Source organism: Desulfonatronum sp. SC1 (assembly GCF_003046795.1).
Lineage (GTDB): Bacteria > Desulfobacterota > Desulfovibrionia > Desulfovibrionales > Desulfonatronaceae > Desulfonatronum.
The window spans coordinates 1-86633 of sequence record NZ_PZKN01000020.1 but is presented as its reverse complement, the minus strand read 5'-3'; the positions used below and the strand labels follow the sequence as shown (position 1 = coordinate 86633).

The following is an 86633-nucleotide window of genomic DNA, read 5'->3' as shown; positions in this document are numbered from 1 at the left end:
TATAAAATTAAACGTTTTTTTGACAAAAAAGCAGAGATATCAGTAGGGTCTTACGCAAAGGGCCAGGTTAACATGCAGAAATTATTGCGGAAAAGGCTGGATTTGGCGCGATGCGGTTAAAGTCCTGTCTAAGCCGCCTGCGCGGCGGTTCATTCAGTGTTTGAAACGGTGCATCTCCTCCCCGATTTCTAAGCCGCCTGCGCGGCGGTTCATTCTTTCACCTACCTACGAGCGAGGCCCACAATTTTCTAAGCCGCCTGCGCGGCGGTTCATCTCTGGGGCTATGCCCGCGATAACGGCATTGATTTCTAAGCCGCCTGCGCGGCGGTTCATGCCCAAAAGGAGATTGCCGGGGCGATCCATGATTTCTAAGCCGCCTGCGCGGCGGTTCATACACGGCTGGTGCCCTCGGGCGTTTTTGCGCGTTTCTAAGCCGCCTGCGCGGCGGTTCATAAGCTGATGCCGCACTTGGTCAAGAGGTTCTATTTCTAAGCCGCCTGCGCGGCGGTTCATGGTGGACGGGGTCTCGCCAAGCTGCTCAACTTTTTCTAAGCCGCCTGCGCGGCGGTTCATGATGCCAAATGAAGCTGGATACATCCGAGACATTTCTAAGCCGCCTGCGCGGCGGTTCATCTGAATCCGTACCACGAAGGCCCGGCCAAGCTTTTCTAAGCCGCCTGCGCGGCGGTTCATCAGTTCGGACTCCAGGACCACGGTCACCGGGCTTTCTAAGCCGCCTGCGCGGCGGTTCATATCCGGCGCTGGAACCAGGCCAGGATCTCCGTTTTCTAAGCCGCCTGCGCGGCGGTTCATCTTTATCCCGGATTTAGAGGGCTGGGCCGCGTTTTCTAAGCCGCCTGCGCGGCGGTTCATCCGCCCATGTTGGTCTCGTGCCAGGCGACAAATTTCTAAGCCGCCTGCGCGGCGGTTCATATAAACCGGAGCACGGCCTGACGCTGGACCTATTTCTAAGCCGCCTGCGCGGCGGTTCATTGCTCGTTGTTGTGGACGCAGCGCTTCAGGAATTTCTAAGCCGCCTGCGCGGCGGTTCATGCCTTGATTTGTTCGATGACGGAATAGACCATTTTCTAAGCCGCCTGCGCGGCGGTTCATATTTGGTGGTGGCCGTGAAGAGTTCCGTGACTTTTCTAAGCCGCCTGCGCGGCGGTTCATACTTCCTGCATCAGCCGGTTATTTTCTTCAATTTTCTAAGCCGCCTGCGCGGCGGTTCATTACTGGGAAGAATGCATCTCAATTGCCGCTGATTTCTAAGCCGCCTGCGCGGCGGTTCATCATCCTGGATGGAATAAAAACGCAGACCCGGATTTCTAAGCCGCCTGCGCGGCGGTTCATGTTTTTGTCACCGCCAAATGATGTTTTTGGGATTTCTAAGCCGCCTGCGCGGCGGTTCATCTGCTGGCCGGGCTGCGGTCCCTGGACCAACTTTTCTAAGCCGCCTGCGCGGCGGTTCATCGACCACCTCGGGCCGCACCTCGTACACGTCGTTTCTAAGCCGCCTGCGCGGCGGTTCATGAAGAGGTGGTCTATGATTCGACGATAGAACATTTCTAAGCCGCCTGCGCGGCGGTTCATAACTCCGAGGCCGACACCTGCTCCGTGCTCCTTTTCTAAGCCGCCTGCGCGGCGGTTCATGATTATTTCGCGGATCGCGTGGGCCACGGGCTTTTCTAAGCCGCCTGCGCGGCGGTTCATGCCAACGCCGCGACCCTGACCACTCAGCTGGATTTCTAAGCCGCCTGCGCGGCGGTTCATCTCCCCTCGGACATCTCCACCACGGCCTCAAATTTCTAAGCCGCCTGCGCGGCGGTTCATGGTATCCAACGGGGCGGCGTTGATTCCTGGGTTTTCTAAGCCGCCTGCGCGGCGGTTCATGACGTGCCCGAGAGTTCGGCCACATGCTGGTATTTCTAAGCCGCCTGCGCGGCGGTTCATAATATCCGCTGTGATGGACGCATTGCTGAAATTTTCTAAGCCGCCTGCGCGGCGGTTCATCGCTCCAGGGTTTCAGCGGGCGTTATCTCAAATTTCTAAGCCGCCTGCGCGGCGGTTCATGAGTTCATCGAGCAGTGGGAGGCCGCCAAACTTTTCTAAGCCGCCTGCGCGGCGGTTCATGACGAGTACGGCAATGTAGAGATCATCTACGGTTTCTAAGCCGCCTGCGCGGCGGTTCATCTCGATGCCGTACCAGCAGCCAAACGGCACATTTTCTAAGCCGCCTGCGCGGCGGTTCATGTCGTGGTCGTGCTCCAGCGGGGCATATCTGATTTCTAAGCCGCCTGCGCGGCGGTTCATGTTACACGGGCGCGGCTCCGCCATTTGATCCATTTCTAAGCCGCCTGCGCGGCGGTTCATGTCTTGAACGTGTCCATGGTGTCCTCGGGGAATTTCTAAGCCGCCTGCGCGGCGGTTCATAATTTCTCTGGGACCGCCTGGGATTCCTGAAATTTCTAAGCCGCCTGCGCGGCGGTTCATGGAACGAAAAAAGCCGGTGAAGGAACGTGATTTTTCTAAGCCGCCTGCGCGGCGGTTCATACGTGGCCCTGGTGGAGGGGTCGCTCTCAACATTTCTAAGCCGCCTGCGCGGCGGTTCATACGGATATCCCTTTTGCAACAATCCGTATCCATTTCTAAGCCGCCTGCGCGGCGGTTCATAGAGCAAAACCATGAGCCAGGAAGAACTACGCTTTCTAAGCCGCCTGCGCGGCGGTTCATTACCTGCGCCGGTCCATACGGAACACGGCTGATTTCTAAGCCGCCTGCGCGGCGGTTCATGAGATCGAGGCGACCTGGGAGCCTGTCCCGGTTTTCTAAGCCGCCTGCGCGGCGGTTCATGAGCACGGGTCCACGCTGGTGATTGACGAGCTTTTCTAAGCCGCCTGCGCGGCGGTTCATGCGCCGGGAAGCGTGACGATCGACGACGGGGTTTTCTAAGCCGCCTGCGCGGCGGTTCATGCGTCGATGAGTTGGATCTGCATCTCCGCGTATTTCTAAGCCGCCTGCGCGGCGGTTCATACGTATGATCACCGCATGGCCCTGCTGGATCATTTCTAAGCCGCCTGCGCGGCGGTTCATGCCGTGGGCCGTTGAGCGTTGGCGCTCATCAATTTCTAAGCCGCCTGCGCGGCGGTTCATTCAGTGTTTGAAACGGTGCATCTCCTCCACGATTTCTAAGCCGCCTGCGCGGCGGTTCATAGGTGTCGGGGTAAACGGTGATATAAACTTAGTTTCTAAGCCGCCTGCGCGGCGGTTCATATAGCGGCCACGGTACCGCCGGACACCTGGATTTTCTAAGCCGCCTGCGCGGCGGTTCATAAGAACAAGTTGAGAGAAAATATTAATAAAACAAGTGGTTATGTTAGGAGTGCCTGCTTTGCCTTCTCTTGTGGATGTGCAATCTAACCATTTGAAATTGCTATGCTTTTGTTCGCGTTGCAATGAGCAAGGTCGATCAGAAATACTCCACGCCTGCAGCGGGGTTGATCCCAAAGGTGTTGAATTTTCCTTCACCAGGGGAGTCCAAGAAAAGGCGTCTGATATAAAATGGATAGGTATTGTTCCCCGTACTTGTACTTCGAATCAGGACAAAAGGGCCGTCAGGAAAAAAATCTTGCTGATAGTCAGCATAGTACTCTTCAGCCTCTTCTCTGGTAACACCATGCCGTCTCATTCTTCTTCTCATGAGTTTTTCTTTGCCGTGGTCATGCCTGAGCCTGGAATAGGCAACATAACCTTTGATCCTTGATCCGGGTATCAGTCGGGGTGAAGTAACGTGCAGGTAATCCCGTAGGTTGGACAGTGCTCCTGGAATATCCTTGGAGGAAAAATCTTTGTCCCAACCATGGACGTATACTTTGTCTCCCAATGTTGGCTTGTTTTCATCATATTCAGGAAAGGAAACACCAAAAGGAACGGAATCCCGGCTATCCTTTATCCGGACAAAATGATTATGCAATGCCTGCATGACATGGCTCATTAAAACCGGCCCGGTAACACCGGAAACCTCATCCGGGATCAGGGTGATTTGAACATATTTACGCATGGCATTACTCACCTCCTTCTCCAAATACGCCTCCTCTGATCAACATGGCCATCATGTACTTCTGCTCATTGGGATCAAGCTTGCTCAAGCCCTGCTGCACAGCCCTGTCAAACAAGGTATAAAAATCATTATTCTTTGGCTCCCTGTAAGCCTTTCCTTCACTGGTAACAGCCCCGTAAGAATTAATTGAAATGGGCTTGTCCGCCTCCGGATGATACCAATCATCAATAGTGTGAACTGCGTTGGTCACCTTTTGAGGATGCAGGGCGGCTGCCTGGAAGTCCTTGCCCTGATATTTATAATTCGCCTGAAAAAGATGCTTGCTTTTCTTGCCCTTGCCCCTGGAACTATCCAAGACCAGTTCCTGGCTCGGATAGACCTCCATCCCCGGAAAACGTTTTACGCAGGCATCAACCTCCATGTTGAGATGACTATTACGTCCGGACAGCACGTCAGCCATTTTCTTGCCCAACTCTTTGGCATTTTCTTTTACTTCCTCTTCCAGCTTGTCGAATCCAGTGAGTGGGATATTTGAAAATACATAATCCTTGCCATCAGCTTTTATCGTTATCTCGATCTGTTCCGCTCCCAAGCGGTTACGCCACAAAAAACGGCCGTTGGCCAGATTGACGGCGTATCTCCGGGCCAACTCAACAAACCCGTCACTTTCGGCAAACTCGGAGACCATTTCTCGAATTTTTTCCTTCACCGCCGGGTTGTTGCAGGCGCAGGGCTCCACTTTCCCGGCCACCTGAATGTTGAAGAGGACCCGAAGCGTGTCCTCATCCATCCCCAAGGCGCAATAATCAACCGTTTGCAAGTTTGGATTTTCAATGCTTGCTTCCACCTTGGTCTGAGTTTGATCTTTGTCTTTCAAGCGATTATCTATCACTCCCCGCACTGACTTTTCCTGAACGGGCAAAGGACGACCAACATCTTTATCTTTCCTTCTATCCCATTTGGTCCCGAAAAACATCGCGTTAGAACTGGACAAACGGCGGTCGAAAGCCAATACAGATGCCTTGTTCTCGTTTTTTGCCATGACTATTCTCCTTTATTTTGATTTGTATACACAAAAAGTCCACTGGCTTCGTCCACATTCGACTGCCAGAGAACTTTTCCCAGCCTATCCAGACGGATGGGCATGACAAACTCGCCCAATGTAACCACATTCTCCGCAAAACAATGCGGGTATTCAGGGTCTCTCTGGTTTTTGACCTGCCCAGTTTCGGATATGGCCCGGTAGCCGACAGCGATGGGAACCAGCCATCCCGGCTCTTCAGTTTTTCTGCCCCAGCCAACGGTTTGACCGTTCTCATCTTCCACACGACGTACCTCAAGATGATCCAGTAACGCATCCAGAGCATCCTTCCCATCTTCCATCGATTGTTCTATCAGATCTCTCCTCTCAACAAGAACAAAGCCGGGCATGAGCAGGCGCAGCAAATGCCTTTCATCCTCCTCATCACCGCAGTTCCGGCAAACAATATTTTCCGCGCCCCAGATCGTGCCTCCGGCAAAACGCAAAAGAGGCAAAATGGCCTGGACACCCTTCTGTAGGTCCTTGAAACTCAAGTCCTCACCCAGAATTTTTATTATCAGGGAGACCCGCATGTCCGCCTTTCCCTCCTCAATAAACGGAACACCTTTAAGAAGCCCATTTTTGTCTTTTTCAACGTGTTTCTTGAGATAAGGCGGGTTCTTGCTCAGAGAGAGCCTTGTTTCCCTCCCGGTCTTATGGACCCCTGGGTCAAAATAATGGCAGGAAATACCAGCCAGGGGGAGAAGAATCCCAGGGTGACCTGATTGCAATTTTCTCTGAAGGGCATGAACAAATCCCATAATCGCGGGAACTCCCGGAAAACCATTGACGATAGGGCAGGAATCCATGCTTGCTTCGGTCACATCCATTTTCTGAATTACAAGATAGCTATCCATCAAGATACTCCTTGGCCAACTTGGCTATTTCCCCCGAAAAGGCTTCACCCAGTTCAATTTTCTTTTTTTGCGGATCAACACGAAGCATCTTATCAAAGTTCCGGCGAATAAAGCGGCTGATCTGCATCGCTATTTCCTCTTGCCAGTCTGTACTCTGCCCCCTGTCACCTTCGGGATCGACTGGAGCATAAGGATCAAGCCATGCTTTCTGAGCAGGGGACAGTGCAGCGTATTGTTGTTGCAGGGACCAGCCCGGCTCGGCACTGGATATGATTTTTTCCGCTGGCCATATTATCCCGCGTTCTATTATTGCCCGAAGAATGCCTTTTTTCTTCCTCCGTGCCCAAAGGGTATTGGGATCTTGGAGCAAAGACGAGTAGAGCGAAATGAACAGATGGCCGACTCCTTTTTGAGCTTCCTGAGGATTTTTAGGGAGGTATACCCAGATCTGGTCGAAAAAATTGCGTTTAGGCAATTCATAGTCTCTTCCAAACGAGGGCGGAAGACATGTCAGCACTCTGGCATTGCCGCCGTTCTCATTATTCAGGTGGCTGACATTTTGAGGCTTTGTCCCGCCATATTTTCTCACCCATTGATCAACAAATGAGACCCGGAAATTATATTCTTTGTTGTTTTCTATCCTTACTTCCCATTCACGGGAGTTGATACGGGACTTCAACTCCCAGATAAGCACAGAACAGGGCAGCAGGGTCAGTATTCTGTACTGATCATTTTCCAGAGGAAGATAAACTTGTTTAAGCTTAAAATCAGTTCTGGAAGAGAATTTGCCCTGCTTTTCCTTTCCCTGAAAATTTTCCGCCCATCTTTTGAATTCTTTTTCTTCTACTGAGGCAATACGCCTTAGATCTGAAGAACATTGCTTCAAGTGTTCTCTTACGCTCCTTCCATCTTGCATCATTGCTTCCATGGTCTTGGAGTGGGGTAAGTCAGCTGCGTTTCCTGCTGCATAATCATTCAATTCAGTCCTAAAGTTGCCGAAACAAACATATCCGCCCCCACATTTTGAGTTCTCGCAGAGAAGAGACATATCATCCTTGGCCTGGGGATGAGTATACTTCCCGATATGGGTAGCCGGGCGCATCATGTTTTTCGGCTCCCGCCCAAGATTCTCTCTGAGCATCTCGCCGGAATCTTTCTTTTTCTGTGCGGCCAATTCTTCCAATGTTTGCGTCACAAGCTCACCTCCCTTTGGTTCATTCAAACAGCCTTTCAAGGTTCCTTTCCTGCCACAAGCCAAGGTCAGGATTGAAGTAAAGCGCTTTCTGTCCGGCCTCCAGCATGTATTCCGGCACGGAGATCTCCCCAAACCGGGCAGCGGCCTGATTAACAGTCAGACCCAACTCCCTGCCGATATCCTCAAGTTGGGAATAATACGTTGCCGGCAACCAGAGGCGTTTTTTCTCCTGCCAGCTCAAATCCACGTGCTGAAAATCATAATTAGACGAAATGTATTTTCCTGAGTCATCCTTTTTATAAAACTTTGGCCGCAGATCAGGCTCTTCCGGAAAGATGAAAAAGCTTTGCTCACGGCTCCCTTTTCTGAATGGTCTTGCCCTTTGAGCAATATCCGTCAGATAATATGGCCCATGCAGCCACCCGGACACCTTTTTGTAATCACTGCTTTCTCCATGGGTTAAAAACGAATCCAGGCTGACATGCTCAAGGTGTAGAAGACTTTTCTGAGGACTTGGATTGCTGATGCGGCCGATTCTCATTCCGGAATCAATCCGTTCATTGACCATACGCTCATCAAGGATTTCGCGCAGATCATGGCTATCCAGACTCAATTCTCCTGACTCATAGCCGGGGCGTGTGTAAGCAATCTTTTCATTGAGCAAGGCCCGGATATTGTGACTCAGGACAATGACGTTCGGTGCATTAAGCCTTTGTCTTTCTCTATGTCTGAGGATACGGCCCGCCATCTGTACCATGGACCTGACCGAAGAAGGCTCCAGCACGGCCCAGTCGAAATCATGATCCCGGCCGACCTCCTCCACAGGAGTGGCCAGAACCATGAACAGGACGTTTTTCTTGCTCGTATTCTTGATATGTTTATAAACTTCCGGGTGCTCGTAGGCTTTTTTCGAATCCTTGCGCTTGAGTACCGCATCAAGCATTTTTTCAATATAGTGACGGGAGATAAGCGGAAACCTGGAATGATAGGGGAGAATCTTGATTTCCATATCCGGCGGAAGATCGGCCTGCAGAAAAAAACGGGCCATTTTCACGCATGGCGTAATATTGGCCATGCGCACCACCCCGAAAGACACGTTTTTGTTTCTGTAAAGGCCGGCATGCAGTCTGTGGAGTTCCAGCACTGACTCCAGAACCTGACCGGAAAAATTAACCACGCTGACGGGTTGAATTTTTCCTTTGCGTTTGACCGGCTGTTCCCGGATTTTTTTAATGCGCAAGGCAGTGAATTTGTCATGCTGCTTTGAAAACTCTGAGCCATTGCCAATATTGGCAACCCTGGCCCCCATGGTTTCATCTATCCAGGAGCACAAAATTTCATTTTGTCTGCCCCTGGCGAGGGCAAACAACCTCCAGCCTTCCCGATAGGAATTAAAGGCCCCCTCAGCCACGGCAGGAGGTATGGTGGCAGAGGACAAGAGCACGTTACGGCCCAGCATTCCGGCCAGATGCACCAATCGCAGGATGGCCGCCAGATCGCTTCCGTCAAAGTCATCCACTTCATCGATAACCAGATCGGCGGAAAGCATCCGCAACCAGGGCAGAATGTGCCTGCCCCTGCTCACCCCTTCGGTGGCCCCCATAACATGGTCAATGGTACAAACCAGTATCGGGCTGTACAGAACCTGTCTGGCCTGGGGGGTGGCCAGCTTGGTGGACAACTTTTCATCCAGCACATTGGAGGAAAAGATCACCTCGTTCCAATCCGAATAAATATCCCAGCTTGGCTCTTCACTCTCACTTTCCTGTTTACTCCGCGATTCATGAAGCTCCCGGAAAGCCCTCGAACCTACGACCACAGCCAGTTCGGAACTGTCCAGGCCGATGCGGTCCCGGTATTCATCCCCTGTCTGCAAAGTCAAACTGCGAAGTCCCAGCGCCAGGGTATATCTCAACCTTCCACCCTGGATAGCGTTCATAATCTTGGCATTACCAAAGGTCTTGCCAGTGCCTGTACTGGCCATGTTCAGACAGAATACCCCTCTTTGCCCTATTCCAGACTCCTTGACACTTTTGCGTATTCTGTCCGCAGCCCGGTCTTGCCAGGCAAAACCGCCTTTTGATTGTCTTTCAATCGCCTCTGGGGATTCAACACATGCCAGTCCTTGTTCAAAATGGGGATACAAATGGCAGAAAGAAAGTGCCTCGTTTGTTGCATCAAGCAAATGGGAGTCAAGCAAAACCGGGGAGGACTCGTCTTCTTTTTTCAGGGACTTGGCCCACAGTGTGTTGGGGTTGCCGTTTCCTTTGGCTGCATGACTGTTTCCCTTTTTGTCCTTCCCCTGATTCTCCGCCTTGCGGGAGGATTCATGGTCACCGATCATCAAAGCGGTTCGAGCCAAAACAGCCATTTGCCGCAGGGCCATGTCCCACTCGCCGACCAGAGAGAATTCTTTCTGCACAAGATTCTTCCCTCGCCCGGCCCATTTAGCCGCCTGCCTGGTCCAGAGAGGGGAGCGACAGGGCAATCCTCGCGAAAAAGACCATCCGCAATGCGTCTCGACCTGTTTCTTCAAGTATCCCCATTCAGAATTCACCGAATGTAGAAGCCTCTCAGGAGAATTGCACGGCGAAAGCGAACCATCTTCCGGATGGGGAAGTAAGTGATGGCTCAATATCAGCCAGCCTATCAAAAGGGAGAGGGGGTCTTGCAGGGCCTTGAAGGGAAAACAGTCGTCTTCAAGGCAAGCACCAGCCCGGTCAATCAACTCCCCTTCCATTGGACCAAGGGGGCGTTGCAGATCAGAAAGCCATGCTTTTGGTTCCTTGCCTTGGACAAAAGCGGCCCAAAAAAGAAGAGAAACGAATTCATGGCGCAGATAGTCGGTATGCCTGTTCTCACGGAGCAAATCCTGGAAGGCATCCCATGCCTTGCCCCAGTCGTGGAACAGTCCGGCCAGGGCCACGCATAACTTTATCGCCTCCAGATAATGCCAGTCGTTGTCTATCTGTTTGATAGAATTAACCCGGGAATAATTCGTAGGGACAATCCCGTACCTGCTGAATTTTCTTTTATTGCCGATGATCCACAACAGCTTGGTATTCGCGTGCCCGACAATCCTGTGACAAGCCACCGCGGTGTGCCTGCTTGCGTTCCGGCTCAAAAGAAGCTTTACAGCCTTGAGCCCTTCCATGGTCAAACGGGTTTTCCAGGTGCTCTGCCCCACTCTCTCCGCAAAGCTGTCCAATACCTGGACGGTTCTTGTGCGGGCCTTTTTCGCGCACTCGGAAACAAAAAAAACTATCATCAGGGCCGCCCGTATTCGGAACAGATTGCTTTAACCGAATCTACCATCAAATCCAGAGCCTTATGAGTCACGAACAAGTCGATAACCGTATCTCGGAACTCCTGTTCCCGATCACCGCGTAAAGCACTGATGAACGCGATAGGCAATACCAAGGCGTCTTTAACCAGATCGGCGACATCGAACACCAACGCGCCGCGCCTGGTTTTGCCGTGCATGACCGGGAAACCATGAGGAATGCCCAGAACCCACAGGCATGTGGCCGCCAAGCCATAGGCCAGATAATTCCCATGATTTAAATAATCGTTGGCCCTGTCTCCGCCCTCGTGCTTCCGGGTAAAATCGCCAAGGTCCAAAGTCTTAGCCACGTACCTGTATAGCCCTTTGGTCGCCCTGGCCTCGATCTGCAATAGTTTCTGCGTATCCCCGGCACCAATGACCTCTTTTCCGGCGCGTTCAAGTATTCGCTGCATGTCCGGGTCATCAGCGTACAGCCCATATTCCTGGTATAGACCTTCATGCTCCCAGATCCGGCGAATGTTATCGACACGCCACTGCTGAAGCTTTTTAGCGACTTCCAGGCGAATTCCTGAATCAAACCAGAATGAGAGCCATTGTTGGACATATTCCGTGGGCCGATACTCGCTTTGAGGTGAAAGCCATTCCACTTCGGTTCCGGCAAATAGCGGACTGCCCCCGCCTCCGCAGAATCCTATCATGACCCCGGCGGCGGAGAGCATGCGCACGGCAGCCTGGGTAATGGATGTTCCTGTGCCAAGGAGTATCACCGAGGTATTGGCAATGGGGATATTCCAGTACGCCTGTTTGTCCCGATCTTGGGTCAGATACTCGACCCTGCCGCTGTTAACCAATACCCGGCAGTGCTCAAGATAATAAATATTCGCTCGCTTTGAATGCAGGATTGATTTCAGATGTTTCTTTTCTTCTAATAAGCTCATGGTAGTCGCCTTTTGATGTGGCAGCTCCACATCACCACAACTCGAAATCTCAAATTGTCACTTCAAAGCTTCCTGTCCGCCAGAATACTGGTCAACCATGTTTACAAACTTACAGTATCAGTTGCTCGATTCCATAGCTCTTTCTACCTCCTCCCACAAATCCAAACCTCCGCCCCGGCTCATCGCCTTCCAACAACTGCCGCAACGCCTCGAACACGACGCGGAATTGTTCGTCGTACTTGGCTTCCATGTCTTCGATCTTTCGGCGCAGGTCGTCGTGGGTGGCCAGCATTTGGCGGAGCTTGGTGAAGGCGCGCATGATCTGGATATTGACTTGGATGGCCCGTTTGCTGTTCAGGACCGAGGAAAGCATGGCCACGCCCTGTTCGGTGAAGGCCATGGGCGGGTAGCGAAGGCCCATCTTGTCGGAATTGGAGGTGCCAAATTGGCACCTCCAATTTTCCAGCTCATCGGTTGACAATTCGAACATGAAATCTTCCGGGAATCGTTCAAGATTTCTGCGTACCTGTCTCTTGAGAACTTTCGTCTCCACCCCGTACAATTCCGCCAAGTCCCGGTCCAGCATAACCTTCGCGCCACGCAGCAAAAGAATCCTGCCGGTGATGGATTCCAGGGGAACAAGGTCCGTCATGTTTTTCCTCCCTGAGGTCATCTGAAGTTGCGATCCGGAGCGACCGTTCCGAAGAGAGTGACGCCCTTCCGTCCGCCCCCGTTCGTTTGGGAGCGACATGGCCTTGTTCCCTGATTGGTCCGGAAAAATCAAATCGTCTCGGCGGCCTGTGGTGATTGCCGGACGCTCGGATCATGGACGTGATCCATATCTATCACGGCCCAGGCTCAAAACCTGACCCAGTCAAAAATATTGTTTCGCCGCGGCCATGATCCGTTCCCGCACGGCAAGGCGCAGTTCCTCCGGGGCCAGGACTTCCACGTCCGGGCCGTACTTGAGGATTTCCATGATCAGTTCGCGCTGGTCCCCGTAGGGTACGCGCAGTTCATAGGCCTTGTCGCGCCATGCGCCGACCTGGTCCGGGTGCCAGACCTCGCTTGCCACCCAGCGGGCCGCCTGGCCGGTGAAGCGCAGGACCGCGGCATGTTCGGGCTTGCGCAGGAAAATGCCGAAGGAGTCGTGCATCAGGGCGTCCAGGGCCGTGTTGTCGGGCATGTTCGCCTGTTCGGGCAGCACTTGGGCTTCGACGATTCGGTCCAGGGCAAAGGTGCGGCGGGCGTCGGCCTGGTCGCAGTGGGCGAGCAGGTACCAGGCGTCCCGGTAGCGGAGCAGGCGGAAGGGGTGGATGGTTCTCGGGCTTGGGGCTTGTTTGTCCGGTCCGTGATAGAGCAGCCGGATCTTGCGGGAGCCCAGCAGACCGGCGGCCAGGGCCTCGAAGACCGGCGGATGGACCGGACGGGGGCGCATGGGGTGGAGCAGGACGCGGCGGATCAGGTCGTCCACGTTGAGCCCCATGTCCTGCACGGCCAGGCGCAGGCGCTTCAGGAGATCTTGCAACGGCCGCTGGAGCAGGCCGGGTTGGGTGGACTCCAGGAATTGGATGGCCGCGAGCACGGCGTAGAGTTCGGATTCGTTGAACCAGAATCCGGGCAGTTCGAAGGTTCCGGCCCGATTGTCGTAAGCGTATCCGCCGGCGTCGCGGTCAAAGACGATGGGCGCTCCCAGCAGGTCGCGCATCTCGGCGATGATCCGTTTGACCGTGGCCTGGGAGCACTCCAGTTCATCCTGGATGCGGGCTCGGGAAACGGGGAGGTTGTGGGTGTGAAAGAGCCGATGCAGGGCGTAGATGCGTTGGGCGCGGTTCATTTATCCCTCCGGTGAAAGGCGGGTTGATGGTTTGGCGCGCCGCGATCCTTGGTCCGGCGCGGGTCAGTGGTCGTGGGGCAGGGCGTGGGGGATCAGGGAGTGGGGTTTTTCCTGGCCGTGGGCGGTCATCAGGTCTTCGTCGGCCATGATGGTTATGGCCGGTCCGTGGGCCACGATCCGGCCCTGGTCCAGGAGCACGACCCGGGTGCAGACTTCCAGGGTCAGTTCCAGGTCGTGGGAGGCTATGAGCAGGGTCTGGTCGGATTGCTTGAGCAGACCGATCAGACGGCGACGGGCCCGGATGTCCAGGCCGGCGCTGGGTTCGTCGTAGATGATCACCCTGGGATGCATGGCCAGGGCGCCGGCTATGGCCACGATCCGCTTTTCGCCTTCGGATAGGTGGTGGACCGGACGTTGGGCCAGGTCCTGGGCGCCTACGGTGAACAGGGCGGTTTGGACCCGCTCGGTCACCTGTTCTTCGGACAAACCCATGTTGCGCGGCCCGAAGGCCACGTCCTCCCAGACGGAAGGACAGAAAAGCTGATCGTCGGATTTCTGGAAGACCAGGGTCACCTCGGGGTTGAAGCCGCCGCTGACCACCTTTTTGCCGTGGACCTGGATTTCGCCGGAGGTGGGCTTGAGGATGCCGCTGATGAGCAGGAACAGGGTGGTTTTGCCCGCGCCGTTGGGACCGATCAGGCCGACGCGTTCGCCGGGGGCGATGCGCAGATCGAGATGGTCGAGCACATGCGGCTTGTCCGGATAGGAGAAGCACAGGTCGTTCAGGGCGATGGCGAAGGGCGTGGTTTGGGACACGGGAAGCGGAATTAGAGGGTTTCCATCCGGAAATTCATTTGTTTCCGGATGCTGAAACTGCCGGTTTTCATTTCGGAAACGAGCAATTTTTTCTTTTGGCAAGGAAGTCAAGCAATTATAAGGAGGCGTATATCAATACGTTGACGAAATAATTGTACGACTGACGCAGCCAAAAGGAAAAAGGGCCGTTTCCGGATGAAAACTAGAGGGTCAGTTCAAGCCAGATCAGGAGTCCGGCCGCGGCGCAGACTGCGGCCAGGGCCAGGAGGTCGACCCGGGTCGCCGTGAATTCGCCCGGGCGGACCGGAGCATGGCCGTACCCCCGCAGGCGCATGGCGTTGTACACGCCCTGGGAACGTTCATATCCGCGCAGGATCAGGCTGCCCGTCAACCAGGCCAAGGTGCGCAGGTTGCGCCAGGGCCGTCTTTGCTCCACATGGCCGCGCAGACGCATGGCAATCCGCATCCGACGCAGATCCGCGGAGAGCACCTCCAGATAGCGGACCACCAGCAAGGCCATATCGGCCATGACGTAGGGCAATCCCAGGGCCTGCATGGCCTTGACGGTCCGCAGCAGGGGCGTGGTGCCCAGCAAGACCGCCGCCAGGGTGACGATGCAGAAAAAGCGGGTGGCCACGAGCAACGCGGCCTGGAGCCCTTCCCTGGTGACGGTCAGGCCGCCCCATTCCACGAGGGGGGTGAATCCGCTGATGAGTGGGAGCACGATGATCAGGCCCAGAATGACCAGCGAAGGGTAGCGCAGCCGCCGGAGCAAGAGGTCGAGGGGATAGCGGGACATGGCGACCACGGTCAGGGTCAGGGCGATCATCACCGGCAGGACGCGGAGATTGGAGACGAAGGAAAAGGTGAAGGCCAGCAGGAGCAGGCCGATCAGCTTCAGTCGGGGATCCCAGCGATGCACGAAGGGGGAATCCGGCGAGACGGAGATGGAGGGAGCGATCATACGCCGTCCAGAATCACCGGGTGGACCCGCAGCAGAAACCCGGCCAGGAGGCCGGTGAGCAGGCCTTCCAGGACGGCCAGGGGAACGTGGGCCAAGCCCAGGGCCAGAATGGCCGAGCGTTCGGCCGCGGCGCTGAGATGGGCCGGGAGGCTGGTGAGCAGGATCAGGGCGAACAGCAGCACGGAGAACGCGATGCCCGTAAAGCCCGCCAAAAAGCCGAACACGGTGGTCCGTCTGGGAGACGGCGGGTCGGCGACGCCGCGCGAGCGGCAATGAAACACGCCCGCCGCGGCCAGGGCCGGCAGGCCGAGGATCACACCGTTGACCCCCAGGGTGGTCAACCCGCCGTGCCCGAACATCACGGCCTGGAGAAACAATCCGATCAGGATGGCCGGAAAGGCGAACACCCCCAGCAGCGCGCCCAGCAGCCCGTTGAGCACCAGATGGACGCTGGCCGGGGGGATGGGGATATGGATCAGGGAGGCCACGAAAAACGCGGCCGTGAGCAGGGCGGCCTTGGGAATGTCGGCCCGGGGATCCTCGCGTTTGTTGATGGCCCGGATGCACAGCCAGCAGATGGTCATGGACGCGGCGTAACCGCCGAGGGTGACGGGCAGGGGCAGGATTCCGTCGGGGATGTGCATACGCGGGGTCCTTTTGGGATCGTGAAACAAAACCTCAATGAAAGAGGTGCCTACCAATTCTGAAATGTTTGTGTCAAGGGCGCTGAATATGCTACTTGTTAAAAAAAATGATACGAATGTGCCGTCCTTCGCCGTGCTTCGAGTGTTTTGACATTCCGTTTGAATCGGTTAAACAAGGAATAGTTGCCGCAGACTGCACCGAGCAGGAGGCTTATTTTCACCTTCCAGCCCAGGAGGCCTGCATATGACCCAGCCCAAGAACGTCACCGACATCGCCGAGTTGTCCGGACTGTCCCCGGAAGAACGGGAACGCCTGCGTCCGGTCATGGACAGGTTCGATTTCCTGTCCAACGAATATTATCTTTCCCTCATCGACTGGTCCGACCCGGATGACCCGATCCGCAAGGTCATCGTGCCCTGCGTCGAGGAAATGGAGGAGTGGGGGCACCTGGACCCGTCCAACGAGGGCAAGTACTCCGTGATGCAGGGCGTGCAGCACAAGTACGAGAGCACGGCGGTGTTTCTGGCCAGCGACGCCTGCGGCGGATACTGCCGGTTCTGTTTTCGCAAACGGCTGTTCATCCATCCGGAGCAGCGCGAATTCCTGACGGACGTGGACGCGGCCCTGGACTACGTGCGCGGCCGTCCGGAAATCAACAACGTCCTGATTACCGGCGGGGACGGCCTGATGCTGCCCACGGCGCGGCTGGAACGGATCGTCTCCGGACTGCGCGGGATCGACCACGTCCGGATCATCCGCGTGGGTACCAAGCTGATGGCCTACAATCCGTATCGGGTGCTCCACGATCCGGAACTGATCCGGCTCGTGGAGCGGTACAGCCTGCCGGATCGGCGGATGTACTTCATGCTCCATTTCAATCATCCCCGGGAGATCACCGAGCAAAGCATCGCCGCCTGCGACATGCTGCTGAAGGCCGGAGCCGTGCTCTGCAACCAGACCCCCATGCTGCGCGGGGTGAACGACACGCCCGAGGTGTTGGGCGAGCTGTTCAACAAGCTGTCCTTCATCGGCGTGCCGCCCTACTACGTGTTCCTGTGTCGGCCCACGGTGGGCAACCTGCCCTTTGCCGTGCCCGTGGAACAGGCGCACAACATCTTCCTGGGGGCCAAAAGCATGTGCTCGGGACTGGCCAAGCGGGCCAGGCTGACCATGTCCCACGCCACGGGCAAGATCGAAGTCCTGGCCTCCACCACGGACCACATGGTCTTTCGGTACCACCGGGCCGCGACTCCGGAGCAGAGCGCGGAAGTGGTCATCTGCAAAAAGAACCCCGAAGCCTACTGGTTCGACGATTATCAGGAGATCATGGAGGTGGTCAGTTTGGGGGACGCGTAATTTTCGACCGCAATGCGCAGGGGCGCGGCGCGCCGTGCCCCTGCGTACCAGCGGTCCGGGATGTCGCGATTTTTTGGGCCTCGCAACTCCTTCGCCGGTCTCGTAGCATCGAACCATTGCCTGAATAAACAAGGTTTCGAGCTTCAGGCGTTCGGCAATGGTTCGATGAACGATCCCTGGCTCAGTCAAACAGGCGATGCCCAAAAAATCGCGACATCCCGGACCCATTCACGCTTGAAATGCGAATGTGCCGAGCCGTTGGACAGAGGCATGCAAAAAGCCGGGGCGCTTCGATGATCCATCGAAGCGCCCCGGCTGTTTCATGGAGGTGAGGCAGGAGAGGATCAAAGGAAGTAGTCGAAGTCGTGTTCGCGCTTCATGGTGCGTTTCAGGGTCAGGATGCGGGCCGGGAGGGTGTGCGGGTTGAGTTCCAGGGTGGGGCGCCGGTTATGCCAGATGAAGCGTTCGCCGCTGAGTTCGTCCTGGAGCAGGAAGGGACGGCCTTCGGTCAGGCCCAGCTCTTCCAGGGGGAGGTCCAATTGGCCGGTCTGGGGTTGGAACGGGTCCAGGACCACCGCGACGAGCAGGGTGTCCGCTCCGTCGTCCGTGGATTTGAGGTAGCAGATGATGTTTTCGTTGTTCACCGGGACGAAGCGCAGATTGTCCGTGCGGTGCAGGGCCGGGTGGTCGCGGCGGATCCGGTTGACCCGGGCGATCAGTTCCTTGAGGTTGCCGGGCTGGTCCCAGTTCCAGCGGCGGCACTCGAATTTTTCCGAATCAAGGTACTCCTCCCTGCCGGGCAGGGCCTCGGCCACGCACAGCTCGAAGGCCGGGCCGTAGATCCCGTAGCTGCTGGAAAGGGTCGCGGCCAGGATCAGGCGGATCATGAAGGCCGGTCGTCCGCCGTACTGGAGGTATTCCGGAAGAATGTCCGGGGTGTTGGGCCAGAAGTTGGGGCGGAAACAGTCCCGTAGCTCGGTGCGAGTCAGTTCGGTCATGTATTCGGTCAGTTCGGCCTTGGTGTTGCGCCAGGTGAAGTAGGTGTAGGACTGGGAAAAGCCCAGCTTGCCCAGTCTGGCCATGATCGTGGGCCGGGTGAAAGCCTCGGCCAGGAAGATCACGTCGGGATGATCGGCGCGGATGGTCGTGATCAGCCAGTGCCAGAAGGCGAAGGGCTTGGTGTGCGGGTTGTCCACCCTGAAGATCAGGACGCCCTTGGCGATCCAGAACCGGACCACGTCCGCCAGTTGCCGCCACAGGGCCTCCCAGTCCGTTGTTTCGAAGTGAAAGGGCAGCACGTCCTGGTACTTCTTGGGAGGGTTCTCCGCGTACCGCACCGTGCCGTCGGGCCGCCACAGGAACCAGTCCGGATGCTCCCGGACATACGGATGGTCCGGGGCGCACTGAAAGGCCAGGTCCAGGGCGATTTCCAGACCGTGGGTCCGGGCCTGGGCCGTGAGTTCCGCGAAGTCGTCCCAGGAGCCCAGTTCCGGGTGCAGGGCCGTGTGCCCGCCCTCCTCGGCGCCGATGGCCCAGGGGGAGCCGGGTTCGCCGGGCTTGGCCGCCACCGCGTTGTTCTTGCCCTTGCGGTTGGCCCGGCCGATGGGATGGATCGGCGGAAAATAGAGCACGTCGAAGCCCATCCGGGAAATCTCGGGCAGCAGCCGGATCACGTCGCGCAGGGTTCCGTGACGTCCCGGCTGCGGAGAGCAGGAGCGGGGGAAGAGTTCGTACCAGGTGCTGTACAGGGCTCGCTCCCGTTCCACGTGCAGATTGAGAACACGAGGATAGCGGGTGATCAGGTTCTGGTCCGGAAGGGCGTGGACGGCTTGGAGCAGGACGGGGTGCTCCAGTTGGGTCAGGGCGGCTTGCGGGTGGGTCGGGGCTGAGTTCAGCGCTTCCGCTGCCTTGCGGAGAAGGTCTTCCAGGTCCGGGCGTCCGGCTTCCTTGGCCCGAGCGGCGATGGTCCGTAATAGGGCCGTGGCGGAGAGCAGGTCCACGGAAATGTCCTGATCCGCGTCCAGTTTCCTTTGCATGCCGTGGAGCAGGGTGCCGTAGTGGTCGACCCAGGCTTCCAGGGTATATTCGTATTCTCCCGTGCGCTCCGGGACGACCCGTGCCTCCCAAAGGTCGTTGGGCAGGGGCCGCATGGAGGAGATGGTCCACTGATCCGCCTGATCCGAGCCGCGGGATCGGAATAGAAGGCGGGCCTGGAGCTGGTCATGGCCGTCGGTGAAGATGTCGGCCCGGACCACGAATTCTTCGCCGACAACCCGTTTGGCGGCGAAGAGACCGTCTTCAATCTCCGGACGGACCTGCTCGATGATCACGCGACAACGTCCGTTGGATGGATGCATGGCGACTCCTGGAGTTGGTCTGATTGTTCAAGGAAATGTGATACGCTCCCACGAGACGTCGGTCAGATCGACGATATGCAGGCAGCCGTGAAAGAGGGGCGGATGACCACAGGCCAGTGCCACGGCTTCCCGGCATTGCAGGGAGGCGATCAGCCAGACGCAGGGGGCCAGGGTGCCCAGGGGAACTTCCGCGCCTTCGGTTCGGTCGCTTTGGCCCAGCACGCCCTGGAAAATGCCCGGGTCCGGATCTCCCGGAAGCTGGGTGGTGATGAAGCCGGTCCAGCCGGCCACCGCCGCGCTGATCACGGGCAGGCCGGCCTCGGCCGCGGCCTTGCGCAGGGCCAGCTTGGTGGGCAGGTCCCCCAGGGCGTCCAGAACGATGTCCGCGCCCTGGATGAACCCGGGCATGTCCTTGGGGGCGACGACGGCTTGCCGGGTGGAGAGGTCCACTTCCGAGTTCACGGCCTGGATTCGCTCCAGCGCCGCCTCGGCCTTGGGCCAACCGATGGTCGACTCCAGACAGAACAACTGGCGGTTGAGGTTGCTGGCCTCGAATACGTCGCCGTCCGCGGCCCGAATCCATCCCCGGCCCTTGCGGCTGAATCCCATCCGGGCCAGCATTTCCAAAAGAGTTCCTCCCAGACCGCCGAGACCCAACTGGCAGATCCGCGTAGCGTGCAACCGCTGTTGATCCGCCTCGGAAAGCGTGGAGAAGTTTCGGATATAGCGCTGGTCAAGAGATGCGGGCATGGCCTCAGCCACCTCCAACCGCCGGAAAGAGACCGACCCGGTCGCCCTCCTGCAGTTCGTATTCCGGCCCGACGATCACGCCGTTGGCGAAGGAAATCTTGATCTCTCCCTCGGGGATGCCCAGAAAGACGATCAGGTCCCGGAGCATGGGCTTTGGTCCGAGATGAAACTCGTTCTCTTTGGGCTGAAACTTGGCCAGGGTGGCGTAGCATTTGACTTCGAGCAGCATGGGATATCCTTGGTTGATGATGAACGATGCCCCGTTGAAGTGGGCTTGGGGCCGCGCAATTGTTTCTTTCACAGGTTCTTTCTCATAATTTTCTCCGCAACACGATAAAAAATGTAAAGAAGCCGAGGCGGATGGTCAACAGCAAGTGGAGAGGGAGGGAGATACGCGGCATGTGAAGGAACCTTTTGACATCCGTGGGGCAACAACCTAAATTTCGCCTCTTTTGCCCGCCCTATTCCATTTTAGAGGTACAATCACCATGCTTCAGTTTGTTTTTGACGGCGATGCTCTGGCCTTGGCGCTGGAGATCGCGGCGTCGGACTCCGTCCCGGGCGATGACCGGGAGCGAACGGCCATGGCTTCCCTGCTCGCCATGGCCAGGGACGAGACACTCGGGCTGTGGGTTCATCCGCACACGGTGTCCGACCGCTTGACCCGAAGGCGGCGAGAGCTCGCCCTTGAAGGTGTCTTTCCGACGCAAGGGAAGGGGTCCGTTTCGGAGTTGGCGGGTGGGATGGCCGCCCTGCTGGAGACCGTCCGCCTGCTGCCCGCTCCGGGCGTGCAGTTGGTGCAGGTTTTACACCAGGAAACCAGGGACCCGTTATTGGACCTGACCCTTCTCGCCGCTGAAGAATATCTTGGAAGCTTTATGCTTGTCTCGCGTCTGGCCGAAGAATCGCCGATCCGACGGCTCACCCCGGAAGCCTGTGTGCGCCTAGTCGCCGAGGATCTGGAATCCGAATCTTCCGGAAACGGTGCGGCTCCCGTGCCTTTCGTGGATTTGAAGGCCCAGCAGATGAGCATCTACCCGGTTCTGGAGGCGAACATCTTCCAGGTCGTGAAGAGTTGCAAGTACATTCTCGGGCCGGAAGTGGAGGAACTGGAACAGCGCCTGGCCGACTACACCGGGACGCGGCACGTGGTCTCCTGCTCCTCCGGCACCGAAGCCCTGTCCCTGTCCTTGATGGCCTACGACATCGGACCCGGAGACGCGGTCTTCACCACGCCGTTCAGCTTTATCGCCACGGCCGAGGTGATCAGCCTGCGGGGGGCCACGCCGGTTTTTGTGGACATCGATCCCCGGACCTTCAACCTGGACCCGGAGAAGCTGGACGCGGCCGTGACCGCCCTGGTTTCCGGAAAGGGCGATCACCCGTTGCCCGATGCAGCCCAAGGGCTGACGCCCCGGGCCGTGATCACCGTGGACCTGTTCGGTCTGCCCGCGGACCACGCCCGTATTCGCGAGGTCGCGGCCAAGCACGGCTTGCGGGTCATTGAGGACGCGGCCCAGTCCTTCGGCGGGATGGAGCGTGGCCGACGAGCCTGCGCCTTGGGCGACATCGGCTGCACCTCGTTTTTCCCTGCCAAGCCTCTGGGTGGGTACGGTGAAGGCGGTGCCTGCTTCACGGACGACGCGGAACTGGCCGAACGGATGCGGTCCATCCGGGTCCACGGTCAGGGCACGTCGCGCTACGAACATGCCCGGCTAGGCACCAACGCCCGATTGGACAGCCTCCAAGCCGCCGTATTGCTGGCCAAGATGGACGTCTTTTCCCTGGAGTTGGAGCGGCGCGAAGCCCTGGCCGCCAACTATTCCCGGCTTCTGGAAACCTGCGCCCTGACTCCCCCGTACATTCCCGAGGGATTCGGCTCGGGCTGGGCCCAGTATTCCCTGCTGGCCCGGGACGAGGCCCACCGGGACGCTTGTCGGCAAGCCCTGGCGGATGCCGGGATTCCCAGCGTGATCTACTACCCCATTCCCCTGCATTTGCAACGCGTTTTTCAGCCGTTGGGCTACGCGACGGGGGACCTGCCGGTCTGCGAGGCCACGTCGCGTCGTATTTTCAGTCTGCCCATGCATCCCTATCTGTCCAGCCGAACCCAGAAGCGGATCGCCCGGGTTCTGTGCGATATCGCTCCGAGGTAAGTGAACACCTCGGGCACATAACGAAAATGAGAGCATCATGAACGATTCCCAACCACTCAAGGTCGGCCTGATCGGGGTCGGCAAGATGGGCTGCAACCATTTACGGGTGCTGTCCTACATGAAACCGGTGCAGGTGGTCTTTATTCACGACCGCAACCGGGATAAAGAGGCCAAGCTGGCCGAGGAATACGGCACGCGACCGTCCGATGACCTGGGAAAAGATTTGGCCTTGGTGGACGCCGTGGTCCTGGCCACGCCGACCTCCACCCACCTGGAGTACATCGAGTTGGCCAGTCGGTTCGTGACCAACATGTTCGTGGAAAAGCCGCTCACGGACAGCCTGGAGACCACCCGGGCCGCGGCCAGATTGGCTCGGGACAAGGGCCTGCGCATCCAGGTGGGTTTCATCGAGCGCTTCAACCCAGTGGTTACGGAGTTGGTCAAGATCGTCGGCCGCTCCACGGACGTGGTCAACATGGACCTGACTCGCACGGACAAGGTTCCGGACCGCAACCTGGACGTGGACGTGGTGTTGGACTTGATGGTTCACGATCTGGATCTGGCCCTGCACTTGCGCGGCCCGGTGGAGCGAATTCAGGCCTTTGGTCACGCCCAGGACGGGTTGACCGCCCTGGCCCATGCCGTGCTGGTCCACAGCAACGGGACCATTTCCCGGGTCATGGCCAGTAAGATCACCGAAAAACGGATCCGTCAGATCGCCGTGACCTGTCCGGAAATGTACGTGGAGGCGGACCTGCTGCAGAAGGAGCTGGTCCTGCACCGCAAGACCGTGGCCCAGCGGTACGCGGACTTATCCCTGGCCTCGGTGCGCGAGGCCGTGTTCGTGCCTCATGAGGAAGCCTTGCTGGGGCAGTTGCTGGCTTTCGCCGGATACTGCCGGGGTCGGGACTGCTCGGTCCCGCCCGCCGTGCCCACGGTGGAGGCGGCGGTGGCGTCCATGGAACTGGCCGAGGTGATCCGCAAAAGCATCACGGAAAACGCCACCGCGCCTGTCTCGTTTCAGCCCATCGGATTCTGAACATGGTCGCGCCCCGGGTTTGGCTCAGCGCCTGCGAACCGTCCGGCGATCTGCACGCCGCGCTTCTGGCCGGCGCGTTGCACGAATTGCATCCCGGAATCCAACTTTCCGGCATGGGCGGTTCGGCCATGGAGGAACAACGGGTCGAGCTGCGGCTGCGCATGGAGGGGCTTTCGGTGATGGGCGTCTCCGAAGTGTTCGCCTATCTGCCCCGGGTGTTCGGGATGTGGCGGACCATCCGCAAAGAGCTGGCCGCGTGGCGACCCGACGCCGTGGTCCTGGTGGATTCGCCGGACTTTCACTTCCGGGTGGCCCGGATGGCTTCCTCCTTGGGGATACCGGTCTTCTACTACATCAGCCCTCAGGTCTGGGCTTGGCGTCAAGGCCGGGTCGCGTTCCTGAAGCGCCACGTCCGGAGGATGTTCTGCATCCTGCCCTTTGAGCCGGAGTTTTATCGTACGCGGGGGATGGACGCGGAATTCGTCGGCCATCCCCTGGTCGGTGAATTGTCGCGCCCGGAAATTCCGTCCGTCGCCCCAAAGCCGAACCGGATCGGCATCCTGCCGGGCAGCCGCAAGTCGGAAATCCAGCGGATGATGCCGGTTTTCGCCCAGGCGGCTCAGGTACTGCTCACGGAGAACTCGGAGCTCGAGTTTTACGTGGTCAAGGCGCCCAGCGTCGGCGAGGAACTGCTTCGCGAGTACTGCCCGGATCAGCTTCCCCTACGCTTCATCGAAGCCAAGGATCGGTACGCGGCCATGCGTTCCTGCGCCCTGATTCTGGCCACCTCCGGAACCGCGACCCTGGAATGCGCCCTGCTCCAGGTGCCGACCATCGTGGCTTATCGCTTCTCCCGGCTCAGCTTCCTGGTCGGCGTACGGCTGGTCAGAGTGCCGGCCATCAGCTTGGCCAATCTCGTGCTCCGTCGAGCAGTGCTTCCAGAGTTCATCCAGAACCAAGCCCGACCCGAACTCATCGCGGCCCAGGCTCGAGAATGGCTCGCTCACCCAATACGGATGGATCGTATCCGCCATGAGTTGGCCCGGTTGCCCGCACTCCTGACCTCTTCTCCCGGCTCCTTCGAAGAGCCACGGGAAGCCCCCGCCCAACGCACCGCCGCGATGATCCTGCGCGATCTTTCGGGTGAGGGCTGATTTTCGGTTTTTAAAAGGTCATCGAAGAGAGGGCGGCTACGGAGCCATTTCTTGGCGCTTTACATCATCGACGATTCCAGAGTAACCTTATTAGTTCACGGCGCCTTCGTTGATTCCAGACGAGGCGTGAGCAGTTCCCGTTAACAGTCCGTTCAAAACCCCAACTGCTGCGTCGCTGCAAAAAGTTCAAACTCTTACGTATCAATAAATACGCTTCGACCTTGAACTTCTCTTGCTTCTTGCACTTGGGGTTTGTGAACGGACTGTCGATAAAGGTTTTTTTTCTCAGTTAATTCAACCTCAATGCAGGAGAACAGTGAGATGGTACGATCAGTGAAAATCATGGCGGTCGGTCTGGCCTTGGCGTGTTTCACCATGCTCGGCCAAGCTCAGGCCCAAGGTCAGGGGCAAGTTCCGGTGAAGATACTTTCCGACCAGATGGATTATGTTCAGGAGAACAATACCGTCATTTTCCGGGGTAATGTTCATGTGGACCGCGAAGACTTCCAAATTTGGAGCGACAAGCTGACGGTGTTCATGGAATCTTCCGGAGAGCAGGGGAAAATGTCCATGGGCCCGGACGGCTCCCAGGACATCGAGAAGCTGCTGGCCGAAGGCTCCGTGCGCATCGAGCGCGACAAGCAGGTAGGCACCAGCGAAAAGGCCACGTATTGGACTAAACGCGGCGTCGTGGTCATGGAAGGCAACCCCGTGCTGAAGGACGGCGAAAGCTCCATCAGCGGGGAAGTGATCACCTATCATCTGGAGGACAATCGCGGGGTGGTGGAAGGCGGTGAGCGCCAACGCGTCCAGGCCATTTTCATGGCCCCGCCCACGCCGTAGTCCGCATGTATCTGGCTGGTCGTCATTCATGAATAAAAAAGGCGGCTCCTTAAGGAGCCGCCTTTTTTATTCATGAATGACGAGAAGATTTTTCAATAATCCGCTCCCAGAAGGTCTGCCGTGCGGCGGATGGCGTTTTCAATGGCCCGTTCACCGGCGGCGATTTCATTGGTGCCGACTTCAAAGGTTTCATATTCGGAAATATGGCCGGAGGACCAAATCCGTGAGCCGTCGACCGCGTTGCGAAATTCGGTCTCCAGAATAATGGTGGCGCGTTCACGGAGAGTCTGATCCTGGGCTCCGGAGAGTTCCGTGTCCGTGGAGTAGGAGATGATGCGCAGGACGACATGCGCTTCAGCATGTTCGGCGTCGACCCAGTCCACCTGGGCGCGGCGCGTGAATTCGTCGCGGAATCGCGAGCGGAGGTATGGATCGATCCAGGCTTCCAGGGTTGGATTGTCCACTTCTTGGATATGGATGCTCACGATCCCGCGGGGAAGCGTGATCGGGGCGCTGGCGCTGAAGTGATAGCCGCAACCCAGCAGCAGGAGGAAGAGGCCGAATGTCAGATATGGGAAAAACCGTTGCATGCTTGCCGTCCTTTGCGTTGTCGGATGCGTTCTTGTGGTTGAATGATGGTGCGTCGGTGTTTGCGAGGACTAATTCAGGCCCAAGCCCAGCATGTCCTCCAAGCCTTTAAGGGATATCTGCAGCTCGTAGCGATCTTCATCCGGGGTTTGGGTGAAGAGAAATCCCAGGTAATAACATTGGTGCGTGAAGCCGATGCCGAAGATTTTTTCGATATCTTCCTTATCTACGAGGTCTCGCTTCCAATCGGCTCGCGCGGACCACCCCCGAGGAAGATGGATCAAGCCTCCGATGCGGAGAATCTCGCGTTTTTGCTGGTTTGGGCGCCAGATGTCGTCGGTGACTTCAGAGCGGAAGTCAAATCCGAAATACGCCGACCCAAGGCCGGGATACGTCCCGTGCAGCATGTGCTCATGCTCGGTGATGGTATTCGTGTAGGGCGAATACCAGGATCGACTGATCAAATCGATGTATTGCCCGGGAGAAAGGACCACGTCCGTCCGGATGTCGGAAAAGGGGCGCCGTTCGTAGTCGTCCAGGTTGTCGTCGCGGCTGGCTTCTTCGAAGTCGTACGCCTGGTCGAAACGAACCCGCAGGAAGTTGCGATAGGTGGTCCTGACCCGGAGCGTGTCCTCGGTAAGAGAAGTTTCCTCGGTCCTCGGGCGTCTTTCGACCTGATCCATGCGCCGATTGAAGATGTTGTGCAGGCTGTAGGAGAGGCGGTTATACTTGTTGATCCGGTCGTCACGGGTGAACAGCGGGTTATTGTCCTGGTCCACATGGGGAACGTACAGGTAGGTCAACTCGGGTTGGATCGTGTGCTTCATCCTGGTCCAGTGCGTATTGCCGACATTGTCCAGGGTCGGCGTGACCAAGTCCTGCTTATTGAAATCATAAATATTGAACAGGGATGTGAAGGCGTCCACGCGAAAATCCGGAATCCCGCGTTCGTTAAAGTCTTTGGATTCGTCCACGGTGTCCGGAATTCCCCGGACTTGCTGGTGCTTGTCGATGGCGTACAGGGTTTGCCGCCAACCGGTGCTGGGGGTCAGGGTGCCGAAGCCGGTGTTCCAGGGTAGACTGAGACGGGGGAAAATTTCGGCTCTGGCGCCGGTAGTGCCCATTTCCCGCCAGAAATAGACAGCCTGGGTTTTGGTCTCCAGTTCAAACGGAGTCTCCCCGATACTGGTTTTGTAGAGATCCAGGTTCAGCTCCGGGAGGCGTTGCAGGGTGGGGTTTTCATTGCTGGGGTTGTTATCCGTCCAGTACTGGAGGGCCTGGGTGTAGTACATTGCCCCGCGGAACCCGACCTGGCTCCAGTTGCGGCTGAGTTCCACGGCGTTGCTCCGGTACAGGGAGTCGATGTTGTTCATTCCGCGGCCGAAGTCGCGGAGCATGGTGTCATGGACCCGGGTGTATCCGGAATGTCCGTGCTTGAACTCGCGCAGGTAGTTCTGATCCGAGACCATGTCCAGGTCCAGCTTGGTCCGCCACAGCGGATCGCCGAGGTAGCCGTCGTATTTTCCACGAATCCAGTAACGGTGCTTGTTGTCCCGGGTCAGACCATCGCCGCGGAACTGGGGGTCCTCGTCTGCCTCGGTGGGGGCTGTTTTGGAGTCGTGCAGCCAGTCGGCCTGCCAGACGCCCTTGGAATCCAGATTGGTGAAGTGTCGGTATTCCATGCCGGTCATCACGCCGCGTTTGCTCATCATGTTGGCGTAAAACGTAGCATCCTGTTCCTCATCGATGGCCCAGTAGTAGGGTAGGCTGAGGCCGGCTCCCAAGCGGGAGCTAAAAGACGGCTCGGGAATCAGGAAACCGCTTTGGCGTTCGGTCTTGACCGGGAAAATCATGTACGGGGAGTAGAGAACGGGTGTGTTCTTGACTTGAAAGCGGGGGTGCCACATCTGGGCGTAGCCGCCGGTGGTGACTTCGCCCTCGCTGCTTTTGATGGACCACGCCGGAACGGGACCGTCGCAGGTGGTGAGGTGCGCTCCCTTGAAGGCGTAGGTTCGTTCACAACGCTTTTCCAGAAGATCGCCTCGGATGTAGACGTGATCCTGGGCCATGAACATCTCCCCGTCGGTCACCCAGCCGACGTTGTTCAGGAGATCGAAGTCCGCCCGGTCGCCTACGAGAATGTCTCCGTCCCATTCAATCCGGACGTTGCCGTTGAGAAGAGCGAAGCCGGTCTCCCGAAAGTAACGCGCCGTATCCGCCTGGATCAGGTTCGGGCCCTGCCGGATCAGTACGTTGCCGTGAGCTTCAAAAATCTGTTCAGCTTGCAGGGACTCGACTCGGTCGGCCTCCAGGGTCCAGGGAAGTTCGGGGCTCGTGGACAAATCCTGTTGGAACATGGACTGGGCGTTTCCGGCGTGCGGCCATGCAAGCAGGAGGCCGAGCAGGGTCAGAGCCAAGCTGAGGACCACGGTTCGGGGGCGCGCGACGGGTCGGCGAGGGGTGGGGAAAGAGTTCGTCATGGGGAAAAGGACTCCTTGGCGAAAGCAGTATGATGACAAAGCTGCATTCCCTTAATCCGTTTCAGGATTTGAGTAAAGAAAGTCTTGTTTCCAGGTGGGACATGGATTAATGATGCGGACATTGACCTTGGGGGTTGTTTTCAGCGCGGTCGCGCGTGGCTTTGGCCGCAAGGCTCGTCGACATTTTGAAGCCGGGGAGGATGAAGGTGAACATATTGAAGTTCGGACGATGGTACATGATCTGTTTCGTGGCGGTGAGTCTGCTGCTTGTCGGCGCGGGATGCGGCAAAAAAGGCTGGCCCGAGCCGCGATTGGACGAGGATCGCTTTTCCTGGGGGCAAGTCCAGCACCAGCGTCAGGGAGCGTGTCTGGATGCCAGGGCTCTGGTGCATGGGGCTGCCAACAAGCTCGGCTTCGTCTATCTGGAGTGGATGCGCCTGGACACCTCCGAGGACTGTCCCGACTGCCCCTTTGTGGTGACCGAAAGGGTCCGCCTGGGCGACGGATCCAGCGAGTTCAAGCGGCAGAACGGGGTGATTCGGATTCTGCTTTGCGAATGGGATCCCGAGGCCTCGTACCGCTGGCGGTTGGTCGGGCTGAATGTTCATCGCGGATTGGGCTCGGTCACTTCCCAGGTGGAGTTCTCGCGCTGATTGATTCCGGTTTCTTGACCGGTCGTGACAAAACAGGAACGCCCCGGCACCTTCATAAGGCACCGGGGCGTTCCCGTTTTGCGCTGGAACGGTTTGGCCAGCGGTATACGGCGGGACGACCCGCTACAGCAAAGGCAGGTACCTGTCGATCTCGTACTGGGACACCTGAATACGGTAGTCGTCCCACTCCTTCTTCTTGTTCTCGATGAACTTGGAAAAGATATGTTCGCCCAGGGCTTCCTTGAGTAGAGAGCTTTGCTCCAGGACGGCCACGGCCTCGCCGAGGCTGCCCGGCAGGGAGTCGATGTGGTGCTGGGAGCGTTCTTTGGCGGACATTTCAAAGATGTCTTCTTCCACGGGGTCGGGCAGCTTGTAGTTCTCTTCCATACCCTTGAGCCCGGCGGCGAGCATCACGGCGAAGGCCAGATAAGGGTTGCAGGCCGGGTCCGGGGAGCGCAGCTCTACTCGGGTGGCCACTTCCTTGCCGGGTTTGTACAGCGGCACCCGGACCAGGGAAGAGCGATTGCGACGGGCCCAAGCCAGGTAGACCGGGGCTTCGTAGCCGGGAACCAGCCGCTTGTAGGAATTCACCCATTGGTTGGTCACGGCGCAGAATTCCGGGGCGTGCTTGAGCAGGCCGGCGATGTAGCTCTTGCACTCAGCGCTCAGAAAAAACTTGTCGTTGGCATCGTGGAAAATGTTTTTGCCGTTCTTGAACAGGGACTGGTGGGTGTGCATCCCGCTGCCGTTCTGGCCGAAGATGGGTTTGGGCATGAAGGAGCAGTAGCAGCCGTGCTTGCGGGCGATCTCTTTGCACACGACCTTGTAGGTCACGGCGATGTCGGCCATGTGCAGGGCCTCGGCGTAGCGCAGGTCGATTTCATGCTGGCTGGGGGCCACCTCGTGATGGCTGTACTCCACGGTGATGCCCATGCGGTTCAGGGCGAAGATGATGTCCCGGCGGACGTCATTGCCCAGATCCAGAGGTGGGGCGTCGAAGTATCCGCCCTGGTCGATGATGATCGGTTCGTGGGCGGAGTCGAACAGGAAGAATTCCAGTTCCGGGCCGACATAGAACGTGTAGCCCTTTTCCGCGGCCTTGCTTAGGATGCGCTTGAGAACGTATCGGCTGTCCGCGACGTAGGGTGTTCCGTCGGGGTTCTTGATGTCGCAGAACATCCGGGCTACCGGGCGGTCCATGGGCCGCCAGGGCACCATCTGAAAGGTAGTCGGGTCCGGAATGGCGACCATGTCGCTTTCGTGGATCCGGGCGAAGCCGAGAATGGAGGATCCGTCGAAGCCCATGCCTTCTTCAAAAGCGTTTTCCAATTCACTAATGGTGATCTGAAAGCTCTTCAGCGTTCCGATGACGTCCACGAACCAGAATTGAACGAAGCTGACATTGTAGTCGCGTACCGCCTTCATTACGTCGTCGGCGTTTTTGCAGTTGAATACGGGTGAGTCGGTCATGCGGGAATCCTCCGAATGTTAAATTTGAACAATGATGAGAGTGACCTTCAAGTTAAAGGCCATGATGGAAAAAGTCATGGAAACAAGGAGCGTGAAGGATGCTCTCTCATGTCGGGTCGAGAAAAACTCTTCAAAAATGTAAACTTCCGCGGCAGCGTGGCGGACGATGTTTACGTTTTTGTCAAACTCGACATCCGGTCTCTCCGCGGAACAGGTCTCACCGGACGTTGAGCTTGTCCAGGGCGTCCCGCAAGGTGTTCTCGAGGCTGTCCTCGGAGCGCAGAATATGGTCGGCCAGGTTCATGTAGATCGGGCTGCGCTGGATATTGCTTTGGATCAGTTCCTGCTCCGGAGTCAGGCCGGAGAGAGGCGGGCGGTGGTCCGGGTTTGGTGCCGCGTTCAATCGTCCGAGCAGGGTGGAGATTTCGGTCATCAAATAAAAGGTCGTTCCGGATTGTTGAATCAGTTCTTGATTTTTCAGGGCCAGGACGATGCCGCCTCCGGTGGCCACGACTTGGCCGCGTTGGGCGCAGATCTCCTGCAATACCTCGGACTCCAGGCCGCGGAAGGCGTCCCAGCCGTCCGAGGCCACGATGTCGGCGATGCTCCGTCCGGACTTGTCCACAACCAGAGCGTCGGTGTCCATGAAGCGCATTTCCAGGCGCTGAGCCAGGAGTTTGCCCAGGGTGGACTTGCCGCTGGCCCGGAGCCCGACCAGGAAAATGTTGGTCGATTGTGAATCGAAGACTTTTCGTGTTCCCGGGGTGTGGACCATTCGGGTGTCGGGATCGCCCACCTGAATTGTGTTCTGAATGAACCTGTTCATACTTCGATCCTCCAATCCATGGGCATGGGATCGTCCGGAAAATCGGCTTCGGTGCATCGGCCCGGCAGCAGGTGGAAGGTCTTATCGTCCAGAGCGATGGTCCGTTCTTCGCCCTCGCGGCCGGTGATGGACAGCCTGGCCCGGCCGTGCTCCAGTTCCACGTCGTACCAGGTCCGCTGGAGTTGGAAGCGGAAGGACAGCTTTTGCCAGTGTTCAGGCAGCCGGGGCTGGATCACGGGGTGTTCTCCCGTCAGCTGTAGCCCGGCGAAGCAACGCAGGATGATGTCCAGAGTGGCGGCCATTACTCCGGTATGAATGCCCTCCTTGGTGGTCCCGCCCTGGGTGTCGTAGACGTCGCTTTTCATGGCTTCCACGAACCAGCGCCACGTTCCGGCGTCGGAGTGGATGAAGTAGGAAACCACGGCGTGGACCACTTTGCTCAGGGTGGAACCGTGGCTGGTGCGCGGCTCGTAGAAATCGTAATTTTTCTGGAGCAGTTCCAGGGGGTCGTCGATCTCGTGCCCCAGTTCGCGCAGAATGTGAGCCACTTCGTCGGGGTCCAGCAGGTAGTACATCATCAGCACGTCGGCCTGCTTGGCCAGTTTGTAGTTGTCCGGGCTGTCCCCCTCTGCCTTGAGGATGCGGTCCATGCGATGAATGTCATAGTAGCGGCGGCGGTAGGCATCCCAGTCCAGCTCTTTCAGATCCATATACCCGTCAAACTGATGGATGATGCCTTCAGGTGACAGCAGCACGTTCAGCTTGTGGATCATGTCCCGCCACTTCTCCGTCTCCGAGGGGTCAAAGCCGATCCTGTCGCGCAGCTTCTTCATGGTCGCGGAGGGCAGGCGCTCCACCAGTTCCAGGGCTCGTTCCAGGAGCCAGACCACCATGACGTTGGTGTAGGCGTTGTCCTTGATGCCGGGCTCTTCGGAGCCGGGCAGCTTTTCATGGAACTCATCCGGTCCCATTACACCCTCAATGTGGTAGCGGTCCGTCTCAGGGTCGAACCGGGCGATGTCCGCCCAAAACCGGGCGATTTCCAGAAGCATTTCCGCGCCGTAGTCCCGCAGGAACCGCTCGTCCTTGGACCAGTTTACGTAGCGCCAGACATTGGCGAAGATGGCGATGGAAACGTGGCGCTGTCTGCGGCTAAGATCCGGGTCCCAGGTCTTGCCGGCGGGATTGTAGTGAATTTCCTGGGTCTCCTCGTCGCCGCCGTCCGCGGTCTGCCAGGGGTACATGGCCCCCTTGTAGCCGTACTGGCTGGCGTACTCCCGGGCTCCGTCCAGGCGGTGGTAGCGGTAGAGCAGCAGGGAACGGGATATTTCCGGAAAATGGAGATCGAAAAACGGCAGGATGTATATCTCGTCCCAGAAAATATGACCGCGATAGGCCTCGCCGTGCAGTCCTCGGGCGGGCATCCCGGTATAGAGCCGACGGTTGTGCGGCGAGGCCGTGGTCAGGAGGTGGTAGATGTGCAGACGGGTGGTGCGCTGGACGAAGCGGTCGCCCTGGATGCGGATGTCCGCCTTGTCCCACAACGCGGCCCAGGCCCGTTCGTGAGCGCTGAGAATCTTGGCAAAGGAAGCCTGTTTTCCGGCCAGGCTGGAAGCCGCGCTGCCCAGATCCTGGACCCCGTCCAGGGAGGTGTACACCGCGACGATTTTTTCCAGAGCGTAGGTCCGGTTCTCGTAAGCATGGAAGCGCAGTTCCTCCCCGATTTCCGCGTCGCTCTTGAAAACCTCGCGTTCCGGGGACAGGGGCTTGTTTTCCTCCAGCAGTCGGTTGTGGGCCTCCATGTGGATCTGGTAGCCGGAGCTGCTGGTCTTGACCCGCAGGCAGACCCCGGCGGCTGTCCGGCCGGAGTGCATCAGTTCCAGGTGCTTGGAGGTCAGTTGGGAGTACCGGGGCACGTTGGCGTTTTCCACGTTCCCGTCCAGGCTGACCCGCATGGTGATGGGCGCGGAGTAGTTGATGGGCGTCAGCTCGTAGCGTAGCGCGCAAAGATGGGGCTCGGCCATGCTGGCCAGACGCTCGGAGCGGATCCGGGTGATCAGGCCGTGGACGTCCCGGCAGATCATGGTCCGCTGCAGCACGCCGCGGCGCAGGTCCAGCTCCTGTTTGTAGCTGAGCAGTTCCATTTGCAGCGGGCTCAGGAATTTGCCGTTGCCGATCTTGAATTCCACCGGCAGCCAGTTCGGGCAGTTCACGAAATCGTTGTTGAAGATTTCCTTGCCGTGAACCATGCTCGGGACGCGGTTGAAGATGCCCGCCATGTAGGTTCCGGGGTAGTGGTAGAAGGAGGCCCGTTCGCCCTCGAAGCATCCTCTCGTGCCGATATACCCGTTGCCCACGGTGGTCAGGGTTTCGCGAAGTTTCTCGTCACCGCGATCCAGGCCGACATAGCCGAGCTTCCAGCCGTCCCCAGGCAGTTCGTGCTCGAACCAGGCCAGGATGTCCTCGGGGCAGGTTTCCGACAAGTCGCCCAGAACCATGTCCGCGCCGAACTGGCGCAGCATTTCTCCTTCGCCGTTGCGCGCCAAGCCGATGATCATTCCGAAGTTGCCGGCTCGTCCGGCCTGGACCCCGGCCAGGGCGTCGTCCACCACCAGGCATTCCCCGGGGTACCGGCCCATGGCCTTGGCCGCGGCCAGGAGCATGTCCGGATGGGGTTTTTCCCGGAGGCCTTGTTCGCGGAGCATCTCGTCATCCATGCGCACGTCGTACAGGCCTTCCAGGCCGGCAAGCTTCAGAATACAGTCGCAGTTCAGGCTGGAGGAGGTGATGCCGATTTGAAAGCCATCCTTTTTGAGGGATTGCAGCAACTCAACCGATGAATCGATAATTTTTGGGCCATGAGTGTTGAGCAGTTCCAGGAAAAGGTCGTTTTTTCGACGACACAAGCCGTGGATGGTCTGGAGCTCGACCGAGTCGTCCGACCGGCCATAAGGCGGTTCGATGTTCCGAGATTTGAAAAAACTCAGCGCGCCTTCAAAGGCCGGGCGGCGTTCCAGGTGGTTGCGGTAGTCGCCTTGCGGATCAAAGGGCCGGAACGGGCTGCCTTCCTTTTCGGCGACGTTTTCCAGGAACGGATTGAGGATCTGTTCCCAAGCCTTGGCGTGCAGATGGTCGGTGCTGGTCAAAACGCCGCCCAGATCGAAGATGGCCGCCTTGGGTTGTGTTCCGGTCATGATTCCTCCCGAAAGGCAAAATGGTTGCATTGGTTGCAGTGGTCGCTAAGATGCGGGGCGCAAGGGCGATGAAAACGCGTCGCGTAACGATTCCGGCAAGCCATTCTGAGCAACGAAGCGGAGCAGGTCAACCTCTTCGGGACGATTTTCAGGGCGGTTTTGTCTTGGATTGAGGGGCGCGACACGTCTCATGACGGATTGCCAAGGGACGGAGGATGACCTATCCGTCGGGGCGGAGAAAAAAGTCGATGGAGAGGGTCTCGAACATGAACAAGCACGTCGACGTCGCCCCTCGCATGGTTTTCGCGGACCGACACGGACGGATCTTCGATCATCCCTCGCTGGGCATGGTGTGTCGGAACGGTTGGGAATTTCGTCGTCCGGAGCCCGAGGAACTGATCCCGCTACCAAAGGAATGCGAGTTGTTTTTGCTCCCTGGTCGGCGTGCCCTGGGCTGGGACTCGGACCGAGGGCGGATCGAGGCAGGGGATTGGACCGCGGTGGCGGCCTTCGTCAGTCCGGGATATACATTGAGCGCGGTTTGCGCCTATGAGACGGATCCCGGCGCACCGGTCCTGCCGCTGTTCGCCTACGGCGCGGTGGGGTATGCCCGGGGGCGATTTTGGGTCTGCGCGACCCGGGTGGATGAAGACCCGCGACAACGATTCGAGGGTATCTCCCCGAAGCGGATCCAGGCCGGGGCTAGGCAATGGTTGAAGACGTTTCCCGATAATCGGCTTGTTCGACATCTGGCCGACTGTGCTCTTGTCTCATCCTGCCCGGCGGCCCGGAATCTGGCCTTGGGCCGGTACGAAGCGCCATTGCCCACGTCGCGCTCCTGCAACGCCCGTTGCGTGGGCTGTCTGTCCCTGCAGCCGTCGGATTCCGGCTTTCCCTCCACGCAGAATCGAATCCGGTTTCGTCCTTCGTCCCGCGAAATCGTGGAAATCATGGATCATCATGGGCAATGTGAACCCAGGGCCATCTTTTCCTTCGGCCAAGGGTGCGAGGGCGAGCCCTTGACCGAGGCGGAGTTGATCGCTCGGGCGGTGCATGATTTTCGGGCGTCCGGCGGCCAAGGGACCGTGAACGTGAACACCAACGCCGGCCTGCCGGAGACGATTCCGGATTTGGCCCGGGCCGGGATGTCCTCGATTCGGGTCAGCCTGAACAGCGCTCGGGAAGCGGTGTATGCGCGATACCATCGTCCCCAGGGCTACGCTTTTGGTGACGTGCGGGAAAGCATCCGCAAGGCCAAGCAAGGTGGGTTGTTCGTGTCCCTGAATTACCTGTTTTTTCCGGGAATCAGCGACAGACCCGCAGACGTCGTGGCCCTGACCGAACTGGTCAAGGCCGAACAGGTGGATTTCATCCAGCTTAGGAACATGAACCTCGATCCGGAATTGTATCTGGGTCTGTACCGGAACGCCAGCGAAGAGCGGGAGACCGGAATGGGCTTGCAATCGATGATCCGGGAACTGCGCCGTCAGGCTCCGTGGATTCGCTTCGGCTACTTCAATCCGTATCTGGAGTGAGAGGCGGGCTTTTGAACAGCCCGCGGAATCGGACTGTATCAACATGCCGCCAGTGTTAGCGTGAATCAGAAGACGATCCGCACCTGTTCCTCGTCCTTGCCCTTGCGCTCTAGGAGTTCACCGATCAGGAAGGCTTCCTGATTCTGGGCGTTGAGCCGGGAAATGATCTCTTCGGCGTGCTGTCTGTCCACTACGAGCAGGAAGCCGATGCCCACGTTGAAAATTTGGTGCATTTCCTCCCAGGAAAGCCGACCGGCCTGCTTGATCCATAGAAATTCCTGGGGCACGGGCCAGGAGCCGAACTGGATCGAGGCCAGCAACTGGTTGGGGATGATCCGGGGAATGTTGTCATAAAAGCCGCCGCCGGTGATGTGGACCATGCCTTTGATGGGCAGGTCGCGCAGCAGGTTCAGTACCGGCTTGACGTAGATTTTGGTGGGGCTGAGCAGGACGTCGGCCACGGAATTCTGGGTTCCGGGGAAGGTGTCCTGGCCTTGCAGCTTGGATTCGGCGAGTACTTTGCGCACCAGGGAGTAGCCGTTGGCGTGGAATCCCGAGGAGGCCAGCCCGATGAGTTGGTCTCCGGGGCTGGAACGTGAGCCGTCGATGATCCTGGTGTCTTCGACGATGCCGACGCAAAAACCGGCCAGATCATACTCTCCAGGAGAATACAAGTCCGGCATCTCGGCGGTTTCCCCGCCCAACAGGGCGCATCCGGCCTCCTTGCAGCCGACGGCGATGCCGGTCACGACTTGTTCGGCCTGGTCCAGATCCAGCTTGCCCGTGGCGAAATAGTCCAGGAAGAAGAGCGGCTTGGCACCCTGGACGAGGATGTCGTTGACATTCATGGCCACCAGGTCGATACCTATGGTGTCGTGGCGCTGAAAGGCAAAGGCCAGCTTCAGCTTGGTGCCCACACCGTCCGTGGCCGCGACCAGCACGGGCTCGTTGAACTGGTTCATGTCCGGCTTGAAAAGGCCTCCGAACCCGCCGATGTCCGAAATGACCCCCTTGGTGTGGGTGGTCGAAATGGCTTTTTTGATCCGATCGACAAGCCGATTGCCTGCCTGGATGTCAACGCCGGCCTGTTGATAGGCCCGAGAGCGATGAGGCATCATGATGACGATTGCTCCTTGGGAATGTGATGACGAACGATTCAGGCAAACTACCACTCCCGCGTTCATTGTTCAAGGAAAATACTCGGTTTATCCCCGAATCGCCGATAAGGACTCCGGTAAGGAGGTACAGGATGCTTTGCCGATGGATATTGATATTGGGGCTTGGATTCGTCGTGGCCGTGTTTTCGTGTTTCGTAACCGCCGAGGAGTCATGGGCGTCGCATGTCCTGGCCCAAGCGGCAGGCGGAACGTATATCGGTACGGATGAGCGCTCGGGCGATTCCGTGATCCGAGTCGGCCCTTCCGGGGAATCAAAGCCGGGAACCCGGATGTATATGGACAGAAATCCCGGTCCGGGCGACGCATTGGGCGACAGAGTGATTCATGTGGTCCCGCCGCCGGAGGAAAAGCAGGAAACCGAAGTGCTCTTCGGCCCGTTGCTGATCACTCCGGAAATCACCTGGCCTGGAAACACCAAGCCTGGCATGACCAGGCCGGATATGACCAAGCCGGATATGACCAAGCCGGATATGACCAAGCCGGATATGACCAAGCCGGATATGACCAAGCCGGATATGACCAAGCCGGACCCGCGCGTGCCTCACGATCGCATGCCCAGGGAGCAAACAGCGCCCGGAAAGCGGGATTGAAGGCAATAGGCCCGAATTGGAACCATTTCCGGATCTGATCCCAGCGAGGAGGTGGCGATATGAGTACGTCCCTGATTTGTTCAACGGATGAGGCTCGTCTTTGGAAGCCGCTCAAGGATGCAAAGATCCAGTGCCGACTCTGCGCTCACTTCTGCGTTATCGCCGAGAATGAGCGGGGGCGATGCGGGGTGCGGGTCAATCGGCAGGGTCGGCTGTATACCCTGGTCCGGGACACGGTGGCCGCCTTGAATCTCGATCCGGTGGAGAAGAAGCCGCTGTACCACTATTTTCCCGGCACCAAGACTCTCTCGCTGGGGACCATGGGCTGCAATCTGTCCTGTTCCTTTTGCCAGAATTCCAGCTTGTCCCAACCGCCGCGCCGGGGCGAGGCCGTGCGTGGGGAACGAATGCAAGCGGAAGTCGTGGTGGACCTGGCCCTGCGTTCCAAGGCCGCCAGCATCTCATACACTTATTCCGAACCCACGGTTTTTTTCGAGCTGGTGGAGAACGTCGCCACACGGGCCAGGGAGCGGGGGCTGGGGAACATCATCGTGTCCAACGGGTTTCAAAGCAGGGAATGCCTGGAGTCCTGGGGGCCGTTGATCGACGCGGCGAATATCGATTTGAAGGCGTTCACCGAAGGGTTTTACAAGGACATCTGCGGGGCCAGGCTGCAGCCCGTCCTGGACAATCTGAAAACCATTCGCGGGCTGGGCTGGTGGTTGGAAGTCACCACCTTGCTCATCCCCGGACTGAACGACGAGCCCGGAGAATTGCGGGCCATGGCCGACTTCATTTATCGGGAATTGGGGCCCCAAACGCCCTGGCATCTGTCCCGTTTTCATCCCGACCATACCATGCTCGACCGCCCGCCTACACCGCCACAAACCCTCAAAAAAGCCTGGGAGGTCGGCAAGGAGGCCGGGTTGTCGCATGTCTACGTCGGCAATATCACCGGGGTCGCCGGGGAGGCGACTGAATGTTCCAGGTGCGGGACGCCGTTGCTGCTCCGGCAAGGATTCCACGTGCGAAACATCGGGATGGACGACGGAGCGTGCCGAGCGTGCGGCGCTCCGGTGGAAGGACAAGGCATGAAAACCATACCGTTGGAGGCGACGACGTGATCGTGGTGTACACCGGAGACGGCAAGGGCAAGACTTCCGCGGCCTTGGGGCAGATCCTCCGAGCCTTGGGGCACGATTTGCGCGTAGCCTGCGCGCAGTTCATGAAACGGGACGATGTTGCCGGGGAGCAGCGGTTTCTGGCGTCCCTTCTCGGGGACGACTTCCTTGTCGGAGGTCTGGGTTTTTTTCGGGACAACCAGGACTGGACCCGACACCGGGAGGCGGCCCTGACCACCTTGGACTGGGCCTCGGCCAAGGTCGCGGCCGATGTCGTCCAGGTCCTGGTGTTGGACGAGGTCCTGTACGCTCTGGGCGCGGGCGTGCTGGAGCAGGAAGAACTGCAAGCCTTGCTGGACAGGGCACGAGAGCGAAACGTGCATCTGATCATGACCGGACGCGGACTTCCGGAATGGCTCGGACGACAGGCGGACCTGATTACGGAAATGCTCCCCGTCAAACACCCTTTCAACCAGGGGCAAGGGGCGCTCAAAGGCATTGATTTTTGACACGTCGGGTCGTAGCGGGCAAGTCCGCGGCGGACTTGCCTTATTTCATTGGTTCGACTAGTTGTTCGTGGATCGGGGCGTAGCGCAGCTTGGCAGCGCACCTGCCTTGGGAGCAGGGGGTCGGACGTTCAAATCGTCTCGCCCCGACCAGCTTGAACAACAAAGGGTTGCGATGGATGATCATCGCGACCCTTTTCCTTTTTCTTTTCTTTTGGAGATATCAAGGATGACGAAGCGGGTTGAGAGATTTACGTCCACTATCTGGTGGAACCTTTTGTTGATTACCGTTGGATCGGTGATCATTTCCGCCGCGATGAAGGGCATCGTGGTGCACCACGCGTTTGTTCCCGGCGGGGTGTTCGGCGTCGGGTTGCTGATCTTTTATGCGTTTCCAGTGGTCTCCGCCGGCATTCTGTACTTTTTTTTGAACATTCCTTTGTTCGTGGTGGGCTGGGTCAATGTCAGTCGGCGATTTTTTTTCTATAGCCTGTTTGCCATGATCGTCGCCACCTTGACCTACGAGCTGATCGATCTGGACTTCGGCATTCAGGACCAGCTTTACGCGGCCATTGCCGCCGGCGGGATCATCGGTTTCGGGGCGGGCATCGTCCTGCGCTCCCTGGGATCCAACGGAGGGCTGGACGTGGTGGCCGTGTTGTTGAACCAGAAGTATAACATCGGCATCGGCAAGACCTACTTTATCTTCAATTTCGCCTTGTTCAGCGTTAGTCTGCTGGTGTTGGACATCGACCTGATCATTGCCTCTCTGATCCTCGTGTTCATCACCTCCGTGGTCCTGGAATCCACCCTGGGCATGTTCAACCAGCGCAAGCTCGTGCTGATCATCTCCGACCACAGCCAGGAGATCGCCGACGAAATGATCAACCACCTGAAGATGGGCGCGACGTTCATCCGCGGACACGGGGCTTACTCCCGGAAGGACAAGGACATCATCATGGCCATCACCAACAACATCGTCTTAAAGCGCCTGGAAGAACTTGTTTTTTCCAAGGACGAGCACGCCATTTTCGTCGTGGAAAACACGTTTAACGTGCTGGGCTCCAGTTTCGCAAAACGCAAGATATATTGATCTGTTCATTATTCAATCAGGAAGGGGAAAAAGTGCGCAAGCAATCCCCAGAATACACCCAAGACCAGTAGCGGGGTCAAGGCTGCTGCCCATTCTCCGAGCCTAACCTTGCGTTCCGGCTGCCAAGCCTCCGGGTGGTCGAGCTTTCGGGCGGCCACGGCCAGGGTTTGGGTCCATGTGGTCTGACTGAGCACCCGGAGCAGAGCCAGGGGGATCAGGCGGAGGCGGGTTGGCCAGGGGCAGTCCGGACAGCGCATGGCCAGACCTTGGCGCAGTCCGCCGACCGCGGCCAGGCCCAGGGGCAGGAAATGGATCATCAGGCTCAGGGCCAGTGCGGTTTTCCAGGCTCGGGAGCCGAGCACGGGCCGCAGATACCAAGCCAGGCCGAGGCCCAGGCGGCGCGGAGAGGTGGACAGGGTCAGGGTGAAGCCCAGCAGGAGCAGCGTTGCCAGCCTGACCCCCAATTCAGCCCCCGCTCCCAGTCCAGCGAGCAGATCGGCTCCTGCCCAGATATCCAGTCCGCACTTCAGTCCGGACCAGACCAAAACAAAAAGAAACGCCATCCGCCACAATGTCCCGTTGGACTTGGCGAATCCTCCCAGAGCCCGGCAGGACGCTCCGCCAAAGAGCGTCAGGAAAAACAAAATCAGCAGGGGAAGCTGCCAGAGGACCATGCCGACGAGCAAGGCGAAGGCCAGCTTGGGGCGGGCGTCCAGGGCCAGGAGGGCGCGGCCGAGTCCGTCGCGCGGGGTCGGGGCGAGCAGGGGGGCGACGGCCATGCTTCAGGTGAGTGGGATCGTGGTGGAAGATGGTTCGTGGCGGTCGTCCCAGGGCAGGATGCCCATCCCGGTCCGCCAGGAGCAGGGGGGGCGCACGTCCAGGGATTCCAGAAGGGGAAAGACCTCTCGTGCAGGGCCGAAGGCCGCCTGGCGACCAGCGGACAGGACCAGCCATAGGTCGGCCAGATCGGCCAGAGGCTCTAGATCGTGGCAGGCGATGATCTGGGTCAGGCCGTTGTCCTGGTTGGCCTGGAGCATGGCCCGGATTTCCCGAATGCCCGGATAATCCAGTCCGGCAAAGGGTTCGTCCAGGAGCAGTAGTTCCGGCTGGCGCAACAGGGCCGTGGCCAGGCAGAGTTTTCGCTTCTGGCCGTGGGACAGGGTGTGGACCGGGGTTTCCGGATCGGGCAGGCGCAGGCGGACGGCCAGATCCAGGGCTTCGTCGCGTCGCTCGGGCGGCAGTCCCAGGCAGATGTCCTCGTCGATGGTGGTGCCAATAATGGTCAGATCCGCCTCCTGGAGCACCAGGGCGGTTTTGCGCCGAACCGCATCGCCGTCCTGAAGCGCGTTCACTCCAGCGACCCGGAGGGTACCGGAGGACGGCGTCAGCAACCCGGCCAACAGTGCGAGCAGCGTCGATTTGCCCGCTCCGTTGGGACCGGCGAGGCCGAGGATTCGTCCCTTGTCCAGTTTGAAGCCTATGTCGCGGAGGATGGGGGCGGAGGTCGCATAGGCAAAGTGGACCGAAGCGGCGCTGATCACCGCGGCAGCAATCCCCGTCCGTGCATGATCCGCCATGTGGCCACGGCCATGACCAGCTTGACCAGATCCTGGAGGATGAACGGCAGGAAGCCGATGGTCAGGGCTTTGTGCCAGCCGATGTCCAGGACGCGGATCAGGTTGAGCAGTCCGCAGGCGTAGAGCAGGGTCAAGCCTGCCAACCCGGCCAGCAGACCGAGGATCCAACCGGGTGTCTGAGTGGTTTTTCGTGCCTGAGTGAGCAGACCGATGGCCCCGGCGGCCAGGACGAAGCCGATCAGATAGCCGCCCGTGGGGCCGAAAAGCACGGCCAGGCCGGACTTGCCCCCGGCGAACACGGGCAGGCCGATGCTTCCGGCGGCGACGAAAAGCAGAGCCGCGATCATTCCATGGGGCCAGCCCAGCAGAAAACCGGCCAACATGACGAACAGGGGCTGCATGGAAAAGGGCACCGGCCCCAGAGGGATGGTGAGGAACGACCCCACGGCGATCAAGGAGGCCATCAGGGCGGTCCAGACCATGACGTGGAGGGAGTGCAAGGATGTGGTGCCGGGCATGGTGAGCGATTCTTCCTGGTTGAGGGTGATCAAAAAAGGCCACGTAACGGACGCATGGTAAGAGACCTCTTGGAATCGCACAAGCCCTATCTTTTCTCCCTACTCCGTCACGGCATTCTTGATCAGTTCAAACAATCCACCCACGTCCTCCATCCCTCCCTCATGATACAGCACCACCTGAACCCGTGCATCGGGCAGGATTTTGACCAGATAAGTCAGCGGAATTTCCCCGGCGCCCACGGATTCGAACATGACTTGGCGCTCGTCGGGCAGCAGCGGATAGGGAACGTGGTGCGCGCGTTTGAAGCGCAGTACGCTGCGCTGGGTGTCTCCCACGCCGATGCCGATCATTTTCAGGCGCGGCCCGAGTTCGGGGTCGTCGCGGAGCATGGTGAACAGGCGGTTGTACTGGTCCACCTCCTGGACGCACTGGTAGCAGTTCTCGCCGTAATACTTGAGCAGGACGAACTCCGCGGGCACGTCGGCCAGTAAGAAATGTGCCGATTCCTGCTCCAGACCCAGGTAGGCGAAGTCCTGGCTCCTGTCCGCGGCGGTGAGTACGCAGGGCGGGAAGTATTGACCCGGCTGGAGGCGATGGGCGCGGGTCTCGCATACTTGAAGATCTGGGTAGTGCTCGCGCCAGGCAATATACCCAGCGGGATAACGGATGACGTTGGTATATCCCAGGCGCACGGCCCAGGCCGCGGCGATCTCGCTGAGCAGTCAGCGAAAGTCGCGGCAGTAGACCACGACGGGGCGGTCCTTGTCCGGCCCGAAGGTGTCCAGCATGGCTTCCCGGCGCTCCGGGGACAGGTCGCCTCGATCACGCAGATCCACGGGCAGGCTTACGGCCTCGGGCATATGGCCGGAAACGAACTCATAGGCAAAGCGCACGTCCACCAGCAGCACGTTGGGCTTTTCATCCATCAGTCGGCGTAGCTCCAGTGTGGTGATCAGGGCGTATCCGTCCCGATCCGCGATGCGCTGGGCCTGGGTGAACAATGGCGAGGTTTCTTCGGCGGCCAAGTCCGGGCAGGCGGTAATGAGCAAAAACAGAGAGACGGCCAGGGCCTTGAAATGGTTGGCGGTGTGGTTTCGATTCAGGTGCATGGATAGCCTCCCGTGTCGTGACGTGAACAAAAAAGCCGTCCTCCCCCCGCGTACGGGGTTTGGACGGCCTGAGTTTATCTCATCGAGCGAACCGCGATCAGAGCGTTAGTTGATCGTGAATTCACCCGCGGGAGTATAACTGACGTTGGCGTCGACATAGTAGACGTCCTTCAGGTCAGGGCGCATGAACTGGAAGAGGTAATATGCTTCACCACTGCGCGCGCCCGTGGAGCAGATGAAGACGATGGGCTTGTCGTCCGTGCTGAAGACAGCGATCTGGTCTTCCAGTTCGTTCACGGTCATGTTCAGGGCGCTGGGAATGTGTCCGGCGGCGAACTCGGCCGGGGAACGGACGTCGATGAGCTGAATGTTTTCCGGGTTGTCCTTCATCAGCTGGACAAAGAAGTCGTTGTCAATGGTTCCTTCAGCAGAACCGGCCTTCAAGGTGCCTTCCTCGACTGGAGCCTTGGGCGCGGCCGGGGCCGCGGCGGTCATGTGCGGGCCGTCCGCGGTCCAGACCACATAGCCGCGCTCCACCCATTCCGGATCCCCGGCGGGATAGACGGCCAAGTTGGTATAGCCGAGAGCTTCGGCCTTCCAGGCGGATTGGTGGCTCAAGGGGCAATGGGTGCCGCCGCAGTAGAAGATCAGCTTGGTGTTCTTGTCCGCGGGTAGAACCTCGGCGGCCATCCGGTCGAACTGGCTGTCCGGCAGGCTGACCGCGGTGGGGATGTGGCCGACGTCGTAGCGGGGCTGCTTGGGTCGGGAGTCGATGATCATCACGTCGGTCACCGGGGTGGCCGAGAGCACGGCCCGGGCCACGATGGGGCGGACCGTGTCGATTGTGACCAGGGTGTGAAAAGGTTCGGGCACCTGGGCCGGATCCAGCTCGGGCAACGGAGTGCGCACGTCCCGGGCGGTCCAGACCTGGTAGCCGAGCTTGACCCATTCCGGATCCCCGGCGGGATAGACGGCCACGTTGGTGTAGCCCAGGGCCTCGGCCTTCCAGGCGGACTGGTGACTCAGGGGGCAGTGCAAGCCTCCGCAGTAGAACACCAGTAGGGCGTTTTTGTCCGCGGGCAGGACTTCCGCTGCGCGGCTGTCGAACTGACTGTCCGGCAGGCTGACCGCGGTGGGGATGTGGCCGACGTCGTAGCGGGGCTGCTTGGGCCGGGAATCGATGATCATGAAATCCGTGGGCGGTTCGGTGCGCAGCATGGCTTCAAAGACCAGCGGCTTGACGGACGTAATGTCCATGAATGTGTGGTAGGGTTCCGGAACCTGGGTCGGGTCCAGGTCGAACTTCGCGGTTTTGGGGCCGTGGTGCCCGGCGCAACCAGCCAGGAACAGGACCGCCAGGGCGGAGATGATCAGTCGCATGGTAATCGAATATTTTCGCATGTTTTCGCTCCTTGGGTAGATTGTTGTCGCCACGGGCTCATCGTCCGCGGCTTTGCTGATCAGTACGTATTGCCAGGCAGGGACGGTTCGCGAACCGCCCCTACGCAGTATTCACCCTTCCGCCTTCTTTTCGCCCGCAGCCACTTCCTCGTACCACAGTTGATGGTGATGCTTGGCGTAGTGCTCCGGGACGCTTCCGGTGAACATAGACTTGAAGGCTGGCTTTTCCTCCTTGGAGATGGCGGCCATGTAGATGTGCACCAGCATTCCGGCGGTCACCAGTCCCACGACCAGATAGTGGATGGTCCGGGACCAGGCCGCGGGATCAGGGTTATCGAGCATGATTGGGGAGAGGAACATGATCACGCCCGTGACCACGATCACGATCCCACCCAGCACAGTGGCCTGGGCAAAGAGTTTCTGGCCGAAGTTGTAGAAACCCTGGGGCGGCATCTCCGGGGTCATGCCGAAGCGCTGAAAGCTCTTCTTGCCCAAGGTCATCTTCAGGTTCATCTTCATGAACCAGGCCATGTCCCTGGCAGGGTTGACCGTGAAGGCCTCCTTCAGGAAAAGCCACGTATCCCTGGGCTTGAGCAGAACGTAGAGGAGGAACACTCCGGCCCAGATCAGACCCAGGTACTGATGCACGGCCAGCAGGTTTTCGCCTCCGCCGAACAGGGAACGCATCAGGTTCGGCCACCATGCGCCCAGGGGATTGAGCTGATCGTTCTTGATCAGCCCCAGGCCGGTGAGCAGCAGGGAGATCCAGCAGAAGGCGTTAAACCAGTGGATGAAAATGGACAACTTGTCATGGCGGTGAATCAATTTTTCACTCATGGTACACCTTTAGTCCTGCTTGGAGGCTGTCGGTTCTGGATGTTTGGCTTCCGGACCGTGTTCATCGTCCTCAGGGTCCGGTGGATCCGGCGCGAAGGCCTGCTTGGCCCACATCCCGGCCACGCCCAGAGCGGACAGCCCCACCGCGACTTTGACCAGCGGATTGACCAGGGAAGCCATGACCGAATAGGCCTCTGGAAACTCCACGTCTCCGGGCCAGTCCGCGGGTTCCGTGGCCGTGACATAGTACAGGTTGGGCTGGGTATCGATGTTTTTGCTGGTCACCCGCACCGTGGGCTTTTCCCGCAGCAGCCGGGAGACCTCGCTGTCCGGATCGTTCAAATCTCCAAAAACACGGGCCTTGGTCGGACAGGTGTCCACGCAGGCCGGGGGAATGCCACGGGCCAGGCGACCGGCGCTGAAACAGAAGTCGCACTTGTCCGGGACGCGCTTTTCCGGATGACGGTACCGGGCCCCATAGGGACAGGCCCGGACGCAGTTGCCGCAGCCGATGCACAGGGATTCATTGACGTGGACGATCCCGGTTTCCCGGTCCTTGAACGTGGCTCCGCTGGGGCAGGCCGTGACGCAGGTGGGTACGTCGCACTGCATGCACCCGCCGGGCTGAAAATGGGTCCGGGTCAGCTTGCCCAGGGAAAAGTCCGGCGTGGTGTGCTTGATCCAGTTGCGCCAATACCCTTTGGGCACGTTGTTCTGGACCTTGCAGGAGACCATGCAGCCCTTGCAGTCGATACAGACGGAAGAATCCACGACCATGGCGTATTTTTTCATCAGCCCACCTTCCTGCTCACGGTTACAAAGGTCTCATGCATGGCCATGTTTCCGGAGATGTAGTCCACGTGATCTTCCAGGACCTCGGCAATGCTGGCTCCCCGGTTGTGGACCAGGCGCTGGCCGGGGGAGAGCGCCCCGAATCCGGTGGTCATGTACACGGTTTCTTTCTCAATGCCCTCGAAGAATTTCAGGGCCAGTTCCACCCGAGCCGCATCGCTGGTTACAAAGACCCGCTCCCCGTCGCGAAAGCCCATGCCCTCGGCGGTCTTGGGGTGAATCCAAAGGGTGTTTTCCTCTTCGAACTCGATGAGCAGAGCGTTGTTGGTGTTGCTGTGGGTGAAGAAGGCCGTACGGCCTACCACCAGCCGGAGTTTGCCCTCTTCTTGGCGCGGCGGCTTGTAGGTCGGCATGGGGTCCAGCCCCATGTTGGCGTAGCGCTGGTTGTAGAGTTCGATCTTCTGGGCCTGGGTCTTCAAGGGCACGTCGAAGTAGATGCCGTATACCTTGCTCGGGTTGTAGTAGACTCCGTCTTCCCTGATGGCCTGAGCCGCCTCGGGGATGCTGGCCAACTGCCATTCCCGGTACTGGTCGATGGTGAAGTCGAAGGTCTCCGGGAAGCCCAAACGCTTGGACAGTTCCGTACAGATGTAGCGCATGTCCCGGGACTCGTACATCGCCGGAACCACTGCGTCGCGCCAGATGGCGCAGGCGCAGGCCGATGAGCCCTGCAGGGCAGAGACCGGGTCGTTGCGCTCCAGAAAGCTGGGGGAGGGCAGGAGCAGGTCCGAATACCAAGCCGTGTCGCTCATGGCGATGTCCGCGTTGACGATGAAATCCAGATGGTCGAGCATCTCGATGGTCTTGTTCCGGTTGGCCGCGGTCTGCATGAAGTTGGTCTTGAAGGTGAACCAGCCTTTGATGGGATAGGGCTCTTCCTTGATGATCGCGTCGCGCATCAGCTTGAACGAGCCTTCGTGATGGATCAGGCCCGGAGCCATGCCGTGATCGATGCGGTCGTCAGGGTTGTCGTCGTACCAGGGGATATCGAAGTACGGGGCGCGAACGCCCACCTCCCTTGAAGCCAGGATTCCGCCGGGCCGGTCCCAGTTGGCCAGCAGGGCGTTGACAATGGCCATGGAGCGTCGAATCTGGGAAGAGTCCTCGTAGTCCGAGGTCCGCCGGCCGGTGTAGACCATGGCCGTGGGGGCCGCGGCGGCGAGTTCCCGGGCAATGCGCCGGATGTCCTCAGCTGGGATGCCGGTTTCCCCGGCAGCCCATTCCGGAGTGTATTTGCGGACATGTTCGCGCAACTCGTCCAGGCCGAAGAGCATTTCGTCCGCAAACTCCCGGTCATACAGCCCCTCGTGAATGATCACGTGGGCCAGAGCCAGAAAAAAGGCCATGTCCGTGTGCGGACGGATGGGATACCATTCGTCGGCCAGGGCCGCGGTCTTGGTGTAGCGCGGGTCCAGGACGACCATTTTGCAGCCGTTCTTGCGGGCTTCCATTAGGTCGATGGTGTCCGGGGTGATGATGGCTTCGTAGGGGTTGGCCCCGGCGACGATGATGTATTTGGTATAGAGCACGTCGGGGTAGGGGGTCTCGCCGAAGGTGTCCAGGTAGGCCCGATGGTTGCTGAGCAGGCACAGGGTTTCGTGGGAAGTGATGTTGTAGGAGCCGAAGACCTCGGCAAAGCGGATCAGGAACTGGGACTGCATGTCCGATCCCGGGGAGAACATGACTCCGCAGCGGGTATACTTGTCGGCGATGCGCTCGAATTGCTCGGCGATGTGGTCCAGGGCCTGGTCCCAGGAGATGCGCTGCCACTTGCCTTCGCCCCGGGCCCCCTTGCGGAGCAGGGGGTGCTTGAGCCGGTCCGGGTCGTAGATGTGCGCCGTGGCCGCGTTGCCCCGTGCGCAGAGCATGCCCCTGGATTTCAAAAATTTCGGGTTGGGGTCCAGCTTGATCACCCGGCCGTTCTGGACCCTGGCGATCATCCCGCACCGATTGAAACACATATCGCAGGCCGTGTAGTGATCGGAGATCGGCCCGGCCTGGACAGCTGGAGCCGCGGCGTGCCCCGTGGATACCAGACCTTTGAGGGCCGGGACCCCGGTCGCGGCGGTCATGGCCGCCGCGGATGCCCGCAGGAAATTGCGTCGGGAAAGTGTTTTCGTCGTCTCGTCCATGCCAGGCTCCCTCATTCGGACCGGGCCTGGGTTCGGCGAGGTTCGCCGGACCCAGGTCAATCCGGAGTCTATTTTCGGTTCACAAGCCGGAGGATCGGCTTACCATTGGTTTCTTGATTCTTTTGAGGGAAGTAACGGGCTGCTAGCCGCACTTGGCCGGAGTCGGAGAGTCCTGGGCTCCGTCATGCAAGTACTGATAGATGTCCAGGCGATCCTGGTCCTCAAGCTTCTCGCCCCAGTGCTCAACACAGGGCAGATCCTGCCAAGCCTCGAAAACCTCTTTCCATTCGGCCTGGGTCTTGGAGTCCGGGCCAAGGTATTCAGCGGGAACCGCGCCCACCGGGTTTTCCATGTGACAGGGGCGACACTCCTGGCGAAACAGGAACCGGCCTTTCCGGGCGTTACCCGCTTCGGCGGCCACGGAAATGCCGATGTAGGATGCCAGGATCACCGCGACGCCGATGCCCATCAGTGTTTGCTTTCTCATGTCCGTCTCCTTTTAGTTATATGATTTCGGTTAATGACGTTTGTCGTTCGCTTGTTCTTCCCGAATAAGCAGGATGTGTGCCAATCAATGCCGTGTTGCCATAAGCTTTTGAATGGTATATGTTTTATTTTTCGACCTCCTGGTTTTCGCCCTTGCTGGGCAACCCGAGGGGCTTGTTTTGCATTGACAGGTGTTTAATCATGTTCATCATGGTGATGAATAGCCGCAAGGCGAGACATTGTTCTTTTCAGTCTTATGGAAACGGTACACGATCTTGGAGAGATAATGCAACCGGCAAAGCTATTTGAGAAGACCTTTCAGTCTGGAAGCCCAGGGCAGGGCCAAGCCGGACTTTTTCCTCCGTTTGACGCGCACTGGCGGCAGATCCTTGAGGTCATGCAGGAGGGATTGTTGCTGGTGGACGCCAACGGAACCATCAAGATGGCCAACAAAGCCCTGGAAGACATCACCGGCTATTCCCGCGAGGAACTGATCGGCTCCTCCTGCGCGATTTTCAATTGCGACGCCTGCAAGCGCGTTCGCTCCGACGCCCACCATGCCTGGTGCAAGTTGTTTGAAAAGAGAGAGTTTGTCCGCAAAAAATGTCACATCATGCGCAAGGACGGCACGTACGTACACATCCTGAAAACAGCTTCCGTGCTTTATGACGACGACGGGCAGCCCTTCGGGGCCGTGGAAACCTTGACCGACGTTTCCGAGTTGGACCGCAAGGAGCATGAACTCCAGCAGCTTTCCCGGCTGCTGGACGAGCGGACCATTTTTCACGGCATGGTCGGGCGTTCAGCGAAGATGCAGAAAATTTTCCGATTGATCGAAAAGGCCGCCCAGAGCGACGCGCCGGTGTTCATCTGCGGCGAGTCCGGGACGGGCAAGGAACTCGTGGCCAGGGCCATCCACGACCTGGGGCCGCGATCCGAGGAGCCTTTCGTGCAGTTCAACTGCGCGGCCCTGAACGAGTCCTTGTTGGAAAGCGAGCTGTTCGGTCACGTCAAAGGGGCGTTTACCGGAGCGTTCCGGCACCGTCAGGGGCGGTTCGAGGCGGCCAACGGCGGGGATATTTTTCTGGACGAGATCGGCGACCTGCCCATGTCCGTCCAGGTCAAGCTGCTGCGCGTTCTGGAAACCAAGACTTTCGAGCGGGTGGGTGACAACCGGCAGCTCTCCGTGGATGTGCGGATCATCACCGCCACCAACAAATACCTTCCGAAGTTGATTTCCGAAGGCCTGTTCCGCGAGGACCTGTTCTACCGGATCAACGTCGTTCCCATTCGTCTGCCTTCGCTGCGCGAGCGCCGGGACGACATCCCGTTGCTGGCGGATTTTTTCATTCAGCGACTGCGGGCCAAAAGCGAAAAAAATATCAAGGGGCTGAGCCCCATGACCCTGGGCATGTTCATGAGTTATTCCTGGCCCGGCAACGTCCGCGAACTGAAAAGCGCCCTGGAGTACGCCTTTGTGCTGGCCGACCACGGGCAGATCGAGCCGGAGCACCTGCCCGTGGACATCCAGGTGCCGGTCCCCACCAAGGGCCCGACGGAATCCGTCGTCTCGGCCTCCTGTCCCGCGGAAAACGATCAGAAGACGCAACTGGTGGAGGCCTTGCGCCGTGCGGGCGGCAACAAGTCCGAGGCCGCGCGTATCCTGGGCATCAACCGGGTCACCGTGTTCAACCGGATGCGCAAGTACGGGATCGACATGAAAACCGTGATCCAGGTGTAGCCATGGACCTGAACTTGTCTTTGACCCTGGCTCCCGTCGGCGTGGTACGTTCGTCGCTCAAACGTCTGGAAGACTGCCCCAAGCAGGGCCAGGAAAACGGCCCCACAGCCCGGATAGAGGTCGACGCCGCGTTTCGAGGGGCTTTGGATGGCCTGGCTCCTGGCGCGGAGATCCTGGTGTTCACCTGGATGCATCTGGCCGAACGGGACCGCCTGACCGCCAGAGCCCGGGGCAATCCGGACAACCCCTTGCAAGGCGTCTTCGCCCTGCGCTCGCCCCATCGCCCCAATCCCATCGGCCTGCACCAGGTCCGGATCGTCGGACTGGATGCGGAACAGGGGAGTCTGGACGTCTTTCCCTTGGAAGCCGTGGAGGGCACCCCGGTTGTGGACATCAAGCCGGTCCTGTCCAAGGGGCGAGGAGAGGGGACGCCCTACGGCCTGCCCTGGGGACCGCGGATCAGCGCCCGGGAGGCCGGGATGATCCGCGAAACCGGGAACCGGGCTTGGCAGCGCGGGTTGATGGCCGGGCTCAACGGGAACATCAGTCTGCGCCAGGGTGATGCCATGATCATCACGGTTTCCGGGAGCGCCAAGGGACGGCTGCGCCCCGGCGATCTGGCCCTGGTCGATCTGGCTTCCGGAGCGTCCGCCGGACCGGGGCGGCCCTCCACCGAGGCGGCCCTGCACCGGGCCGTATATGCGTCCCAGTCCAAGACCCAGGCGATATTGCATGTGCATCCGCCCCATTTGCTGGCCCTGAGCCTGGCCAAACCCGGAGGCGACCTGCTGGAGTCGACGCTTTTCGAGGCGGATGTCTGGTCCCGGAAGATGATCCGCCTGCCCGCGCTGCAACCCGGATGCGAGGCCCTGGCCAAACAGGTGGGCCGGGCGGCCATGGCCTATCCGGCCCTGTTCATGGAGCGGCATGGCCTGGTCTGCTGGGGCCGGGACCTGGATGAAGCCCTGGCCCTGGCCGAGGAACTGGAAAGCCTGGCCCGGATCGATATGATGCATCGGTGCATGGCGGACGGAAGTTGACTTCCCAGGCCGGAATCGCGAACATCAAAATCCGTTTGTCCGAACATTCAAGCTCAAAGGAGTCCACCATGAAAGCCCTTGTCGTCTACTATTCGATGTACGGACACATTCACACCCTGGCCGAGGCCATGGCCCAGGGAGTCGGACAGGTGACCGGCGCGACGGTTGAACTGCGTCGGGTTCCGGAAACGCTCTCCGAAGAGGTGCTTGCCAAGATGGGCGCTTTGGACGCCCAAAAGAAACTCTCGACGGTCCCGGTCTGCACCGTGGACGAGCTGGCCGAAGCCGATGCGATCATCTTCGGCACCCCGACCCGGTTTGGGAATATGTGCGGCCAGATGCGCCAGTTCCTGGACGCCACCGGCGGGCTCTGGGCCGGAGGCAAGCTGATCGGCAAAACCGGCAGCGTGTTCACCAGCTCCGCCACCCAGCACGGCGGCCAGGAATCCACCATCCTGACCTTCATCCCCTTCCTGATGCACCAGGGCATGGTGGTGGTCGGCCTGCCCTATTCCTTTCAGGGCCAGATGCGCATGGATGAAATCACCGGCGGTTCCCCCTACGGTATCTCCACCATCGCCGGCGGTCAGGGCGAACGCATGCCCAGCGAAAACGAACTGGAAGGTGCGCGCTTCCAAGGACGCCATGTCGCTGAAATCGCGACGAAACTGTCCAAGCCGTAATCCATTGGTCAACGGCCCGGAAAAAAATCTTTCAACCCACTTGACATCCGCGGCCATTTGAATAGATTCCGTCTCTTCGCACGGGGCTGTAGCTCAGCTGGGAGAGCGCTTGAATGGCATTCAAGAGGTCAGCGGTTCGATCCCGCTCAGCTCCACCAAGAAAATCAAGGGGTTAGATCAACACGATCTAACCCCTTTTTTGTTTGGTCAACCTCTTGGTCAACCTCCCATTTTTTTGGTTTCCCTTGTCATACCAGCTCATTCAAGCTGGGTAATCGCTCTATTGCTCGTTTCTTGGCATCTGCCATTACATGCCCATACTGGTCCAGTGTCATCTTGGTTGATGCGTGTCCTATGTGTTGGGATACAGCTCCGGTTCGCAGCCTTGGTAGCGATATCCCAATCAATATGGTCGTCTATGTGGCACAGGATGCCTGGCTTGGACGTGACTGGCTCATGTTCGCCCACAATGCCCTGGAGAATGGCGGCAAAAGCCTGTTTGCCTTTTAATGATGGCAAATGGCACGGCAAGATCGCTTCCTTCGGCATGGTCCGCTCACAGTGGGTTAAAATCTCAATGGGGGGTGTTATTTTCGTCCTGGATATGCTTCCCATGCGGCAGAGAAGGGACTGACCGTGATTGCCGCATGCCAGAACGCCCACGTTTGTGACCCGTATTGCCTTCTTGTTGATATTGATCCGGAAAAGGATTATGGAAGATCGGATTATAAGGATGAAGTCTTATTCAAAAAAGAGCCGCAGACGGTTTCGCAGGTCTGACAACCTTGGAATTGGTGAAGATACACCTTCCCGCTTTAATAATCTGAATTCACTGCTGCGCCGCGGATGAGGAATGGAAACCAGCAGGTCGCAAGGACGCAAGCACCTTTTGCCGGGGAAGCAGCATTTTCTGTCCGTGGAAACCACCCATGAAATACGTTTTCTTCATTTTTTTGGCTCTTGTTTTCTCCTTGACATTTGCCATCTTCCTGGCCGCCCATCCTGCTCACGCATTGAGTTCAATTGATGTCAATAATGAGCATTCGGTTTTCCACGAACAATCAGGTTTCGTGGCAGTCATCTCTATTTCCCAAACCATTGATGACTATGAAATAGACGCTCTAGAGTTACAGCCCGGAAGCCTTCCAAGAAAAAAAGTTTCCACCCAGCTTGGGCCTCCCTCCTCGTCCGAGATACCTTCAAGGCAAGCTGGGCCTGTACTTGTAATTTCCAATGCCAAAGGGGAAGTGCTGTTTAGTGAACCCTTAATTTTTCCCGCTTATCAAACCATCCCTCCGTTGCCCCCTGGCCACCCACCCGACAACTCACCATCGATAATTAAGCCAGAGCGCATACAGACCGTCGTTGTTGCACCTTACTTTGAAAAAGCAACCCAAGTTTCCATCATTCTTGGCGATATAGATACTCCTGTAAAGTCCAGGAGCCTGGCCCCATTACACCAGCAATACGAAAAAAGCACACCTCGTCTCTTTCAAAACAGCAACACTTTCCCAAGCCCTACTGGATTCAATATTCTGATTCTTTCTAGTGGTTTTTCTGACAGCCAAATGAACCAATTTACCTCTCGGGCACGCGAAGTAAAAAATCTGATACTTTCAATCCAACCTTTTTCTAGTCTGAAGTCGAATATTAATGTACATATTCATCAACAGAAGTCTGATCTTGGCTGCGCTCCTGGATGTCATAGCATTGACAGACTGCTATGCTGTGATACACACTTAGTGATGAATGCAGCTATATTTTCAGGATATTATCATGACGAAATCATCGTCATACATAACACTAATATATATTCAGGTGGAGGATACAGGGAGTATGGAACGGATTACATCTATAATAGCGCGATAAGCTATGCGACAACATATAATGGGCCACTCACAGCAAAGGTAGCACTTCATGAATTTGGGCACTCTTTTGGGAATCTTTGCGATGAATATGTCTATAATACTGAAGGTTACATTTACTCGAGCTGCGTTAACTGTATTTCAGCATGCATTGAATGGATAGCTGTTAGCAGTTACTGCAATAGAGGATGTGACGCACGGCGAGATTATTTTCGTCCAGAGAACAGCATCATGTTGTCATTAGATTATTCTTTTTTTAACAAGCCATCCATAGAAGCGGAATATTTTCCTCACGGCTTAAGAAAAAGATTAATGCATTTCACTGAAACAATCCCTGTACCTAAAGTTTCCTTTCCTGGCGTACTGATGCTTCTTTTGGATGAATAGAAAAGTTAGACAACTCAACTTTCGGGGTTGCTGTCTTTCAATCAACCATCTACAATCTTTGATATAATTTCTGGTTCAAGCCGAAGAACAGCGATAGCTGTCCCGAATACTGCGGTTATCATGGCGAAGTATATCTGCTCTGTGTATTGTCCTGCGCTGCGCAGCTTGTATACTGCAAGCTCAAGTATACGCTTCAGGGCGGCTATGAAGTCCAGGTCTCTCACTTCCACGCAACAAGCTTTGAACAATGAGCCAAAACCCGTCGAAGCGGCCATTTTCTTATGCCCATTCCGCGGAAATATGTGGAAACTACCTGCGTTTACCTAATTAAACACGGCAAGTCGTAGACCGCAGGTCAGCATCGCGCTGATCCGCGGTCTGACGTATCAACAAAGCTGCAAAGCATGCTCCTCAACAAACCAGAAAAGTAAACTACTACTTGATTTTTTTGGCCCGTACAAAATAGCTGTCCCCAACCGTATCCGAGGTAAAGGGGGGCTTCATTTCAGGACTGGCACTTTCCGGAGTCCTGACCGTCAGGATAAAAACCCTGGCCAGGCCTTTTGCCCGGTCCTCAGGCTTTTGAACCGCCAATAGCACTGGCAGTCCATACATGACAGGCCTTCCGGTCAGATCCCGTTCCTGGACTGACCACTCTCCGGTAATAACAGTTCCCAGCACCTGGTAATTATGATCCGGATTCTGCCCCCAGGTTTGTTTGAAATAATCAAGGGCGCCCTGACGATCGGATATATTGCCCTGGCATGCAGGCCACTCACGACGATCAATGGCCTGCTCAAATTGTTTCAGATCACTTGCCAGCACAGCATCAATGTCTCCCATGCCGGGTTCTTGAGGAGCATATTTTTTCTGGTAGGAAACAAGCTTTCCTATTTCTTCATGTCTTTCCAGACGATAAAAATCATGCCTTCTGGGCAGCATTTCCAGCTCCAGGTCAATGGCGGACTTCAGCCCCTGGGCCAGTCTTGCAGGAACCTGATCCATGGAGTCCATGGCCCTTTTCAGATTTTCCCAGGCCCGGCCATGAGCCATGTCACCTGTGGACTGGTCAACTTGCTGGCGGGTGTCACCGTACTTGCTCTCAAAATCGACGAGCATCTTTTCAATCCGACCCTTATCCGCGGAATACTTTTCAAAAAGGTTGAATGCCTCAATTATCTTTTCCACTGCGTGTTCATAACTGAGATTGTTTACGGGAGAAAAATACTGTGCATCATACTCCTGATAGATGGTCCGCAACGCATCTGCGTCCTGTTCAGCACTCTTTGTTCCGGCCAGGCGCTGCTCAGCCTGTGACCTGACCTCAGACATTTCCTGTCCGGCCCACTGCACAACACTTTTGATCTTTTCTCTGCGTTCCCCGATATCAGGATGATCTGAGGCCCCATCACCATCTGCTGCAGCCTGCACCTGTTCAAACAGTACCGGAAGATTATCCAGCTTGCTCTGAATATCTGCCAGGATGGTATCTAAACGATCCAGGTTGTGGCCCTGCTTGAGCCTGCTCAACCTGTCTTTATCAGAGGTTTCAATGGAACCGATGGCCCGGTCAAGGTCACGAACCGCCTGGCGGGTGTTCCGGGGAAGATCAGCCGGCCGGTCAATACTGCTGGGAGGACTTGCCTGAACCTCAGCTTCAACGCTCTTCTTTTCTGTCTCCGGCCCGGACCACCTTCGGCTCAGATCAGCGCGTTGCCTGTTCAGCCTTTGCTCCAGGGATCTGACAGGTACATTGTCCGGATCTTGCTGTTTAATTTTGTTGATCATTTCTTCGATACTGCCCAGCATGCTGTCAGTATCTTCAAACTTTCCGGAAAAGAACAGACCTTCAGCCCTGCGCAGATCATTGCTGACCTGTCTTTCCATTGCCTTGACATCTCCAGCCGGCAGCTCCAGTATCCATACAAACAGGACAGCCACCAACACCGTCAGATATACAACAAGTTTGCTATTCATCTGTTTTTACTCCTGTTTAAGAATATTACATGCCAGGAATGTTGACCAGGCATATTTTTATATCCATTAACCCGTCCCAACACCGTTAAAATCTTTTGCTTTCCTGTAACATGGCAGCACAATCAATCACCATCATTCATCATCCAGAAGCAGCATCATAACTCCGGGCAAACTTATGATCTTGCGAAAATGGGCTGTCAGGTTGCGATTGGACGTCAGGTAAAAACTGTATGTGGCCCCGGCGCCTTCCACGACCTGGCCGCCATCAGTCCAGTGGCTGAAGACAAAACCCGGATCAGGCGAGGCAGTCAGGGTGACCCATGCATTGTGCACAAATGTTCCGCCTCCGCTTACAGTGCCGCCTTGTCCTGGAGCAGCAACCGAAACCCTGTGCTGGCTGGTATTCTGGGTATAGTTGACGTGTTCAATGTTTTCACCGGAGGTGATATTGAAGATCTCGTTTGTTTTGCTGTTCCACCCGGCAACCCTGCTGAACTGAACTGTATGTGTGCCCAAGGGCACATTATACTCTATAGCTCCGCTGCTTCTCCAATCAGTCGTACCTGCCCTGCGCCACTTGGCCTGGGCCGGAACAATGTTCACCTGCAGGTTTCCCTGTCCGGAAAAATACCGCACAGACTCCAGCATGGATCCAGATCCGTTGTATCTGCCAGTGGAGAAATGCCCCCTGGCCCGGACCCAGACACCTTCTCCCAGGTTCAGACTAAGTCCGTCCAGTTGCCAGCTGCCCTGATCCAGATTGTAAAAGCCTGGTCCAAGTGCGGTATAATTCTGGCCGTCAACGGACTGCTCAAAGCTGACCCTGTGGAACTCAGGAGCAGGACCGCTGCGATCCCAGGAAACAACAGTTCCGGAGCTGTTCACTGACAGTTCCTGAAATGCAGCCTCCGTTGCGGTGGATTGAATCATCCTGCCAATGCAACTGCGTTCCTCGTTTTGCAGTTGTGTGAAATGGCCTCCTACCAGCACCTTTCCATCCGCCTGCAAAGCCAGAGCATTTACATTGGCTCCCTCTGGCCCCCCGGTCCCATGCACACCATCGGCACCAGCGGGAAAGGCCTTGTCTAGGCTGCCACTGGGATGCAAACGGACGATCCTGTTAGTTGTTTGTGAGCCCGTACCAACGCTTATGCTGGTAAAGTTACCACCTGCCCAGATTTTGCCGTCAGTCTGCAGGGCCAGGGTCCTGACATCGGCATTCATGCCGGGGGTTGAAACAATTCCGGTCATGAATCCTGAATCAAGGCTGCCATCCGGATTGAGCCGGGCGATGCGCCGCTGGCTTGTAAATGGGGCAACTGTAGTAAAAGCCCCTCCAATGACAATCTTGCCGTCCGGCTGCAGGGCCAGTGCATACACGCCATCGTTCAAGTCTGGCGGGTTGAAGTCTGTATCCACTGTCTTGTCCGGATTAAGCCGGACAATATATTTATAGTTTGGATTTCCATTGAATGTAGTAAAATTGCCTGCCACAATGACTTTTCCGTCCGGCTGCAGGGCCAGGGAAAAGACACTGAGGTTGGGTCCATTGCTGCCTGTAAATTGGAAATGGTTGTCCAGAAATCCGTTTTCATCCAGTCGGATGAGCCGGTTGCGCGGGAACCTCTCACTATTGGGAGCGGTTATTTCGGTGAAGACGCCGGCCACCAGAATCTTGCCGTCCGGCTGGACAGCGAGAGCCCGGACAGCACCGTTGGTGTCCCAGTCCATGAATCCCGAATCATTGGTGCCGTCAGGTTTCCACCTGGAGATGGAATCTTGTTTCCCTACTATAATCCCGTTATCAGGCTGGACTGCGTAGGCAAATATGCTCTGGTTCGAACCTGGATCAAATGCGTCATCCAGGAATCCATTCGGCTTCAGCCCGGCAGCCCTTCTTCTTTGCACACCACTCCCATAGCCCTCATCAACATAGTAAAACACATCAAAATCCCCACCCAAAAGAACGCTGCTGTCAGGCTGAAGTGCAAGGGCATTTATCCGAAGCCACCCTGACAAGGAATCTTGCACCGCTGCCAGCATGTCCAGTTCCTGTCCACCGTCAGGATACAGGCGGACAATGTTGTTTGAAGGAAGCCACTGGGGGTCAAGTTCAGGGTTTGGATTGTAGCCATCAACCTCTCTAAATCTGCCCACAACAACAAGTTTTCCGTCCGGCTGAACTGCAAGGTCATGAATTCTCATTGCACCAGAAAAATGGAAATCCGGACTTATGAATTGATCATCAATGCTGCCGTCCGGATTTAATCGAACCATGGCTCGTGGCTCATCATTACCCACTCTGATGCCTCTTCCCGCAACAAAGATCCTGCCATCAGGCTGCAGGGCCAGTCCAGTGAGTCGAAGATGATCACTTGAAACCGAATAAATACTGGCAGCAAAGTTCTCATCCAGGCTTCCGTCAGGATTCAATCTGACAACATGGTGTTCGTTAGGGTTAGGAAAAGCACTGCGCCTGTAAGAAATGACAATTTTACCGTCAGGTTGCAAAACTACAGCATAAGCATTGAAAACTGCGGTCGGGCTTCCGGGGTCAGGGATAAAACCCTGGTCCAGACTGCCATCAGGATGCAGACGTGCTATTCTTGTCCTGTCCTGACCATCAACTTCAGAAAAAACTCCAACAATCACTATCTTTCCATCAGGCTGCAGCGCCAGACCATAGATAATATTATTAATATGTGCTGGCACAAAGTCTTCATCCAGGCTGCCATCAGGATGCAGACGTGCTATTTTTGTCTTGTCCTGCCCATCAACTTCAGTAAAGCCTCCAGCGATCACAATCTTTCCATCAGACTGCAGCGCCAGACCATAGATAGAATCATTAATAACGACCGGCACAAAGCCTTCATCCAGGCTGCCATCAGGATGCAGACGTGCTATGTGACTCCTGTCCTGCCCATCAACTTCAGTAAAGTCTCCAGCTATCACTATCTTTCCATCAGACTGCAGCGCCAGACCATAGATAATATCATCAATATCTCCTGGCACAAAGTCTTCATCTAAGCTGCCATCAGGATGCAGACGCGCTATGTGACTCCTGTTCTGTCCATCAACTTCAGTAAAGTTTCCAGCGATCACTATCTTTCCATCAGGCTGCAGAACCACAGAGTTAATTCTTGTATATTGCGTTGATCCTGATACAAAAGCATCAAATCCGTCACTGGGAGAGTGGGCCTGGAGCGGCCCGGACAAAGCAAGGAATAAAATCGTGCAGGCCAGGATCATCTTCCAGACCAGCCCGCCTCCATGCAATATTTTACCAGACTTATTCATGCAGCACTCCCTGTTTCTCCTGGTCAAAAGATTGGCCTCCTGGCAACGTCCTTGTCAAAAGAAAAGCATATTTTGGATATTTTGTTATCTTATTCCAAGTGCAACACATTCAAAAATAATATGTCAACCCCCCCTATTCAGGGGGGTGTCTGGATATAGCATGTGCTGACAGCTTCACACGGATGAGCTGAGACAAGCACTCTTGCGATTCTAGCGACAAGCGAGAGCGGGCGTGAGAAAAAAATGATTCCGGAGATTGACAACGCGATTTTAAAAAAGGAATTTGTCCCGAAGCGAAATTTGGTCTGTGGAATTGGTTGCTGGTCTCAGAGACCCAGCCACTACCCAAAACACGTCAGGCGCATAATGGGTAAATAGTGTCCTTTTGCCCTTGCCCTGTCAGCTGATAGTTGTTGAAAGGAGAACAAAGTATTATGCCTTGTCCCAACACCGTTCCTTACAGGGGAAACGTCACCCGCGAGAGCAGGCAGCGGCTGCTCCAGCAGAAAAGCATGGTCCTGTGGTTCACGGGCTTGTCCGGTTCCGGCAAGTCTACCATTGCCCATGCAGTTGAAGAACGGCTGCATGCCATGGGACGGCTGACCTATGTGTTTGACGGAGACAATGTCCGCCAAGGCTTGTGTAGTGATTTGAGCTTTTCGCCCGAGGGCCGGGCTGAAAATCTTCGCCGCATCTCCGAGATGGTCAAGCTCTTTCTGGATGCCGGACTGGTCTGCCTGACCGCGTTCATCTCGCCCCTGCGTGCAGACCGGGAACGTTGCAAACAACTCATCGACTGCGGCCGGTTTTATGAAGTTTACGTCAAATGCCCTCTTGAAGTCTGCGAGCAGCGCGACGTCAAGGGTTTGTATGAACTGGCCAGACAGGGCAAAATCAAGAACTACACAGGGGTGTCTGCTCCTTACGAAGAGCCGGAGAATCCGGACTTGGTACTGGCCAGCGACAGGAACAGCCTGGAAGAATGTGTGGAGGCCGCCGTGGATTTCGTTTTGAATAAGCTACAAGAGCGGCAATCGTGAATATCATCAGCAAAATTGCCAAGCTTACCCTGTGTCCGCCTCAAAGGGCAATTAATCAAGGGAGCAGCCGGAACGACTGCTCCCAAAGCCCAGGGGGCCGTCAAAGTCAGGTGCTGACACCGATCATTCTCAAGGCATGCTTTTCCAGTCGTGCGCAATGCCGCGGGGCAGGGGGGGAAATGTTAACCCAGGACAGTTCCGTCCATCTGTGAATGAGTCCAGGCTCCATCTTAAACGCGTCTCATTTTTGTCTGGACAAAGGGGGCCACTTCACCCCATGGTAGAGGTGGGAAGGCATGGTCCAGACTTTTTTCAAAACAACAGGATTGTGTATTATGAAGCATATCGCGTGGATTTTTATTTTTTTTCTATGTTGTGGCGCAAATGGGTATGCACAGGTCAACCCAAAGGACGCAGGGGTTGGCGTTGTTCCTTTTACGCAGTGGCAAAAAGACTACTGCGCGGACAATGATCCGAATACCATTCTGTCCATAGGCGACAGCATCACTTCCGGCGAAAGCGTTTCGATGCAATACAGGTACCCTTTTCTTTTACAGGCCTTGACCGGGATGCAGGTGGTGAACCAAGCCCAAAGCGGTAGCAGGAGCACCTACGGCGTGTACTATCTGCCCACCTACTTGGTGTGGCACAAGCCGAGGGTGGTCACGATATTGTATGGGGTCAACGATATCGGTGAGCGTTCCGTCAGCGACATTGCGAACAATCTCAGAATAATGGTCATCCTTGCCAAGAACAACAATTCCTTCCCCGTCCTGGCGACGTTGACCCCCATTTTTGCGCCGCGGGACTGGAAGGCCGAGTCTGTCATGGAGCTAAACAGAATGATTCGGGACATTGTCCGCCAAGAAGGGATTCTGCTGGCGGATCTTGATCAGGCCTTCAACTGGGACAGCCGGTATTTTCCGAACGGATTGCATCCCAACGAGGCGGGCATGCAGATCATCGCGAACGTATTCAGTCGAGCCATCCAGAGGATTCCTTCCTGTCAAGCCGGGTCTCTGCTGGTTTCCGCCGAACCAGGTGGCGCACGGAACATGGGAGCCCAATGGCGGCGCGTCGGTACAGAGACATGGCGGGAAAGCGGCGTCAAGGAAAACGACATTCTTGTCGGGACATATGCAGTGGAATTCAAGGACGTTCAAGGCTGGACCACGCCGGCCGAGGTGCTCGTGCAGATCGTCAATGGTCAGATGACGTCCGTGACGGGTGTCTACCGGATAAAAAGTCTGCCCGGCGTGATGATGCTCCTTTTAGACGAGGAATGATATTCAGAGCGAGAGAAGAAGCGAAAAATGCCTCCTTGACACTTTATGCCCAGTGGCAACGCGCTCTATCACCTGGGGTTTTTTTGCTTTTGCTGGAGGAGTGGGGAATCGTTGCCCAGAGTGAATGACTTCCGTGGTCCTCTGTGCCGCCAATGCCCAGCCGGGTTCACCCTCATGGAGACCCTGGTGGCGGTGATTATCACCTCGCTCACGGTCACGGTGTTCTTTCAACTGCTTTCCGGGAGCATGAACCTGGAGCGCAAGGGACGGGATCTGGTTCAGGAACTGATCCTGGCGGACCGGGCCTTCGAGGAACTGCAACGGCTGGACGTGCGCGACCCGGATTTCCCTTGGGAAGGTGAAGCTCACGGCCTGACTTGGCGTTTGGAAATTCATCCCGTGGACATCGCAAGCCCCACGATCGAGGAGGACGAGCTCGCCCTGCGGCTGCCCCAGGAGCTGTACCTTTACGTGTTTCATTACGGCCGAAAGGGCGATCCAGGCAGGACCATCCAGCGCCATATCGCCCACGCACCTGACTTTTTCGACGACCGTTTCCGTTCCGTCCACATTTCTGCCTCCCCGCCGGCAGACGGCGCGTAGCCTCCCGGCAGGGAGGGGTGTGACCACGATGGACATGAAACATACGCCATTAAACCCGCCTGACTGCATTGCACGACACATGCCCGCCAAACCATCAGCCATCAGCCAACAACCATCAACCGCCCCGTCCCCTTGTCACGGCTTCACCCTGTTGGAACTGATCATTGCCTTGACCATCACGGCCATGGTCGTTGTGGTGATCTATGCGTCTTTTGCCCTGGGCGTGCGCGTCTGGGAACGGCAGGGCTCGGACACCGAGGAGGTCCGGCGGGAGGAGGCCATGCTGCGCCTGCTGGAAAGGGATTTCGCGGGCATGGCGCCGTATACCACGCTTTGGGAGGGCGCTTCCCTCGCCTTTTTCGCCGGGGGGGCGAAGACGTTGTTTTATGTCACTCGCAACGGCTTCGGCGCCCTGCGCCGCCAGGACAAGGCCTTGTTTTTCGTCTGCTTGTTCGTGGATCAGGGACTCAAGGACCCCGAGCAGATGGGGGTGTATCTTTACAAGGTCCCTGAGCCGCAGCCCGGGTTGTTGCGGGAAGTGCGCCGTTTTCAAGCATCCAGCGAGGCCGCGCGGGCCGTGTATCTCCCGCCGGAGGCTTTGCGGCACCAGGCGGTGCGCATTGCGGAAGGCTTCGATGTCCTGGATTTTTCCTTTGCCGCGGACACGGTCGACCCTTTTGCCGGGCCGCCCGGGGATCGCCCAGGAACACAAGCCCTGCGAGAGCCGGAAAATGCGCTTGAGCTTGAGGCATGGGTGAGCAAAGAATGGCCGCAGCAGGTCCAGATGTTGTTTAGTCGGGAAGGTGACGAACCGCTCCGGCTGCTGCTCGTGCCGGGCCGGGGCGCTCTGTAGGAGTTTGGGTCCATTAAAGGGGGGATGTCATCTTCGGCAGTCGTAAAAAGCAACGATCAACCATCAGCGATCAACCATCAACCGCCCAAAACGGCTTCATCCTCATCGCCGTGCTCTGGGTGGCCATGCTTCTGTCCGTGTTCGCCCTGAACTACGCCACCACCTCGAGATTGGGCGCTGAGCGGAGCATGACCAACGAGCGCTTGATCACGGAATCCCACGTGTTGCGCTCCGCGTTGACCAAGGCCGAGCACGGCCTGCTCAAGTATCTGGCCAACCAGGAACTACTGTTGCAGATCGCCGAATCCGCTCCCGAGGAGCAGGCCCATGAAGCTCAAGAACATCTTTTCCATCCCCGTCATGAACCGTATGAATTGGTTGTGGATGGAGTTGAGGTCGAGGTGAGGGTTGTCTCCGAGGCGGGCAAATGGAACGTGAACAGCATTGACCTTCACATGCTGGAGAAAGTGCTGACTGCTTGCGGCCTGGAGTACGGCACACAGACAACACGCGTGGCGAACTCCATTCTGGACTGGATCGACGAGGATGATCTGCGGCGTATCGAAGGTGCTGAAACACCATATTACATGGCCTTGGAGCACCCTTACCCGGCCAAGAACGGTCCTTTGGAAAGCATCGAAGAACTGCTGCTGATCCGGGGTGTGGACCGCCCTTTGTTTCAGGGCACTGATGAGACGCCCGGTTTGATTGATTTTTTGACTGTTTCGGGGCAAGGTCCAACACTTGATATCAATAGCGCTTCTCCTCGGTCCCTGGCCCTTGTTCCGGACATCCGGCAGGAGACTATTGATTCCATCGTTGCACAACGCAGCACCAAACCCATCAAGAACATGCCCGACATCGCTCCACATGTGGAATACAGAGATTATCAGCAATTAACGCAGTATTTCGATGTGTTGCCGATATCTCGTGTCACTCTTGAAGCCCGGGTCGTTGACTTCGTCTCAGGCCTTCCCGGGCGGTCCCTGCGCAGCGAACTGGACTTGTAGCCATAATGATCTCCACGATCCTGTCCCTGTTTTTTCCCAACACTCATGCCTTGTTCTTGTGGCATGACAAGATCGCTGCATACTGCACGGTACCCTATTTCGGACTCCGGAAGGCATCAGCTCAAAAAGTGGAAGTCGCCTCCACCCAGGATAATAACCCCCCGTCCCGCGCGCACATCGGCACAACCTTGCTGCCCGGGTCGGAGGATGTTTGGCACCTGGGATTGCCGTTGAAATACTTTATTCTCGTCAATCTGCATTTTCCCGCTGCCGCAGCCGACAGCCTCGACCAGGCCGTGCGGTTCTCGCTCATGCGCCATGTTCCCTTTGATCTTTCCCAGGCCCGTGTGGGATATGCAAGGCATAGCGGCAGTGGCAGCGGCAACGGCCTTGACCTTGAAGTCTCGGTGATTGAAGAAAGCGCATTGCAATCCTTGTCAACGGCCTTGGGCCAGGTCGGTATTTTTCCTGCCGGGGTCTTTCCCTCTCTGGTATATATTGCCAGAGTGCATGGCCGGGACGGAGTCTATGTCCACGGAGACAACAGCATGGCCGAAGCCCTGCTCCTGGAAAAAGGGCGAGTTGTTTTTCATGTCTGGGACGACATGCCGGTCGGCGGGACAATAGTCGATTTTTTGCGTTCCATCAGCCCAGTGCTCATGAATCGTCCGCAACCGCCTGAATGGATTTTCGCCTGGGAATGCGCCATGTCCTCCCAGGATCTCCTTGAGGGTTTGGGCCTGCAAGACGGCAAGGTTGAAGAGGTCGTTCCCGAGTTTTCCAGGGCGCTTCTGGAAAAAGCTCCATATCGGATTGCCCTGGAGCGGCCGGGGGTGGCGGCAAAGCAGAGGATATCCCTGTGGTTGCGGGTCGGCTTGGCGGTATTGTTTCTCCTGGCGTTGACAGCCTATCCGTTTGGAGGGCTTTTCGGAAAGAAAGCGCATCTTCACAAGCTTGAGGCGGAAATTTCCCGGATGAAACCGCAAGCAGATATCATTGCTGAAAAACGTTCGGAAATTCAGGATGTTTCTGATTTCATGAAAGATGTTTCCAAGAACGCCAAGCTCCGGCCTCGGGTCATGGAACTGCTGCATGAAATGACCCAGGTGCTTCCCGGAAACGCTTGGCTGGAGTCGTTTGTTTTTAGCCAAGGTCGCGTACGCATCCAGGGGCGAGCAGATTCAGCCACCAGCATCATCGAAGCGATGGAGAATTCCCCGCTCTTCCGTGAGGTGCGCTTCGAGTCGCCGGTGACGAAGTCTCACAACAAGGATGTCTTTCAAATCAGCGCGGAAGTGGTCCATTGAAAATCTCGACGAGTCAGAAACTGAAATGGTTGCGCGACGCACCCCTCAGGCTGCGGCTGTTGTTGGCGTCCTGCCTCGTTCTCGGGCTGGCGGTACTCGTGAATATGGCCGTCGTGAGTTTCGATGCGTACAGCCGTGCACTGGATGAGGCTATTGACATGAGAGGGTTGGAACACCAACGGCTGAAGCGGGACATCATCAGTGGCGAGAAGTATGCCGGGCTGCATGCCGAGGTTGTCGGCCTGAGGGAAGAGGTGGTGGATGCCAGGCTGGTCAAAGCCGGCACGCTTCCTCTTTCCGAAGCCATGTTTCAGAACATTGTCAATGAATGGGCCGATGCATCCGGAGTCAGTATTCTCAGCATGCGGGTCCTCCCGGTGGTGGAAAGGGGAGGGCTCGGTGAGATGCGCATGGCGATCAATACCAGGGCGGAGATCGGGGGTATTCAAAATTTCATGGAACGTGTTGAGCACGGTCGGCGTTTCATTTTTTTTGACGAAGTGGAAATCAAGATCATCAGCCCGCATGAGAAGCGCTACTATTACTTCAATGCCCAACTTACCTGCTGGACGTTGCTGTGAGGCGAAGGTTTACGTGGGAAGCGAGAAATTGGGGATGCCATGGGCAATTTGCCTGAAGTCCGTTTGAGGTGAAGAAAAATGATGAAGCGTAGCCTCAGTCCCAGCATGGTGCTCAACGTCGTGTTCTTCACGGGATTCCTGGTCTTGGCCTGGGGGACCTGGAGTTCTTACGATGCCTGGACGGACGCCTCTCCAGGCAACGGGGAGGAACGCGCGGACGTGGTTTCCGCGATGCTTTCGCAGGAATTGCGGTTGTTGTTTCCTGATCCGTCTATGGGCTCAGCCCAGTACGCTATTGTCACGGATAAAAACCTTTTTTCTTCTGAACGCAGAGCATGGTCGCCTCCTCCGTCAGTTGCCGGCGATGCGCCCCAGGCAGAGCCCCAAGCCCAGACTTTTCTGCCGGATACCACTGGGATAAGGCTCTATGGGACGAGTATCGTGCCGGACCGGAAAACAGCCTTGGTATATTTTGAGCGTTTTGCCTCCAGGCAGAAACATCGGATATTGGAGGAGGGCGAGACAGCTCGGGATGAGGGGGAGCGCGGCGAATCATTCTACTTTGTGCTTAAAAAACTCGAACAAGACTCCGTTGTGCTGGTGGACGCCCAGGGACGGGAACATGTCATCGGTCTCTATGAGCACATGCGAACGGAGCCGCCGCGGGGCCCGCAACAAAGCACCAGGATGAACGCCCAGTCCGCCCCTTCGGCCACTGCCGGCGAGAATGAACCAGTCAGGCGCGTGGAGGATATTCCTGAGTCGTTGGAAGAGCGAGAGAGATTAGCCAAAGAGGGCCGGTTGCGTCGAATCAGCACGCCGTCCGGTCCCGTATTCCAGCCTGTTGAGTAGGTCGTGCCCTGTTTGATTGACGGTTGGGATCCATATCAACCTTTTCAAGGATTCTGCATGCCCAAGCATTGCTTGTTGTTGATCCTGCTGCTGCTATGCACACTATCATGTTCGTCCGTGGCACCGGCTCCGCGAGACATGGCCACGTTGCCTGGTCCGGTTGTGGGAAAAAAGCCTGAAGCAGACGACCCTCGCGCAAAAGTGGTCTCGACGGAGCCGGGCATTGTTCGCCCTGAGGCTTCTGAAATTTTCAGGCAGTTGGGAGAGCAGAATCGCGAATTCAACGAACGAATCCGTCAGGCCATGGCAGGGCCGCCTCAGCGCCTGGCAGCGCAAGAGGCTGTAAGCCCTTCGGACGACGCGGTCGGTGATGCTCAGCCGTTATCCATGAATTTTTACGACGCGGACCTGGTGGAGGTCATTCGATTGTTCATGAGCCTGCTGGGTGCGGACTATATTCTGCATCCCCAGGTGTCTGGCAGAGTGTCCTTGACGGTGTCGGACTCTTTTCGTCCGGACCAGATGCTGGATCTGCTGGCGGGCATTCTGCGCATCAACGGGATGGTCATGTCGAATGTGGACGGCATTTTGGAAATCATGCCCCTGGCCAGGGCCCCGAGTCTGCTTCCAGGAGGCGTGGTCCTTTTTCCCGAGGGCGGCCTTTCCCCGCGCCGCGGGCAAATGATTCAAGCCTTCCGGTTGCACTTCATCTCAGCCACGGAAATGACAACCATCATCAGGCCTTATTTGTCCGAAGGGGCCCAGGTGTATGCCCATGACGCCAACGGCATCATGCTGGTCTGCGACTTCCCCCACTCTCAGAGCAAGATCGCTGATTTGATCGCGGTGTTTGATGAGAGCGTATTCGCGGAGATTCGGGCCGCGACCTACTTCCTGGAGTACGTCCAGGCTGAGGATGCCGCCAAGGAATTGGAGGAGGTGGCCAAAACCTTCGGTCTTGGCTCGGATCAGCCGGGAGTGCGCGCTCGGGTGTCTTTTCTGCCCCTGGCCCGGCTGAATACCCTTTTGGCCTTGACCCGGGATGAGCAGGTGTTGGAGTTTATCGATGCCTGGGTGCGTGAGCTGGATCGTGAACTGCCGGTGCACATCCAGGAACAATACGGCCAGGGGGTTTACGTCTATTACGTCCAGTACGGCAATGCCTCGGAAATCGTGGCCAGCCTCCAAGGGCTTTTTGAATATGTTGAACCGACCGACGACGAGGACAGGGGGCGAAGATTTCCTTCAACAGCCGAGACTCCTCCGGCTGATCCGGCCCGGCCGGGACCCGAGGTGCTCACCGCTGAGTTGCCGCCCTTGATTCGGGACGCCCCCTTCCCGACACCTGTGGGGGATGCGGCTTCAGCCAGCGGAAAGCTGTCCGGCCCGGTTGTGTTCGTGGTGGACGAACCCAATAACGCCGTATTGATCCGGTGCAGCACGGTGGATTATCCGAAGATCATGTCCATTATTGAGAAACTGGATCAATATCCCAGGCAGGTGCTCATTGAAGTGCTTATCGCCGAGGTCATGTTGACCGAGGATATGCGCTTGGGCATGGAATGGCAGATGCTCGGCTACCGGGACGGCGTACATCAGAACATGAGCCTGGATACGGGTATCGGCGGGATTTTCATTGATCCCACGGGAGCTGCTTCCATCACTTCCGGTCTTTCTTATGTGGTGGCGAGCACGAGTCGTATGCGGGCGGCCTTGAAGGCTTCGGCCCAGGACGGCCATGTGCGTGTCTTGTCCTCACCCACGCTTTTGGCCTCGGACAACAAGCCCGCGGTGATCAATATCGGCGAGGAGGTGCCCATTCCCACCTCCAGGCTGACCCGTCACGACGACACTGACCCAAATAGGCGATCCACGGAAACCACCATCCAGTATCGAGATACCGGTATCATTCTCAAGGTCACGCCCAAAATCAACAAGCAGGGCATGGTGCGCATGGAGATTTCCCAGGAAGTCAGCCAGGTTTCATCCACCCCGGTGCCGGGCGTGGACGCCCCGCGCATCTCCACGCGGCATGCTTCCACCACCGTGGCCGTCAACGATCAGCAGACCATAGTCATCGGCGGGCTGATACAGCAGGCCCAAACGGAAAACACCACCGGCGTTCCCGGCCTGAGTCGCATCCCGCTGTTGAAGTATTTGTTTGGATACGAGCGGAAGCAGTTCGAGAACTCGGAACTGATTCTGTTCATCACGCCGCATGTGGTTATCGACGAGCAGGACTCCACGTTCATCACACGGGACTTTCTGCAACGTCTGAACAGGATCAAGGCGGGAATGCGTTAGCCACGCGCCATAACCATCAACTACTCCCCCATGTCCCTCATTCAACGCATGATCGACGCCAATCTGGTCCTGAAACGGGACTTGGATCGGGTCTTGGCCGCCGGAGAAGGGCGAGAGCCCCCGCACGTGTTGGCCCTGCGAGCCGGTCTGGTGTCCGAGGAGGACTATGTCCGCCTGCTTTCAGAGACATTGGGATATCCGATTTGCGACGGTCTGCCTCCGGCATTCAACATCAACGATTTTTCCGGGCTCTCTTTCCCATTCCTGGAGGCGCATGCCTTCTTTCCTTTGGAACTGACCGACGAATCCCTGCGCGTCGCTGTTTTCGACCCTTTTGACCATGTGCTTTTGGGTGCCTTGAGGAGATTGTTTAGCGGTCGGACAATCGAAATGCATGTCTGCCGTCAGGAGCGGATCAAGGGGTGGATCCAGGAGTATTACAGCCCCGATGGGGCCGAGCAAAAAGAGCAGTCCCCGGAAGAGAGCGAGACTCCCACCGGTTTTCAACACATTGAAGATATTGAACAGATTCGGGACTTGGCCTCAGAGGCGCCGGTCATCAAACAGGTCAATCAAATTCTCACCGCCGCGGTGGAGAATAGGGCCAGCGACATCCACGTGGAACCCTTCGAGGACAGGGTCCAGATTCGTTTCCGCGTCGACGGGGTGCTTTATGAGCATGTCCGCCTGCCGATACATCTGCATCAAGCTTTGACCACGCGGATCAAGATCATGGCCCGCCTGGACATCGCCGAGCGGCGTATTCCCCAGGATGGCAGGATCAGGCTGAAGGTCGCCGGCAAAAGCATAGACCTGCGTGTTTCCTGCCTGCCGACCATGTTCGGTGAAAGCGTGGTCATGCGCGTCCTGGATCAGAGCAGCATTTCCTTTTCCCTGGAAACCCTGGGATTCCCACCACGAGAACTGTCCTTGTTCCAGGAGATCATCCGCGCCCCGCACGGGATCGTCCTGGTCACGGGACCGACGGGCAGCGGTAAGACCACCACGTTATACTCCGCCCTGAATACCATTGCTTCCATGGAGAAGAAAATCATCACCATTGAGGACCCCGTGGAATACGAGCTGGACGGGATCAATCAGATTCAAGTGAATGCAAAGGCCGGGCTGGGTTTTGCTTCAGGCCTGCGCTCCATTGTGCGTCAGGACCCGGACGTGATCCTGATAGGCGAAATCCGGGACAAGGAAACCGCGGATATCGCCATCCAGTCCGCCCTGACCGGGCACTTGGTTTTTTCCACCCTGCACACCAACGACGCGGCAGGGGCCGTGGCCCGCCTGCTGGAGATCGGCGTGGAAGACTACCTCCTTTCCTCCTCCCTGATCTGCATCATGGCCCAGCGCCTGGTGCGCCTGCTGTGCGATCATTGCAAGGAGCCGCTCATTCCTGACGCTGATCTTGTGCGGCGCTACGGCCTGGGCGATGAGGGCAATCATCCGCAATCCCTGTTCATGCCCATGAGCTGCACTTTGTGCAAGCAGACGGGATACCGCTCCCGCACGGCCATTTTTGAGTTGATGGTCATCACCGACGCTATCCGGGAATTGATCCTGCGCAGCAAGAGCACCACGGCCATCCGCAATCTCGCCATTGAACAGGGCATGACCCTGCTGCGCCGGGACGGGTGGGACAAGGTCCGGGCCGGCGAGACCTCCATCGAGGAAGTGCTGCGGGTCACGGGGCAGTGAGACTGCCCTGCCTCCAACCGAGGCATGGAAGACAATCCCTCAGCCGGTCGGGCTTGGGAATGTTCTTCTGCCTCATATTGATTACGGCAGTCTTGAGGAATTTGTCGATTTTGTTGCAGTTATTGGCAATCAAGTCAATCCAGGTCGAGCATCTTAATATTCTTACGCCAGGGAAGCCTCCCCGGTTTGGAGTAAAAAAAGGCTGCTCGGGCTTCGCTATCTAATCCAGCAAAAGAAGCATTAACGGTCCGGCAATGCCTGCGCTTCGGGATTCCGATTGCGCACCGCCGCCAAGGTACCAATCCAGCTTCGCGGCATCGCCGAACGCGGCCTGTCCGTTCAGCGGACCGGTCTGCAATCCAAGCACGGGGGATGCACCGGCAATGCCGTTGAACGCCCAGACATCCTGGGATGGGTAAAGATAGGCCGGCGTGACCTCCTGCGTGCGCAGCAATTCCAGCATATATGGATTCACCAGCCCGCCGGCCTGGCGCCGCGCTTCAAGCAGATCAAGCATGGCCTGGCCGTTGAGCAGACCGCCGAGACCCTGATTCCGGCCGTCATTTGTTACGGGCGCTCCAGTGGCGAGGATCTCGAAGTTGTAGGCGTCAACGCCCTGGATGCGAGGCACGTATCCTGTCCAGACCCCCGTGGTGGGAAGCTTTGTGTTGTTGACAAAGGAATTTGAGTGAATGACGCCCGAGGCGATGGCGTTGTAAATGGCATAAAGCACATTCGGCCTGTTGTCGCCCAGGTTGGCGACCCATTGCGGTGTCGTGCTCAGGTTGTTCCAGGTAGAAGTCCAGATGCAGTCAAGTGCCCCCTGGGCCTCGGTCACTTCGTACACGGCCCCGCCCGCGTTGTGCACGGCCGACCACAGCACGGTGGCTTTCGCCCCGCCGGTGTAAAGTGTGAAGTCCGTCAGCCGCATGGTGTATGATGAGCCGACCTTCGTGAACCCCACGTAGGCGGTCCAGGCTTCGCCGCGTACCTTTCCTTGGGCCGGGTCATGCATGTACTGGGGAAGGCCCACGCGGAAGCCCGCCTTGGTCCAGTTTGGTCCTGTGCCGGAAGTCAATCCCGTCCACGGAGGAGACGCCGAAGCGGTTGTGATGATTTGGTCCAGCGCCCTGGTGAAGCTGCCGATGCCGGAGGCGAACCCGGAGCCGGTGCTTTGATTGCGAGTTATCCATCCAATGGGGTTGATTGCACCTGGAAACGAAAGCGTCTGCGAAAACCCGCCGCCGCTCGTGCCAAGCCAGGAAAAAATCGGTTGGGCGGCGAAGCCTGCCAAGGTCGCGCCAACAGCCGCGGTTGATTGCCCCTGCCCTGCCCCATAGACCATGGTGGGGGCAGGGGAAGGAAGATTTGAGACCTCAAGGCGAGTCAGGAAATCGAAGCGATCGATCCAACTGAGGTCAAGCGTGCCAGGATTGCCGCTACCATCGAAGCTCCATTCGAAATAATTGTTGGGTTGAGTAGTTGAAGGGCTTGGTTGTGCGGCCGCAGGCTGGGTGTTGCTTAGCACCGCATACATGCGCGTGCCGCCGCTTGTGCGATGGATGCGCAACTTGCCTTGGTTGATCTGGCTCAATTGGACAACCGCGTACGATCCGGCATTTGTGTTTCCGGCAGTCCAACTACCTGATTTCAAATAATCGAACTTGAAATTGGTCACCAGCCATATCTGCGAGTTGGATGGCGTAGCCTTGTAAAATTCTTTCGAGGCAAAATTGTTGTGCACCGTCATCTCGTAAAAACCATTCCCGCCAAGGGCCCATGGCACCGGTATTGCCAACAGTGTCAACAGGCATGCGGCCAAGGCAGCACGTATGCCCGCTCTTGAAAGGCCCGCAACGCAAAACCGATTCATTCGCATGTTCATGGTCTCGCCCTCATTGCGCTTGCATGACTTCCTTTTCACGTGACAGGATAAATCAGGCCAAACAAAACAGTCGTTGATATAGTTCTCTCAAACGGTGTCATGATAACCCTACGCTCCAAGAACGTCTATTCCTCATCCAAAAGCAGCATCAAGACACCGGGCAGGGATTTTGGCGTGTCTCCATCGTATTGCGCCGTGACCGACTTATTGGCATTCATGACCACGGTGCAGGTTCTGGTGGCGACATTTGTCGAGTTGCAGCCGATCCAAGACGTAAAGTCCCCATTGCCGCTGATTGCAGGGGCCGTCAAGGTGATGCTCGTATTGTTCGCTATGCCCGCTTTTGTATAGTTGGTGGTTCCATCGTATGTTGAAGGAGTGGCGGCGATGGGCACGCTGGATGCGCCAGAGGAATTAACGCTGAGGGTTCTTGTTGTGGTGGTTGTGAAACCCGTTCCTGAACAGCTAAGGGAACTTGTCCCGCTGGTTTTGTTCGAATATAGCGTAATTGTTCCTGAATAGCTCTGAGCTGCTGTTGGACTGAAGGTGACGCTTACGGTGCGTGAACTTCCCGCCGCGATTGTTCCACCGTTCCAATCTCCGGTGAACCCTTTGGGATAGGTGATTGAGCTGACAGACAGTGTCGCGTTGCCGTCATTATATATAGTAAATGTTCGGGTAGCGCTCTGGCCTACGGCCAAGTTGCCGAAGGTTAGAGCGCTGGACAGGCGTGAGACTCTTGTAGCGTTCATGATCCTGATCAACGCCGGTTCCCATGCCAAGTCATAGCCTCCGGCAGTGGAGCTGGAAGAGAAATTGACCAGGGTATTGCCTGCGGACAAGACCCTGAACGCGACCCGGAACAGACGCACCGGCAAGCCGTTCGAGGGCCATTCGCCCTCGGTATCCAACCAGGAGAGATTGACCTGTCGATTCGTCGCTCCGTTGCCACCCTGCCCCAGCATATTCTCTTCTTGGTCTCCCAGCACAAAAAGACTTGAATTGAAAACCTGATATACACCTAGCAACTCTAGGGCATTAGTATTCCAGTGCATCCTCAGGCCAAGCCCGGGCAGGTTCATGTTGCCATCGCTGGTAGTGTAGTATACGTCGAAGGAAACTGTGCTATCGGTGTATGCAGGTATGTGTTTAGGTTGAGCAGACACGATTTGTTCAACGGCATACCCAGGTGCAACAAACATGAGAAGCAGAAAATTAGTAAAAAACAATAATTTTTTTATCATTTTAATCTCTTCAAATTAAATCTGAACGTATGTTTCTTAATAAAAAAATGACTGAAAAATAATATCAAAATTCTATGTTGTAGAATTTTTCAAATTATCATATATCGCGTACAAGGATTAGATAATAAAGTGAGTTTCTCGACATGCTAGTTGACGAGCCAAATAAAAAATCTACAGTCCATGAGTTATTAGCATTATTTATAGAAGGTGAAGCCGACCAGAATCTTGATACTAGATCTAGTTGTTGAAGAGAAAAAGGGAAAATTCTAGTATTGATACTTGGATAATAAGTGCATTCCTCAACTAGGCTGCGGAGCTCTTTAACATTTGGCAAACGCCAATCTTCATGGCCACCATAACGACTTGAATATGCCGCGAGAAATGAATCTTTCCACGTGTATTTATTATATAAACCACTACATAATCCTCCAATCCATTCCTGACCCTCTACACATCTCTTCCACATCAAACCATTTCTTGTATCTATAATAGTTCCATCACTCTTAACAAAATACACTTCATCTGGATTAATTGGTGGTAAATTATTAACGCATACATTGTTCTGTGTAGCATGTTCAGATGGAAGACCTCGACTAACAAGGCGCAGGTTTAGCTTTTCAGTGCGAAATCTTGATCCTGTTTGACCGTTTTGCCACCCACCAAGGACCAAGGTCCATGCAAGCTCAGAAGCATCAGCCGTTTGTGTAGATGTCCAGAATCTTGATGAGACTGGTGACGGGTTGTTTGGGAAATAATTCGTTTCAATAGCATAGTTCCTTCCATAATGGACTATTGTTTCCAGTTCTTTCACCGTAGGAACACGCCATGACATTTCACCACAAAGATTTACGGAATTCACCTTATTTGCATAATTTTCAGTGTTGCAATGCAAACTGCCAAGCGTACCGCCGCAAGTAGTTGTGTCGCCAGGTGCACCTGCATTCCCATCCGGACTTTGAATGAAATACCAGGAGTATGTATGATCCTTGTGGCGAAAGTTGGTGCTGTCATCCACTTTGACCTCCCACATTAGACCCGTGACATTGTCACGGGTGCAGGCCCAGTCGCTGGGGCCGTTGCCCGGTTGGGCAGTGGCCGGGAGTGCATGGCCACTATTAGATATCTTGGTAAAATCGAACCCCGCTTCGCCATCACCAACCTTGTTTAGCGTACCTGCCAGTTCCTTTGCGTCCCGGCCGTGGTGTGCGTCCTGGCCCCAGGGCTCTTCGCCTATGCAGGGATTGTTGTTTCCGCTTGATGTTCCACCACAAAACTGGACGCCTGTGTCATTAAGCCGTTTATACTGTTCGTCCTTCCCTGCTTGATTCACTGTGAACTCACGGTTTATATCGCCACCGCTGATGGCGATTTTCCCACTGCGAGCCTCACCGGTGTTAGGATCAACACTGTAGATCACAGTATAATTTCCGCTGCCTGCGCTGCCGTCGGATATTGTGATCCATGTCGCACTGGTAGTTGCGGTCCAGGAAATGTTTGAATAAATGCTGATGGTCTGGCCTGTGTAGTCTATAATTGAATGTTCTCGAATCTCTGGACTGGTAGTAATATAATTCTCTGCGACAGTATACTCCGCTGTTTTCAAATCGCTGGGGGTAAAACCACTTTTATATGCCCTGGCCTTAAGTGTTCCCGGCAAATTTAATGTCACTGATTCAGTATAGAGATTACTGCTCTCGGTAACCTCTTCAGCAGGATTAAGAGTGTAGCGAATCGTTGCACCGTAGACCGAGCTCATGGTTACATTTAATGAACTTCCTGGATATGATCCACTATCGGGACTAAAACTAGGAACAGGCAGTTTTTCAGCTCTTGAGTAGGAAGCTGTTTTCTCAAAGCTAGGGTTCATGTCATTTTTGTAAGCCCTAGCCTTGAGGGTGCCGGGCAGACTGACCGTCACAGGCCCTGTGTAGAGCATACTGCCTTCATTGACGTTTTCATTGGGATTGGTTGTATACCGGATTATTGCATCCTGAACAGCGCTGATGGTCACGCTCACTGAGTCTCCAGGGTGATTGCCGCCATCTGGACTGAAGCTAGGCTCAGGAACACGTTCCGCTCGGGAATAAGAAGCAGTTTTTAAGTCGCTGGGATGCATATCGCTCATATATGCCCTAGCCTTAAGTACGCCAGGAAAACTGACTGTAACAGGCTCTGTGTAGAGCCAGCTATTTTCATCGACATCGTCGCTAGAATTGGTTGTGTAGCGTATCGTAGCACCTGGTATCGTTTGGATAGTCACGTGTATGTTATGTCCGGGGTAAGCTCCCCCATCAGGATTGAATGTCGGCATCTCAACTTTCAACTCTGGTGGAATCCAAACATAATCCTGGTCTGATTTGTTCATGGTGATTTTGACCAGTTCCAGCACGGCGTTCTCAAAAAAACCACTGCTAAAACTTGCCGTGACCTTGCCGCTCCAATTATATGGAACGGCAAAAGAGTAAAAGCCGCCATTGGCCGTGACCACGGAGTCCAGCTTCTCGAATGTGATACTTACACCGTCCACACCCGTACCGGTCAGTTTGTTCGTTACCTGTCCTGAGATCAAAGGCTTGGGTGGTGTCCAGTAGAAATCAACGTTCGACTTGTTACCAGTTTCTGGATCGAACGAGCCGCCACTGGGATGCGTCGGCGTCATTATGCCATTCCATGAATATGGCACGGCATGGCTATATTCACCTTCGCTGTTGGTGTAGGTTTCGCCTGCATTATCTGAAAAAACGATTTGTACTCCAGGCACTCCGCCTGTGGAATTGTCCATTTCCACGCGCCCGGCGATGACATGGTCCGGGGGGGGCCAGACATAGTCCTGGCCAGTTTTGTTTGCGGTAACATTGGTATGCGTCAGAACCGCATTCTCAAAAGTACCGCTGACATGGCTGGCCGTGGCCTCGCCGCTCCAACCGTAGGGTACTGTAAATCGATAGTACCCGCTATTGTAGGTAGTGGTTTGCCCTTGCCCCTCGAAGGTAATAGTCACCCCATCCACGCCAGTGCCGTCCTGCTTGATGGTCACTCGCCCCGAAATGACGGGATTCAGGACCCATGTGAAATCCGTATTGTTCTTACCCCCCTGCTCTGGATTGAATGTGCCGCGATCTGGGTGTGACGGAGTCAATTTGTCATCCCAGTCATGTGTAACCACCCATGAGTAGTACCCATCCTGTCCCGTCACCGCCGTGCCGCCGTCGTTGGAAAAAGTGACGGATACGCCCTGGACTGGCTGGCCTGTGACACTGTGGGTGACCCTTCCGGTAATGGTTTGTCCTCCAGGTTCCCAGGAAAAATTTTGATTTGACCAATCTTCCTTTATCTCTGTAATATTTTTGAAAGGAGGGTCGAAGTTGCCACCCTCGTGTCTGTTCGGGACGGCTTTCCCTGTGTACAGATAAGGAACATCGATGGAGTAGTGCCCATTATTGTTGGTGCTGGCATTTCCTCCATTGTTCGACAATTCGATAGTTACGCCATGAATCCCGGAATTCGTTGTCTTGTCCGTGACGCGGCCGGAAATCGTCATAAGTCGCGATGCAGTGAAATCTTGATCGGATAGGTTATTGGTTACTGATGAGTATGAACGGGAAGGTGGGGACCATGATCCTTTGATTTCCTGGGGGGTTGCTGTGCCAGTCCAGTTGTAGGGAACGGACTTGCTGTAGTCTCCGAATGCATTCGTTGTTGCCTGGCCGCCGTTGTTGGAAAAAGTGATAGTAGCATTGGGATAGCCTGTTACCCGGCCGGAAATGAAAAGAGTGTTTGCCGCAGCTTGATTCACGGTGAAGTCAAGACTGGAGCCCCCACCGTTAAGGGTGATCTTTCCACTGCGGGGTTGGCCGGAATTCGCGGTAATGCTGTACGTAACAGTGTTGTTGCCGCCACCCGTGCTGATGCCGGTAATTGTTATCCATGTGGCGTTACTAGAAGCGCTATGAAGATTGTTCGATGTGACACTAATAGCCTGGTTGGTATAGGACGAACTGGTATGGTTCCAACTGCTAGGGCTGATAGCCAGGCTTGGAGCCTCTGAATATGTTACGCTGATCGTGTTTATCTCGCAGTTCCTGATAGTGACTTTGCGGTTTGTCGGGGCATGCCAGCCATCAACGGACTCGAATTCGACACTATGTTCACCAAGTGTAATATCGTCCTCGATTTCGCCGCTTTTGAACCATTTCGTCGTTCCAGTGCGCCGCCATCGTGCGTTGGAACTGACGGTTTGAGGCACGATATTGACTGTTAACGATCCTCTTAACATGCTTTTCGCGAAAATGCCGAACTCAACGAACCGTTCATCTTTTGGGTCGTCGTTTACCAAAGTAAGATACCATTCATCTATTGATCCTTCAGAAGGAATTGACCATTCAACATTATTAACACCTTCCACAATTTCTGAGACAAATGAATTGACAAAATCACCATTTCTTTTTCGTATAGTTCCTTTGAACGGCCCGTCAGTAGATTGTATCCCTACATAACGCGGACAAAAGCTTGATATTCCCTTATCATTGATTCTGAACACCGTGCTGGTCAGGCGGGGCAAAAAGAGTCGCGTCATCGTGGTTGCGGTAATTGGCGTCCTTACAACCTGTGATATCAAGCCATCATTGTCAAACAATAAACCTTCTGGCTCGTTATTATCAATCAATATTCTATCATTTTTTATAACTGTCGCATATGTAAAATATTCAAGTGCAGTTCCAATATTTCCTTTATTTCCTTGTCCAAAGGCTTCTCCAAAGTCGCATGTATGGTCGTTTATCGTGTTAAGCAATCGTTGCGTTCCATCGCTTAACGGGGTGTACCATTTAAAAAATTGAGGAAGAAATGTTTTACCAAACGTGCATCCATAATTCTCACCATCTGCTTTATGAAGCAATTTGAAGAATGGAAACCTGAAGTATGCATTATGGCCTCTGGATAAATTATCATTATTGTGTATGGAAGGTAGCCCATTTGTTTTATAGGCATCAAGTATACGTGGTGCACTGAATTGGCCGTTAGATTGAAATATTTTTCTATTTAAGTAGTCATTGTCTGTATCATACACTTCATCTTCAAACCAAACAGCAGTCCCCTCAGAAGCCCACATAATTTTATCGCTATTTACTGAATAATTTATTATGCTGCCTGTCTTATATTGAGCATTATGAAAATATTCATGTACAATTGTAGATTTAATATTTTTTAATTCTCTTTTCGGCTCATTATCGCAAAATTTGTAATGATTTAAATGGATAGTTTTAGAGTCGTCGGTGTTTAAATATCCAGAAGTATTGCAATCCATTGTATGAATGTATATATCCATTTTCTTGTCATATTCTAAACCAAAAATCTTAAATTTTTTTATTGCATCAATCATTATGTTAGAAATTTCTTGTGGTGTAATGTTAACCCATTTTGGAAAAAAATATCCATCATATGTATATAAATTTATTATTTTGAATATATAATTATCTGAAGATCCGTCATTGTGATCAATTTTTCCTGAACATATGTCAATATATTCAATTTTTTGACCCCATGAAGTATCTTTTTCGCATTTCATTCCTGCCGTGATTTGTAATAGTTCGTTCGATTTATTTATTATTGAAGAATCAGGAAAATTATCAAATGTATCGACGTCATATAGATATGAATCCATGTCATAAAGACCTATAAAACACTCACTGCCGATCCTTTCGACAAGAATTGAGGTTCGCTGATAATCAATACGTTTAATATCATGAACTACTGGTATCCAAATGGAATCAAGCTTTCCTGTAGTGTTGCCATAAACAAACAAGATCAGCTCATGGGCATATCTTCCTTCCGGCAATTCCAACTCTGGAAAGACGATTTCGATCCAATCTTCCCCTTCCGCTGCCACCGGCTCGATCCTGAAGAAATTAGTAAGCCGGATCACATCATCAGGGATTGATTCCGTATCCACTTCTGACGGATCAATAATCGACACAGCAGCCCCCCCGGTCCGGGTCTGAAGGCTGCTCGTGGACATGCTACGTCCTTCCGGTCCGGTAATCTGCTGCGGCAGGAGGACCTCCAGCCCCTGAAGGTTGCCCTTGTCTTCCGTGACCGTGATCTGCGTCCGGCCGTCCTCAAGCTGGGATTGCGTTGTCTGCACGGGTACGGTCCGAGCCACGCTAACAGTAAATGTCAGTTCAGCCGTGGTCTCTCCATCCGCGGCGCTGATGCGCACGCTCACGGTCTGGCCCTCGAGTTCCGGCCCCGGAACCCAGACAATGGTGCCGCTGCGCTCATCGATTTCCATGCCGGCTGGGCCGTCAAGGAGTTGATAGGAGAGCATCCGGGCACCGGTATATTCCACGCTCGGACGTAGGGACGCGGCGATCCCGGACAGCAGCGGCGTGGAAACTGTCGGGGGAAGAAGTCGGATATGGGAAGCGGGACGATCATGTGTCGTTAGCCAGGAGCGAACCTGATCCGTATGCCATCGCCAGGCTTCCTGGCCCAGTGCGTCCTGAACCAGCGCATCACCGGAATAGCCGAACATGTGTCGGGTTACCAATACGCCGTCGGTTTCCTGTGACAAGACGCCGTCGCCATCCACGTCAAGCATGGTCTGGCAGGCCGGGGAGTCAAGGAAGGCAACGATGTCATTCGCATTTGTTCTGCGGGCGTTTTGGCCGAGTGCGTCGCGGGTCAAATCCTCGCCGCGATTCCCGGCCAGATAGCGCATGATCAGCAGCCCGTCGGTCAGGGCGTTGACCCGGCCGTCCTGGTCCACGTCCAGTGTGCAGGAGGCGCTTGTCGCCGCGGATGACCATTGTGAAAACAGCGTGAGATTGGCCGGAGGCATGGCGAACGAAGTGCCCGGAGACCGTGAGAGCCCCGAACCATCGGATTCGGTGTTCCATCCCGCGAAAGCTTGACCCTCTTTGGTTAGAATGCCTGTATTTCCCAGCACTAGAACCAGAGCGCCTTCAGTGTAATGATTGTTGTCGACGGGTGGACTGCCGGAATTGTGGTCCAGGCTTACGTAGGTGACGGTGTAAGTGTCGAGAACCACACCAACCCCGGAACAGACCATGACATCCGTCCCGCTGGTCGCGTCGGACTCCACGGTAATGGTCCCGGAGTACTCCAGGGCAGCGGCGGGGTGGAAGGTCACGGTCAGAACCCGCGAGCTTCCCGTATCAATCGTGCCGCCGGACCAGTTGTCGCTGAACCCGTCGGGCAAACTGATGGAGCCGACCGATAGCGGGCTGTTCCCGTCGTTGTGGATGGTCAGCGTACGCTGGGTGCTTTGGTTCACGGGTACGTTGCCGAAGGAAAGGTCGCCAGACAGACGGATGACCCTGGTGAAAGGTGTGTAGCTCGCCGTTACCGTCTTGTCTTCATCCATCGTCACGGTGCAGGTTCTTGCGGACGGATCAGACGTGTCGCACCCGGTCCAGGAAGCAAAAATCGAGGTCTCACTGGTAGCCGGTGCTGTCAGGGTGATGGACGTACCATCAGGTATGTTCGTCTTGGTGTAGTTTGTAGTGTCGGCGTAATCGGTCGGATCACTTGTGATGGATACGCCGGAGGCACCAGTGGAGTTCACAGCCAAAGAAACAAAAGATCCAACAGTCGAATGCCCGGCACGCACGGCACGAACGTAGTGGCTAGCCGGCTTACCGCTGACGGACACATCGCCGGAAAAGAAATAGACGAGCCACGCGTAGTCCGGAAAGTGGGCGTTGGTAGTAGACGACCAATAATGCTCAGTATAATCAGCGAAAACAGGGGCTATACTCGGAGAAAAAAGTGAATAATCCACCAGGGATTGCAGCTCGTTCCTGTTGGGCAGCCGCCAATCATCCTGGTTGGCCCAGGTCAGGCTCTCGGCAGCTTCCATGGCCTGCTGCCAGGTTCGGGGCGTTGCGCTGCCCGTGCATTGGCCGCCAGTCCAAGTCTGGCCAAAACTGCATTTCTGCCACATCAACCCGGTGGTCGTGTCCGTCACTGTGCCGTCACCATTGTCATGAATAATCGAATCACCAAATGACTCAGACTGTCCGGCACGCACGGCACGAACGTAGTAATTATCCGACTTGCCGCTGTTGTTCACATCGCCACTGTAGAAGGGCACGTACCACGCGTGGCTCGTATTTCCGGTGTTGGTAGTAGACGACCTGTAATAGGACGACACATTTTTTGGAAACCAAGCGGCATCAATCCACAGCGGCCCTGCCGCGTTGACCAGCGAGGACAGTTCCTTGATGTTGGGCAGACGCCAGTTGGAAAAGCCGCAGTAATTGGCACTGTTCAGTCCGGCGATGAACACGTCCTGGGCGTTTTGCCAGTTGTACGTGTCGTCCTTGTTGGCGTTGGTCTTCAACTCCCAGATCAGTCCGGTAACATTGTCCCTGGTCATCATCCAGGGGCCGCCCTCGTCCACGTGCAGGGCGTTGTCCGACAACACCGTGTCGTCATGGCCTAGCTTGGTGTAGGACCGCGGTAGCCGGGGCTGGTAGCGAGCATCCTGGCCATAGAAAGGATCACCGGGACCAACTGAATCGCACGGGATTTCAGCAGTGTTGTTGTAGCACTTGGTCTGGCCGGTGTCCGGGAAGGGATAGTAGGTCTGGGCAAGGGCGGAAGTGGAAAAGAAAAGACCGGCCAGGATGGCGATGGACACGACAAAGGCTTGTTTCATGATGGGTTCCAACTCAAGGGTTGTGATGGCTGAAGGCGGAAATACAAATGCCCACCGTCACCAAAAAAAACAGGCGATGGCAGGCGCTGATTGACGAAATATGTCCGTTGTCGGTCGACAGTAAATTCCGCACAAGGCGTGGCCCTGTGTGGCGGGGGGGATGGTAATGGGATGAGGGGTTGGCATGAGAATTCTTATCTGCTGGGAATAATCTTCTCCCTCATCTCGATTACGGCAGTCTTGGAAAAAATTTTTAGTTGTTTTGCATTTATTGGCAACTAGGTCAACCCATTCCTGCGTTACAAAGGAGCCATCCTGGCAAAGCCAGCATTCGTGACAAGTTCAGGCAAAGCAGCCTGCGAAACCGTTTGCATTGGCAAGGGACCATTTGTCACAAAAAGGGCGGCCCCGATGGGACCGCCCTGCAGTGTTTGGACTGAAGAAGTGCCTTGCGGGTTACTCATCCAACAGCAGCATCAATACCCCGGGCAGGGCCTTGGGCCGGAGGTTGGCCGTCAGGTCGCGGTTCCTGATTGCCGGGAAGGTGTACTGCTCATCAGTTGAGACCACGCAATAACCTGTCCACTCCGGCCAGGTCTCGATCCATTCGTCCAGAGCAAAGCCCGACTTCGGCAGGACGGTCATGATCACGCTTGCGCCGTGATTGTAGGAGCCCGCGCCGGTGACCGTCCCGGAGTTCGCGGGATTGATTTGACCCGATATGTCGTACCTGTTCGCAACCGGGCTGAAATTGGCCCGCAGGGTGCGGTGGCGCGTCGCGGTGAACGAATACTGCTCGTCGCAGGAGACGACCGTGTTGCCCTCGGTCCAGTTGACAAAGGCGTATCCGGAATTGGCCGTGGCCCGCACCGTTGCGGTCGAGCCATACAGATAGCTTCTGCCCCCGGTAGTCGTGCCTCCGGACGAGGGATTGGGCGAAGTCGAAACGACAGGGTTGGCCAGCTTGACCACAAAGGCGTCAGAGTATCCGCCGGCATATGCCCGCACCGGGCTGCCCCAACTCTCGGCGCTGTACCCGGCCACATACATGTTGCCGCTGGTGTCCACGGCAATGCTGGAGCCATATTCATGGCCTCCGCCGCCCAGGAAGGTGTGCCAGACCAGAGCGCCGTTGCTGCTTCTGAGTCTGGCCACAAAAGCGTCAGGGTCTCCGCCACTTTCTTGAAATGCTCGCAACGGGCTGCCCCAGGAGGCAAAGCTGGGTCCCGTGGCATAGACGTTGCCGCTGCCGTCAACGGCAATTCCAGCACCTTCGTCCCAGCCGCTGCCGCCCAGGAAGGTGTTCCACTGCAACACGCCGCTGCTGTTGAGTTTGGCTATAAAGGCGTCCCCGCTGCCTTGATGTGCCCGCACCGGATTGCCCCAGGAGGCATTGCTGTACCCGGTCACGTAGACATTGCCGCTGGTGTCCACGGCAATGCCACGGCCATCGTCAACGCCGCTGCCGCCCAGGAAGGTGTTCCACTGCAACACGCCGCTGCTGTTGAGTTTGGCTATAAAGGCGTCCCCGTTGCCTTGATGTGCCCGCACCGGACTGCCCCATGAGGCATTGCTGGATCCGATCACATAAACATTGCCGCTGCCATCCAACGCAATGCCATCGCCAGAATCCCCGAGAATGCCGCCCAGGAAAGTGTGCCACTGCAACACGCCGTAGCTGTTGACCATGGCCACAAAGGCGTCTGAACTTCCCTGGTATGGTCGTTCAGGTGCCGGGTTGGTCTCCCACGCTACAGAGCAGGTTCCGGCCACATAGACATTGCCGCTGCTGTCCACGGCAATGCCGGAGCCTTCTTCAGAGCCTCCGCCGCCCAGGAAGGTGTGCCATTGAAAACCGCCGTTGTTGTCCAGCTTGGCCACAAAGGTGTTCCAGTCACCTGAAAATGCTCTCTTCGGGTTGCTCCCCCAGGAGTCTGACGATTGGCCCGACACATAGATACCGCTGCTGAGCACGGCAATGCCATAGCCATAGACCCGACTGCCGTTGCCGCCCAGGAAGGTGTGCCATATTCGGGCGCCGGTGCTGGGGTTGAGCTTAGCCACATATGCGTCAGTAGGGCCTGAAAATGCCGACTTGGCCCCTTCGCTCCAGGAGCTTCTGCTGACCCCCGTAACATAGACCTTGTTGCTGCTGTCGATGGCGATGTCGTGGCCATCGTCACCATCATTGCCCCCAAGAAAGGTATTCCAGGACAGAATCGGGTCGATGATCACCGGAACGCCGGGCAGGCAGTCGCCCAAAGCGAACCCGACCTCTTGTTGGCCGTGCAGCACAAAGGACGCGTCGACAAAATATTTTTCCCCGTCCACCTCCTGCCAGGCGAGGGGAGTGGATTCGACCATGTTTCCGTTCTCAAAGGCCGTGACCAGGTTGCCCTGCTCGTCCAGGCTGACCGGGCGGTTATAGCGCAATCGGATGCCGTCCACGGCCGGGCCGGTTTCCGTGTAGTCAACATAGTAGAAGCTCTCCAGGATGCCGCCCTCGGCTGCCCTGTAGACCACATCCACGCCATCCCAGACCCCGGAGTAGGTCACCGTGCCCAGGGATGAAATACCGTCGGCAGACAGACCGCCATCTTCAGCCACGGGCTGCACCGGATGGCCTCCGGCAAACTCCACCCGCAGGACGCGGTCCAGCCCGGCAACATATACGGAGTCCTTGCCGAACCCGATGACATGGCCCCCGGAAGCGAACTGGAGAAGATCGTCCCTATCGGCGTTCAGGCCAAAAGACTTGCCCGGTGTCTGCCGGTCGTGCGGCACGGGATGATGTGCGAAAGAGGAGGCGG

60 protein-coding genes, 2 tRNA genes and 1 CRISPR repeat array are annotated in these 86633 nt (G+C 56.6%); of the genes, 27 read left to right on the top strand and 35 right to left on the bottom strand.

From position 1 onward, the window contains the following. Positions 1–125 precede the first annotated feature (125 nt). A CRISPR array of direct repeats spans positions 126–3333; the repeat unit is 28 nt; unit sequence TTTCTAAGCCGCCTGCGCGGCGGTTCAT. Positions 3334–3469: 136 nt separating this feature from the next. The 11 genes from cas6f to cbiM all read right to left on the bottom strand — a co-directional run bounded on the left by cas6f (position 3470) and on the right by cbiM (position 15678). Next, a complete protein-coding gene (gene cas6f, locus C6366_RS11795; RefSeq protein ID WP_107738144.1) occupies positions 3470–4060 on the bottom strand; it encodes a type I-F CRISPR-associated endoribonuclease Cas6/Csy4 in 591 nt (196 codons plus the stop codon). A 4-nt stretch (positions 4061–4064) separates the two neighbouring features. Further along, a complete protein-coding gene (gene csy3 / locus C6366_RS11790; protein ID WP_107738143.1) occupies positions 4065–5102 on the bottom strand; it encodes a type I-F CRISPR-associated protein Csy3 in 1038 nt (345 codons plus the stop codon). Positions 5103–5104: 2 nt separating this feature from the next. Then, positions 5105–5998, bottom strand: a complete 894-nt coding sequence (gene csy2 / locus C6366_RS11785; RefSeq protein WP_107738142.1) for a type I-F CRISPR-associated protein Csy2 — start codon at positions 5996–5998, stop codon at positions 5105–5107. Beyond that, positions 5991–7232 carry a type I-F CRISPR-associated protein Csy1 gene (locus tag C6366_RS11780; protein WP_146164842.1) on the bottom strand — a complete coding sequence of 414 codons (1242 nt, stop codon included), beginning with the start codon at positions 7230–7232 and terminating at the stop codon, positions 5991–5993. Before C6366_RS11780 ends, csy2 begins: the two co-directional genes overlap by 8 nt. Beyond that, a complete protein-coding gene (cas3f, locus tag C6366_RS11775; RefSeq protein WP_107738140.1) occupies positions 7213–10461 on the bottom strand; it encodes a type I-F CRISPR-associated helicase Cas3f in 3249 nt (1082 codons plus the stop codon). The genes C6366_RS11780 and cas3f overlap by 20 nt, the downstream gene beginning before the upstream one ends. Further along, positions 10461–11417, bottom strand: a complete 957-nt coding sequence (gene cas1f / locus C6366_RS11770; RefSeq protein WP_107738139.1) for a type I-F CRISPR-associated endonuclease Cas1f — start codon at positions 11415–11417, stop codon at positions 10461–10463. The genes cas3f and cas1f overlap by 1 nt, the downstream gene beginning before the upstream one ends. 109 nt (positions 11418–11526) lie before the next feature. Beyond that, positions 11527–12069, bottom strand: coding sequence for an ORF6N domain-containing protein (locus C6366_RS11765; RefSeq protein WP_107738138.1), 543 nt, complete (start codon positions 12067–12069; stop codon positions 11527–11529). Between the two features lie 222 nt (positions 12070–12291). Then, a complete protein-coding gene (locus tag C6366_RS11760; RefSeq protein ID WP_107738137.1) occupies positions 12292–13254 on the bottom strand; it encodes a YafY family protein in 963 nt (320 codons plus the stop codon). A 63-nt stretch (positions 13255–13317) separates the two neighbouring features. Continuing rightward, a complete protein-coding gene (locus tag C6366_RS11755) occupies positions 13318–14070 on the bottom strand; it encodes an energy-coupling factor ABC transporter ATP-binding protein (protein ID WP_107738150.1) in 753 nt (250 codons plus the stop codon). 202 nt (positions 14071–14272) lie between these two features. Then, positions 14273–15034 (bottom strand): cobalt ECF transporter T component CbiQ, encoded by a 762-nt coding sequence (gene cbiQ, locus C6366_RS11750; RefSeq protein ID WP_107738136.1) that lies wholly within the window; start codon positions 15032–15034, stop codon positions 14273–14275. Then, positions 15031–15678: a cobalt transporter CbiM gene (gene cbiM, locus C6366_RS11745; protein ID WP_107738135.1), complete on the bottom strand. Its 648-nt coding sequence runs from the start codon at positions 15676–15678 to the stop codon at positions 15031–15033. The genes cbiQ and cbiM overlap by 4 nt, the downstream gene beginning before the upstream one ends. A 244-nt stretch (positions 15679–15922) precedes the next feature. Between cbiM and C6366_RS11740 the strand changes: the two genes are divergently transcribed. Next, entirely contained in the window at positions 15923–17035 is a 1113-nt protein-coding gene (locus C6366_RS11740) for a KamA family radical SAM protein (protein ID WP_107738134.1), read from the top strand. A gap of 344 nt (positions 17036–17379) precedes the next feature. On the opposite strand, the gene C6366_RS11735 is transcribed toward C6366_RS11740, so the two are convergent. Genes C6366_RS11735 through C6366_RS11725 form a run of 3 tightly spaced genes read right to left on the bottom strand, consistent with a single transcriptional unit; the run spans position 17380 to position 20443 of the window. Next, a complete protein-coding gene (locus C6366_RS11735; protein ID WP_107738133.1) occupies positions 17380–19392 on the bottom strand; it encodes an alpha-1,4-glucan--maltose-1-phosphate maltosyltransferase in 2013 nt (670 codons plus the stop codon). Positions 19393–19419: 27 nt separating this feature from the next. Then, positions 19420–20142 carry a ThiF family adenylyltransferase gene (locus C6366_RS11730; RefSeq protein ID WP_146164841.1) on the bottom strand — a complete coding sequence of 241 codons (723 nt, stop codon included), beginning with the start codon at positions 20140–20142 and terminating at the stop codon, positions 19420–19422. A gap of 4 nt (positions 20143–20146) precedes the next feature. Next, positions 20147–20443 (bottom strand): MoaD/ThiS family protein, encoded by a 297-nt coding sequence (locus C6366_RS11725; RefSeq protein WP_233248479.1) that lies wholly within the window; start codon positions 20441–20443, stop codon positions 20147–20149. Positions 20444–20630: 187 nt separating this feature from the next. On the opposite strand from C6366_RS11725, the gene C6366_RS11720 reads away from it, so the two are divergent. The 4 genes from C6366_RS11720 to lptA all read left to right on the top strand — a co-directional run bounded on the left by C6366_RS11720 (position 20631) and on the right by lptA (position 25334). Beyond that, positions 20631–22298: a DegT/DnrJ/EryC1/StrS aminotransferase family protein gene (locus C6366_RS11720; protein WP_306460429.1), complete on the top strand. Its 1668-nt coding sequence runs from the start codon at positions 20631–20633 to the stop codon at positions 22296–22298. Between the two features lie 37 nt (positions 22299–22335). Further along, entirely contained in the window at positions 22336–23337 is a 1002-nt protein-coding gene (locus tag C6366_RS11715) for a Gfo/Idh/MocA family protein (RefSeq protein WP_107738131.1), read from the top strand. A gap of 2 nt (positions 23338–23339) precedes the next feature. Beyond that, positions 23340–24491, top strand: coding sequence for a lipid-A-disaccharide synthase (lpxB, locus tag C6366_RS11710; protein ID WP_107738130.1), 1152 nt, complete (start codon positions 23340–23342; stop codon positions 24489–24491). A 321-nt stretch (positions 24492–24812) separates the two neighbouring features. Next, positions 24813–25334 (top strand): lipopolysaccharide transport periplasmic protein LptA, encoded by a 522-nt coding sequence (lptA, locus tag C6366_RS11705; protein WP_158269760.1) that lies wholly within the window; start codon positions 24813–24815, stop codon positions 25332–25334. A 92-nt stretch (positions 25335–25426) separates the two neighbouring features. Here lptA and lptE read toward each other — a convergent pair whose 3' ends face one another. After that, positions 25427–25924: an LPS assembly lipoprotein LptE gene (gene lptE, locus C6366_RS11700; protein WP_107738128.1), complete on the bottom strand. Its 498-nt coding sequence runs from the start codon at positions 25922–25924 to the stop codon at positions 25427–25429. Between the two features lie 69 nt (positions 25925–25993). Beyond that, positions 25994–28402, bottom strand: coding sequence for an LPS-assembly protein LptD (locus C6366_RS11695; RefSeq protein WP_107738127.1), 2409 nt, complete (start codon positions 28400–28402; stop codon positions 25994–25996). A gap of 206 nt (positions 28403–28608) precedes the next feature. On the opposite strand from C6366_RS11695, the gene C6366_RS11690 reads away from it, so the two are divergent. Then, the gene (locus C6366_RS11690; RefSeq protein WP_146164840.1) at positions 28609–29055 is read left to right on the top strand and encodes a hypothetical protein; all 447 of its coding nucleotides are present in this window, start codon (positions 28609–28611) and stop codon (positions 29053–29055) included. Between the two features lie 123 nt (positions 29056–29178). Here the strand turns inward: C6366_RS11690 and C6366_RS11685 are convergent, their stop codons facing one another. The 3 genes from C6366_RS11685 to C6366_RS11675 all read right to left on the bottom strand — a co-directional run bounded on the left by C6366_RS11685 (position 29179) and on the right by C6366_RS11675 (position 34545). After that, on the bottom strand, positions 29179–30525 hold the full coding sequence (locus C6366_RS11685) for a glutamine synthetase family protein (RefSeq protein WP_107738125.1): 1347 nt from the start codon (positions 30523–30525) through the stop codon (positions 29179–29181). A gap of 217 nt (positions 30526–30742) precedes the next feature. After that, positions 30743–31351 (bottom strand): shikimate kinase, encoded by a 609-nt coding sequence (locus tag C6366_RS11680; protein WP_158269759.1) that lies wholly within the window; start codon positions 31349–31351, stop codon positions 30743–30745. Then, positions 31348–34545 (bottom strand): HAD-IA family hydrolase, encoded by a 3198-nt coding sequence (locus C6366_RS11675; protein ID WP_158269758.1) that lies wholly within the window; start codon positions 34543–34545, stop codon positions 31348–31350. Before C6366_RS11675 ends, C6366_RS11680 begins: the two co-directional genes overlap by 4 nt. 266 nt (positions 34546–34811) lie before the next feature. On the opposite strand from C6366_RS11675, the gene C6366_RS11670 reads away from it, so the two are divergent. Beyond that, positions 34812–36080, top strand: coding sequence for a radical SAM protein (locus tag C6366_RS11670; protein WP_107738122.1), 1269 nt, complete (start codon positions 34812–34814; stop codon positions 36078–36080). A gap of 65 nt (positions 36081–36145) precedes the next feature. Here the strand turns inward: C6366_RS11670 and purM are convergent, their stop codons facing one another. After that, a complete protein-coding gene (gene purM / locus C6366_RS11665) occupies positions 36146–37198 on the bottom strand; it encodes a phosphoribosylformylglycinamidine cyclo-ligase (RefSeq protein ID WP_107738121.1) in 1053 nt (350 codons plus the stop codon). A gap of 131 nt (positions 37199–37329) precedes the next feature. On the opposite strand from purM, the gene C6366_RS19630 reads away from it, so the two are divergent. The 5 genes from C6366_RS19630 (at position 37330) to C6366_RS11640 (ending at position 40568) form a co-directional block, all read left to right on the top strand. Beyond that, entirely contained in the window at positions 37330–37848 is a 519-nt protein-coding gene (locus C6366_RS19630; RefSeq protein WP_158269757.1) for a hypothetical protein, read from the top strand. A 59-nt stretch (positions 37849–37907) separates the two neighbouring features. Further along, a complete protein-coding gene (gene amrS, locus C6366_RS11655; RefSeq protein ID WP_107738120.1) occupies positions 37908–38972 on the top strand; it encodes an AmmeMemoRadiSam system radical SAM enzyme in 1065 nt (354 codons plus the stop codon). Further along, the gene (locus tag C6366_RS11650; protein WP_107738119.1) at positions 38969–39478 is read left to right on the top strand and encodes a cob(I)yrinic acid a,c-diamide adenosyltransferase; all 510 of its coding nucleotides are present in this window, start codon (positions 38969–38971) and stop codon (positions 39476–39478) included. Before amrS ends, C6366_RS11650 begins: the two co-directional genes overlap by 4 nt. Before the next feature lie 73 nt (positions 39479–39551). After that, positions 39552–39628 (top strand) — tRNA-Pro (locus C6366_RS11645). Positions 39629–39704: 76 nt separating this feature from the next. After that, positions 39705–40568, top strand: coding sequence for a YitT family protein (locus C6366_RS11640; protein WP_158269756.1), 864 nt, complete (start codon positions 39705–39707; stop codon positions 40566–40568). A gap of 8 nt (positions 40569–40576) precedes the next feature. On the opposite strand, the gene C6366_RS11635 is transcribed toward C6366_RS11640, so the two are convergent. The 9 genes from C6366_RS11635 to C6366_RS11590 form a co-directional block, all read right to left on the bottom strand. Continuing rightward, positions 40577–41347: a hypothetical protein gene (locus C6366_RS11635; protein WP_107738117.1), complete on the bottom strand. Its 771-nt coding sequence runs from the start codon at positions 41345–41347 to the stop codon at positions 40577–40579. 3 nt (positions 41348–41350) lie between these two features. Continuing rightward, a complete protein-coding gene (locus tag C6366_RS11630; protein WP_107738116.1) occupies positions 41351–42145 on the bottom strand; it encodes an energy-coupling factor ABC transporter ATP-binding protein in 795 nt (264 codons plus the stop codon). Then, complete coding sequence (locus C6366_RS11625; RefSeq protein ID WP_107738147.1) at positions 42106–42663, bottom strand: biotin transporter BioY; 558 nt, start codon at positions 42661–42663, stop codon at positions 42106–42108. The genes C6366_RS11630 and C6366_RS11625 overlap by 40 nt, the downstream gene beginning before the upstream one ends. 99 nt (positions 42664–42762) lie before the next feature. Next, entirely contained in the window at positions 42763–43773 is a 1011-nt protein-coding gene (locus C6366_RS20570; RefSeq protein ID WP_304481811.1) for a rhodanese-like domain-containing protein, read from the bottom strand. A 105-nt stretch (positions 43774–43878) separates the two neighbouring features. Continuing rightward, the gene (locus C6366_RS11610; RefSeq protein WP_107738113.1) at positions 43879–45174 is read right to left on the bottom strand and encodes a rhodanese-like domain-containing protein; all 1296 of its coding nucleotides are present in this window, start codon (positions 45172–45174) and stop codon (positions 43879–43881) included. Positions 45175–45285: 111 nt separating this feature from the next. After that, positions 45286–46011, bottom strand: a complete 726-nt coding sequence (locus C6366_RS11605; protein WP_107738112.1) for a formate dehydrogenase subunit gamma — start codon at positions 46009–46011, stop codon at positions 45286–45288. A gap of 9 nt (positions 46012–46020) precedes the next feature. Further along, positions 46021–46803, bottom strand: a complete 783-nt coding sequence (locus C6366_RS11600; protein ID WP_107738111.1) for a 4Fe-4S dicluster domain-containing protein — start codon at positions 46801–46803, stop codon at positions 46021–46023. Continuing rightward, entirely contained in the window at positions 46803–48995 is a 2193-nt protein-coding gene (locus C6366_RS11595; RefSeq protein ID WP_107738110.1) for a molybdopterin-dependent oxidoreductase, read from the bottom strand. The genes C6366_RS11600 and C6366_RS11595 overlap by 1 nt, the downstream gene beginning before the upstream one ends. A gap of 142 nt (positions 48996–49137) precedes the next feature. Beyond that, complete coding sequence (locus C6366_RS11590; protein WP_107738109.1) at positions 49138–49482, bottom strand: cytochrome C; 345 nt, start codon at positions 49480–49482, stop codon at positions 49138–49140. Positions 49483–49767: 285 nt separating this feature from the next. On the opposite strand from C6366_RS11590, the gene C6366_RS11585 reads away from it, so the two are divergent. The 5 genes from C6366_RS11585 (at position 49768) to C6366_RS11565 (ending at position 55197) form a co-directional block, all read left to right on the top strand. Continuing rightward, complete coding sequence (locus tag C6366_RS11585) at positions 49768–51222, top strand: sigma-54-dependent Fis family transcriptional regulator (protein WP_107738108.1); 1455 nt, start codon at positions 49768–49770, stop codon at positions 51220–51222. 2 nt (positions 51223–51224) lie between these two features. After that, positions 51225–52262 carry a tRNA (N6-threonylcarbamoyladenosine(37)-N6)-methyltransferase TrmO gene (tsaA, locus tag C6366_RS11580; RefSeq protein ID WP_233248478.1) on the top strand — a complete coding sequence of 346 codons (1038 nt, stop codon included), beginning with the start codon at positions 51225–51227 and terminating at the stop codon, positions 52260–52262. Between the two features lie 68 nt (positions 52263–52330). Beyond that, on the top strand, positions 52331–52945 hold the full coding sequence (wrbA, locus tag C6366_RS11575; protein ID WP_107738145.1) for an NAD(P)H:quinone oxidoreductase: 615 nt from the start codon (positions 52331–52333) through the stop codon (positions 52943–52945). Positions 52946–53027: 82 nt separating this feature from the next. Beyond that, positions 53028–53103: transfer RNA gene (locus tag C6366_RS11570), tRNA-Ala, on the top strand. A gap of 771 nt (positions 53104–53874) precedes the next feature. Continuing rightward, complete coding sequence (locus C6366_RS11565) at positions 53875–55197, top strand: M64 family metallopeptidase (protein ID WP_107738107.1); 1323 nt, start codon at positions 53875–53877, stop codon at positions 55195–55197. Positions 55198–55632: 435 nt separating this feature from the next. Here C6366_RS11565 and C6366_RS11555 read toward each other — a convergent pair whose 3' ends face one another. Further along, a complete protein-coding gene (locus C6366_RS11555; RefSeq protein ID WP_107738105.1) occupies positions 55633–57174 on the bottom strand; it encodes a hypothetical protein in 1542 nt (513 codons plus the stop codon). Positions 57175–57306: 132 nt separating this feature from the next. Further along, positions 57307–60471, bottom strand: coding sequence for a hypothetical protein (locus tag C6366_RS11550; protein ID WP_107738104.1), 3165 nt, complete (start codon positions 60469–60471; stop codon positions 57307–57309). A 434-nt stretch (positions 60472–60905) separates the two neighbouring features. Between C6366_RS11550 and cysC the strand changes: the two genes are divergently transcribed. From cysC to C6366_RS11500, 10 genes are all read left to right on the top strand, one after another. After that, positions 60906–61511 (top strand): adenylyl-sulfate kinase, encoded by a 606-nt coding sequence (cysC, locus tag C6366_RS11545; RefSeq protein WP_107738103.1) that lies wholly within the window; start codon positions 60906–60908, stop codon positions 61509–61511. 296 nt (positions 61512–61807) lie between these two features. After that, a complete protein-coding gene (locus tag C6366_RS11540) occupies positions 61808–62797 on the top strand; it encodes a GDSL-type esterase/lipase family protein (protein ID WP_107738102.1) in 990 nt (329 codons plus the stop codon). A 111-nt stretch (positions 62798–62908) separates the two neighbouring features. After that, positions 62909–63400 (top strand): type II secretion system protein J, encoded by a 492-nt coding sequence (locus C6366_RS11535; protein WP_146164839.1) that lies wholly within the window; start codon positions 62909–62911, stop codon positions 63398–63400. Positions 63401–63479: 79 nt separating this feature from the next. Beyond that, positions 63480–64253, top strand: coding sequence for a type II secretion system protein J (locus tag C6366_RS11530; protein ID WP_158269754.1), 774 nt, complete (start codon positions 63480–63482; stop codon positions 64251–64253). Positions 64254–64378: 125 nt separating this feature from the next. Further along, a complete protein-coding gene (locus C6366_RS11525) occupies positions 64379–65263 on the top strand; it encodes a general secretion pathway protein GspK (RefSeq protein WP_233248480.1) in 885 nt (294 codons plus the stop codon). A 5-nt stretch (positions 65264–65268) separates the two neighbouring features. After that, positions 65269–66570, top strand: a complete 1302-nt coding sequence (locus tag C6366_RS11520; RefSeq protein WP_107738097.1) for a PilN domain-containing protein — start codon at positions 65269–65271, stop codon at positions 66568–66570. Next, positions 66567–67151 (top strand): GspMb/PilO family protein, encoded by a 585-nt coding sequence (locus tag C6366_RS11515; protein WP_107738096.1) that lies wholly within the window; start codon positions 66567–66569, stop codon positions 67149–67151. The genes C6366_RS11520 and C6366_RS11515 overlap by 4 nt, the downstream gene beginning before the upstream one ends. A gap of 78 nt (positions 67152–67229) precedes the next feature. After that, a complete protein-coding gene (locus tag C6366_RS11510) occupies positions 67230–68003 on the top strand; it encodes a hypothetical protein (RefSeq protein WP_107738094.1) in 774 nt (257 codons plus the stop codon). Between the two features lie 57 nt (positions 68004–68060). Continuing rightward, positions 68061–70307, top strand: coding sequence for a type II secretion system secretin GspD (gene gspD / locus C6366_RS11505; RefSeq protein WP_107738092.1), 2247 nt, complete (start codon positions 68061–68063; stop codon positions 70305–70307). A 30-nt stretch (positions 70308–70337) separates the two neighbouring features. Further along, positions 70338–72014 carry a GspE/PulE family protein gene (locus tag C6366_RS11500; RefSeq protein ID WP_107738090.1) on the top strand — a complete coding sequence of 559 codons (1677 nt, stop codon included), beginning with the start codon at positions 70338–70340 and terminating at the stop codon, positions 72012–72014. A gap of 220 nt (positions 72015–72234) precedes the next feature. Here the strand turns inward: C6366_RS11500 and C6366_RS19325 are convergent, their stop codons facing one another. The 4 genes from C6366_RS19325 to C6366_RS11480 all read right to left on the bottom strand — a co-directional run. Further along, complete coding sequence (locus tag C6366_RS19325; protein WP_146164837.1) at positions 72235–73899, bottom strand: hypothetical protein; 1665 nt, start codon at positions 73897–73899, stop codon at positions 72235–72237. Between the two features lie 125 nt (positions 73900–74024). Continuing rightward, positions 74025–75143, bottom strand: a complete 1119-nt coding sequence (locus tag C6366_RS11490; protein ID WP_107738086.1) for a choice-of-anchor D domain-containing protein — start codon at positions 75141–75143, stop codon at positions 74025–74027. A gap of 97 nt (positions 75144–75240) precedes the next feature. Then, positions 75241–83823, bottom strand: a complete 8583-nt coding sequence (locus C6366_RS11485; RefSeq protein ID WP_107738084.1) for a DUF1566 domain-containing protein — start codon at positions 83821–83823, stop codon at positions 75241–75243. Positions 83824–84279: 456 nt separating this feature from the next. Beyond that, positions 84280–86633 (bottom strand): SBBP repeat-containing protein (locus tag C6366_RS11480; protein ID WP_233248477.1); only part of this gene is annotated, 2354 nt, incomplete at its 5' end.

What these genes read in the sequence shown, in the direction of transcription:
- cas6f (WP_107738144.1), bottom strand. Translation starts at nt 4,060, where the DNA reads ATGCGTAAATATGTTCAAATCACCCTGATCCCGGATGAGGTTTCCGGT.
- csy3 (WP_107738143.1), bottom strand. Translation starts at nt 5,102, where the DNA reads ATGGCAAAAAACGAGAACAAGGCATCTGTATTGGCTTTCGACCGCCGT.
- csy2 (WP_107738142.1), bottom strand. Translation starts at nt 5,998, where the DNA reads ATGGATAGCTATCTTGTAATTCAGAAAATGGATGTGACCGAAGCAAGC.
- cas3f (WP_107738140.1), bottom strand. Translation starts at nt 10,461, where the DNA reads ATGATAGTTTTTTTTGTTTCCGAGTGCGCGAAAAAGGCCCGCACAAGA.
- cas1f (WP_107738139.1), bottom strand. Translation starts at nt 11,417, where the DNA reads ATGAGCTTATTAGAAGAAAAGAAACATCTGAAATCAATCCTGCATTCA.
- C6366_RS11765 (WP_107738138.1), bottom strand. Translation starts at nt 12,069, where the DNA reads ATGACGGACCTTGTTCCCCTGGAATCCATCACCGGCAGGATTCTTTTG.
- C6366_RS11760 (WP_107738137.1), bottom strand. Translation starts at nt 13,254, where the DNA reads ATGAACCGCGCCCAACGCATCTACGCCCTGCATCGGCTCTTTCACACC.
- cbiQ (WP_107738136.1), bottom strand. Translation starts at nt 15,034, where the DNA reads ATGATCGCTCCCTCCATCTCCGTCTCGCCGGATTCCCCCTTCGTGCAT.
- cbiM (WP_107738135.1), bottom strand. Translation starts at nt 15,678, where the DNA reads ATGCACATCCCCGACGGAATCCTGCCCCTGCCCGTCACCCTCGGCGGT.
- C6366_RS11740 (WP_107738134.1), top strand. Translation starts at nt 15,923, where the DNA reads ATGACCCAGCCCAAGAACGTCACCGACATCGCCGAGTTGTCCGGACTG.
- C6366_RS11735 (WP_107738133.1), bottom strand. Translation starts at nt 19,392, where the DNA reads ATGCATCCATCCAACGGACGTTGTCGCGTGATCATCGAGCAGGTCCGT.
- C6366_RS11730 (WP_146164841.1), bottom strand. Translation starts at nt 20,142, where the DNA reads ATGCCCGCATCTCTTGACCAGCGCTATATCCGAAACTTCTCCACGCTT.
- C6366_RS11720 (WP_306460429.1), top strand. Translation starts at nt 20,631, where the DNA reads ATGCTTCAGTTTGTTTTTGACGGCGATGCTCTGGCCTTGGCGCTGGAG.
- C6366_RS11715 (WP_107738131.1), top strand. Translation starts at nt 22,336, where the DNA reads ATGAACGATTCCCAACCACTCAAGGTCGGCCTGATCGGGGTCGGCAAG.
- lpxB (WP_107738130.1), top strand. Translation starts at nt 23,340, where the DNA reads ATGGTCGCGCCCCGGGTTTGGCTCAGCGCCTGCGAACCGTCCGGCGAT.
- lptA (WP_158269760.1), top strand. Translation starts at nt 24,813, where the DNA reads ATGGTACGATCAGTGAAAATCATGGCGGTCGGTCTGGCCTTGGCGTGT.
- lptE (WP_107738128.1), bottom strand. Translation starts at nt 25,924, where the DNA reads ATGCAACGGTTTTTCCCATATCTGACATTCGGCCTCTTCCTCCTGCTG.
- C6366_RS11695 (WP_107738127.1), bottom strand. Translation starts at nt 28,402, where the DNA reads ATGACGAACTCTTTCCCCACCCCTCGCCGACCCGTCGCGCGCCCCCGA.
- C6366_RS11685 (WP_107738125.1), bottom strand. Translation starts at nt 30,525, where the DNA reads ATGACCGACTCACCCGTATTCAACTGCAAAAACGCCGACGACGTAATG.
- C6366_RS11680 (WP_158269759.1), bottom strand. Translation starts at nt 31,351, where the DNA reads ATGAACAGGTTCATTCAGAACACAATTCAGGTGGGCGATCCCGACACC.
- C6366_RS11675 (WP_158269758.1), bottom strand. Translation starts at nt 34,545, where the DNA reads ATGACCGGAACACAACCCAAGGCGGCCATCTTCGATCTGGGCGGCGTT.
- C6366_RS11670 (WP_107738122.1), top strand. Translation starts at nt 34,812, where the DNA reads ATGAACAAGCACGTCGACGTCGCCCCTCGCATGGTTTTCGCGGACCGA.
- purM (WP_107738121.1), bottom strand. Translation starts at nt 37,198, where the DNA reads ATGATGCCTCATCGCTCTCGGGCCTATCAACAGGCCGGCGTTGACATC.
- C6366_RS19630 (WP_158269757.1), top strand. Translation starts at nt 37,330, where the DNA reads ATGCTTTGCCGATGGATATTGATATTGGGGCTTGGATTCGTCGTGGCC.
- amrS (WP_107738120.1), top strand. Translation starts at nt 37,908, where the DNA reads ATGAGTACGTCCCTGATTTGTTCAACGGATGAGGCTCGTCTTTGGAAG.
- C6366_RS11640 (WP_158269756.1), top strand. Translation starts at nt 39,705, where the DNA reads ATGACGAAGCGGGTTGAGAGATTTACGTCCACTATCTGGTGGAACCTT.
- C6366_RS11635 (WP_107738117.1), bottom strand. Translation starts at nt 41,347, where the DNA reads ATGGCCGTCGCCCCCCTGCTCGCCCCGACCCCGCGCGACGGACTCGGC.
- C6366_RS11630 (WP_107738116.1), bottom strand. Translation starts at nt 42,145, where the DNA reads ATGGCGGATCATGCACGGACGGGGATTGCTGCCGCGGTGATCAGCGCC.
- C6366_RS11625 (WP_107738147.1), bottom strand. Translation starts at nt 42,663, where the DNA reads ATGCCCGGCACCACATCCTTGCACTCCCTCCACGTCATGGTCTGGACC.
- C6366_RS11610 (WP_107738113.1), bottom strand. Translation starts at nt 45,174, where the DNA reads ATGCGAAAATATTCGATTACCATGCGACTGATCATCTCCGCCCTGGCG.
- C6366_RS11605 (WP_107738112.1), bottom strand. Translation starts at nt 46,011, where the DNA reads ATGAGTGAAAAATTGATTCACCGCCATGACAAGTTGTCCATTTTCATC.
- C6366_RS11600 (WP_107738111.1), bottom strand. Translation starts at nt 46,803, where the DNA reads ATGAAAAAATACGCCATGGTCGTGGATTCTTCCGTCTGTATCGACTGC.
- C6366_RS11595 (WP_107738110.1), bottom strand. Translation starts at nt 48,995, where the DNA reads ATGGACGAGACGACGAAAACACTTTCCCGACGCAATTTCCTGCGGGCA.
- C6366_RS11590 (WP_107738109.1), bottom strand. Translation starts at nt 49,482, where the DNA reads ATGAGAAAGCAAACACTGATGGGCATCGGCGTCGCGGTGATCCTGGCA.
- C6366_RS11585 (WP_107738108.1), top strand. Translation starts at nt 49,768, where the DNA reads ATGCAACCGGCAAAGCTATTTGAGAAGACCTTTCAGTCTGGAAGCCCA.
- tsaA (WP_233248478.1), top strand. Translation starts at nt 51,225, where the DNA reads ATGGACCTGAACTTGTCTTTGACCCTGGCTCCCGTCGGCGTGGTACGT.
- wrbA (WP_107738145.1), top strand. Translation starts at nt 52,331, where the DNA reads ATGAAAGCCCTTGTCGTCTACTATTCGATGTACGGACACATTCACACC.
- C6366_RS11565 (WP_107738107.1), top strand. Translation starts at nt 53,875, where the DNA reads ATGAAATACGTTTTCTTCATTTTTTTGGCTCTTGTTTTCTCCTTGACA.
- C6366_RS11555 (WP_107738105.1), bottom strand. Translation starts at nt 57,174, where the DNA reads ATGAATAGCAAACTTGTTGTATATCTGACGGTGTTGGTGGCTGTCCTG.
- C6366_RS11550 (WP_107738104.1), bottom strand. Translation starts at nt 60,471, where the DNA reads ATGAATAAGTCTGGTAAAATATTGCATGGAGGCGGGCTGGTCTGGAAG.
- cysC (WP_107738103.1), top strand. Translation starts at nt 60,906, where the DNA reads ATGCCTTGTCCCAACACCGTTCCTTACAGGGGAAACGTCACCCGCGAG.
- C6366_RS11540 (WP_107738102.1), top strand. Translation starts at nt 61,808, where the DNA reads ATGGTCCAGACTTTTTTCAAAACAACAGGATTGTGTATTATGAAGCAT.
- C6366_RS11530 (WP_158269754.1), top strand. Translation starts at nt 63,480, where the DNA reads ATGCCCGCCAAACCATCAGCCATCAGCCAACAACCATCAACCGCCCCG.
- C6366_RS11525 (WP_233248480.1), top strand. Translation starts at nt 64,379, where the DNA reads ATGCTTCTGTCCGTGTTCGCCCTGAACTACGCCACCACCTCGAGATTG.
- C6366_RS11520 (WP_107738097.1), top strand. Translation starts at nt 65,269, where the DNA reads ATGATCTCCACGATCCTGTCCCTGTTTTTTCCCAACACTCATGCCTTG.
- C6366_RS11510 (WP_107738094.1), top strand. Translation starts at nt 67,230, where the DNA reads ATGATGAAGCGTAGCCTCAGTCCCAGCATGGTGCTCAACGTCGTGTTC.
- gspD (WP_107738092.1), top strand. Translation starts at nt 68,061, where the DNA reads ATGCCCAAGCATTGCTTGTTGTTGATCCTGCTGCTGCTATGCACACTA.
- C6366_RS11500 (WP_107738090.1), top strand. Translation starts at nt 70,338, where the DNA reads ATGTCCCTCATTCAACGCATGATCGACGCCAATCTGGTCCTGAAACGG.
- C6366_RS19325 (WP_146164837.1), bottom strand. Translation starts at nt 73,899, where the DNA reads ATGAACATGCGAATGAATCGGTTTTGCGTTGCGGGCCTTTCAAGAGCG.
- C6366_RS11490 (WP_107738086.1), bottom strand. Translation starts at nt 75,143, where the DNA reads ATGATAAAAAAATTATTGTTTTTTACTAATTTTCTGCTTCTCATGTTT.
- C6366_RS11485 (WP_107738084.1), bottom strand. Translation starts at nt 83,823, where the DNA reads ATGAAACAAGCCTTTGTCGTGTCCATCGCCATCCTGGCCGGTCTTTTC.